Below are 115,343 nucleotides of genomic sequence, written 5' to 3'. Positions count from 1 at the left end.
CATGGGGTGCTGCCAGATCTGATTGATTTCCTGCATGAGAAAAGGCTCTTCTTCCTTGGAGAGGATGCCTTCCTGAATCAGCTGGCGTACCAGTTTGTGGATATCTTCTTCCTTTGAAATTTGGGCCATAATATCGTGGGCCAATATGCCGTACTGCGCGGCTTTCTCCAGCATCATAATATCGTTGATGTTGCGCGTACTGGATTTTTCTAAGGCCATTTCCAATTCTTTGGAAATGGGATAATGGCGAAGGGAAATAATATTGTTTTTTTGAGCCTGACTTTTTTTTCGTTCGATTATCTGATCGATATATATGCCTCTTTCTTCCAGTGTAAACGGGGATGTTGAAGTCTCTAAGACCTGATAGAGTACATCGCTGATATATTCATCTTTGATATCATAACCAGTAATTTCGCCCGTCTTCTTGTCAACAGATTCTTTGAAGGAAGGTGCCGTAATATAGAGGTGTTCAACAGCACGTGTTGTTGCTACATACAATGTATTGAGGGCATCCATGTAGTTGAACAGCATCTCTTCAAAATATTGCTTGAAAAATACTGATTTGCCGACCGTGGAAGTATATTTTATTGGAATTTTTCCCAATTGGGCAAAAGGGGTATCTGATGTCTCGATCCAAAAATCGCCATTAATCATGCCGTCAAGATCCCACGAACAGAATGGAATCATCACAACATCATAAGCCAGGCCTTTTGATTTGTGGATTGTCGTTACCTCGATCGCATCAATTTCTCCGTTGGAAGGGAGCACAGCCCGATTGCCATCCTCTTCCCAAAATTCCAGGAACTGTATAATGCCACGTTCGCCATTGGTGGAGAAAGCTGAGATCATATCCTTGAAAGCTAGGAGGTAGGGGAGGTGGATATTGTCTTTGGTTGTAAAACCGTAGATTTCAATAAGTTTCTCAATTAAATGGACTAAAGGCTGCTTCTGTGCCATTTCCCAGGAGTCAATCAGCGCCTCAGGGAGATAATCTTTCAGGGTACGGATGTCATTGCTAGCAAATTTTAACCATGCATTTTGATCGATTGTCTTATTTTGAATATGCTGGTAGAGATAGACCATCTTTGCTTTATGGATGGTATGTTTGTCCGAATTATAGACTAAAGCCTTCAACGTTTCGATCAATAATCCTACAGCATCATTGCTCGCTAGGGATAATGCATCGCCTGATATCACTTCAAATGTAAGCTGTTGCTCTTTTTTGAAATCCATGAGCTTTTGGATCACCAATTTAGCCTGCGCATTACTCCGTACCAGGATACCGATCTGTTGAGCCTGATAACGACCGCTGCCGATCCAGTCGCCTATTTTTTGACATAGCTGCAGGAGCGATTCTTCAACAACCTGATTTCTTCGATAGCGTCCATCAGTGACAGGAATGTAGGAGATTTCAATAGATCCTAACTGGTCAAGTTTTCCTTTTTTATGCTCAGGGACCTCTTGTTGACTGTTTTCATAAGCTTTGACCAACATGTTGTCATTGCCGGCAGAAATCCACCACTGTTTACCTTCTTCATCGAGGTTTTCGGATACTTTTTCATTCAGTACCTGCTGTAGATGTTGGGGAATACTACTAAAGAGGTAGTTGTTTAAATGAATGATATTTGGAAGACTTCTAAAGTTGGTGTCGAGGCTCCCGTTTTCGATAAAGGTTGTTTTGCTATCCTCGTCCAGGTGAAAGGTATGACCAATCTGTTGTTCTACCTGTTGGAGTAAAATTCGCCAATCACCATTTCGCCAGCGATAGATACTTTGTTTGACATCACCAACGATCAGGTGTTCGCTCACTGTGCCCTTGGCATCGGCCAATGCATTAATCAAAAGCGGACTATAGTTTTTCCACTGAATACGCGAAGTGTCCTGAAATTCGTCAAACAAAAAGTAGTTAAAACGATTGCCAATCTTCTCCCAGATAAATGTTGGATCGCTATTTTCATCCAATCCGAGTTTGTTTAATAGAATTTGTGAGTCAGAGATTAATTGAGCGCCATTGTCCCGTCGCCATTGCGTCAGTAAGTCGCTCATTTCCTTGAGCAGGCGTAGATAATAGAGATTATTTTGTACCGCTTGATACGCAATGTAAGCGGATAGATTATCATGTAGCTTCTGGAAAGATGCCAGGATGGGGCTGAGTGCGGCGATAAGATCATAACGTATATTTTTGTCACTATCTGTAAAAGCATCCTCATTATCGATCAATTGGAGGTATTTTTCCAATACTTTGGCGATTTCAGAAGCGCTCAGTTTTTCCGTTTTTTTGTTGGTTTTGCTTGCGGAGATTATTTTGTTGCGCGATTTGCCTTTCAGGTCATTTTCGGAGATGTTAAAATTTTTGAACGTTTCACTAAACGCTTCAATCGTCATGGAGAGCGCTTCGGTAAAGGAGTTTATCTTCTGTTCAACCTCCTGATTCAGGAGATTAAAAACCTCCTTGGGATTAGCAGAGTTGATATAGCCGTCAAATTCCTGGAAGTTTTCAGAGAAAATAAGGCTTGCCAAACTCATTAATTGTTGGCGGTAGTTCCAATTTTCATTTTTTGCTATTTTCTTTTCCGCATACGCTATAATCCAGTCAAGTAAGTCGGGGCGTTCATCCAGCAATTGATTAAGCATGACTGTTAAGTCATTTTTCACTTTATTGACATTCATTTCAATCTTATAAGCTGCATCAAGATTGAGTTCATAAGTAAATGCACGAATGACTTTTTGGGAAAAACCATCAATTGTACTTATGGTAAAATGACTATAGTCATGTAGGATACGACGGTAGACACGGTAAGCTTTCTCTTGTATTAGATGCGGGTTCCAATCTGGCTGTTGCTCGAGAAGAAGCTTTCTGAAATCTTCAATTTTAGGGCTACGATCGCCTGTTGCCAAGCCATGGAGTACCGAAAGGATACGTTCCTTCATCTCAGCGGTTGCCTTATTGGTAAATGTGACCGCCAAAATCTCCTTATAGCTATTCTCGTTGGATAGTAGGAGTGTGAGATAGTGTAAAGTTAAGCTAAAGGTTTTTCCTGAACCGGCCGAAGCTTTGAGTATTTTTAATGGCGCAACAGATTTCATAGAATGAAGGTAGAAAGTAAAAAGTGAATTGGCAAAAATGTCAGTGACTATTTCGAAGGGAAAGTACACAAACGGTTCATCCTGTTTACATTTGGTAAAATAGCTTTTTTTTGAAAGTGTCTTATTTTATTGGCTAGAAAAAACTTTCAGTTTGCTATCATTGCTGTTGGTATCTGCGAAGTCACGAAAGTTTTGAAGAAAAGGGCTATTTTGTACACTGATTTTTTGAAAGACTTGTTTCACCTACAGTATGGTAAGAGCAAAATCTTAACGTGCGTAGGACGTGTTTAACCTGAAAGTGGTTACTGAAAGAAGCTAACCCTGTCGTTTTCAGTGAAGTTTTATTAAATTATAACGCTGATTAAAAAAAAATAACTATCTTTGCATCCCCTCTAGTATGAAGCTCGGGGGATATGTTGAATACATAAAATAAAATTAAAAAATGGCAACTAAAATCAGATTGCAAAGACACGGTAAAAAAGGACGTCCTTTTTACCACGTAGTCGTAGCGGATTCTCGCGCTCCACGTGACGGTAAATTCATCGAACGTATTGGTTCTTACAACCCAAACACAAATCCAGCAACTATCGTTTTGGATTTTGAAAAAGCTTTGGATTGGATGAATAAAGGTGCTCAACCAACTGACACTGCTCGTGCTATCCTTTCTTACAAAGGTGTTCTTTACAAAAAACACTTGCAAGGTGGTGTGAAAAAAGGTGCTTTTGATGAAGCTGCTGCTGAAGCTAAATTTACAGCTTGGACTGACGCTCAAGAAGCTAGAATCTCTGGTAAAAAAGATGGTTTAGCACAAACTAAAGCTGAAGCTAAAAAAGCTGCTTTAGTGGCTGAAGCTAAGAAAAAAGAAGAAAAAGCTGCTGCTGTTGCTGCTAAAAATGCTCCTGTAGCAGAAGAAACTGCTGCTGAAGAGACTGAAGCTCCTGCATCAGAAGAAACTGAAGGTTAATTCTTTCATAAAGTATTCGAGAAAGCCGACTCAATCTTGAGCCGGCTTTTTTTGAAACAGCCAATAGGCTAATCGTTTGCCAAATCATGTCTCACAGCTAATCGCCAAATAAGAAAAATATGACTATTGATCAATGCTTTTACATCGGTTACATCAGTAAAACAAGAGGTCTTAAAGGAGAAGTACAACTGTTTTTTGAATTCGAAGAATACGAGAGTTTGGATATCGATGTTGTCTTTGTAGAAGTGAACAAAAAGCTTGTTCCTTATTTTGTTGATGCCATTAAATTTCAAAAAAATAGCACTGCTTATGTAACATTTGAGGATGTGGATCATATCGATAAGGCTCAGGTACTCGTTCGTAAAAAGCTATATCTTTCCAATGATAAAATGCCCGAGCGAGACCCGGATGATTTTAGATATACTGATTTAATCGGATTTTTAGTGATCGATGAAAACCATGGCGAACTGGGGCAAATAACAGATGTTCAGGAATTCCCACAACAATTTGTCGCCACAGTAGATATGGATGGCAAAGAACTGATGTTTCCGCTGTCCGACGATTTGATCTTAGGAATTGATGGCGAAGAGGAGATCATTGAAGTTGAATTGCCTGAGGGATTGGTCGATCTGTATAAGGAATAGGCATATCCCCAAGCTTATTCAATTGAATATCCTATACTTACTATTGCAGTAATTTCTTATCTTGGTCCTTATATATTAATATTACTATTGGGCATAATTATTAATTGATTTTGAAACCGTTATTACTGCTGTTATTCACACTCTCATTGTCTTCGTGTACTTTCTTTGGGAAGAAAAAGGAGTTTCCTGAAGGTAACTACCAAATGATATTGGGCTATCCAAATGATGAGTATCATAAATTAAAAAGAGAATCTCCCCAAAATGTGGAGGCAGATACCTATGGTAATGATCCTATTCTATACCGATCCTTTCTTTCGCTTCATGATAAGGACCAGTTTGTCATGGCGATTGATGATATCTTACTCTTTGGTAAGTACAAATTTGACGGTGATAGATTAGAATTGACGGATGAGAAAAAAGGTAGTGTCGCTTTGGATATTGTTAAAATAAAAAAAGATTTTGTTCAGCTGAGAGGTGATTTTTCACAGTTTAGCTCAGCACGTATACCCACTAGTGAAAGACTTTATATCAACTTTGTGTTAGATAAAACCCTTATCCGGGAAACGCCCAGTAAATTTGATAGCCAAGTGAATTTATGGCGAAATGCTCCGGTAAAATCAGAAAGTGAAAAGGAGATAAAAGCGAGGGCCTTGAATTTCGTAGATTATTCTATCGCTTATTTCCAACACATATCAAGCTCTGGCACCCATCACGATTATCGAATGGATGGTGTCGAATCACCAATTATTTATGCCGAGAATGGCATTGTGCTCAAGGCATGGGCAGATGTTCCTGATTCTTGGAAGGAATTATTTTACAACGAAAAAGAGGCATTAGTCGCCTATCACTATTTATTTGACGGATTTAAATATGGATCGAAAGAAGAGTACCATGTTCGGGGACTCTTATTGATCACATTTTATCTCAAAAATTTACGGAATTCTTTGGCAGCTAATCTTTAGCCAATGTTCTTGTGGCATAGTCAATCTCTTCGCTGTCTATGATCCTCGATCGTTAATTCTACTGGTTTTTCTAGGTCTTTAACTCTTGGTAGCGCGAAGAATCCTGTCGTTGCATGGACACAAAGCTAAAGTGACGTTGAAACATCGTTTATTGAAGTCTTTTTGCTGCTATTTTTGCCTTTTCGAAAAAATATTTTTGTCTTTTGATTTTTTAAAACGATATTAGCAACGCTTATAGAGAAAGGCCGAGGGAATAGACCCGTTGAAGCCTTAGCAACCTGTATTGTTCAAGGTGCTAAATTCTACCCTACTCCATGTGGGAAAGATAAGTTACATGTAGATAAACGATTCCTCGACGTGTGCGTTTCGATGTAAGCCAACCAAACTAAAAACAGTTTTTTAATGAAGATTATCGATCATATCCAGAATGCCAAAGGAAAAACATTGTTTTCTTTTGAGCTATTGCCACCGGCGAAAGGGCAGGGCATCCAAAGTATTTTTAAAACCATGGATGAACTGATGGAGTTTAAACCTCCTTTTATCGACGTCACCTACCATCGGGAAGATTATATCTATAAAGAGCATGCGAGTGGATTACTGGAACGTGTTTCCTATCGTAAACGTCCTGGGACAGTGGCGATATGTGCGGCCATCATGAATAAATATAAAGTGGATGCGGTGCCACATTTGATATGTGGGGGTTTTACAAAAGAGGAAACTGAAAATGCATTGATCGATTTGAACTTCCTGGGGATAGATAACGTTTTGGTGTTGCGGGGTGATGCACGTAAGGGCGATGCCGATTTTATACCAACCGATGGTGGACATGCTTTTGCAACAGACCTATTGGAACAGGTAACCGATATGAATAAAGGAAAGTATCTGCATGAAGACATTATCACGTCGGAAAAGACTGATTTTTGCATCGGAGTAGCCGGGTATCCCGAAAAGCATTTTGAATCTCCAAATTTCAATACTGATTTTAAATATCTGAAACAAAAAGTCGATATGGGAGCAGAGTTTATTGTGACTCAGATGTTCTTTAATGTTGAAAAATACAAGGAATTTGTAACAAAATGTAGGGACAATGGAATCCATGTGCCCATTATTCCGGGATTAAAACCACTGACAACAAAAAAGCAATTGGTGACCTTGCCAAGAATTTTTCATTTAGATATTCCAGAGGAACTGAGTGACGCTGTCGCGGCATGTAAAACGAATGCCGACGTCAGACAGGTAGGTGAAGAGTGGTTGGTACAACAGTGTCAGGAGCTGATTAAATTTGGCGCTCCGGTATTACATTTTTATACGATGAGTAATCCTGGTCCAACAAAGAAGATTGTTGAAAAACTAGCCTAACTCATAAAATGATAAAAAAGGGAGCAGATAAGCTCCCTTTTTTATGATAATATTCATTGTGAAAGCCTGAAATAGGTTGAAAGTCTCGGCAGCGTGGTTTAGGTCGATCTCTATATTCAGTGTTGAATAGCCTGTTTACAGTCAGGTACTGGTGTTAAATAGTGTTAATTCGTGTGTCGGAGTCAGGATAACTTTTTAACTTAAAGTGCTAAAAAGGATTTTAACAATAGACCAATTGACCTTATGACGTACAATAGATTAAATTCTCTACTCGGTTTTGCTTGCGGACTAATTGCCACCTGTGTATATATCGCTACAGTTGAAAAGACGGTAAGCTGGTGGGATTGCGGTGAATTTATAGCCTGTGCCTATAAATTGGAGGTGGCACATCAACCGGGAGCACCATTGTTTCTTCTTATTCAGAATATATTTTCTAATCTCGCTTTAGGGAATAAGGGGCAGATCGCCTATTGGATGAATATAGGTTCTGCAGTTTGCAGTGGAATTACTGTTACCTTTTTATTTTGGACAATAACCGCCATTGCTAAAAAGCTACTCAACAAAGACAAACAAGCTTCTTTGTCAACCTACCTGCAGATCTTCGGCGCAGGAGTTGTCGGTACAATGGCATTTAGTTTCAGCGATTCATTTTGGTATTCGGCAGTAGAATCTGAAGTTTATGCAATGTCTTCCTTATGTACAGCAGTTGTATTTTGGGCAATTTTAAAGTGGGAAGTCCGTGCAGATGAAGACGGTAGCGATCGTTGGCTGGTTTTTATTGCTTTTGTTATGGGGCTTTCGATCGGAGTGCATCTATTAAATCTTTTAGCAATCCCGGCTATCGCGATGGTTGTTTATTTCCGAAGAGCGAGACAGGTTAATGCGAAAGGGACAATAAAAGCTTTCCTCGTCGGAGTGCTGATCTTGGGGGCCGTTTTGTGGGGAATTATTCAATGGTTAGTCGGTCTAGCGGCTAAAGTGGATCTCGTATTTGTGAACTCATTGGGAATGGGATTTGGTACCGGAATTTTTTTCTCGTGCCTATTATTGGGGGGATTGATAATTTACGGTCTATATTATTCCTATAAAAAGCAGAAATATACACTCAATACAGCCTTGCTGGTTCTTTGTTTTGTTTTATTTGGATACAGTTCCTACACCATGGTCATGATCCGAGGGAAAGCAAATCCATCCTTGAACAATAATGCGCCGGATAATGTATTTTCTTTTTTAGGATATTTGAGCCGTGAACAATATATACGGGAACCGTTACTCAAAGGACCTTATTATGACTCGCAAGTGGTTGGCGTCGATAGTAAGACGAGCTATCGGAAAGATAAGTCGGAGTATGTTCCCTTCACACAGGTAGACAAATATCAATTTGATAAGGAAACCTTTTTCCCGCGTATCTATAGCCAAGATGGAAGCCATCAAGCTTATTACAGAAGTTACCTCAATTTGAAAGAAGGGCAACAGCCAACGTTTTCCGATAATTTTAAGTTCTTTTTTAATTTTCAACTGGGAGATATGTATACCCGATATTTCTTATGGAATTTTGTGGGTAGACAGAATGACAGGCAAGGATATGGGACCTATAGTGACGGCAACTGGTTGTCGGGGATCAGACCATTGGATAATTGGCGTTTAGGGGGGCAAGATAAAATATCTCGATCGCAGGAGCATGACCCGAGCCGGAACACTTATTTTTTTCTTCCACTGCTACTCGGAATAGCTGGTGCGATCTGGTTGTACCGAAACAATAAACCTTATACCTTGGTACTGACCTTGCTGTTTGTGTTTACGGGGGTAGCGATCGTAGTTTATCTCAACCAAACTCCTATGCAACCCCGGGAACGAGATTATGCTTACGTGGGGTCTTTCTATGCTTTTGCGATCTGGATTGGGCTGGGAGTAATAGCATTTGTTCGGTTTTTCAACCGTTTTGTACAAACACGTTACGCTTTAGCGACAGGTATTTCTTTTGCGCTGTTGGGAGGCCCTATTATTTTGGCTCATCAAAACTGGGATGATCATAATCGGTCCGAAAAATCGTTGGCAAGGGATATGGCACGCAATTATTTGGAATCCTGTGCTCCAAATGCTATTCTATTTACCTATGGCGATCATGATACATTTCCTGTATGGTATTTGCAAGAAGTAGAGGGCGTACGTCCGGATGTTCGGGTTGTCGTGTTAAGCTATCTCACAGGCGATTGGTATATGCAACAGGCCAAACAACCCACGTATCAAGCGGCAGGGCTCCCCGTGACGATTCCCGCTGAAAAGACGAAAAAAGGCGTTCGTGATTATATCCCTTTCGTAGATAGACAACTTGACAATGCGGTAGATATACAGCAGTTATTGCAGTTTGTCACATCGGATGATCCGGAGTATAAAGTTCAGCTGAATTCCGGTGATATGGAAAACTATTTCCCTTCCAAGAAAGTCCAATTGCGCATTGATAAAGACGAGGTGGTTAAGAAAAATGCGGTTCCGGCGTATTTTCAGGGAGCTATAGTTTCTGCAATGGAATGGGAAATTCCGAATGATCATCTGACCAGGTCGGATTTAACCCTGTTATCCGTGCTTGAAAATAATCATTGGGACAGACCGATATATTTTTCGAATATGCTGCCAAGTGATATTAAGTTGGGACTGGATAAATACCTGGTCAATGAGGGCTTTACTTCTCGATTGATGCCTGTCACTGCTACAGATCAGTCGACAGGAAAACGAAGTGAGCAGGGTGGGCTAGTTAATATGGAGGCGTTATATAGCAATATTATGCATACGTATCATTGGGGTAATGTTAAAAATGCACAATACTTGGATACAGATTCGTTCCGCTTTGCAAGCATGTACGCCCGTGATATATTTGGAAAAGCTGCCCGAATGCTTTTAGCCAATGGCCAGGTCAAACAAGCTGGGGAGGTGGCAAAAAAAGCATACGATCAATTGCCCGATCGCGTATATGCGATGTCGGACGCCATCAATTATGCCGATATTATCGATAGTCTGTATCGCTCGGGGCAACCTCAGCTGGCCAACAGGATGATGGACCGTAACCTTGACTATGTCGCTGAAAATATGGAATACCTACATCAATTGGTAATGGATAAGAAAAACCTGAGCTTTGAGTGGAATGATATTCAGACCGGCTTGGACTCTGTAGACCGGTATAAGGCTATTTTATTGGAAGTAAAGGATACCAAACGATTGGCACGTGTTGAGCAGTTGAGGCAGCAATATCAAAATTGGTACGGCGTAGAATAATTTTGATGATGAACTGAACCAAATTACCAGGCACGCCTAATGGGGCATTGGATTAACGTATTTGAGATAAGAAACCAGATGAGGCCTCTTCTAAAATATTGGAAGAGGCCTCGATACATATAGGATAGGGAATGAGCCGAGTTATTAAAATTTCATGCCGACTCCAAAGCCGAGCAGGAAGGGGTTGATGTCAACTTTTGCCGGTATGGATAGGTTGGGGGCGAGGTTTGACGCATCCACATTGACATCGGTCTTTAAAAGAATATACTTAGCATCTAAATTCACGAAATATTTTTCAGATAGCTTAAAATCAATTCCCAGTTGAGTCGCAAAGCCGAAAGCATTATCATATTTTACATTTTTAACCGTTTGCCCCGCATTGACGCTATAGAATATGGTGTAATTTATTCCCGCTCCTACATAGGGTTTAATGGCACCGTCGGGGAGGAAGTGATATTGCGCTGTCAGTGTGGGAGGGAGGAGCCATACACTCCCAAGATCCACATTGCTGGATGGACTGCCACCAATGGCAGTTAAATTTGAACCTGTTGTATTAACTTTATGTTTTGTAGTCCCAAGGATCAATTCCGCCGCAATGTTTTTTGTGAAGAAATAGGTGAAGTCAAGTTCAGGGATAAATTTCGTATTGATGTCGACGTCTCCGCCTATGGTATTAATCTTGGCCGATTCGTTTGGCATGACTGTCACACCTCTGAGTCTCATTTGCCAGCGTTGATTAGGGATTGTTTGTGCCTGTAAACTTAGTGCGCCTAGGGTAAGTGTTAGTGCAATTAAAAGTAGCTTTTTCATATCATTAAGGGTATTTTGTTTGCTGTAAAACTATTGCTAAAATCAGGGCAAAAGAGTGACGATAATCAGGTTGAAAAATGAATGATACGATGTTTTTCCTATTGCAGATGATGTACCTTTATAAATTACTGTTGTAAAAAATAGGAAAGTATGGGTAGGTGTAAATCCGCTGTAATAGTTTTTCAAGCCACATTGGGATAATAGGGCTATTACACGCATTTGTCTCGCCTGAGGACGAGCAAACGTTATGAAAGTATGTCATTCGCGCAACTGCGGATTGTGCACCAGAATAACTGCTAGGAGAGTTGGGGGCAAGTGGGGGACTGGAGTCTCGTTTAGCAGGGCTAATGGGGATACAAATCCGGTATGTCAATGCATATTGAATGGAATAGGAACGCTCCTAAAATAGAACAGGTCGGAATGAATCCGACCTGTTCTATTTTAGAAGTTACGGTTTTACGCATTTTTCTTCACTTCCTTACCCCAGGAGTCTTTTAATGTAACCGTACGGTTAAAGACTAGATGGTCTGGCGTTGACTGTGTGTCTAATGTAAAATAACCCAATCGTATAAATTGATATCCCTTTCCAGGCGTAGCGTTAGCCAGATCCGGTTCAATGTAAGCACGTTGGATAATATGTAAACTTTCAGGGTTGATCGATGCTTTAAAATCTTCTGCAGCGGCAGGATTTTCATCATTGAACAATCTGTCGTACAATCTTACTTCGGCTTCTTTCGCATGTGGAACCGAGATCCAATGGATTGTTCCTTTAACTTTTAATCCTGAAGTATCTTCTCCTGATTTTGAGTTTGGAACATAGGTACAATGAACTTCCGTCACGTTTCCGTTTTCATCTTTCACAAAATCATGACAGGTAACGATGTAAGCATGTTTCAAACGTACGGAAAGCCCAGGGCCCAAGCGGAAGAATTTTTTTGGTGCATCTTCCATAAAATCATCGCGCTCTATCCAGAGCTCTTTTGAAAATGGAATGGAGCGTGAACCTTCACCGCCTTCGACTTCAGGGTTATTCTCACCAATAAGATCCTCTACCTGACCATCAGGATAGTTTGTGATCACCAATTTGATTGGATCAAGGACAGCCATTCTGCGCCATGCCGTTTTGTTGAGATCCTCACGGATACAGAATTCCAAAAGACTGACATCGATCATGTTTTCACGTTTTTGAACACCGATTTTTTCACAGAAGTTGCGGATACTCGCCGGTGTATACCCCCTTCTGCGCAATCCTGAGATCGTAGGCATGCGCGGGTCGTCCCAGCTTTCAACAAACTTATCATTGACCAGTTGCAGTAATTTACGTTTACTCATGACAGTATAGGTCATATTCAAGCGTGCAAATTCGTATTGTTTGGAAGGGAAAATCTCCAATTTATCTATACACCAATCATAAAGTGGGCGATGTGGAATAAATTCCAATGTACAGATGGAGTGTGTAATTTTCTCAATGGAGTCTGATTGGCCATGTGCAAAATCATACATCGGATAGATACACCATTGATTCCCCGTTCTGTGGTGATGAGCGTGCTTGATGCGGTATAATAAAGGGTCGCGCAAGTGCATATTTGGGCTAGCCAAATCAATCCTTGCCCGAAGTACTTTTTCGCCATCTTGGTATTTACCGGCGCGCATATCTGCGAATAAGGTCAAATTTTCTTCAATAGACCTGTCGCGATATGGTGTCGGAACACCGGGTTCTGTTGGGGTACCTTTTGCTGCTGCAATTTCTTCAGCAGTGCTGTCGTCCACATAAGCTAGACCTTTTTTTATTAGCTCAACGGCATAACGATATAGTGTCTCAAAATAATCTGAAGTATATAATTCCTCTGCCCACTGGAATCCAAGCCATTGAATATCTTTCTTGATGCTTTCAACATACTCGGTATCCTCAGTGACAGGGTTAGTGTCATCAAAACGTAGATTAGTCTTGCCATTATACTGCTGTGCTAATCCAAAATTCAAGCAGATGGATTTGGCGTGACCAATGTGGAGGTAACCATTTGGCTCAGGAGGAAAACGTGTCAATACACGTCCGCCATGCTTTCCTGTTCGAAGATCCTCTTCGACAATTTCCTCGATAAAATTTAATGATTTTTCTTCACTCATAATACAAAGTTAATTATTCGTAGCGAGATATTAGCTAGGAGATCGTAGATATTCGCCTTAGTATGAGTGATTGAATGTGCTGGCTGTATCGGTAAGAATGGGAAGACGTAATAAGGTTTGGACCCACAATAAAAAAGGGACGAAATTTCGTCCCTTTTTACCGATTTTTATTACTACGCTATTTATAAGCGAAGACTTCACCTAGCTCGTCATTATTGGTAAACGTACAGTGTTGATCGATCAATTCTCCAGTGCCGATATTGATAATCATGCCATGCACGGCAAGATCATCACGCTCTTTCCATGCATTTTGAATGATTGACGTCGCGCACAGATTGAAAACTTGCTCTTGTACATTGAGCTCGATTAAACGATCTACTTTTTTATCATGCTCTTGGATCGCATCAATCTCTGCACTGTGTAAGCGATATACATCTTTGATATGACCCAACCAGTTGTCAATAATACCGTACTGCTTGCGGCTTAAAGAGGCTGCTACACCACCACAGCCATAGTGACCTGCGATAATGACATGTTTTACTTTCAAAACATTGACCGCATAGTCTAAGACGGAAAGCATACTCATATCGGAGTGAATGACCATGTTGGCAATATTACGATGAACGAATACCTCTCCAGGCTTTGTACCTGTCAATTCATTTGCAGGTACTCGGCTATCGGCACAACCGATCCAAAGAATTTCTGGATTTTGACCTTTAGAAAGCTGTTGGAACCGCCCTGTAGCATCATTCTTTACAAACTCCATCCACTCTTTATTTCCCTTAATGATATTGTCAAATCCTATTTTTAAATCTTTATTTTCCATATTCTTCTTATTTCACTCTTGCCCGAAGGCATCGTTTCAATTTTATTATAATAATACAAATGTCTAAATTCATTGTTTACTTCAAACAACTTATTTTTATTGAATAGCTGTTCTTGCTATTCAATAACCGTCTCCCCCCCATTTCAATCCAGCTTGCTAGCCGACCAATGGAAGGGAATGGCCTACGAGATACGTCAAAGGTCCGTATCCTATGAAGGTTTCTTATAGACCACCTGCAAAAGTTCGATGTCTTTGCCTTTACTTCTGGCATTCTGTTCAAAATCTTTGATGACTTCGATGACATCCTTGTCTATAAATTTACTGAATGTCCCATCGATTCGGATCTTACTGATCGATTTTGGTAAGCTGTACAATTTTTGTTGGATAGGAACCTTGTTCAAAAATGATACTTCCTCCGCTAATGTAATGACAGCCTTATCTTCTTCATTGTCTTTTTCAATATTATATTTAAAAGCATTTTTCATATTGGCTCTTAAGATATAGAATGTCGCCACGACAATACCTATCCCTACCCCCATAAGGAGATCGGTAAACACAATCGCTACAATGGTGACAAAAAATGGGATAAATTGATCTAAGCCTTTTTTGTACATTGAGGTGAATAGACTTGGTTTAGCCAATTTATATCCTGTATGGAGAAGGATGGCCGCCAGACAGGCCAAAGGAATCATGTTCAGCATTGTTGGGATAGCGAGCATAGCGACCAATAGCCATATACCATGCATGATGGCAGATTGCCTTGTTTTTCCGCCTGCATTGACGTTTGCTGATGAGCGTACAATGACGGAGGTCAACGGCAGACCGCCCAGAAGTCCACTGGTCATATTTCCGATGCCTTGTGCAACAAGTTCGCGGTTGGTTGGCGTATTTCTTTTGTAGGGGTCTATTTTATCAACGGCCTCGATGCTCAATAAAGTCTCTAAACTTGCAATAATTGCAATCGTAAATGCAGCTATCCACACATCTTTGTTGACAATCTGTGTAAAGTCCGGGAGGGTAAATAATCCTGTGAATTCAGCAAAAGAACCGACAATAGGGACTAGTACAAATTGCTTGTCATGCAACTGGAATGCTGAGCCGTTGAAAAGATAAGCTAAACTTACGCCTAGCATCACGACAACCAATGGGGCTGGCACCTTGTTGAGCTTTGGAATAGATGGCCAAAAGATTAGGATCGCCAATGACAAGGCGCAAATGATCAATGCACCAAAGTTGATCGCAGAGGCTATCGTGTCAAAATAGGCACCGATACCATGACCATTGTCCATTTCGAAGGCATGTGTTTCCACTAAGCCCAATGCCAAAGGAATCTGCTTCATGATAATTGTGATACCGATCGCAGCAAGCATACCGACAATGACTGCTGAAGGGAAATAGTTTCCGATCATCCCTGCTTTTAATATACCGAGAATAACTTGTACTACACCGGCAATCACGACGGCAAGTAGAAAGGTTTCATATGCCCCTAGGCTCTGAATAGCACCTAAGACAATAACTGTAAGACCAGCAGCTGGCCCACTTACACTGAGTGGTGATTTACTGATTGAAGCGACAACGATTCCACCAATTACACCAGTCAATAATCCTGCAAACAATGGCGCACCAGAGGCCATTGCAATTCCCAAACATAATGGAAGTGCCACCAAAAACACCACAACACTAGCAGGGAAGTCATATTTTAAGTCTCTTTTCGATAGTTTCAGAAAAGCCGACGTACGAGTTCCAAACATAAAATTTGTGTTTATCTGTAAAAAATTTTCATCAGGCGACCTTTAACTGGCGTTGTATCATGTATACCGTTTGGCGTTCAACAGCATAACAAAGCGTTAGTGCCGAGCCAAATCAACGATAACATCAACAGAGCCAAAGCCGATTACTTCAGAAAAATCAAAGATTACCGCACATACTTTACCTTTAGCATGCGGGTTGACGGGATACATCCCTAGGGATGCCTTTATGAATAGTTAGGAGGCGGTGTTGGAACCGTAGGATGGAAAGGTAAAATGCTTTTCTCATTTTTAAGATAATTCTTCTGTTTTCCTTGGTTCTCAACGAGAATGGTTTCAAATACAATAGGTTCTTCTGTTTTTGTATTGAAAAATTTTGAGGCAGTTTCAAGTGTATCATTACTTGCGCCGTTATTGTTTTCGATTTCCAGTTGTAAAACGACCTGTAAGATGGTACTTTGATCTAAGCTGTTTGAAAAAATAGGCGAAATAGAGATGGCCATCTTTGTGAAAAAGATGATAGCACAAAGGAATGCTGCCACAAATCTAAACTGCTTATTTAACATTTTTTATTACCTTTAATCTTACTGTTTACATCGTAAAAATAGTAATTCTATGTTAAATTCAAATTAATAGTGCACTAAAAATAAAATTTGGCACGAAATTGTGACGAAGAGATTATTTTTTGAAAAGTTTTCAATTTTTATTGATTTATAAATATTAAGCCTTTTGTATGGCAAATAAAGAACAATTTATAGAGAAGGTTCAAGCTTCCTATAATCCCAAAGGAGCGTTTATCTATCTGGGAGCGGGAATGCTTAATGGCGAAATTTTGGCTGAGGCAAAAGTGAATTTAGCCTTGAAAATGATGAACCGTCACGGACTTATTGCAGGGGCTACCGGAACCGGTAAAACACGTACGCTACAATTGATCGCTGAACAATTGTCGGATGCCTCTGTACCAGTATTTATGCTGGATGTTAAAGGTGACCTATCGGGCCTAGCAGTGCCAGGGGTGACCAACCAAGCCCTTATTGATCGGGGAAATGCCGTGGGGGTGCCGTTTGAGCCATCGTCGTTTCCGGTAGAACTGTATTCACTGTCCGGCAATAAGGGGATTCCGATGCGGATTACTGTAGAAGATTTTGGGCCCGTCTTGTTGGGCCGGATACTCGAACTTAATGAAACACAGACCGGCGTATTGGCTGCGATGTTCAAATATGCACAGGATCACCAAATGCCGTTGATTGATTTCTCAGATACGAAGAAACTGCTTACTTACCTTTCTGAAGGACCCGGCAGCGAAGAAATCAAAGGTGATTATGGTAAGATTAGTTCGGCAAGCTCGGGAACCATCCTGCGTAAGATCGTCGCATTGGAACAGCAGGGGCTAGCGCATATCTTTGGTGAGAAAGAATTTGATATTAACGATCTATTTCAGAAGGTAGATGGTAGGGGTGTGATTAGCCTATTGAATATTTCTGACGTGCAAGATCAGCCGGTTCTTTATTCTACATTCTTATTGAGCTTATTGGCACAGCTATTTAAAAATATGCCTGAGGTGGGTGACTTGGACAAACCCAAGTTGGTCTTCTTCTTTGATGAAGCCCACCTGCTGTTCAATGGGGCTCCTAAAGCCTTTTTGACTCAAGTGGATCAAATCATTCGCCTTATCCGTTCGAAGGGGATCGGCGTTTTCTTTTGTACACAGTCTCCAACCGATGTACCTGAATCTGTATTGGCCCAGCTGGGTAACCGTGTGCAACATGCATTGCGTGCCTTTACGCCCAACGATGCTGAAAATTTAAAGAAGACTGTAAAAACCTATCCAAAATCCGATTTTTATGAAATTGATCAGGTCCTGACTTCTTTGGGTACTGGACAGGCATTAATCACAGTATTGAATGATAAAGGTATTCCTACAGAGGTTGTCGCTACACATTTGGTGCCGGCGCGTGCAGTTATGGGACCTGCAGATGATGCAACGGTTAGCCAAATTATCAATCAGTCTGATTTGCGGGCAAAATATCAGGAGCGACAAGAAAATCGCTCTGCGGCTGAAATCATAGACGAAAGAATGCAGGCTGCAGCACAGGAAGAACAACGCGCGGCCCAGGAAAAAGAAGCGGAAAAAGCAAGTCGGCCAAGCTCCAGAAGACAGACACCTCTAGAAGCTGCCCAACGAACGGCAACAACGACCTTAGCAAGAGAGGGAGTTAAGTTTTTGGGCAAACTAGCGACGGGTTTATTAAACGCATTCTTAAAAAAGAAATAATACTAATTTTTGGATTCTTTTCGTTTCAATACTATACTTTTGAAGGCGGAGCCGAACTTAGCTAAATTTGCTTTTGAGGGCAATTTTAGCTAAGTTTGCGGACGAAAAGAAAATTCTATTAACGCAATTAAATATGAGTAAACCAACCCTTTTGATTTTGGCAGCAGGAATGGCTAGCCGGTATGGTTCTTTAAAACAAGTAGATGGTTTTGGCCCACACGGCGAGACAATTATTGACTATTCAATTTACGATGCTATTCGCGCAGGATTTGGAAAAGTTGTATTCATTATCCGGGAAGAATTTCTGGAAAAGATGAAAACAGTATTTGATGAAAAATTGAAAGGTAAAATAGAAGTAGATTACGCTTTTCAAGATTTTGACTTAACAAAATTCGGTGTTAATCACGTTATCGAAAGAACAAAACCTTGGGGTACTGCCCATGCGGTGATGAGTGCTAAAGATAAAGTGCATGAACCATTTTGTGTAATCAATGCAGACGATTTCTACGGATCGGATTCTTTTCAGAAAATGGCCGAGTTCTTAACAACCGAGGTTTCTGATCAACAAATGTCGTTGATGGGCTTCCAGGTTGGAAATACCATGTCCGATTATGGCTACGTTTCACGCGGAGTATGTGAGGTTACCCCTTCTGGACATATGGAAAGTGTAACTGAACGTACAAATATATACTACAAAGGCGAAGGCGACGATCGCAAAATCGTTTATGAGGAAAATGGGGTGGAGACAGATCTAGATCCTAAAACCCGTGTTTCGATGAACTTCTGGGGTTTTACACCAAAGATTTTCGAAGTAGCCCAGGCGATGTTTCCTGCATTTGTTGAGGAAAATAAGGAAAATTTAAAAGCAGAATTTTTCATTCCTTCTGTACCAGATTATATGGTGAAGCATAAATTGGCTGATTTTAAGGTAATCCCAACTTCTTCGAAATGGTTTGGCGTAACTTATAAGGAAGATAAACCTATCGTACAAGAATCAATTTCAAAATTGGTGGCTGATGGAGTATATCCAGAAAAGTTATTTTAAGAGCTAAAAGAAATAGCTTATCTTTCACCTGTATTGTCAAGCAATACAGGTTTTTTTTTGACCTGTGCGCTAGATTACTTGAGCGGAAATAAATCTTTGATGAAAAAAATTCTTAAAGTGTTTGGTTATCTTATTTTAGGATTGTTGTCTTTTTGTGTGCTCTATATTGTTGCTGAATACAGTTTGTCAAGAATTTCGGCTCCAAGGAAAAATATAGACGAAGAGAAGACGATTCAGGTTTTTGTTCAGTCCAATGGTGTTCATACCGATATCGTATTGCCTGTCGTTAACGAAGAGATGGATTGGTCGCAACTATTTCCTTATGGGAATACGGTGGGGAAACATAGCGGATATCGGTATGTCGGTATCGGTTGGGGGGATAAAGGATTCTATTTGGATACACCAGAATGGAAGGATCTTAAAGCATCGACAGCCTTTGTGGCTGCCTTTGGATTAGGGGAGTCTGCCATTCATGTGACCTACTACAATTCGGTTCAGCAAGATGAATTATGTTTTGCTTATCAGATCAGTAAATCCCAATACCGTGATCTGATAAAATATATAGAAGATTCGTTGGATCGAAATCAAGCGGAAGCTATTTTGGTGAAAACAGATGCGCAGTATGGCGACTCAGACGCCTTTTACGAAGCAAAAGGAGCCTATAGCATGTTTTATTCGTGCAATACCTGGACCAATAATGCCTTAAAGAGAGCGGCGATGCCAGCAGGTATTTGGGCTACTTTGGACAAAGGAATCTTAAGTCACTATAAGGATAAGAAGTAGCTGGAAATGCATAAGTGTATTGCGGTGAAGGTTAAACGAGATAGTGAAAGTAATAGACATAAAAAAGCTCCGGGAATAATCCTGGAGCTTTTTTTATGAGGAGGAGTGATTATTTCACTTCTTCGTAATCTACGTCAGTTACATCATCACCACCTTGGTTTCCACCTTGAGCTTGACCTGCATCACCTTGAGGTTGTTGTGCACCACCTTGAGAAGCAGCGTACATTTCTTCAGAAGCAGCATTCCAAGCATTTTGCAATTCTTCAGAAGCAGCATCGATATCAGCAAAGTTTTTCGCTTCGTAAGCAGCTTTTAATTTTGTTAAGCCAGCTTCAATTGGCGCTTTTTTATCTGCTGAAATTTTATCGCCATATTCTTTCAATTGTTTTTCAGTTGAGAAGATTAAAGCGTCAGCTGCATTTACTTTGTCAGCTTCTTCTTTTATTTTTTTGTCAGCATCAGCATTTGCTTCAGCTTCTTCTTTCATGCGTTTGATTTCGTCGTCAGACAAACCTGAAGATGCTTCGATACGGATGTTTTGTTCTTTTCCAGTCGCTTTATCTTTCGCAGATACTTTGATGATACCATTGGCATCAATATCAAAAGTAACTTCGATTTGAGGAACGCCACGAGGTGCTGGTGGAATATCGTTCAAATGGAAACGGCCGATTGTACGGTTTTGGTTTGCCATAGGACGTTCACCTTGTAAGATGTGAATTTCTACAGATGGCTGATTGTCTGAAGCAGTAGAGAACGTTTCCGATTTTTTAGTTGGAATTGTTGTATTTGCTTCGATCAACTTAGTCATCACACCACCCATTGTTTCAATACCCAATGAAAGTGGAGTAACATCCAATAATAAAACGTCTTTTACTTCACCTGTCAATACACCACCTTGGATCGCAGCACCTAAAGCGACAACTTCATCCGGGTTTACACCTTTAGAAGGCTCTTTTCCGAAGAATGCTTTTACAGCATCAACGATTGCAGGGATACGCGTAGAACCACCTACTAAGATAATTTCGTCAATATCAGATTTGCTAAAACCAGCATTTTTCAATGCAGACTCACAAGGAGCAATTGTTCTCTTGATCAAGTCAGCTGCCAAAGCCTCAAATTTAGCACGTGATAATGAACGAACTAAGTGTTTTGGACCAGTTGCATCTGCAGTGATATACGGCAAGTTGATTTCAGTAGAAGTTGCGCTTGATAATTCGATTTTCGCTTTCTCAGCAGCTTCTTTCAGACGTTGCAATGCCATTGGATCTTTTTTCAAATCAAAGCCATTGTTTTCGCTTTTGAATTCTTCATTTAACCAGTTGATGATTACGTTATCAAAGTCATCACCACCTAAGTGTGTGTCACCGTCAGTAGATTTAACTTCAAATACACCGTCACCTAATTCCAATACCGAAACGTCATGTGTACCACCACCACAGTCAAACACAACAATTTTCATGTCTTTGTGTGCTTTGTCCAAACCGTAAGCTAAAGCTGCTGCTGTAGGTTCGTTAATGATACGTTTTACAGATAAACCAGCGATTTCACCAGCTTCTTTTGTTGCTTGACGTTGTGCGTCGTTGAAATATGCAGGAACTGTAATAACAGCTTCAGTTACTTCTTGACCTAAGAAATCCTCAGCGGTTTTCTTCATTTTTTGAAGAATCATAGCAGAGATCTCTTGTGGTGTATATTTGCGGTCGTCAATTTCTACACGCGGTGTATTGTTGTCACCTTTAACGATTTTATAAGGTACGTGTTCAGCTTCTTTTACAGCTTCATCGTATGAAAGTCCCATAAAACGTTTGATGGAATAAATAGTTTTATGTGGGTTAGTAATTGCTTGACGCTTTGCTGGGTCCCCAACTTTGCGCTCGCCACCTTCTACGAAAGCTACGATCGAAGGAGTTGTACGTTTACCTTCGTTGTTCGTAATTACTACAGGCTCGTTACCTTCCATTACGGCAACACATGAGTTTGTAGTACCTAAGTCAATTCCTATAATTTTAGACATATCTTGTGTTTTAATTTTTTACTTAAATAAATTCTATCAGTCTATTATCAACCCTTATGCCAATCCAAAAGTTTTGTAAAAAAAACACTATTTGTCATCAATTTGTCTTTAGGTACTGCCAAACTGACATTTTCAATACACCAGTTGCTCTAATATCCTTTTTTTAGCTGACTCGTTTTGGCGATTGCGTGGCATATATCTGCCAAAGATTTCCGAAAATTCAGCAAGTTTCATTTTTTTTGATTTTTTATCCCGCCAATCAGAAGGAACAAGTTTATTGGAATAGGCGATATTTGTAGCCCAATATTGAATATGCATTTCAGGGATGACAAGACCCAATATCATGCCCGGGAGACCATGGCTTAATGCTGGTCCTGCCGATATTGGAATCTCTTCCGAATAGTAAGCGATCAGATAGAGTGAGTCTTTGGTAGCACCATTGACTCTGCGGCAGTTTACTCCGGCGATATTTCGGAATTCCTCCGTGAAACGCCAAGTAATGCTGTCCAAAGTTTCCGAAAGAATGTATTTTTCGTCGATGTCAAGCTGAATGTCTGCTGTGCCGGTTTTCAGATCCTGGTAGAGGACTTTGCCGTTCTTGTTGGCGCCACCCCTAAATTGCCCTCTTTGGTTTCCTCCGATTCGGACCGCACCCTGAGATCTGCCCCCTCTGCCTGTGCCCGAAGTTATCGTAGGTGCGGCCATTTTGACTTCACCACGTTGTTTTTCGTTAACTACGCTTTCCTCAGGCATCAACACGGTAGAATTCTCATCAAAGTAGAAGTTTAATTTTTCCGTATGTGAATCCGGTATCTTGTCGAGATATTCCATCATGCCCATCCCTCTGTCCATTCCTTTCGAGCTCATGTCGTTGGATAGCTGCCGCATGCGTGCTTTTGTGTACGTGACTTTGTCAAAACTGATCGTACCCCTACTTCCAAAATAGGCATATTGTGCCTGAAGCGATAAACCACACAGGCAGCAGATGATAACGGTCAAATATATTTTTTTAATCATTTCCTTTCCCTAGATATTTGTTGAAATCCCATTTTACACCGACCAAAAAATATTGTGTCAATACCTGTTGAACGGACTCTGAATAGTTGGTGTCACTCGCGTTACGACGTGTGTTGTTAAATGTATTGAACAGGTCAAAGGCCTTTAAGCTGAGTGTCATACTTTCATCTTTCAGTACTTTTTTCTCTAATTCAATATTGGTATAAAATTGATTGATTGATTTTTTATAAAGTTTCGTAGGTCCTGTATAGCTATAGTAAATGTTTGCCATGACATTAAACTTCTTCGGTAGAAAGTATTTGATGTACGCCGAAGTCCCACCTTGAAAACTTGTTGCGTTGTATTGGGTGTTGATCGAGTTTTGCTGTACATTAAAACCAGCATTCGCCGAAAGATCAAAGTCGAATCCTTCTGAGTCCTGCTCATTTAAGCTTGAACCTAAACTAAAGTTGGTATTCTTTGCATTATTCAGTAGAAACTCGCCGCCGGACTGTCCGCCTTCAAATTTGGTATAGCTGTAGCTGTTGTTAAACCTGACGTTTGCACTCTTGTTAAAATTGATGCGACGATTGGCCAATGGCTGCATATGATTGATGTTCAAGCCGCCATTCCAGTTGGATTTACCCGATAGGTTTTCATAAGAACTGATTTGAGCCGAGTTGTCTAGTATGGTTGTTTTGTTGACAATAGGATTATTAACAAATGACAAGTTCCCGTTGATATTGATATTCGTTCCTTTCAATAAACTGAACGCGTTATAATTGGCCGAAATGTTATTGTTCACCGCGCGTTTTAGGTCGGGATTACCGACTTGTTGAAACAACGGATTGGTCTGAGGTTGCAGTGGTTGTAACTGATCAAACGATGGGATGATATTGGAACTTTGATAAGCTAAACGTATATTTTTGCTATTTGAAAGGCGATAATTGGCATCAACATTTAAATTGTTATCCCAGAAATTCCGGGCAAGATCAATTGATCTATAACTATCATTTAACTGTTGATTCTTGTAGAACGTACGGTTGGAAAAATTGATCTCCAACTTTTCTTTGCGATAGGAAAAGTGCACGTTCACACCTTGATTGGTATTATTGTCGATCTGGTTTTGAGAATATAGTGAATCAAACTTTTGGGTAATATTGTTTATTGAATTTTGGGTATTTGTACTCTTCGAATGATTGAAGCTGTAGCCTAAAGCCAGATTGATATAGTCACTGATACGGTTGTTGAAATTGATCGAAGAGTTGAAGTCATTGCCTTTATTCCGGCCATGTCGCGTTTGGTTGATAATTGTACTATCCCCGGTTTTGTAAAAATAAGTCCGTGAATTGACTTTACTCTCTGAATCTGACTCTTTGTGATTATTGCCGACCATCACATTTAAAGAACGCCCCGCTTTTAATCGTTTTCTATAATTTAGGCGAAAATTATTGTTGGAACTTGAGGAGTTCGATTGATTGTTCTCCCTAAAGTCACTGATTGGGTTGCCCGATCCATCGCCCGTTTTGCTGTCTGTGTAAGTTAGATTAGCGTTGGTAGCCCAATTGGCATTGGATTGGAGTTCCATATTTTGCGTGGAATCCAGTCGCATGTTAAGGTTTGACCTGAAACCATTACTTCGGCTATGTCTCTCGCTATCGTTTTTACTGTTTTTTTCCTGAATGGATTGATCAGGCAGCACATTTTTATTGTAAGTCTCCGAGTGGTTCTTGTTGCTGTTGTTGTCGTAACCATAGTTGGCGTTTACTTTTAAGGCCTTTTTGAAGAACTGATTTTCATAGTTTGCTCCAAGATTTGTATTCAGTGGTTCGCCCGTAATCTGGTTGTTCATCCGTAAAGAACCTTCACGACCACTTGAACTGCCCATGTTGTTGTGACTCGCGGTGATGCCAATCCGCTCAGTCTTATTAAATTTCGCCGCAAAGAGATTTCCCGCATACAATTCTTTTGATCCAGCCAATGCTTCCATGTTTCCAAAGACACCCTTTCTTGCTTTCTCTTTGAGTACAACGTTAACAGTTTGGATCCTTACTCCGTCATCGATGCCCGACAGCTCCGCCTCCTCCGATTTTTTCTCATAGAGCTGCACCTTGTCAACGGCATCTGCCCGTACATTGCGAATGGCTATTTTAGGATCATAACCAAAAAATTCTTCCCCATCGATAAACACTTTCTGTACAGATTTTCCTTGAGCCGTGATACTTCCATCTCCGGTAACCGTAAAACCGGGTAGACGACGTAGTAAATCCTCTAGCTTCGCATTTTTTTCTGTTGCAAAACTCGCCGCATCATATTCGATGGTGTCGCCTTTCAGTGTAATTGGAAGACGTCGGGTGACAATCACCTCCTGCAAAACATTTCTTTGGGAATTTATTTTGATATCATGCAAATCGAGATCTTTGTTTGCAATTTGGATCGTATCACTATATAGTTCAAATTTAGGGTAAGTGGCCAAAATAATGTAGCTCCCGGGTTTGATATTTTTAACCTGGAATTTTCCCTCTTCATTGGCTCGGTTAAAATAACGGAGGACTGAATCGCGGTTCAGTAAAATAATGGAAGCATTGGTCAGGGGCTTGTCATCCGCCTTATCTAGAATCCTCCCCTTGATGTTTATTTGGGAGTAAGCACTGTTGACGACGATAAATAGTAAAAGTATTAATTGAACTAATCTTTTCATGTACGGGTTGTATCTTTCAAAGATAATTTACTTAATCGTTAATAAATGTAAAACATCTCTTCTGAATGTAAAATCTTTGGTATATAAGGCAGAGGAAATCACATTTTTTCTTGCTCTACATGTCCTTTTTGAGCATCCTATTTTTTATTGCATTCAATACAGATTGTTGGCGGAAGGTTGTTTGAGAAAGTTGGAAGTAAAATTTACCTTTGCACAAAATTGGTATTATGACGTTTGAAAATTACTTACAACAATTCGAAGATATCTTAAATCATCCTGAGAATCACCCTACCTATCAAGATGATGAATATTATCAGTACACAAAAATGAACTGGACAAGAATGGGCCGTTGGTTAAAACGCTTCGAACCAACGTCGACTTTTGAACAATTTGTTGAGTCAATTACTGAAAAGCAACAATGGATCATTATTACTGAACCTTGGTGCGGGGATGCGGCGCATTCGGTACCTATGTTGGCGAAGATGGCCTCAAAAAATCCCAATATCACGGTGGATATCCAACTGCGTGATAGTGCTCCGTTTCTGATCGATTCTTATCTAACAAACGGAGGCAAATCTATTCCAATTCTGGTAATACGCAACGAACAGGGGCAAGATTTGGCTGTCTGGGGCCCAAGACCTCAAGCCTGCCAGGAGCTGTTTTTGCATATGAAAGCGCAAGGGGCAGATTTCTCCGAAATCAAAGAGGAGATTCAAAAGTGGTACAATGCCGATAAAGGAACCGAAATCCAAAAGGAAATCCAGGCACTGTTCGAAAAATAAGAAAATTCCATCCTTATAATAAACTGGCAATTTTTAAGTTTAACCGGATCATCATCTCAGGAATAGACCTGGTCTTTCCTGAGCATGGTTTGAAAAACTGCTGTTAAACCCGGAGCTATGTAAACCTATCTCAATATAAGACAAGTATACGATATTCGGAGATTAGTCGGAGCTTGTTCGGTGCTTCCTCGGTACTTGTTCGTTACTTCTTCGGTTGCAAGCGAAGAAGTAACGCTGAAGCTACGTTTCATGTCCGTAGCTAATCCCTGTAAAGGCTGAAGTTATCTGACTCTTGCTATTGTCTAGTTCCAGCTTATTTTGGACCTATTTTCGGCGTAACGTAATTTCTTTAGGGCAAATAGACCTAATGTCGCCTTTGCGAAAGATCAAAAGATTTTAAGTAAAACGATCCAGTGTTTTTGTTAGCTTTATATGAATTATGGACCATTTTTATGGTGGCTTTTTCAGTTTGCTTGAGCGACAACTAAAACTAAAAAAATATGAATATTGAGGATCTAAGAGATTATTGTTTATCGATTGGGCCGGTGATGGAGGAGACTCCCTTTGGGCCAGATACATTGGTATTTAAGGTAGGCGGTAAGATTTTTTTGTTGGTAGGCCTGGATCAGGTTGATGGATTACGATTTAATGTTAAGTGTAACCCCGAAAGGGCCATTGAATTGCGGGAACGTTATGAGCATACCGTACTGCCGGGCTATCACATGAATAAAAAGCACTGGAATACCGTGGTTGCCAATCAAGAGATTGATGATAGAAAGCTGGAGGAATTGATTTTACACAGCTATCAGCTTATTGTTGAAAGTCTGCCCAGTAAAATCAGATCGGAAGTCAAAGGGCTATAACCGGACTTTGCGTGTAAAGAATTAGTTGTCTATTCAGAAAAAGTCGTTTAAATGACTTTTTTTTGAGGCTAGGATTGGTAGCTTTGCTAAAATCAGTGCATTGCTCAAAGCATTGGTCGATAAATTTACACTAAATATTATTTTTATGAAACGAACACGAAGTTACTCGTGGATAATCTGTTTTATGCTTCTTTTCAGTTTGGGAAGTTGTATAAAGGAAGAAGCGCTCAATATGGAAGCGGATATTATCGCTCTTCATGCCGATGAAGATATCTTTTTGCTGAACCCGGTCATCTCAAATACGCAAGTTACACTTTACCTTCAGCCCAATATTCATGATCTTACCAAATTGAATATGACTTTTGACCTGACTCCTGGTGCCTCCATTGAGCTTTTGAAGGATTCTTTGAAAATGCCTGCCGGAACTCAGGATATGAATAAAGTAATTATTGATGAATTCCTAAAAAACGGCGTATATTATAAAGTTACGTCCGAAGATCATCAGTTTACAAAAAACTACCTGATTAAAATTGTGAAAACAGATGGTGGATTTGTTCCAACAGCATATGGTTTTGAAGATACGGCGATTGATAAGGATGATAAATACACCATATTTTATAATAAAATTGATGGCCAGGATTTCTATAATTGGGCTTCCGGAAATCCAAGTTTCTCCTTGACATTGAGCTTAGGAGGAGGTACCAAGGATCCCGAATCATACCCCACTAAAACGAGTTCGGATGCACATTCAGGATCGAAAGCGGCTTTATTGGAAACGAAGTTGACCGGTGCTTTTGGGGCGATGTTCAAGAAACCTATTGCTGCCGGAAATCTTTTTATAGGAGCGTTTGATACAGGACCTGTATTGACAGACTCGTTATCGGCAACGCAGTTTGGCCTTCCTTTCAATCAGATACCGCTGGCCTTGGAAGGTTACTATAAGTATAGTCCTGGCGCAACGGTGACGGATGAAAACATGAAACCTGTTAATACCAAGGATTCCTGTGATATCTATGCTGTTTTCTATAATCGCAAGCAGCTTATGGACTCGCAATCTGATCCCAACAAGAAAGTTTCCTATTTGACGGGACATAATATTTTAAAAGATCCAAGTATTGTGGCTATTGCCAGGTTGGAAAATGGGGGCGCAACCAAGGCTGGTGATTTTGTCAAGTTTACATTGCCATTTAAGTACACGGCGAAAGTAAACGAAGCTGATGTTGCCAATTTGGATTATAGCATTGCGATTGTAATGTCTTCGAGTAAATATGGTGATAATTTTATAGGTGCTGTCGGTAGTAAGTTGACGGTGGATGATCTCAAAATTGTAACGAAGAAGTAATGAAAATGATAAAATATACAATCGCACTGGCTGCGATGGTTTTGATAGGATCTATTGCCAATGCGCAGGAAAACACAGCGGATGAGGGTAAATTGGGTTTTGATGTGACGGTAGGCGGTAAGATCGGCGGCGCAGCCCCCCTATCATTGCCACGTGAAATTCGAAAGATTAAAAGCTATAATCCGAATGTTCCCTTTTTTGTCGGAGCAAGGGCAAACTATCATATTGATTCCCAATGGGGAGTATCTTTGGGAATCGTCTTCGAAGGAAAGGGAATGGATACATAGGCGAGTGTTAAAGGATACAAGACGACATTCAATGCGGTGAATGATGCAAAAGAGGAGCTGAGAGGTTATTATACGGGTGATATCACAACAAAAGTACATAACCTGTATCTGACTGTTCCGATCCAAGCTACCTATCAGCTTTCAAATCGTTGGAATGTACAGGCAGGTCCTTACATTTCTTTTGCGGTAAAAAAGGAATTCTATGGCGAGGCCTACAACGGCTATCTTAGGCATGAGGAGCCTACCGGAAATAAGATTGTTGTGGATAATGCTGATTATGATTTCTCGGAGAGTGTTAGAAGTATTGATGTTGGTATGAGTTTGGGCGCACATTATGCTATCGACAGAAGATTCTTTGCGTTGGCACAGTTGGATTATGGCTTCAATAATATTATGAAAACCGGATTTGAAAGTATTAGCTTCGGGTTACATAATATCTTTATGAATGTTGGTATAGGTTATAAATTGAAATAGCTTTAATATCCATAAAAAAGAAATGGCCGATCCTAGGATCGGCCATTTCTTTTTTATACTGTTATGCTCATTTAAATGATGCGGAGTTTTACATTTTTAATCCGATTTCTCTTAAGCGTTCATCCAGGTACTGACCAGCGGTATAATCTTCGTAGGCCTTCGGGTGTTCCGCATCGATGCAGGAATCCAATGAAGCCAAACTCATGGCGGATTTTGGATGTAAAAAGAAAGGAATAGAAAAACGGGAAGTACCCATCTTCTCACGTGGTGGGTTTACTACGCGATGCGTAGTAGATTTCAACTTATTGTTTGTTAACCGTTGCAACATATCACCTACATTGATGACGATATCTTCACCCTTGGCTTTGATAGGAAACCATTCCCCGTCTTTTGTCATCACTTCAAGACCATCCGCACTAGCTCCAATCAATAAGGTGATGAGGTTAATATCTTCGTGGGCGCCTGCGCGTACTGCGTCAGGGGCTAAGGCGTCAGGATCGTTTATTGGGAAGTAATGGATAGCACGTAGAATAGAATTACCGTTGATGACATATTGTTCAAAGTAATTTTCTTCCAGATCGAGGTAGGTCGCGATCGCTTTCAATAAGTCGCGGCCTGTATCTTCTAGTTTTTTATAAACCTCAGCGGTTACGCCATTAAAGCGAGGAATTTCAGCTACTTCAGGATTGTCCGGAAAATCAGCTTTGGAATATTCTTCACCAACAATCGTTTGACCGCGTTGCCAGAATTCTTTTAAGTCAGGTGTTTTCGCGTCTTTGGCTTTTTCTCTTCCTTTTGCGGTATAGCCACGTTGACCTGCAAGTTCTGGAAATTCATATTTTTCCTTGATCTCAGTAGGCAAAGCAAAAAATTCAGGAACCACCTGATATAATTCCTCAATCAGCTCTTTTGATAAGCCATGATTTGCAATCGTTACAAAGCCTGTTTCATTGAAAGCTTTGCCAATATCTTGGATAAATTGATTTCGTTGTTCTTGGGTTCCTTGTGTATAATGTAGCAAGTCCAAGCGAGGTATGTTTACTAAAGCCATACAGTGTTGATGTTTGTTCAGGACAAAGTTAACGGAATTAATTTTGATTATTAAACAGGGACTGTTAATAAAAGTTTTGTGTTTCTGTTTATTTTGCTGTATGTCAGTGTTTAAAAGTTTTCCACATTTCACAATTGACGACAAGTATCGTTAGGTATGTGTGCCGAATTATGCTGACGAACATATGACAAAATTTATAATTTCGAGCTTGTTATTCTAATTGCTAACTGGTATATTTGTTATGCAAGCATAATAAATAGCTTGTGGGTACGCTTATGAACCAAAATCAGACAATCGATTATTTTTTAAAAACAGGGTGGCAGACAATAGCCAATAAATATAATCAAATTGCTTCGCAGTACGGTTTTACCCAGGCTGCGGGATATATTTTGATTAACATCCATAAAGAGGGTACACCTGTTTCTCAGATTGCAAATTTGACAGGAGTTAAAACAACTAGTTTGTCTCGGGTGTTGAATAATTTGGAGTCATTGGGATTTATATACCGCGAAACGAGTGAGACCGACAAGAGGTCCGTAAAAGTGTATTTAACCGAATTGGGGCGAGAGAAAAGACGGATTGCTAAAGATGTTGTTCGTAATTTCAATCAATATTTAGCGGACAATTTTTCAGAAAATGAACGGGATCAATTGATTGCTTCTTTAGCGAAACTCAATGAGCTCGCAACAAGTTACAAAGAAGAAGTAATCATCTAGGAATTAAACCAAATGTACAGAAGTGCATGATAAATATGTTATGATGAACAGAAATATTAGAAAAGTGGCAGTTCTCGGATCGGGTGTTATGGGCTCGCGAATTGCTTGTCATTTTGCTAACATTGGTGTTGAAGTTTTGCTGTTGGATATTGTTCCGCGCGAACTGCTTCCGGCAGAACAAGCCAAAGGCTTAACTTTGGAGAGTAAGATCGTTCGGGACCGAATTGTCAACAGCTCCTTAGAAACGGCTTTAAAAACAAACCCTTCGCCAATTTATAGCAAGTCATTTGTAAGACGTATCAAAACAGGGAATTTTGACGATAATCTAAAAGACATTGCTTCTGTGGATTGGATTATCGAGGTTGTTGTTGAGCGGCTCGATGTTAAAAAATCTGTTTTTGAGCGTGTTGAGCAATTTCGAAAACCTGGGACATTGATTACTTCCAATACTTCTGGTATCCCTATTCATTTAATGACAGAAGGGCGAAGTGAAGATTTTAAAGATCATTTCTGCGGCACACACTTCTTCAATCCGCCGCGCTATCTCCCTTTATTGGAAGTTATTCCAACACCGCATACTAAGCCAGAGGTTGTTGACTTTATACTTCACTTTGGTGACAAAATGCTGGGTAAATCGGTTGTGTTATGTAAAGACACTCCGGCGTTTATTGGTAATCGTATCGGTGTTTATTCGATGTTGGCGGTTACTCATTTAGTGGAACCTCTTGGATTGACCGTTGAGGAGGTCGACAAATATACCGGTCCTGCAATGGGGCATCCCAAATCGGCGACTTTTCGTACAGCCGATGTGGTAGGACTTGATACTTTGGTGAATGTTGCCAATGGACTGGCGCAGAATGCCCCAGAAGATGAAGCCAAAGGCGTTTTCCAGCTTCCTGCATTCATCAGCAAGATGGTCGAGAATAAATGGTTGGGTGAGAAAACCAAGAAAGGGTTTTATGAAAAAGTAAAAGCTGCCGATGGTAATTCGGAGATTTTATCTTTAAATCTAAAAACACTGGAATTTGGTTCACAGCAAAAAGTGAAATCCACTACCTTGGAAGCTACCAAGCCTGTGGAGGATATCCGCAAGCGGATGAAAGTATATGAACAAGGGAGCGATAAAGCGGCGGAACTCTTCCGTGCCATGCATTATCCATTGTTTGAATATGTATCCCGCCGTGTTCCCGAAATTACAGATGACTTCTTCCGGATCGATGATGCCATGCGTGCTGGATTTGGTTGGGAGTTAGGACCATTTGAAGTATGGGATGCGCTAGGTGTTCGCGAGACTTTAGCTAAAATTAAGACCGAAGAAAAACGACTTCCGGGTCAGGACGGGGAGGTTGCTTCCTGGGTACACGAGATGTTGGAAGCCGGATGTGAATCATTCTATAAAATAGAAAATGGTGTACGTCACTATTATGATATTGCGACCAAATCGTATAAAGCTATTCCCGGTACCGAAGATCTGATCGTATTGGATCACATCCGGGAAAGTAAGACAATCTGGAAAAATACGGGTGTTTCTATTATTGATCTGGGCGATGGTATCATTAATTGTGAATTTCATACCAAGATGAATACCATTGGTGGGGATGTTATCCAGGGATTGAATAAAGCCATTGACCTTGCTGAAAAAGAGTATCGCGGTTTAGTGGTGTCCAATGATGGAAAAAACTTTTCTGCTGGAGCGAATATCGGAATGATTTTCATGATGGCCGTCGAACAGGATTTTGATGAATTGAATATGGCCGTTCGTGCATTTCAAAATACATCCATGCGCTTACGCTATTCGTCAATACCTGTAGTCGTTGCGCCATTTCAAATGACGCTTGGTGGGGGCTGTGAATTCTCCATGCATGCCGATTTTGTGCAGGCTCACGCCGAAACCTATATGGGCTTGGTTGAACTGGGGGTTGGTGTTATTCCTGGTGGTGGCGGAACTAAAGAATTTACGCTACGTGCCTCGGAGGAATTTAAAGATGATCAAATTGTCCAAAATACGTTAAAAGATAAATTCCTGACTATTGGTCAGGCAAAAGTTTCGACTTCTGCCTATGAAGCCTATGAGCTCGGCTATTTGCAGAAAGATAAATTTGCAATCACCATGAATCGTGCCCGTCTTCTGGCGGATGCCAAGGCAAAGGCATTAGAATTGGCAGATGAGGGTTATGTTCAGCCTGCTCCTCGCAATGATATCAAAGTTTTGGGAAATCAAGGATTAGGAATCGTTTATGTGGGCGCTTCATCAATGCGTGAAGGCAATTACATCTCTGATTATGATCGTAAGATCTCAGAGAAACTAGGCTGGGTAATGTGTGGTGGAAATTTATCGTCACCGACGGAAGTGTCTGAACAGTATTTACTGGATCTTGAACGTAAAACATTCCTTGAGCTTTGTGCTGAACGCAAAACGCTTGAAAGAATTCAATTTATGTTGACCAAGGGTAAGCCTTTACGGAACTAGAACTCACTACTCACGAAAAAATTAAAAATAATGGAAGCATATATAGTAGCAGGATTTCGTACAGCAGTAGGCAAAGCGCCCCGGGGAGTATTTCGCTTTATGCGGGCCGATGATTTAGCCACGGATGTTATTAAACATCTTGTATCCACTGTGCCGAATTTAAATAAAGAAGATATAGATGATGTCATTGTTGGGAATGCCATGCCGGAAGCGGAGCAGGGACTCAATATGGCCCGTTTCATTTCACTGATGGGATTGGACACGGATAAGGTCCCGGGTGTAACCGTTAACCGGTACTGCGCATCAGGCCTAGAAACCATTGCAACCGCGGTAGCAAAGATTAAGACTGGGATGGCAGATGTTATCATTGCCGGTGGTGTAGAGGTGATGTCCGGAATGCCTTTTGGAGGTTGGAAGATTGTGCCTAATCCTGTTGTGGCAAAAGAGCATCCTGACTGGTATTGGGGAATGGGATTGACTGCCGAAGCCGTAGCCAAAGATTACAATGTTTCACGCGAAGATCAGGATGCTTTTGCACTTAAATCAAATCAAAAGGCAGTTGCAGCTATTCAAAACGGTCATTTGAAAGATGGGATTGTGCCTATTACTGTAAAAGAAAATTACCTGAAAGACGGTAAGATTGCAACGCGCGAATATGTTGTTGATACAGATGAAGGTCCTCGGGCTGATACTTCCCTGGAGGCTTTAGGGAAACTAAAACCAGTCTTTGCAGCGAATGGTTCAGTAACGGCGGGGAATTCCTCACAAACTTCTGATGGAGCAGCATTTGTCTTGGTGATGTCTGAAGCAAAAGTGAAAGAACTTGGTGTTAAACCAATTGCAAAGCTTGTTAGTTTTGCTGTAGCAGGTGTTCCACCGCGCATTATGGGTATCGGACCTATCTATGCCATACCCAAGGCTTTGGCAAAAGCCGGTCTTAAAAAGGAAGATATTGACCTCTTTGAGCTGAATGAAGCTTTCGCCTCTCAATCGCTAGCCGTAATTCGTGAACTTGGATTAGACGAAGAGAAAGTGAATGTCAATGGCGGTGCCATCGCTTTAGGGCATCCACTTGGATGTACAGGAGCTAAATTGACGGTCCAAGTCTTAAACGAGTTGAAACGCAGAGGCAAAAAATATGGCATGGTGACGATGTGTGTCGGAACTGGTCAAGGAGCGGCTGGTATTTTTGAGTTATTGGACTAAAATTAGCCGCTAGGAATAGCAATATAGACGAAATATGGATCTCTGATCTCATAACGCATAGAAGTATTTAAAAACATGGTGGACAGCAGCATCACTAAGCAGTGATTTCCTGGTCCATATAAATCTAGAAAGACAATGAGCGAAAATAAAGCAATTAAAGGCGGAGAGTTCGTGATTAGAGAGACTCCCTATACAGCCGTTTTTATTCCGGAAGAATTTGATGAAGAAGCCAAAATGATTCGTCAGACCTGCTTGGATTTCTTGGATACGGAAGTATTGAACAAGCTGGACCGTATCGATGCGCAAGAAGAAGGACTTATGCCTAGTTTGATGGATAAGGCCGGTGAACTGGGGATGTTGGGTGTTTCTATTCCCGAAGAATATGGTGGTTTCGGCAAGAATTTCAACACTTCTATGCTTGTTGCCGATGCGGTAGGTGGCGGGTTTTCTTTTGCTGTGGCATTGTCTGCTCATACGGGAATCGGTACGCTGCCTATTTTGTATTATGGTAATGATGCCCAAAAGGCAAAATATGTTCCAAAGCTTGCTACTGGTGAATGGAAGGCGTCGTATTGTTTGACAGAACCCAATGCTGGATCGGATGCAAATTCGGGTCGTACTTCTGCTAAATTAAATGCCGAAGGGACACATTATTTGATCAACGGACAAAAAATGTGGATTACAAACGGTGGTTTTGCAGATATCTTCATCGTATTTGCAAAAATCGATGATGATAAAAACCTAACGGCATTTATTGTCGAGAAAGATTTTGGTGGCATCACGATGAATCCCGAAGAACATAAATTGGGTATCAAGGGATCTTCAACACGTCAGATCTTTTTCAATGATTGCGCCGTTCCTGTAGAGAATATGCTTTCTGATCGTGAAAACGGATTTAAGATTGCTGTAAATATCCTGAATATTGGTCGTATAAAACTGGGCGCTGCCACGATCGGTTCGGCACGTATGGTGATCAACCATGCGGTGCAGTATGCCAATGAACGTGTGCAGTTTAATCTGCCGATTTCTAAATTTGGTGCCATTCGTTATAAGCTGGCTGAGATGGCAACACGTTTGTTTGCTGTGGAGTCGGCATCGTATCGTGCCGGTCAAAATATTGATGATGCTTACGATGCATTGATTGCTGGCGGGATGGATGAAGCAAAAGCAAAATTGAAGTCTGTGGAGCAGTTTGCAATTGAGTGCGCTATCATCAAAGTATGGTGCTCGGAGATGTTGGATTATGTGGTTGACGAAGGGGTACAGATTTATGGTGGAATGGGTTACTCAGCAGATGCGCCAATGGAACGCGCTTATCGGGATTCACGGATCAACAGGATCTTTGAAGGTACGAATGAAGTGAATCGATTGCTTGTCGTTGACATGATGTTAAAACGGGCCATGAAAGGTGAATTGGATCTGATGGGACCTGCCCAAACTGTAGCTGGAGAGCTTCTAGCTATTCCAGATTTTGGTGAAGAGGACGATGCACCTCTCGCTGCAGAAAAGAAAATTGTGGCAAACCTTAAAAAAGCTGGGTTATTGATTGCGGGAGCAGCAGTGCAAAAATTGATGATGTCTCTTTCCAAAGAAGAGGAAATCCTCATGAATATTGCGGATATTATCGGGTATGTTTATATCACCGAGTCAGTCTTGTTGCGTGCGGAAAAATTGCTGCATACAGGATCTGATAAAGCAGACTATGCAAAAGATATGGCTAAGATCTATCTGTATGGTGCTATTGATAAAATCAGCGCTGCCGGTAAAGAAGCATTATATTCTTTTGGTGAAGGTGATGAACTGAATATGATGTTGGTTGGTTTGCGCAGATTCACAAAAGCACAGCCATTTAATGTGAAAGATGCACGTCAGCGAATCGCAAAGAAATTGATAGATGAGAATAAATATTGTTTTTGATTGATAATAGATTATTGGTTTTGGTTAATGGCCGGAGAGAAATCTTCGGCCATTTTTGTGTTACAATCCTAGAAAGTCACTGTAATTATGCTAAATTTAACCTTTTAAACCCTAACCATTATATGACATCTTCAAGATCATTTACATTTACAGAAGACTGGGTAGTCGTCATTTTGGGGATCGCTACCATATTTCTCGCACTCTCAGGAATTGTTGCGCCAGTACCTAGTTTTTCGTGGAGTAATTCCGCCGAACTCGTCGCAACGGTTTTCGACCCGACAAATTTAATGAAGCTTTTTGAGCAGTTTATTTTTGTATTCGTTACCGCGATATTGGGCGCCTTTCTTTTGGGGAAATCTGTAAGACAATTATTCGTTGTATTTCCTGTTGTATTTATCCTTACCGTATTTGCATTGGTGCTGGCAGGGAATGCAACAGTTAAAGAATACAATCTCGAAGCTGTAATTTTTAGTTTGATTATCGGTTTAGTCATCAGCAATTGCTTTAAACTGCCTAATTGGTTTAAAGAGGCGCTCAGTACCGAGCTGTATGTCAAGATAGGCCTAATTCTGCTCGGGACTACCGTGATCTTCGGGGATATCCTGAAAGCGGGATCCTTGGGGCTTATTCAAGCACTGGCTGTCGTATTGTCTGTTTGGTACTTTGCGTTCTGGATTTGTAAAAAATTAAAGATTGACAAGGAGATGTCGCTGATGCTGTCGAGTGCAGTATCTATTTGCGGTGTTTCCGCAGCGATAGCAACTTCGGGAGCAATTAAAGGTGATAGCAAAAAGCTTTCCTATGTCATTTCACTGGTCCTTATTACAGCGATTCCAATGATGATTTTCATGCCTTATATGGCGGAGTGGATGGGCTTGTCGCAAGAAGTTACCGGTGCTTGGCTCGGCGGGAGTATTGATACAACTGGTGCTGTCGTGGCTTCAGGTTCCCTGGTAGGAGAAGAAGCGTTGAAAATCAGTACCATTGTGAAATTTTCCCAAAACGTATTGTTGGGGCTGGCTGCTTTTGCCATCAGTATTTATTGGACTTATGCGAAATCGGTTGATGATGAAACCAAGCGGGATAAGCCTACGCTGAAAATTATATGGGAACGTTTCCCGAAGTTTGTGTTGGGATTTGTATTTGCATCGTTGCTCTTTTCATTCGTGATATCTCCTGAGAAGATTGATGCCGTCAAAGGAAGTTTGAAAAACTTACAGGGCCTCTGGTTTACCTTGGCATTTACATCCATTGGTTTGGAAACGAACTTTAAGGATCTTTTTGCTCAAGACAATAAGAAACCGCTATATGCTTTTCTGATTGCCCAAACTTTTAATGTTATTATTACCTTATTGATTGCTCTGGTGCTATTTCGCTAAGACGGTAAGTGTTTCAAGGTGAAATAGATCGTTAAAATATGACTGTAAAGATGGCCGTCTAACTAGGACGGCCTTTTTTATGCTTTTTCATCAAGGGTTTATGCGTGAATTTTTTTCTGATTCGTAGCACAGATCTTCGTTTTTTATACAATCGCTTGCTTCTTGATTTTCGCTGGGTAGTTGGTGATTAGGATGGTTGCCTTCGCGATTTTTTTCATGCTGAAAGAAATTTGAGCCGCTTTTTATTTGCTTTAAGTGTCTTAAAATTAAGGTTTAATGGCTTTTTGAAAAAAAATATCATTAAATCTATCAAATTAGTAGTCTTTTAAAAAATATTTATATATTTGTATCGTTATCTGATTTACAGGTAAATAGGAAGGCGAGCAAAAAGGACTGACTTGATTATGAATCGAACTAGCCATGAAATTGATTTTATAACAAAGAAATGTGATGAAAGTTGTTTGAAATTGCCGCCTGATAAGTGCATATACTGATTCGTTTATGCAGCAGGAAATAAAAGAAAATAACAAGATAAAAAGAATGAAACAAAATTACTCTCCAAAAACAAGTTTATTGGTTGCTTCGGTAGAAGGATCTGTTGTTACCCTAAAAAGTGACAAGAAACGAATGTGTTGTTAAAATTTCTCTCTTACACTCTCTTATATTAGAAAAGGGAAGCCGAGGCTTCCCTTTCACAAAGTTTTAACAATGAAGCAAGTATCGATTGGCGTTGGCACTTGTTTAGATTCACCATTAAACTGAATAAATTTATGAAAAAAAATGCTATTTTTCGAATTAGCGTCGTTTTTAGCTTGCTTTTAACGGGTTCTTACCACAGCTATGCGCAAGTAGAAAATCCTAAACCTATTATAAATGCCTCATTAACAGGTACCGTAATTGACGCCGTAACAAAAGAACCATTACAGGGGGTAACGGTTCAGCTGGAAGCTGTTACGCACCAAGTAAAAACAGACAGTAAAGGAGTTTTTCAGTTTGTAACTGGACAAAAATTACCATTTTCATTGATCGTATCCATCGTCGGTTATCAAACTCGTCACATCGTGGTAGATCATTCTCCGGCCGTGATTGAACTTACGCCACGATTGGAAGCTTTGGATCAAGTGGTCGTCACCGCACGTCGCCGTAAAGAGCAATTGCAGGACGTGCCTATTCCCGTATCAATTATTCGTGGAGCAGCATTAGAAGATGCAGGTGCTTTTAATGTTAACCGGTTGAAAGAACTGGTGCCAACTGTTCAGTTGTATGCATCGAACGCACGTAATACAACACTTAACATACGCGGACTTGGTTCCACCTATGGCCTCACCAATGATGGGATTGATCCTGGTGTTGGGTTTTATCTTGATGGCGTATATATTGCTCGTCCTGCCGCAACTTGGCTAGACTTCATTGATATTGATCAGATTGAAGTACTACGGGGACCACAGGGTACCCTCTTTGGAAAAAATACAACCGCGGGAGCTTTCAATATCACCTCACGTCTGCCTCAATTTACACCCGAGGCCAATGTGGAAGTCAGCTATGGAAACCAGGGGTTTATTCAGGCGAAGACTTCAATCTCAGGACCATTGGCCAAAAACTTGGCTGCGAGAGCTTCTTTCTCTGGTACACAGCGGGATGGAAACTTGTTTAATGTACATACCAATAGGAAGATCAATGATATCAACAACCTGGGCTTTAGAGGGCAATTGCTGTTTACCCCAACCGAAAATATCAAACTCGTACTTTCTGGGGACGTGTCATCACAAAAACCGGACGGTTATGGCTGGGCGGTTGCCGGAGTTGTAAAAACACAGCGTGCGGACTACAGACAATTTGATGCAATTATTAAAGATCTTGGCTACGAGTTGCCCTATAAAAGTGCTTTCGAACGTAAGATAGATTTGGATACTCAATCTAAAGCTGATAATAAATTGGGTGGGGTCGCATTGAATGCCGATATCAAGATTGGAGAAGGGACACTGACCTCAACTTCTGCGTGGCGGACATGGACATGGGTTCCGCTCAATGACCGCGATTATTTAGGACTTCCGGTATACACCGTTTCAGCAGGTAATTCCGTCCATAACCAGTGGTCACAGGAGTTCAGATACTCTGGTAAAATCAGTGAAAAGGTCAGCGGGGTTGTTGGTTTATTTGGTCTTTGGCAGGATCTGGGCACAGACCCTGTACATACCGAAGAAACAGGATCTGCCTTTTGGCGTTTTCAAAAAAGCTCTACCAGTGCTTTGTGGCAGACACCGGGATTATTTGATAATTTTGGAATCAAGACCGTTTACGGGATTAAAAGCACAAGCTTGGCAGCCTATACACAGATTGATTGGGCTGTAACGCCAAAATTACATATCCTCCCAGGGCTGCGCTACAACTACGATAAAAAGGTGGCTAACTACGATAGACAGACCTATGGTGGTTTGCAGACCTCAGATCCCGCCCTGCTTGCCTTAAAGAACGGTGTATATACCAATCAGACTTTTGATGTCAATGCGGATGCAGACAATTTCTCTGGTCAACTCTCCGCAAGATATCGCTTCAATCCGAAGATAAATGCTTACGCAACGTATTCAATCAGTTATAAACCTGTCGGTATCAACGTCGGCGGATTGCCCACAGCCAATGGAGCGGTGTTGCTGGATCTCGCCGAAGTAAAACCTGAGGCTGTCCGTCATAAGGAAATTGGTGTGAAGACAAATCCAACACGCAATTCACTCCTCAATCTGACCGTCTACCAAACGGATATCAAAGACTATCAAACGCAAGTGCAGACACCCGAGCCTGGGGTAAACCGTGGTTATCTGGCCAATGCCGAAAAGGTACGTGTAAAGGGTATTGAATTGGATGGAAATATCAACATCGGACATTTTCTCCGATTGAATGGAGCATTGGCCTATACTGATGCCAAATATGTTAAATTTACCAACGCACCTGTTCCCTTAGAAGAGGTTGGCGGAGCGCAAGCTTTTAAAGATATCTCTGGTGGCGTCCTTCCTGGTGTTTCCAAATGGTCCTGGTCCTTGGGCGGCGAAGCGAATAAAAGTGGGAAGCTGATCGGAATTAATGGATCTTACTTTTTGGGCGCAGACCTATTTCACCGGTCTAAATTCTCATCCAGTTCCTCACCATCACAGTACCTAAACATTGATGCCTATTCGGTATTGAACGCTCGGCTAGGATTCAGGGGATCGAATGGTATTTCGGTGTTTGTTTGGAGTAGAAATCTAACCAATAAAGATTATTACGAACAATTGCTGGCAGCACCTGGAAGCTATGGACAGTATGCAGGAGTAGTTGCCGATCCGCGGACTTACGGTGTTACACTGCGATACAATTGGAAACAAGGAAATTAAATCCGTAATTCATATTATATTTTTATCGACCGTCTCCATTTCGTTATGGGGACGGTTTTTGTTTTGCGCTAATTTTCAATAGCTCCTTTTTTTATATATGGAAATTTGTATCTTAAATCATCATTAAGGTGAATGATTTGCGCATGAACGAAAAAGAGCTTTTACAACACTATAAAACAAGCGGTGACTTGTCTACGCTGGGGAAACTATATTCGCCCTATATGTCCTTGCTTTATGGTGTGTGCTTTAAATACTTACAAGACCCCGACCGTAGTCAGGATGCTGTGATGCAGATATTTGAAGAACTTATCACGAAGCTTCGGCAATATGAAGTCGATAATTTTAAGAGCTGGTTACACGTTTACAGCAAAAATTATTGCCTGATGCAGTTACGTAAAGATAAGCGGACAACACAGGTTGATATTGAAGACAATTTGTTCGAAAGTGAACAAAAGTTAAATGATACCAGTGAAGTCAAATGGGAAGAAAAAGACTTTGAGAAACTGGAGGGATGTATGCAGACTTTAAACCACGAACAACAAGAATGTGTACGTTTATTCTATCTCGAGCAAAAATGTTATAAAGATATTGCAGATTTGACCGGATATGACTTGAATAAGGTCAAGAGTGCTATTCAAAATGGAAAGCGCAATCTAAAAATCTGTATGGAAAGGAAAGAAAATGGAAAATAATTATCAATTATCACGGATTCATAATTACATCCATGGTTTGATGACTAAGGAGGACATGTTTCAACTGGAACGAGAAGCATTGGAAGATCCCTTTTTACAAGATGCTATCGATGGTTATCGATTACAAAATGGTGTGGATGCCCGACAATTGAGTCTATTGCAGCAACGTCTCAATCGTCGTGTAGAAGATACAGTTGCGACAAGACATGCCCAATATTTCACTTGGCAGCGTCTGGCGATAGGTGCTACCGCAGGGGTACTTTTTGTGACTTTATTGGCCTTGCTCTATTTTAAACATTTTAGCGGTAAAGCGGAGCGTACAACGGATGTAGAGTTGAGCGAGCCTGAAAATAAGGTGTCTGTTGAACCATTGTTGGATGGAGGTGATGCAACGCCGCGTGAAGGATGGAAAATTTTTGAACAGTACCTCAATCAGAAGTCCGTTACATCTGTAAGAGGAGGCGAAATTATTGTCAATTTTACAATCGACAAAAATGGAGTGCCTACTCATATCAGTGCTGAAGGACAACCAGATCAGTCGCTCGTTGATGAAGCGGTTCGACTTTTGCAGTTTGGGCCAAAATGGCAGGGAACAAAAGGGCGTCTGAAAATTGTGTTCCCCGTCAAAGAGGAACGGAACTCGGCACAAGTAATTGTAATTAAACCGCCGCATTGTTTTGGAATCGAAAAAAAATAATAGTGATAAAAAGCAGCGAGCCATTTCTTTCATAGGAAATGGCTCGCTGCTTTTTTATATAGTCTGAATTACTTAAAATGCATATCTCAGGCCTAATTGTACTTGATAAGGATTACCATTTAAATTGGATACTCCCACACCAGAACTCATATTATAAATATATTGTTGACTGGTTGCATCAAAGCTTTTGATGGCATATAGATTTTGCTTACCCAGATTGTGTCCTACACCCCAAGTTTTTTTCAATAGGTTGGCTACATTGAAAATGTCTATCGAAGCTTCAATGCCATGTTTCTTGTAAACTTTTAGATTTTTAGCCAAATGTAAGTCAAATACGCCGTAAAAACCGTTGATGCCGCCGTTTCTTTCGGCGATGCGGTCGAGGTTACCATTGATGTATTTTTTAATGCTCTGTTCTGCCTTTGGATCATCCAAAATGGCTTGAATGCCCGATTTGATGTAATCGGGTGTGTTTTTATTGCTGGGGTTGTAAACGAAGGCAAGATCGTTGGAATTTACAAAATCACCATTAACATTCCCGTTAACCGCTAGGGAATAGCGCGTTCCTGCAATTCCGCTAAAACGTAAACCCATAGATACACCCCATAGCGATGGCATAGTACCATAAAAAACAACTTTATGGCGGAATTGATTGTCCGAATACGTCATCGTACTCAAGTCGCGTGGATCATCTTTCACCATCAGCGAAAGGGTAGCGGAATTTGCGACGTTGCCGTTGTAGGAGGTATTGTCTTTTGTGTCGTTCCAGGTGTAAGATACGGTTATCTGCCCGTCTTTATAATAACGATAAGTTCCGTCCAGCACAACCGTATAAGAATTGTTTTTTCCTTCACTGTTCATTTCCAGTACGCGGCCTATTTGTTTTGTTTTACGGCTATTGGTCCAGTTGGCGGCACCATTTGTCGTATTGATGCTTGATGCCGGAACATACACCCCACGGTTACCTTCGGCGGTCAGCCTAAAGTAAGGATCCTCCACCATATTGCGATCTACATACATATAATTGTTGCGCCCCCAGGTTCCGTAAGCGCTTAAACCGATGCGTAGCGAAGGTGTGAAAAAGTGATTGATGGAAATATTCGCTTTATATACAGTTGGCACTTTTACATCCTTGCTATTGGTATTGATGGTAACAAGTTTTTCGATCTTCGGGTTGTCCAGCAGTTCGCGCCCTGGAGCTGTATCGGGGTCTTGGCGATATCCTGCAAAATTTGGTTTGGGAATTAAAGTAGGGTCAGTAATATCTACACCGGCAATGCGTGAGCCATCAAACAACATATTGTTTAACATAGAATAGGGGTTGAGGGCCGAACCGAATATACCAGCGCCAAAACGGATTATATTTTTCTTTTCTTCATTGATATCCCAGTTGAACTGCACGCGGGGTTGTATCTGAAAAGTGTTGATACCATTATCGGTTGAAAGGCCCAGTTCGTCATAGACTGTTTGGTTGAATGTAGCCTTCTTTAGGTATTTCGTATTGTCCAGACGTAGGCCGCCGACAACATCAAGACCCCTAGCGATTTTAGCTTCCATCTGTCCATAGAGACCTACAGCTAGATTGTTGACCAAGGTGTTTTCTTTGTCAGTCATATATACATCACGGGCATAGCGATAAGAAGTCAGGTTATCGAAATTTTGTAGACCAGTAAAATAGAAACGACCATTCATTTCGCTGCCGTAGCGGAAATCCATGTTCGTATACATGACATCTGCACCGAAGGTATATTTGATTTTATCTGTGTTATAATAGAGGTTGTTGACCAGTTGTAACATATTTCCGTTGAACCATTCTGGTGCATAACGCTGACCACCAAGCTGTATTGAATTGGTATATTTATTTGTGCCGTCCACCGATTGAACAGATTCAACGATCGCACGTGGAATACTGTGTGACTGATCAAATCCAGCTACATTGTGCTGTGCTTCAGAACGCTCATAAAAATGTTGCACCTTCAAATCGTTGGTCAATTTGGAACTGATCGACGTGCGCAAGGAGGCCATGAGGCTGTTGTTAATATACCTTCTGTTGGTGTAGGATTCAAAAGCATTGATGCCTGTATTGTCTCCCTCTTGTTGATTGTCCATGTCGTAGACAAAGTTGTTCCGAATAGTCAATAAGTTTTTATCGTTCAATTGCCAATCAATGCGGGCGAAGGCCGCGTCGGTCTTTTTCTTCTTGTCAAAGGAACCAAACAGGCGATCGGCACTTGCACCATATTTACCTACAGCAATGCGGGTAAACTCATCTAATGTAGCCTGGGTTACTTTGTAACGTGCAATGTCCTCCGTTGTTTGAATGTCTGCGATCTGAAGAGGACGGGTGTCCATCTGACGGTCCCAAGTTACAAAGAAGTGAGCTTTGTCTTTTATGATTGGACCTCCAAGTGAGAATCCATATTGATAGGTGGAGAATTTTTGTTTTCGGGCTGTTCCATTGAGGTTGTACTTACTCGAAAGCCAACCTGCCCGGGCAAAAGTAAATGCACTTCCAGTTAACGTATTTGTACCGGATTTGGTTACGGTGGTAATGCTGCCCCCTCCGCTGCGACCGAATGTGACATCGTAGTCATTGGTCACTACTTTGAACTCTCGAATGGCTTCCATGGAGATTGAATAAGCTCCGCCGCTATTTCCACCGGCCACTGTGCTGCGCGAATTCATTCCGTCTACCGTAAAATTGGTCGATGAAGCGCGCTGTCCAGCTAGATTTGTACCACTGCTGACAGGCGATAAATCAATCAGAGAGGAAAAATTACGTCCATTTACAGGCATTTTTTTGAGGTCATTGGCCGTAATGGCGGTAGATGCACCCAATGTCTTGATCTTGTTTTTTAGGTCAGCCGCAGTGCCTTGAACGATAACTTCATCCAATTTATTTTCAGCTGACGATAAGGTGAAATCCACATTGAGTTCGTCACCATAGCTCAATTTATAGTCGGTCTTTTTTTGTTCTGCATAGCCAACGTGGTTGATTGTGATGCTGTATGGCGAACCCAAAGGTAATTGCTGAAAGGTATAGACACCATTTTGGTTGGTCAGTGTCGTTTGTTTAAATCCTGTTGATTCATTCCTTACCGATACAGATGTTCCTTTTACAGGCCCATTGTTGTCTATGATCCGACCTGTAATCGTCGCTTCGGTACCCTGAGCCCAACTGTTGGTTGGAATTTGGAGAAATGTAATAATGGTTAATACCATTAACCAAACGATGTTTCTTTGCATAATAATTTCACTTTTTAGTTGATTAGCGTCTGTCACAAGTATGTTGCGAAATTATCTCTGCAAGATTGTTAAATGGTTAAGATCTCATTATGAAATATTTAATAAAAATGGGTTTTGATGGTCCGTCATGCATAATTAATTAACCTATAAACAGCGAGCGGCTCAGATACCTCTAAGCCGCTCGCTGTTTATTATAAAGTTGAGAAGATTTATTCTTCCCAACGAATTTTATCTGCAATTGGTGTGCGGATAGGTTCGCGCGCCTCAGATTGATGGTGTCCTAAGTAGAATAGACCAATACATTTTTGATTTTCTTCGAGATTTAAGAAACCACCCAAATGATTGATTAAACCGGGAGTCGCCCAGTATCCACCAATGTTTAGCGAGTGTGCAGCTAACCACATGTTTTCAACTGCTGCAGCTGTACAGGCCAATTCTTCCCATTCGGGAACTTCACCTGTATAATTGACAACAATAGCGATCGCAACGTTTGACTGTGTTGCTTTTTTGCCCATTGTTATTTCTGTTGCCTCAGTGTACTTCTCTGCTGGTGTTACCGATTTGTAAATACGTGATAACTCCGTGCCCAAACGTTCCAATCCCTCTTTGCGGAAGATGACAAAACGCCAAGGTTGTGTCCTTTTATGTGTTGGAGCAGCATTGGCCGCTTCCAAGATACTCAAGATATCTTCTTTACTGACTTCTTCTTCAGTAAAGGAAGCTTGAAATACTGATCTTCTGTAGTGTATTGCCTTTAATACGTCGTTTTTCATTATAATTTATTTTTCCTTTATGCTTTTTCTTCCCATAAAGATACAACATGCAAAATTGTTTTGACGGCTTTTTCCATATCTTGTACAGCTACCCACTCTTGTTTTCCATGGAAAGCATGCCCTCCGGCAAAAATATTTGGACAAGGCAGCCCCATAAACGAAAGACGGGAGCCATCTGTTCCACCACGGATACTTCTTCTTTCGGCTACCATTCCTGCTCGGTTGATGGCTTCCATCCCGATTTCCATAATTTCAGGATGCTGATCCAGCACTTCTTTCATATTACGGTATTGTTCTTTTACAACAAAAGTATAAGTACAGTTTGGATATTGCTCCACGATTGATTTTGCAATACCTTCCAGTTCATCTTCATGTTTCTTGAGATTGGCCGTAACGTGATCACGTACGATAAATTGAATTTCTGCTTTTTCCACAGATCCACTGATATGAACAGGATGTACGAAACCGTCTTTTTTGTTGGTGCTTTCAGGTGAAAGCCTATCTTTCGGTAGCGCCTCAATTATAGCACTGGCGATTTTGATGGCGCTTTGCATCTTCCCTTTAGCAAAACCTGGATGCACCGATACGCCATGAATAGTTAATGTAGCTCCATCTGCGGAAAATGTTTCATCTTCGATGGTTCCGGCTCTTTCACCATCCATGGTATAAGCGAAATCTGCTGCTAAACGTTTTAAATCTGCTTTATCAACACCTCTACCAATCTCTTCATCTGGCGTAAAAAGAATTTTGATGTCACCATGTTTGATTTCAGGGTGTTTCATTAATAAACGGGCAGCATCCATGATTTCGGCCACACCTGCTTTGTCATCTGCACCGAGTAAAGTAATGCCACTCGCTGTAATGATATCATGGCCAATTTGATTGGCTAGATCGGGATGTTCGGCATATTTGATGATAATACTATTGTCGTCAGGAAGCACAAGATCTTGGCCCTGATAGTTAGCATGAACCAGTGGTTTTACATCTTTTCCAGAAGAGTCCGGAGATGTATCCATATGAGAACAGAAACAGATAACGGGAACTTGCTTTGTGGTATTGGATGGAATAGTTGCGTAAATATATCCATTTTCATCCATTGCCGCGTCTGAAATACCCAATGCCAGCAACTCCGTTACAAGTAACTTTCCTAGGTTCTTTTGCTTTTCTGTAGAAGGACATGTTGGTGAATTTGCATCAGATTGTGTGTCAATCTGTACATAGCGTTGAAATCTTTCGGATACCGAAAAATCACTTATGTTGTTGATCTCAAATGTGCTCATTTTCTAATAGCCCTAATGTGATAAGGGTGGTCAAACTTAGATAAATTGCTTTTTATTTGCAATTTAATTTGGTTGCATTTACAAACAATTTACCCTTCATACATGCGTTTGACGCTATTGTAACAAATGGGCAATAACAGAAAGGGATCGGAGCGGATAGAATCCTAATTTTCCTAAAGAGAATGTACCGCTAAAGAAAATGTATCGCTAGATAGCATTGTGCTGGAGATCTTTTGAGCTGTTTGGTTTATCCATGGATAGGAAAAAAGAAATCATGATGGTCCTGCATCAATTAAAACCTTCATGACTTCGCAGACACCAACAGCAATGAAAGCAAACTGAAGGTTCTTCCTGGCCAATAAGACCAGACAATTTCAGATAAAAAAAGGACCTATAAAATTATTGACAGGTCCTTTTTTTACATGTAAATCGTGTTCTATTTCTTTTGATCAGCGTAACCAAATACCTTCTGCAGGATATTGGTATTTCTACTGCCATCTATGTTGTGTCTAATTTTTGACTCCTGGTCGGCAACTTTGATAAATAGACCATCTATTGCTTTCTGCGTAACATATGCCGTAAGATTTGTCTCCACTTTATTGCCTAAAGGAAGGTTGTTGTAAGCTGTTGTCAATTGGGTCCAGTACTGGTCCACATTGTTTGTACCCATAGCAGATTTGATAACAGGACTAAACTTGTTTGTTAATTCGGTCGATGTATTTGTTTTAAAAAACGTTGTCGCGGCGTCTTCTTTGCTGCCTAAAAGAATGTTGGTTGCATCTGTAATCGTCATCTTCGAAAGTGCATTGACAAATACTGGGGCAGCCTCTTTAACGGCTCCCTCCGCAGCTCTGTTCATGCTCTGTATAAACTGATCGCACAATTTCCCCATCCCAACAGCATGAAGCGTTTTTTCTACTTTCTGTGCTTCGGCAGGCATCAAAATCTTTACTGCTGCATCTCCCAAAAAACCATCCTTCTTGGCTAGAGATTCGATACTCAGATTTAAGCCGTTGCTTAAAGCCTGTTTGATTCCCAACGATGCATCCTTATTGGACAAAGATGCCAAGGTATTCGATTTTGATGCTATTGCGGTCGTATTTGTTGTTGTCGTTGTTTTGGTACTGTCGGTCTGGCCCTGATTTGCTTTTGCCAATGTCTCACTGATTTTCTTAAAAATCTGTGCTTCGCTTGCATTGGAATAAAGTAATCCGGAGACAAATAGTGTACAATATAATAGTGGAAATTTCATCATGTTTTTATTTTGCTGTCAAAATTAAACATATCGACTGTTAATTTATGTGAAAGTTAAAACCAATTGCCAGGAAACATAGCTATTGTCTGGAATCGTAGCAGATACGCTACAGCGTGCTGAGTCCCTATTCCTGATGCGGTGTAAATAAAAGCTGTCCCACAAAATAAAACAGCAGATCCTAAGCGAACCTGCTGTTTGTGTTATAGGGTTGTTGTTATTAACAAGACATTATTTCCAGGAGAGTGTCGTTGCTACTGGAAAGTGATCCGACGGAAATTTATTCATGTAGGTGTCGGTCAGGATACCATATTTTTTTACCTGGAAAGGTTTGGTGATAAAGATATGGTCTATGCGGCCTGTTGGTCTGATGCTTTTGCCCCATCCGTTGAAGGAAGAATTCGGTTCATATTTGAAAGGAGCCAATTCATGTACGTCGGTAACTACTTTGCTATTGGCAAGTGTAAAATAAGCCTCATCTTGTTCATCCACATTGAAGTCTCCGGTTAAAATGAGCGGTAGATCTTTGGCAAACTCTTTTGCTTTTGTCAGAATCAATTTTGCACTTTCGGTACGTGCAGTACGACCGATATGGTCAAAATGTGTATTCATAAAGATAAAGCGTTTTTTGTTGGCCTTGTCTTCAAAGATACCCCAGGTACAGATTCGCGGTAGTGCTGCATCCCAGCCTTTATTCGGGTGTTCGGTATCTGAGGCTGAAAGCCAGAAAGTTCCACTCTTTATCGCTTTAAAGCGATTTGTATTGTAATAAATCGCCGAGTGCTCGCCCTCTTGTGCACCATCGTCGCGACCTACACCCACGTAATCAAATCCAGGAAGGAGCTTTTTGAGATCTTGAACCTGATCAAAAAAACCTTCTTGGATACCAAAGATATCAAAACCATGGTATTTGATCAGATTGGTAAGCGGGACTTTCCGGTCGTTCCACATGTTATCGACATCGACGGTATTTCTTTGGCGTATATTATAACTGCCTGCAATAAATTCCTGCCCATACGATAGGAAAGATAAACACAGTGCTATAACGAGAAAAAGACTTTTTTTCATTTATTTGAATTATTTATGCTATTTATGAGTGATCTTCATGTGTTTAAATGAACTCGTTTCACTCGGTTATTTGTTCATCATTTATTCTTTATATAAAGGCAATCATGCTGCCTCGGGCGACACGAGTGTTTAGTTTCATCGCTATAAATGTCCTTTGTTCACTCGGTTTGTCCTTATTTCTTTAATATGCGGAGCAACAACTCAGGTTCATCAGTGGTAATAAAATCAATTTTCTGATCGATTAGATTTGTCATTTCTTCTTCTGTGTTTACGGTCCATGCATTCACTTTCATACCAAGTTGATGCGCATCTTTCAGCCATGTCGCATTCTTTTTAAAGACGGAAAAGTGATAATCCACCCCATTAATCCCAGCAGCTTTTACATCTGAAGGAGATTTATCTCCTGTAAGATATTGGATATTAGCCTTAGGAGCCAATTCGTGGATCTTTTGACAAGCTTCAAAGCTGAAGGAAATGTAATCCGTAATTTTCTCAGCTTTTAAGCTTTTGACCATTTCAACCGTTTTTGTGGTCGCTTCAAGCGTACGCTCGACCCCAAGTTTATTGATTTTCAACTCAAGGATAAGGCGTAAACCCTTTAATTTTTTTCCAACATTAATATATTCTTCCAACGTGGGAATGGATTCACCGTTAGGATGTTTCTTTTCTAAGAGCTCTTTGTAGGTTGCCGTTGCGATATCAATGCCATAGAAATCATTGTCATGGTTGACCACAAGAATATTGTCTTTGGTCAAATGTACATCAAACTCGGATCCGAAGAGCTTGAGTTCGTGGGCCGCTGTTAAGGAAGCAATGGAATTTTGCGGAAGATGGCTGTTTTTCCATACGCCACGATGTGCAATGGCTTTCGTTTGTGCGAATAATGCGGAGGATGAGATTACCATAGCCAGTGTCAGACAGCTAAAAATATGTTTTTTCATGCTATAATTATGTATGAGTGTTTGTTTTCAACGGCATAATGTGCACGTTTCACTCGGTGATTTATTCCTATTCTACGTATTTATAATACCGATTACGATACTAGCAGTAAAAATCGACCTTGGTGACAGGATCGTTTCTTACAAATTTGTTTAAAAGCTGATTTTACATGGAACAAAAAAAGTGGTACTTTTTATCTCGATGTACAAGATCTAAAGTACCACTTTTATATTTAGGAATTGTTAAGTGTAATTTATTTTTTACCATTCCATTCAGCCATAAACTCATCCAGAAAGTTGAGCATATAGTCATGACGATGTGCTGCTATTTTTTTTGCAGCCTCTGTATTCATCTTATTCTTTAACAATAATAGCTTTTCGTAGAAGTGATTGATTGTAGGAGCTTCCGAATGTTTGTACGCTTCCTTATCCTTATATTCTTGAACAGGAATGTTCGGATTATACATCTCACGGCCTTTATTACCACCAAAGCTAAACGCACGGGCAATGCCTATTGCACCGATAGCATCCAAACGATCTGCATCTTGCACGATTTCCATCTCTTTTGAATGAAATGACACTTCCCCCAAACTTGCTTTGAAAGACATATTGAAGATGATTTTCTTCACATGGTCAATGATTTCAGGTGAAATTTCTAGACTTGCCAAAAACTCTCCGGCAACACGAGGGCCTATTGTTTCATCACCATCATGGAATTTACTGTCAGCGATGTCATGTAACAGTGCCGCCAATTCGCAGACCATAACATCCGCTTCTTCATCTTCTAAAATTAACTTCGTATTGTTCCATACGCGTTGAATATGCGACCAATCGTGGCCTGCTTCTGCAAATTTCAATCGATCTTGCACAAATGCTACTGTGCGCTCAATAATGTTATTCATACAATACTTTTGTTTTTTCGCGAGTACCCTCGTATAATTCGTATTCTAATAATCTACAATCTAATTTACCATTATAAAATTCTATGCGTCGGGACGCACGTAGCCCGATTTTCTTTGCCAGATCTGGATTTCCGGTAAATATATAGCCTCTATAACCTTTGCACTCCTGTTTCATGAAATCCCCCATACGCTTATAGGTAATCTCTAACTTGCTGTGCGTGCCCAGACGTTCACCGTATTCAGGATTGAATAAAATGACACCACCTTCTTTAGGAACGTGTGTTTCGGCAAAATCGCATACTTCAAACGAAATTAATTGCTCCACACCAGCAGTTCTTGCATTCATCTTTGAGACGTTGATTGCCTCCTCTGAAATATCGCTTGCAATAATTTGTGGAGCCGCTTTTTTATTGATCTGATCTTTGAGTAGTCGGCGCTCCTGGAAGAAAACTGTTTCATCATAACCGATGAAATGCATAAATGAATAGTTCATGCGCAGCAACCCTGGTTTTCTGTTTGTTGCTATCAGTGCCGCCTCAATGGCTAAAGTTCCGGATCCACACATCGGATTTACAAAAGGTGAATTACCATCCCATTTGGAAGCAATAATTGTTGAGGCTGCAAGAGCTTCCAGCATTGGCGCTTTTCCAGGGATCTTACGGTAACCATGTTTTGCCAGTGTCTCGCCTGAGGTATCGAGAAAAATTTCAGCACGGTCATCTTTCCAGTACAAGTGGACAACCGCTTTATTATTGTCCGGACCTGAATTAGGGCGCAGACCTTTTTTTTCCTTTATACGGTCCACAATTGCATCCTTAACCTTTACGTTTGCAAATAAAGGCGTGCTGATTGTCTCATTATCAACATTAGAGCTGACAGAGAAATATCCGTCAAATTGAATAAGTTCTTCCCAGGCAATTTTACTCAATTCTTCATAGAGCTCCGTCGGATTATTGGCTGTAAACTCCTTTAACGAATACAAAATCTGAGAGGCTGTGCGTAGGTTCAGATTAAGCTTGATCGTATCGTTTATACTGACCTTTAATTCTACGCCTGTAGGGAATGCCCTGACAATGTCAAAACCTAACTCTTTAACTTCCTGTTGCAAATAAGGTGATAAGCGCTTATTGCACGTTATAATAACTTTATTGGGGGTGTTGAAAACTTCCATCATATTTTGTACAAAGTTAATTAAACTCTTCCTCAAAAATTGCTTAATTTTACGCTTTAATATTTATTTTTTTGATTATGGAAATTAGAGGAAAAGTACACGAGATAGGAGCGACACAACAAGTGACAGAATCATTCAAAAAACGCGATATGATTGTAGCTTATGCCGAAAACCCACAATTTGTTGAGTATATCCGTTTTGAGGCAACACAAGACAGAACGTCAATTTTTGATAACCTTGCAATTGGTGAAGAGGTAGAAGTATCTTTTAATCTTCGTGGTCGTCCTTGGACTAATAAAGATGGCGTAACAACTTATTTCAATTCATTAGTAGCATGGCGTGTTACAAAATTAGGTAATGCTGCTCCAGCTCCATCTTCTCCAGGTTACGCAGATATGCCTGCCCCTGTAGATTTGGCGGGTTCATCAGATGATGACGATCTACCATTTTAATCTGAATAGGATTGTATAGCCTATCGCCACGCGGTAGCAAATAGATTATTTAAACTGTTCGCAATACAGTTATTTACGATAGAAAGGCTTCCTCAAGAAGCCTTTTTTCTTTGGAATCCAGTAGGCGTGCCTGATTTTTCTTGGCGCTGAAATTGCTTGCTATATGGTATCGTACATCAAAAACAACAGATATGAAATTAACCGTATTGTTCTCTTGCTTAGCAATGATTTCGCTAAGTGCATGTAATCAAACCTCAAAAGATAGTCAGCATACAACCGCAGATTCCACTGCACATGAGACTGTGGCGGTGGATACTGCCCATACATCTCAGAATTCGTTGGATTGGGCCGGTACCTATGAAGCTACTATTCCCTGTGCTGATTGTGAAGGTATCAAAACAAATATCACCTTAAAAAATGATAATACCTTTGCCATCGTCAGTGAATATATTAATAAAAATACCAAGGTCGAAGATAGTGGTAAAGTCATGTGGCACGACAACGGATCCGTTGTTCATCTCACAGGGAAGGAAACAAATATGAAACTGAAGGTGGGTGAAAACAAGCTGATTGGGCTAGATCAGGAAGGCCATGCGATTGAAGGCCCCAATGCGCATCTTTATGTATACAATAAGGTCGAAGGCGAGAAATTGTAAAACGAAGCTCCGATAACGGAATTAGCCACTGATGTATTTACCGTATGGAACTTTTCGTAATAAATAGGTCAGTAGGGCGCTAGCCAACAACGTGAGCACCGTTGCTGCCGGGATTTTCCACAAAGTGGATAAAGGAAGCAAAGGATGAATATAATTGAGCAGCAAAATATGGCAAAGGTAAATGCCAAAGCTGTGGATGTCGATAAATTCCCAGAAGGCGTTGAGTTGTTCTGGGAGCTTAAGGCCTTGCACGAAGACGAATAAAAAGCCTGCACTCAATGCGATGTTGGGGGAAAGATAGTTGTAAAGTGTCGGATCAAATTCACCTCGGGAGCTACTTAGATAATATGTCCCCGATGCTGTAATTAAACAGCAGATCAGAAAAAATGTAAAACTTGACAATTTTACCATTGGGATAGGGTAATTACGTAAGTAATGGCCCAAGACCAAATAGCCTGCATAACCCGAGAAAAAGGTCAGGTCAAAATTAGGTAGGTAACTATTGAACCATTTATTCGTAAAAAATAACGCTGCAAACCACAATCCCAAAAAGATCTCAAGCTCTCTCTTACTGCAGTTGCCCACAATTTTGCGTATGAAAGGAACTGCAAGGTAGAGCCCAAGTATCATATATAGGTACCAAAGGTGCGCATTCGTTCCTGACTTTAAGCGAATTAACACAATGTTGATAACTTGTGGAAAACCGATATAGTCAAAATCGATATAACGGACAAAATAATAGAAAAGATAGACGATGCTCCAAAAAAGAAAAGGCGGGACAATTTTCAATAAACGTTTCCGATAAAATTGTCCCGTACTTTCGTCTTTCTGCAACAGGAGGGCACCTGAAATAACGACAAACAGGGGTACCGCAAAGCGCGAGAAGCTATTGAGCCAATTGGCATAACTCCAGTCGAATGATTCAAATTCATTGCTGTTTAAGTAGCCCGAAGAGGAATGAATCAAGATAACGAGGAATATCGCAACAATACGTAGTATACTGATATAACTTGTTCGCGCCATTTGATTATGCTGTTTTTATTGAGTTTTATTGTCGTAGACTTTCAAATATAGCAAAGTCAGGAGTGCTCCAATGCTCGCCATGCCCACACCAACGAGGGAAGGTGTATTATAAGCTAAACCCCAGGTTATTGGGATTCCACCTAAAAATGCACCTAAGGTATTCCCGAGGTTAAAGGCTGCCTGACCACCTGCTGCGGCCAATGTTGCTGCTTCTTTTGAGGCGCGGATCAACATCAGTTGTGTCGGCGAACCAATAGTGAAGGACACCAGTCCTGTAATAAAGGCTAAAGGATAGGCTGTCCAGCCCAGTGGTGATATAAAGTAGACCATCACAAGGCATATCGCCATAGCGGAGAAACTCGCGATTGCCGCTTTGGTTGGGGAGATTGTATCAGCCAGTTTTCCGCCGATAAGATTTCCGAAAAACATACCAACACCGATCAGGATCATAATCAAGGGGACACGATCAGCAGCGATGCCCGACACATTGGTCACCAAAGGCGCGATGTAGCTGATCCAGGCGAAAAGTCCACCGGTGCCTATGGCAATAATAGCCATTAATAACCAGGCAATTTTTTTGTTGAAGAAGTTTAACTGACTAAAGATATTATTTCCTTTGGCGGCCTCAATTTTTGGCATCCATGCATAAATTGCTGCAAAAGTGATTAATCCCAATATACTGATAATACCATACGTTAAACGCCATGAATAATGATGGCCTAAATAGGTGCCGAGTGGTACTCCAGCCAAATTGGCAATAGTCATTCCGGTAAACATAATGGATATAGCCTGTGCTTCTTTTCCTTTCGGAGCCAGTCTTGCTGCCACGACAGACCCAACACCAAAAAATGCTCCATGGGGAAGTCCGGCCATAAAACGGGAGAGACTAATCAAAAACTGTCCCGGTGCAATACTGAAAAGGCCATTGAAGATAAAAAAGAGCAGCATTAAAAAGAGTAATACCTTCTTCGGAGGATATTTTCCTGTAAATAGCACTAATGTTGGGGCACCTACAACGACACCCAGTGCGTAGAGTGCAATCAGGTGAGCAGCGGTAGGGATTTCGATATGAAGATCTTTGGCAATGTCAGGCAGGATGCCCATCATCGTGAATTCGGTCATTCCGATGGCAAGTCCGCCAAATGCCAAAGCGATAATTCCTTTGTTCATTGTATTTTAAGGTTGAGGTTGTACGATAATGGTACGAAGATAGTAAATAGATTGTACTAAAAATTATTGATACCTTTTTTGAGGGACACAAGTAATATTTTTAGTCTTTCTTAAGATGATCTGACGTTGATCTAACCTGCTTTCCAGTACCACCGAATCTGCAGTATGATAAACGACTTTAAAGCGGGGGATATACTGACCGGAAAGATAGCAACCTGAAATCTTCTGTTTGCCATTCTCCTTGGTATAGATACCATCGACAATGATGGAGTCTCCGCGCAAAACATAAATACCTTTTGCATGTTCTGTCCAGGAGCCATTTTTGTAACAGCTATCTGGTATGGTTTGTACTTTATTGTTGACGTGCATGGTCGCGTAAACAGAGTCACAGGTAAACTTGAAGTCGGTCAAGGTGTATTGCATCATCTGCTGCTGTCCAGGAATGCTGTCTTGGACCCATTCTCCCTGTAAAAAGGGGGCACCTTCGCTCTGCATATCCGAATTGAATTTGCAGGCTGTAAAAAAGAAAAACATACCTATGGCAAGCGCCAATAGGTATGTTTTTGTTCGTATATTTTTTATTGAAATAAAAGTCACAGCTTATTTTAAACTTCCAACCATATCTTCTGGTTTTACCCAAGCATCGAAATCTTCAGGAGTCACATAACCTAAACGCACTGCTTCTTCTTTAAGCGTAGTGCCATTTTTATGCGCTGTCTGCGCGATTTCTGCCGATTTATAATAACCAATTTTTGTGTTTAGAGCGGTTACCAGCATCAATGAGTTGTCAACCAATTCTTTGATGCGTTTGTAGTTCGGCTCAATACCAGCTGCACAGTGCTCTTCAAATGAAACACAAGCATCCCCTAATAGGCGAGCAGATTGCAAGAAGTTTGCCGCCATCAATGGTTTGAACACGTTTAGTTCATAGTGACCTTGCGTTCCACCAATCGTAATAGCCACATCATTACCCATCACTTGTGCCGCGACCATTGTCAATGCTTCACATTGCGTTGGATTAACTTTACCTGGCATAATCGATGATCCTGGTTCGTTCTCCGGGATCAGGATTTCACCGATACCTGAGCGTGGGCCAGAAGCCAACATACGGATATCGTTTGCAATTTTATTTAATGCTACAGCCAATTGCTTTAATGCACCGTGTGTTTCAACGATTGCGTCATGAGCTGCCAATGCCTCAAATTTGTTTTCAGCGGTTACGAAAGGTAGGCCTGTAAATTCGGCGATATATTTAGCAACGACAACGTCATACCCCTTTGGAGTATTTAATCCTGTCCCTACTGCAGTACCTCCCAATGCAAGTTCTGATAAATGCGAAAGTGTATTTCTTAAAGCTTTCAGACCATGGTTCAATTGTGCGACATAACCTGAAATCTCTTGACCTAAAGTCAACGGAGTAGCATCCATTAAGTGTGTACGGCCAATTTTTACGACATTTTTAAACTCTTCAGCTTTTTTAGCTAATGTGTCACGCAATTTTTCTACACCTGGAATTGTAACCTCTGCAACAGCTTTATACGCCGCGATATGCATTCCTGTAGGGAAAGTATCGTTAGATGATTGCGATTTATTTACATCATCATTTGCTTTTAACACAGGTTCGCCTTCACCGATCTTATGTCCAGCCAATACTTGTGCACGGTTTGCGACAACCTCATTTACATTCATATTGGATTGTGTACCTGAACCCGTTTGCCAGATAACCAATGGGAATTGGTCATCCAATTTGCCCGCTAAGATCTCATCACATACGGTAGCGATTGCATCACGTTTCTCTACAGGTAATACCCCCAACTCGTGGTTAGCATAAGCAGCTGCTTTTTTCAAATAAGCAAAGCCTGCGACGATTTCGTGTGGCATCGAAGCTGCCGGTCCGATTTTAAAGTTGTTGCGTGAACGCTCTGTCTGTGCACCCCAGTATTTGTCTGCAGGGACTTGAACTTCACCCATCGTGTCTTTTTCAATTCTGAATGACATAGTATGTAAGTATAAGTAAAACGTAAAAATTATAAGTATATGTGCGAAGCACCTAATACATCAATTACAAAGTTACAGGATAATACAGTAAAGAGCAAGGATTAAAGAATAAGGATTGAGAATAAAACCCAATAAGCAGATCTAAAAACCAAGACGTTTTGTTAAGGAATCATTCACATGGTGGAAAACTTGTTTCGGTTTTAATGCCCGCCAAGGTAGCTCATTCAATGCGCCACCGAAATTAATGTAATAATCTATATTCTGTTGCTGGAACTCTTCGATCACATGTTCACGGAAACCGACGCCAGCAATCCAGCCATCATCGATATCCTGAAACCATTCCTCATAGTAAGAGTCGTCTGAAGCATGAAAATTCAGTACATTCTCCCCGATTAGAATAAAATACTTGATGCCTTGACTGATCAATACATCGATAATTTCTCGCTTGAGCAACATAATATCATTGTAGATCGCATCATTCCATTCACCAATCAGCTCGATAATACAGTATTGTTTTTCATAGTCCACAAATAGTATTTTTAGATATAAGGTAAGCGAACCGAATTCGTCCCATTGTGGGTGCAAAAGAAAATTATAGATCTGCTTGTCAAAATCGAATTCGCTATAGATTGTACCATAAAATGGGGATTGTTCATCTTCAGCGGCAATGTAATAGTCCCGCCAGTTGTAATAAGGTTCGATTTCGTGCATAAAGTGGAATCTTTTTCAATTCAAACTAAGATAAATTTACGCGCATTTGCAAGTTAAATTATAGACATCATCTTCATCTGTTGAAATTAAATGTTCGGTGCCCTTATCGGCTGTTCTGTTGTTATTTTTTAATTTTTTACAAAGACTTCTAGCCATGGAAGACGCTGTTTCCGCCTGAAAACAAGGAAGGGAACTTTTTATTTTTAATGTAAAAATATGGGTTCAGGTGCTCGTTTAACCGAATAAACTTGCTATTTTTGATGAAGTAATTAATTGTTGAATAGTTTGTCTCATCTTCGATAATTCATGAAGATTTCCCATGCAGAAAGTATTAAACGAAATATTTTTGTAGCCGCTACATATGCTGCAGTATTGCTTCTTGGCTTGCTGTTGGGGCAAAATTATGCCGAGGAGCAGGGAAGCAACCAAAAAACAACCTTTTCGAGTCTACGCTCGAATGGCAACTCGGACAAATTACAATATCTCATTCAATTAATTGCTGAGAATTACGTTGATAATGTCAGTATAGATACCGTTCAAGACGAAGCCATTGAACATGTCGTATCCCGTTTAGATCCTTTCTCCACCTTTTTAAGGCCGAATCAAGTGCTTGCAAAGCAGGAAACGCTTGAAGGAACATTTGATGGTATCGGTGTGGAGTATTTCCGTCTGAAAGATACGCTACTTGTTGTTGGAATGGTTGCTGCTGGTCCCGCTGAAAAAGCAGGTATGCGTATCGGCGACCGCATTTTAAAGATCGGGAATAAGGATCTTGTCGGAAGAAAGGTAACCGATTCCGAAATTGAAAGGTTAATCCGTGGAAAGAAAGGAACAGCTGTATTGATTGCTATTCAACGTAATGGAGTGGTAATGGCCAATCCAATAAAAGTCATTCGCGATCAGGTAAATGTTTCCAGCTTAGATGCATCCTATATGATCGCTCCGAAAACAGCTTATGTGAAAATTCGGAGATTTGGGCATAAGACAGCAGACGAATTCAGACAGTCGCTCATAGATTTACGGAAAAGTGGGGCGCAGGATCTTATTTTGGATCTGCGTAACAATGGTGGTGGATTTGTCCATACGGCGATTGATCTGGCGGGGCAATTTTTTAAAGAAAAAAGATTGTTGATGTATACCGAGGGTGCCAATGAGCTGCGCCAGGATTTCTATTCGGAGAAAGCTGGCGATTTTGGTGATGGCCGTGTCATTGTGCTAATCAATGAAAGTACGGCATCAGCAAGCGAAATCTTGAGCGGTGCTCTTCAGGATCTGGATCGGGCAACGATTGTCGGCCGCAGGTCCTATGGTAAAGGCTTAGTACAAGAACAATTTGACTTTTCGGATGGCTCTGCAATCAATCTGACTGTAGCTCGCTACTATACCCCTCTTGGAAGATGCATTCAGCGAAAATACACACGCGCCAATTTTGATGCTGCGAAATACATGACAGGCTTCGATTTATGGACGATGGACACTGAATTCAGCCAAAAAGAAATGTTTACCACCAGCAAAGGGAAACTTGTTTTTGGTGGTGGTGGTATTCTTCCGGATGTTACTATTCCGATTGACACCAACGAAACCAGTGCCAAATACCGCGAGATATTTCATTCCAATGCGATCGAAGAATTTGTTTATGATCGCTTCACGAAACATTTGCCCGCATATTCTATCGAGAATTTTATTAGCGGTTACCACTTACCGACAACAGAATTTGATCTATTTATTTCATATCTCAACAGTCAGAAGCGGATTTCGGTCACCGCCAAAGAAGCAAAAAACTTACATGATTTGATTCAATCCGATATCGAGGCCTTGGTCGGTCGCTATTATTTTGGTCGTGAAGCATATTACAAAATCAAAAACCGAAGGGATAAATTTATTGAAATAGGTCTTAAAACATTGGGTTATCAGATGCCTAAGGTTTAAGCCTAAGATCAGACCACACGGGGTAATGATCCGATAATTTCTGTTTGACAATCTGATAATTCATTACCTGAAATTTCTGGCTAGCAAAAATATAGTCGATCTGAAAGATCGGAAGCAGGGCATGATGGGTTACTCCCCAGCCATTACCTTTCTCCTTAAATGCATTATACAGCCTGTCTCCAATTAGATTGACCGAGTAGCTCATTGGCGTATCGTTGAAATCACCTACGGCAATATAAGGATATTGACATTCATTCATGTGCTTCTTTAACGAATGCGCCTGTTCGCTGCGTAGCTCGAAGGCATTCTTAAGTTTGCGGCTCAATTTACGGGTCCTCGAATTATCCGATTCATTATTATTGGACAGGTTTTGGATAAATTCCTTGTCTTCATTTTGCAGCGCAAAAGAACGTAGATGTATATTGTAGATGCGGATCAGGGTGTCCTGTTTTTTGATATCAACATAACTAATCCGGTTGATTCCGTAATCGTTGTCTCTGATGGTTCCTGAATCATAGATCGGGAAACGCGAAAGAACAGCCATTCCATACGCCTCATAATCGTTTTTAGAGCTCGGTTCAAAGAAAAAATAGTCATATCCCAATTTATCTTTGAATTCCTCAGAGAAAACATGTTTTCCCTTAATCTTGCTAATATATTCCTGAAAGCAGATCACATCAGGAGAGATGCTGTCAATAATGCGGACAACGTCGGCTTTAAAGTTCTTTTTCTCATCGTTTACCTTCTTGAACAGATGAGCATTGAAAGTCATGATGCGAAGCGTACGTACCTCCGATGATACAGGGGCATTCTCTTTGCGAATATTCCAATGCTTAGTTAAAAAAGGCCATCCAATGAGGATTGTAACGAGTGAATAAAGTGCAATTTTTCGTTTGCGGAGTAGCCAGTAAAAGATAAATCCAATATTGATAAGGAGAATTGGAAGGTAGCCCAGGCCCATAAATGCAATTGGCCAAAAGGATTTGGGATTAATGAAGGTAGCCGAATAGCTCATAAGCAATGCAACGATCGCAAGCATATTTGCCAGGAACATTGTTTTACTTATAAAGCCCAGTTTTCTTCTTAAAAATGTCCTTTTATCCATCAACCTTGTCACCACTATTGCTTGCCCTAAAGAGCGTTTCTTTTTCATGGTTCGTTAGACTGTCGTAGCCAGAAACAGAAATTTTATCTAAGATAGCATCGATTTCGTCCTGATTGGGTAAGTCATAACGATGTTTCCGATTTGTCGGAATATTGTTACCTACAACGACTTTCATTTTTGCAGGCTTCTGTTGTTTTTTCTGAAAAATCGTAGACCAGTCCATTCCCGATTTTAGCGCATAAGTGAATCCCATTCCAAAAAGTATAACTGCAAAATACGAAATGGCAGCAGGTCGATTGGTCATCGTAAGGGTAAGGAATTCCAATCCAAAATAAATAATAGCCACTAATTTTAGCTTAACAGTACCAATAAGGAGAAAGCGTAATTCGTACTTGGGAACCAAAGTCACAATCGCGGCTAATACCGCTGCCAGGGGAAGAGAACCTCCCATAAGCTGTAAGTTACTTGGCATGGGAATAAGTGACCCAAAGCCCATATAGAGCACGCTGCCGAGCAGCCATGAGGCGATATAGACAAATAGAAATTGCCGTTTGTTTAAGAAGGTAAAGAAGATCTGACCGACCCAATAGAGCCAGAGACTATCAAAAAGTATGGTCCAGAGCTTGACGTAAACGAAATTCGATGTAACCAATGACCAGGGTTGTGCAATAAAGCTTGAGAAATTACTCGGTAAACTTAATAGACGCACCGTAGGTTCCAAAAAGCTTTGTGGTACAATTTTTAATTCGAAGAGCAGGTCTAAAAAATAAATGAGGACAAATAAACAGACCTGAATACTGATCACCAAAGGTACGGGCGAGCCAGTTTTATAGGTTTGTCTCCAAAAATCTTTTAAACCGATGTTATTCATTGCGCACGATATTAATAAATTCCTTTTCTAATCTTCCACAGTTTAAGCAGTAGATAGCCAAATAGTGCACCACCGACATGAGCCAGGTGAGCCACAGAATCCCCTGGTCTAGACAAACTCATATAAATTTCGATGAGAATGAATCCACCGATCATATACTTTGCTTTGACTGGTACAGGAATAAACAAAAATTGAAGCGGTATGTTTGGAAAAAGGTAGGCAAATGCTAATAGAACACCATAAATGGCTCCTGAGGCCCCCAACATCGGAATGAGGTAGGTTAGTGCTTCATTATTTCCGGTATTGGCCATGGCAATAAGTTCGTTTCCGCTTATGCCGTGAAGTGGAGCGAAAGAACCTGTCGCATTATAGAGTTGTATACCATTTACAGCTGTATAAAGAAACCAGGCACCGATTCCCGAAACCAGGTAGAAATTTAAAAAACGTTTTGAACCAAGGACCTGCTCAATCATAGGACCGAACATGACCAGGGAAAACATATTGAAGAAGATATGGCTAATATTGTTCTTGTCGTGCATAAACATATGCGTGATCACCTGCCAAATTTTAAAATAAGGGGAGTCCGGATAATAGACCGCAAGATAATCATATGCTACAGGTACAAGTTGTGATCCAATATAAAATATGATATTGATGATCAATAAATTCTTGATAACAGGTGTCAGTTGTGGAAACATATATTTTATCTTCTAATTTTTGCCAAATTTTTCCGCTAATTCTTGCAATGTAAATGTTACAATCACAGGGTTGCCATAGATGGAGATATTGGGTGAGTGACAGGCAAATAGTCTGTCCACAAGCTCTGCCATTGCTGTATTGTCCAACGCGGTACCAGGTTTAATGGCCGCATTACGGGCAAGGCTTTTTGCAAGATTTTCGCGCTTAGCGAGCTTATACTCAGATTGATTGTTTTTGTAATCCTCCAATATTTTCTCAATCATCTTTATTTCGTCGAATCCTGTCCCTAAGTCTGCAGGAATTCCGTCAATAATATAGGAATTTTTTCCAAATTCACGAATTTGAAAGCCTAAGCCATTGATGTCCTCCAAAAGGTCTTTCATTAATTCATTATCTGCAGCATTTAGGTCCAAAGTCTGTGGAAACAAACTTTGCTGACTCAGCCCTTTATGTTGGTCCAGTTGCGCAAGAAATTGCTCAAAGAGAATACGTTCATGTGCAGCCTGTTGATCAATTAGAATAAATCCAGAGTGAATCTGAGAGACAATATATTTATTATGGAGCTGAAAAAAGAGCTTTGAGGATGACTTATCTTCGACCTGAATGACCTGTGAGCTATCCGTATGCAATTCCGGCTCCGCATGCAATGGCAGCTGAACAGATTCCTCCTCTTCGACGATTTGGTACAGGGAATCCCAATTGCTAGGTATGCCACCTGTTTTCTTGTTAAGTCCTTCAGCGTAGCTTTCTGAACGGGTGTAGCTCGAATTGGATTTCGATTTGTCTGTATCAAATGGATTGAAGTCTGGATTAAAAGTTACCGTTGGAACGATGATTTCATCTAATGCCTTTTTTGTAATAAGATTGGTGAAGCTTGTTTCCTGTTCAAAATCCAAAGATGGCATGATATTGTACCGTCCCAACGATCTTTTTACGGCTGAACGGATAATGGCGTAAATAGCCTTATCGTCTTCATACTTAATTTCGGTCTTGGTAGGGTGTACGTTGATATCGATGCGTGCAGGATCTATGTCGATAAATAATACATAGAAAGGGAATGTTTCGGCCTGTAAAATATCTTCATAAGCATTCATGACTGCATGGTGCAGGTATGGATCACGTACAAAGCGTTTGTTGACAAAGAAAAACTGTTCACCACGTGTTTTTTTTGCAAATTCAGGTTTCCCAACAAAACCTTCTACCTTGATGATGGACGTATCTTCTTCCACAGGGACAAGTCGCTGATTGTAATTGTTGCCAAAAATATGGACAATACGTTGTTTCAGCGTCTCAGCCGGCAAATGGTAGATCTCATTTCCGTCGCTATGTAAGGTTAGGAAAATCTGTGGATTTGATAAAGCAATACGTTGAAATTCATCAATGATATGACGCATTTCTACCGAGTTGCTCTTTAGGAAGTTTCTCCGTGCAGGAATATTGTAAAAAAGATTTTTAACTAAAATATTTGTCCCGGCAGCAACAGCTTCCGGGTATTGGTTGACAACTTTTGATCCCTCTATCTCAACAACTGTACCCAGTTCATCTTCAATGCGGCGTGTTTTGAGCTCTACCTGTGCAATCGCAGCAATGGATGCCATTGCTTCACCACGGAAACCCATCGTACGGATAGCGAATAAGTCTTCAGCCTTACGAATTTTCGATGTTGCGTGACGTTCAAAACAAAGACGAGCATCAGTTACGCTCATGCCACAGCCATTGTCAATGACCTGGATCAATGACTTGCCTGCATCTTTAACAATAAGTTTTATTTTGTCAGCTCCAGCATCAATAGCATTCTCAATCAATTCTTTAATGGCAGACGCTGGTCGCTGCACCACTTCTCCCGCCGCAATCTGATTAGCAACATTATCTGGAAGTAATTGAATAATATCCGACATATAATACAAAGTTAAGAAATATCCATATTTACAGCGTATAAACACTGATGAAAATCAACTGGACATTCCGTATGTTCTTTAAAAGCAAAAACCTTTAATGTGTTCATTTATACAAATGAAATGGATGGCATTGATAAATAGTTGCGCCCTATTCCTCGGCCGTCAAAGTCAGTGTGCGATATCTATTGCCCCATGTAAGACAAAGCTCAAGGAGTTGGAAAACATTCCTGCGCAATAACCGAGCCATCCCGAGCAAACAGCAGTCACGAAATATAATACTTCGCGGCTGCCGTTTCAAAGGCATTACATTTCCAATTTTAAGAAACGTGCTGTTTCGCTTTTATTATTTTTAATTAAGTTTTCAGGTGTTCCTTCAAATAGAACCTGCCCGCCGTCTTTGCCACCCTCGGGACCGATATCAATGACCCAATCGGCCGATTTAACGACATCAAGGTTATGCTCAATAATCAAAATGGTATTCCCGCGCTCGACCAGACGATTGATAACGCCCATAAGGACATTGACATCTTCAAAGTGAAGACCTGTTGTCGGTTCATCAAGGATATAGAATGTATTTCCAGTGTCTTTTTTAGAAAGTTCAGTAGCCAATTTTACCCGTTGTGCCTCACCCCCCGATAAGGTTGTGGAGGACTGTCCTAAGGTGATATAACCCAAACCTACATCCTGCAGTGTTTTGATCTTTCGGTAAATACTCGGTACATTTTCGAAGAAATCCACAGCATCGTTGATGCTCATATCAAGTACATCGGAAATGGATTTTCCTTTGTAGCGTACCTCTAAAGTTTCTCGGTTGTAGCGTTTTCCGTGACATGTTTCACAAGGAACCTGTACATCGGGAAGGAAATTCATTTCGATGACTTTCAGCCCGGCTCCCTGACAGGTTTCACAACGACCACCTTTGACGTTAAAGGAAAATCTTCCTGGTTTATAGCCTCTGATCTTAGCTTCTGGAAGTTGAACAAACAAAGTTCTGATATCCGAAAATACACCGGTATAGGTCGAAGGGTTGGACCGTGGTGTACGGCCGATAGGACTTTGGTCGATCTCGATGACTTTGTCAATATGTTCTAACCCTTCAATTTTTTTGAAAGGAAGTGGAATTGCTTTGGCTCTGAAAAAATGTTTATTCAAAATCGGGTATAAAGTACCTGTGATTAGGCTTGATTTACCCGAACCTGAAACACCCGATACAACAATGAGTTTTCCTAATGGAAAAGAGACAGACAGATTTTTTAAGTTATGTCCGGTTGCTCCATGTAATGACAATGTTTTTCCATTGCCCTCACGGCGTTTCTCGGGAATCTTAACCTCTTTTGTCCCGTTGAGGTAAGCTGCTGTTAAAGAGTTCGATTTTAGGATTTCTGTTGGTGTACCTTCGGCAACCACAGTCCCACCATGAACGCCTGCAGCAGGTCCCATGTCGATAACATGGTCGGCATGTAGGATCATGTCTTTGTCATGTTCCACAACAAGGACCGAATTGCCAATATCGCGTAGGTTTTTAAGCGCATTGATCAAACGTTCGTTATCCCGCTGATGGAGCCCAATACTCGGTTCATCCAGAATATAAAGTACATTCACCAGTTGGGAACCAATCTGTGTGGCCAAACGGATCCGCTGTGCTTCACCACCCGAAAGTGTTTTAGCTGTACGGTCCAAGGTCAAGTAATTTAGGCCGACATCCAGCAGGAAGCCTAAACGTGCGCGGATTTCCTTTAATATCTCCGTTGCAATAATGAGCTGGCGTTCATCAAGTTTGCTTTCTACCTGATCAAACCATTCTTTGATGGATGTAATGTCCATCGTTGAGAGCTCATGGATGTTTTTATCCGCAATTTTAAAATGTAACGATTCTTTTTTCAGACGAGCTCCCGCACAGGTTGGACAGGTCACTTTCGTTCTGAAGTCATCTAAAGAAGGTGCCTCATCCGATGATTTTCCCGAAAACTCTTCCAGCATCTTAAAGATTCCTTCAAATTCAACACGATATTCACGTGTGCCATAACTTCCATAAGATACCGTGACAACGATAGGCTCTTCCTTATTGCCAAATAAAAGCTGGTCAATCTGTTCTTCAGTTAGTTTTTCAAGCGGTGTTGTAATGGTAAAATCTAATTTTTTTGCGACAGCTTTCAAGACTTCCGAAGTCCAATTTTCCCGGGTAGGTCCCAAAGGAGCCAAACCACCTTTTTGAATACTTAGTTTTTTATCCGGGATAACGGCATTCTTATCAATTTCAAAAATATAGCCCAAACCATCACATGTCGGACACGCACCGTATGGGGAATTGAATGAGAAGGTATTTGGCTGTGGCTCATCATAAGAGATCCCCGATTCGGCATCCATGAGATAACGGCTATAGAATTGCTCCTGATTATCTTTCGTGGAGACCTTGATGATACCTTTCGCTGTTTTCATCGCCTGCATCACGGAAGTTTGTAAGCGCTTTTTATCTTCACGCTCTACTTTCAGACGATCTACGACGATTTCAATATCGTGTATTTTGTAGCGGTCGACCTGCATTTTTGGAACAAGGTCCAATATTTCTCCATCCACACGTACCTTCACATAACCTTGCTTACGGATTTGTTCAAACAACTCCCGGTAGTGGCCTTTACGCCCTTTAACCACTGGTGCCAGGATGTTCAGTGCCTGTCCTTCAAACTCAGTCAAAATCCGTTCGATAACCTGATCGTCCGACATACGCTCCATTTTCTTCCCAGTCACATAGGAGAAAGCTTCTCCTGCTCGGGCAAATAGTAGACGCATAAAGTCATACACCTCAGTAATGGTTCCAACAGTGGACCTCGGGTTTTTGCTGGTGGTTTTCTGTTCAATGGAGATCACTGGACTTAAGCCCGATATCTTGTCCACATCCGGACGTTCCATGCCGCCCAAAAACTGACGGCTGTAGGCACTGAATGTCTCCATATACCGACGTTGTCCTTCGGCATAAATGGTGTCAAAAGCCAAGGAAGACTTTCCGCTGCCACTTAAACCTGTGATAACAACCAATTCATTTCTCGGAAAAGAAACATCTATATTTTTTAGATTATGCGCACGCGCTCCAAATACCTGAACTTCACTTTGTTCGCCCAAATCTGGGCTTCTTTTTACTGCCATGAAAACTCCTTAAGGTCCCGTGTTAGGGATTAAATGCAAAACATGCAAAATTACAGATTTTAAAGGAATTATGCGAGCATTTCTGACTTTTGGAACAAAATGTGATATACAAGTGATTTAAAAAAATAATGTACCTTGCACAGTAAATCTAAATTTATGCGAAAATACGACGTCAGCAAACAAGAGAAACAATCGATCGACGATATTGTCCAATTTTGGAAGAAAGAGAACTTATTAGATGAGCAAAAAGCGAACGAGCTGATGGATAGTTTAGACGTGAAAAGTTTTGATTGGGGACAACTGGCTAGATATGCCTTTTGGATTGCCTTGGCATCTCTGGTCTTCGCTGTCTTTTCGTTGTTTACAGATGCATCATTCTTGGCCTTTGTGGATACACTCTACGAAGCACCTAATATCCTATTTTGCTTCTTTTTCGCTGCCGTGGCTGTATTATTCTATACGCTGGGTTTTCGGTATAAGAAACGCTATCCTTATAAAAATCTATCCACGGAAACCATGATGCTGATTGGAGTTTTCGGAACTGCGGCCTGTATCGGGTTTATGGGTAAAGTATTGGACAAAGATACGATGCACTATTCGCTGTTATTTTTACTCTCCGTGGCGATTTATGGCTTTCTTGCCGTCAAGCTCGAGAGTAAGCTGATTTGGACGTTTATGCTTTTGGCCTTGGGCGTATGGTTTGCGACCGAGACCGCCTACCATAGCAATTGGGGCTTTAAGTTTTGGGGAATGAATTACCCACTTCGTTTTACCATCTTCGGAGCGCTGCTCACCGCTTTGGCCGTTTGGGTTCAACCGCGGTTCGAACGCCTGCAAATCTTTCAGCCTATCAGTTATATTGTAGGGTTGATCTACCTGATGGTCTCCTTGTGGACCCTTTCTATTTTTGGAAATTATGCTGATTTCTATGAATGGACGACTGTACGTCAATACCATATGTTCTACTGGGGTATTTTATCCACTGCCGTGTCGGTATTCCTGGTTGTCTACGGCTTAAAAGCGAAAGATAACGTCAGCAGAGAAGTAGGCTTTGTATTTTTAGTGCTCAATATCTATACCCGCTATGTCGAGTATCTCTGGGATAATATCAATAGAGCAGTGTTCTTTTTAATTTTGGCCGTGTCCTTTTGGTTTGTCGGCCGTTGGGCAGAGAAATTATGGAACAAACGGAAGGAAGAGATTGCTGGATAACTCTTAAAATTGAATCGTAAATCCGACACCTCTATTCGAACTGATGCTCAGATTAGGATCCAGGCTTAAATATTTGCGGATCCGGGTAATAAAGACATCCATGCTCCTTCCTGTGAAGAAATCTGCATTTCCCCATACTTTTTCAAGGATTTCTTCACGCGTGACAAGCTGATCATTGTGTTGCCATAGAAAGAGGAGAAGTTGGGCTTCACGTTCAGTGAGCTTATATTGTTTCGAAGCATGGCTTAATAATAATTGTTCAGGATGGAATAGATAGCTCCCGATGGCGATCGATTTTGGAGTACTATTTTTCTGATTCCGCTTTAATATATTTTGTATGCGAAGCAATAGTTCCTCGGGATCACAAGGTTTAGTGACATAATCATCGGCACCGATTTTTAGTCCCGTGAGCTTATCTATTTTTTGCTCTTTGGCTGTTAAAAAGATAAAGGGTAAAGTAGGGTATAGTGCATTGATTTCTTTGGCGAGGCTAAAACCACTGATTTGAGGAAGCATAACATCCAGTATAACCAGATCGTAATCGGCTAGCTGCTGGAAATTTTCCGTAAGATCATTGGGCTGTGCTATCCAGTCTATGGCAAATGTGGATAGCTCAAGGTATTGCTTAAGCATAAAACCAAAATCGGGATCGTCTTCAACGAGTAATATTTTATTCATTTTTGTTTTCAGTAGTTGAGTTAATATAAATACTTTAGTCTATGGCCGTCTATTGTCTTTTCACAGCTTATCCTTGTTTTTGGTCATATTTCCGATGATGGGACAAGCGCATGCGGTAGCTGGATTTTAAACGTAGTCCCGACATTGGGTTCGCTGGTTACAGTAAGCTGTCCGTGATAACGATCGACGATTTTTTTTACAAGGAAAAGACCTATTCCCAGGCCTTTGGTGTCGTGAATATTGTCTTTTTGGATGCGGTAAAACTTGTCGAAAATATAGGGTAGCTCGGACTCCTCCATGCCGTAACCGTTATCCTGTATATAAACCGAGAGTTTGCCTTTCTGATCCTCAAAAGAGATATTAATCCAAGTTGCACCATATTTTACGGCATTGTTCATCAGGTTCTGAAATAGTGTTGTCGCATCATTTGGGCTCAGGCATAGTTTGCCGTCAGGCAAGAGACTTAATTGGAATGCAATAGCGCAGTTGGTCAGTTGAAAATCGTCGAAAATAGCTTGTAGTTCTGTGCTTTTAACAGGAGGCTGATCAATAGTTTGAAGATTTTCGTTAAGTGGATCAAGGGTTTGTTCCAAGCGATTTACTTGTCGTTCAATGACGGTTATAATGCTTTCGCCTGTTGATTTCCGAAGTGTTTTAGCAGCAATTTTCAGGGTTGCAATAGGTGTTTTGAGTTCATGTGAAATATTGTCGACGACATCGTGCAGTACGGTGATCTGTTTCTGCTGTTTTCGGAGATTCTGAATGGTTCTATAAAAAAGCCAAAGAAAAGCGGCTAGAATAAATAAGGTGCTCAATAGGAGCGAAGTAAGTTCTTTGAACAATATCCAGTTGAGATTCGTCACCTCAAAGGATGTCTTCCTATGTACAAGAAAGGTATATAAGACCTCTTTGCTCTGGATGCTGTTTTCGATTTTCTGTGTTTCTGTTTTTTCTGTTATCCACTCGCTTGAGGAAAGTTCAACGGGCCGCCGAAAAGCTCCAGACGTTGTGTAGATGGTAATGGGACCCGCTGCGATCTGTTTTTCTAAGCTCTTGAAATAGATGCCCAAAATTTCTTTTTTCAGAATGACATCCATTCCAAGTGGCTGAAATAGACTGTCGACATATTGCGTTAGCCTCTGGGATGTTTTATGGGCGTTTGCATGGTATAACTCCTTTAATTTTTCGGCCGTTATCTCATGTTTAACCAATTTGATGTAGTAATCTCTAGCAATGTCTTTGCTCATTAAATCATCATCAAAAAGCTTGTCATTGTCATGAAGCTTACTTAGCTTACTTTTTACAGTGGCAAAAATATCACGCTGTTTGAGCTGATAGGTATTGTACAATTGATATCCCTGTATGCCAATAAGTACGGCAAAAAATAACGTGAATAGGACGATATAACTTTTGGGTTTCAATTCCATACACAAATATAACTGCTGAGGGCTAAGATAATGTACCTTAACCCAGTATTAACCCTTTATTAACCATTATTTGCCGTCACTATAGACACTTTTGAAGCATAGCATATCAGTATGAAATGGCCGCGATTGTCAAATAGAATAATGCGGATAAGCTATACTAGAATTAAAAGACTAATTATTTGTACATGAAATTGATCCTATTTTTTCTGGCTTTCCCCTTGTTGCTTTCGGCACAGACCAAACAAATCGGGGGGCAAGTACAGGATGCAAACAAAATTGTGCTGGCGGGAGCGACCGTTATGCTATTGGATAGCAACTATCAGGAGATCCGGGAAGTAAAGACGGACCATTTTGGAAAATTTATACTTATGCTGGATCATCCTAGTGGATACTATCTACGGACAAGCTATCTGAACTTCAAGTCTCAGGAACTTTTTTTTCGCAGCGATACCATTTCACGCCCTTTGTTACTTGAACTTATTCCCGAAGCAAAGGTACTTGAAGAAGCGCAGGTCGTGGGTCGAGCTCCCCGATTGATCCGTAAGTTGGATCGCTTAGAGTTCAACGTTCAGAATTCCAATCTTTCAGCATTGAATAGCTGGGATATTTTGAAGCGTACGCCCTTAGTGATGGTGAATGGTGCGGATTTAATGGTCCGTGGAAACAAAAATATTGTTGTCCTCATTAATGACCGAAAAGTGATGCTCACGAGAGACGAACTGAAAGCCTATCTGGAGAATACAGCAGGTAGCGACGTGCAATCGATAGAGGTTATTACCAATCCACCTGCAAAATATGAAGCTGAGGGAAGTACGATTATCAATATTAAACTTTCCAAATCCAACCTATATGGCTATAGAGGCACGGTGGTTGCATTGGCCGAAAAAAGCAGTACCTGGAAGCAACTGTTTGGACTAACCCAGTATTATAAAAATGAAAAATTCAATCTTCGAGGTACGTATAATTTCGGACGAGGGACTTACGCACGCTATGAAACGAATTATGTTTATTATCCAAATGAGCAAACCTCATGGGAAGGTGTCATGGATCGATTTGATACCAATAACAGTCAGAACAGCTATGTGTTTTCGATAGACTATACACCCGATACAACCTGGACGGTTAATGCTGGACTAAATGGATATTATGGACCGAAAACCTATGGGATTTATGAAGTGCCAACCGTTATATACGATAAAAATCATGTACAGGAGTCCAGTTATTTTACCACCAATGATCATCAACGATCGACAAAAACGAATAACCTCTACCTTCAGGTAACAAAGAAGCTTAATTCCAGGTGGAGCATAAATTGGTCATCCTACTTCACTGACAATCATTCGACAAATGATCAAGACGTGCTGACGGCACTGCGATTTAAGGGGGAGGAACCCACATATACCCGATTTATCAGTAATAATGGAAATAAAAATCGGCTTTTTTCTTCCCAGATAGATTTCACCGGAAAAATAAAGAAGCTGGGGCTGGAGTTTGGTGGAAAATTTAGCGATGTGAAAACGACGAGTACCCTTGCTTTCTTTGATGATGAATCAGGAGAGCTCGAGCAAAGGCCTGATAAGAGTAGTGTGTTTGATTACAAAGAACGTAATGTGGCTTTGTATGGCTCATTGGACTATGCCTGGAAAAAATGGAGCTGGAAAGCAGGTCTAAGGGGAGAATATACCGATTTGGAAGGTATTGTATCCGAACCAGCTGATATCAATAAGCGTGATTATTTTGTGCTCTTTCCGACATTTTACATGCAATATGCCTTGACTGACGATCAGCAGTTTGGTTTTTCCTATGGAAAGCGTATTAGTCGCCCAGCATACTCCTGGCTTAATCCGGCTAAGTCCTACTATAATCGCTTTTCCTATTTTCAGGGAGATCCACGTTTAAGGGCGACGATCGTTCATAACCTGAATCTGACCTGGACAAAAAACAACTGGAATATCGATTTATTCTACCGATTTGAGAAGTGGCCGAATATGGAAATTTCCCGCCAAGATAACAACAATCACCAACTTATTTTCCAATATACCAATATCAAGAAAGGACAAGGGGCAGGGATAGACTTAGGAAAGAGTTTTCAGCTGACCGGGCGCTGGGGATTGAATCTGCAGCTAGAGGGGATGTATAACCAGAATTACTTTATGGGTACTGATGACGTATTGCACAAGAATGATGTGTATATCGGCAACGGAAACGTAAGCACCAACTATGTGCTGAATAAGGATGCCGGTTGGAACCTTGAACTGGTTAATACATTTACATCGCCCACGATACAGGGGCCATTTCATATTACAGGGTATTCAAGTACCTATGTGATGACAAATCGAAAATTCTTTAAAAAGAAATTTGAAGTGAATCTCTCATTTATGGACATTTTCAAAACAGAAAAAATGACGATATCATCCAAATATGGTGACCAAAACAACTTTTATAAAGATTACCGCGATACTAGAAAGGTGAATCTGACGCTGCGGTATCATTTTGGAAACCAGAAGGTCAAGAGCAGCAATCAGCCAACAAGAACAGAAGAGCAGAATCGCTTGTAATTCGGTTAATTTTGGCAAAGTCAAATCCTGCTGGAGATTCTATTTCCTTGGTTATATTCTCCATACGCCTGTAAAAGAGAATAAATACCGCATGGATCAAAAACAATAATCCTCCACATGCGATGTGGAGGATTATCAGATGCAAGGAAAGTATTTCTTAGTTTATTTTCAGTGAATACGTGATATTAATACCGCCAGCGGCAAGCATATCGTGTACCGAACAATATTTTTTAACAGCTAATTCAGCTGCTTTGGCTGCTTTTACTTCATCAATTTCACCTTTTAGGAAAAAATTGATGTGAATATCTGTAAAGACCTGTGGAATTTCTTCGCGTCGTTTTCCTTCCACCTCAACCTGGATATCGTCAATTTGCTGGCGTTGTTTTACCAGTATACTATGGAGGTCAAAGACGCTACAAGAACCCAGTGCCATTAAAACCAATTCCATTGGACGAACACCTTTTCCTTCGCCGCCGATAGCTTCTGAACCATCGATGTTGACTTTCACGGGGGATAATTCACTGCTGGCTTCGAAATGCACAGCTTGGTTGACACGGTTTAATTTGATTTTCATCTTATTCTATTTTATTCTTTTTTGCTCGTTTAGGCTGTGGAACGTGAAACGAGTTTTTTTCTGTTCAATCTATACTAAACAAACTTAGATAAATTACCTTTTATATGCAATATAATTGCGTAGTATATAAAAGTAATTTATCGATCTCTCCTCTGCCTATTGAGGAACTTATTTATAGAGGAAATATACAAAAAAGGCAGACGATTATTCGTCTGCCTTTTGTCAGTATGTAGATCACTCTTTATTTTGTGACGGTATCGGGTAGTTTGACACCGCGATATTTCGCTACATCAACCTGTGGAATCTTTGAGCCATATTTAGAATTGATGGCGCTGATAAAGATGTTCGCCATTAGGGCGTTTCCAATTGGTGTTAAGTGAATACCATCTAAAGAGAATGCATTTCCGGTAATGTATTTTGCACTCACCGCTAGTCCGTTGATACGAACACCTCCTTTTACATTATTCAAGAATTCATGCACATCAGCTAAAGCTAGACCTTTTGAATTTGCAGCAGCTTTGATGGCTGCATTATACTCGTTGATGCGTTGTACGACCGTTGCTGTTTCGCTTACATCAAGCACGTATTTGTCTTCCACGGGGTTCAGTGGGTGTAAGCCGTACGGAATTTGTGCCGCATTTGGTTTCCCCAATAATCCTGTTGAAGAGAAAGGGAGCACAAAATAATCTTGATCAGTAGCTGCACGAGGACCTGACTTTGTTGCAATGTAGATATTTGTTACCGGTGTCGGCGGATTTGTTGCATTCACAGCTGCCAATAAAGCAGCACGGGTTACCGTCGTAAAATAAGGTGTTGCTGTTACATCTGGAATTGTTGCTAGTACTCCTTTTTGTCCGCCAGCGGTTAATGTCGTCACATAGTTGCCCAATAATGATGTGAATAGCGCAGTGGAGGTTAATGTTGATGTAGGTCCATCTTCTACGCCACCATTTGTAGCCCAGCCTAATGCATCGTTGTTACCTAGGGCGAAACTAAAAAATGTGTGATTTTGCGCTGTGGAATAAGCAAAATACGTTTTCATTGCATCAGCATCAGGCAGCAAGCGTTCGAAATACATATTTCCAGCCTGTGATCCTATTCCAGCTACAAAAGCCATATCCATACGCATGCCCGGTACACCAAGGTTGTTGATCGGATCGGTATATTTTGTCAATAATTTTGGTGAAGCTGAGCGGTAGGCCAATTTATCCGTTACCTGTGCCGTTACCGGCTGGCCATTGACGAGCGCTGTAAGTGTAATATAACCAGAACCATTGGCTTGATCTTCACTGAAAAACGGCGATTTGAATTCACCACCACCGACTTGCTTTAACTGTTCGGCAATTAAATTTGGATAGGCTACCTTTTGACCTTCCAGATACAGTCCACCATCCGCATACCCAGCAGTCAATGAATTTCCGATGGCAACATATTTTGAAAAATTAAGCGATCCAGCCGAAGGCGTATATTCGTCCAAGGTAGGTTTACATGAGGCGATCGCTAAAAGTGCTAACGCCGCAGCTATATAAAGTTTGTTTTTTTTCATCTTAGTCAAATTTGGCTGTTAATTACCATTTATAGCTTACACCAATACCGGGAGCAAAAATATTTGTCGCATAAGTACCCGAAAGATGACTCTCCACATTGGTTGATTGGCGAGCCACGATGCGCTGGTATGCAAAGGAACCTGTGACGTCAAATTTTGGTGATGGTTTTATTGTAAAACCTCCTGATATCAAATACCTGGTGTTATCTGGTGTCTCCGGATAAACATAAGCACTCTGCTGTACTGGAGTTGCGATCACACCGCCACCTATACGTAATTGCAAGCGGTCGGAAGCAATATATTCCAATCCTGCTTTGACGGATCCTGCTTTATCGTATTTTTTTGGAGAATGCGTATCTTGCAATACCGGCGTATTTTCTTTGTAATCGAAATCTAGCGCCTTATAGATGTCATAATTGATGATTGTTGCATCAAGAGCCATCTTCAATTTCTCCGAAATAGGGAAGGCAACGCCCGCGGCAAATGTGGATGGTAGCGGTAATTCAGCACTGAATTTGTTGCCCGCAGGGAAGTTGCTTGCTACCGATTCAGGCACGTCAAAATTTGCATCTCCATTTTTAAGTTTGGTGACGACTTTAGAGCGGTAACTTACCGATATAGCGAAGTCGTCTTCTAAGTTATAATGAATACCCACGTTATACCCCGTTCCAGTTCCGGTTCCTTTTAGGGTTGCCAGTCCGGCGTGACCGTCCGGATAGAATACCGGAACAGAATTTTCGAGGTCTACGGTACCAACGTTGTATACAAAACCACCCCCAACACTAAAATTTTCAGTCAGTTTGAAACTCAATGTGGGCTGAATATAGATTGCACGTAGCGAAAGGCTGACCAAACTGAATTTACCTACCCAATCTTTCCCCCAATCGACGGCCCCACCGTAAGGTGTGTATACTCCAATACCGGCTTTCCACCAGGAGTTTTTAGGGCCGAATGCAGCAAATAATGAAAAAGGAGTTGAAATCTGATTTCTAGTATGATAAACAACTGTACTGCCGACCTCTTGAAAGGCAGATTTGTACATCACGGCATTACCGGCAACTGAAATAGCGTTATGGTCCATTTTTGCTAAAGCACCCGGACTATAAAAAATGGAAGACTCATCTAAAAAGTAAGCAGAACCTGCTCCCCCCATTCCCACAGCTTTGGGACTTTGTAGATTCACTTGAGATCCTTGTGCAAACAGGAGTGACGGACTTGCACAAAGTATTGAAAATAGCAGTTTCTTCATACTAGTGTTTATTTTTGGTTAACATTCCTCTTTCAAATACAATGCTAACATAATAAATGTTTGACTAAAATTAATAAATGTTGTGTAATATTTTTTTTGCTCGTACCTTTAAGTGCAAGGATACTAAAAATTAAACGATCATATTATATGGCTACAATCACTTTTAAAGGCAATCCAGTAAACACAAAAGGCAGTTTACCACAGGTTGGCGAGCAAGCCCCTGATTTTAAATTAACTGCAGGCGATCTTTCCGATAAGTCTCTTACAGACTTCAAAGGAAAAAAAATTGTATTAAATATTTTTCCTAGTGTAGATACCGGAACTTGTGCCGCTTCCGTACGTGCATTTAATAAAGAGGCTTCTCAGTTGGATAACACTGTGGTGTTATGTATATCGAAAGATTTGCCTTTTGCACAAGGCCGCTTTTGTGCTGCAGAGGGGCTAAATAACGTAGTGACATTATCAGAGTATAAAGATTCAAACTTTTCAGATGCTTATCAATTGGCTATTGCGGACGGACCTTTGGCAGGTTTATTAAGCCGTGTTGTCATCACATTGGATGAAAATGGAAAAGTATTGTACGAAGAGCAAGTCGCAGAAATTGCTGATGAGCCAAATTATGCTGCAGCGATCGCATCGTTGAATTAAGTAGGATAAGAGTGAATAAAAAAAGCCTTTGCTTATGCAAAGGCTTTTTTAGTTAATGTATATTCGCTAACTATAACAAAGCGAATGTTTATTTTGTTTTCTCTAAAGCCTGCAAGATATCGTTGATAATATCTTGTTGATCTTCCAGACCCACAGACAGGCGGATACTGCCCGGTTTGATGCCCAGATTCAAACGTTCTTCTTCCGACAATTTTGAGTGTGTCGTTGAAGCTGGATGCGTTGCGATTGATCTTGAATCTCCTAAATTAGAGGTGTATAAAATCATTTCCAAATGATCTACAAAGGCTTTTGCTCGCTCAAAACCACCTTTGACAACAAAGGTTACAATACCGCCACCAGCTTTCATTTGTTTCTTGGCCAGCTCATATTGTGGATGGCTTGGTAAAAATGGATATTTTACATCCTCAATTTCCGCATGATTTTCCAATGCCTCGGCCAAAGCCAATGCGTTAGAACAATGGCGATCCATACGGATGCCCAACGTGTCTAAACTTTTTGATATGATCCAGGCATTGAAAGGCGATAATGCGGGGCCTGTATGACGGATAAAGAACATCAATTTATCGATAAGCTCTTGTTTTCCGACAACAATACCGCCCAAAACACGACCCTGTCCATCCATATATTTGGTCGCCGAATGGATAACCAGGTCAAATCCATATTGAATCGGTTTCTGAAGATAAGGTGTGGCAAAGCAGTTGTCGATCGACAGAATGATATGAGGATATTTCTCCTTGAATTTACCCAACCATTCCAAATCAACCAATTCCAGACCTGGGTTGGATGGCGATTCTAAAAAGATGATTTTCGTATTTGGCTGGATTGCTTTTTCCCATTCTTCGGGATTAGCGGCGTCTACGTAAGTTGTTGTAACGCCCCAACGTGGGAAGAGTTCCATAAATAACTGATGTGTAGAACCGAATATTGCACGTGAAGAGACAATATGGTCTCCACTTTCGATAATTCCTGCAAAGGAGGCAAATACTGCTGCCATACCTGACGCAAAAGACAATCCTGCTTCTGCACCTTCAAGAATACAAACTTTGTTGATGAATTCTGAAGTATTTGGATTAGCATAGCGGGAATAAATCATTGCATCCTCTTCGCCAGCAAAGACCGCCCGACCTTGTTCAGCGCTGTCGAAGATAAAACTTGATGTAAGGTATAAAGGAGTCGAATGTTCGCGAAGTGCTGAACGATCGACCTGTTCACGTATGATTTTAGATTGATCTTGTTTCATGATGTGTAAAGGTACGAGATGAAATTTTTATATTTGTATAATTAGCAATGAAATAACCCATTTTATGAAAAAAATATGGCTTTTGCCTTGTACTATATTCCTAGTGCTTTGCTTTTCCTGTTCAAAGGATGAGGAAGGAACTTTTGAACAAAGACCAATGCAAATTCCGATCTTGTATCTAGAGTCATCTACCGCTGAATTATTTATGTCTAACGTGAACGAAATGAAATTGAGTTATCGTGGGAAACAATTGGATCGCATTATAGGAGGATTTTTAGAGATACCTACCACGAACGGATTTGCCCCCTTTTTTACGGATAAGGTGTACTTAAACGGAAATCGGATGATACTTGAAAAAAAGAGTTTTAATAAGGAACTTATATTTTCAGACAGACAGAAGTTATTATTTGAGGGCGGGAAAATTGTCGAACTTATCAATACATAGGTGATTTGCTAAAAGGGGAATACAGCTACGTTGACGAGCAACTCAGGTCCTAAAAAACGTTCTATTTTAATTCAGCGAAGAACCTAGATAGCCTCGTTGTAAGTTATCCTAATTCAGCTTTTAAAACTGTTCAGATATTTAGTGACTATGATGCCAAGCCTAATGAGATCAAAGGAGTTATGGTGCTGGAAGAGTTTCTCCCCGAGCCTTGTCGACAAACAATTATTTAAGAAAAAATACAGTTTCGATTTCTGAAACTGGCGAGCGGGTTCAAACTGGCCGGGCCACATGTGCTGAACAATTGTTCTACTAGTGCCAAGTATTATTACAGCATTCATGTTTTGCATATTTTAATCAATCGATTGATTAAAACAAAGAATACGATTTGACCTAGGGATAAATTCTGTTGGAGCTGAGCATCGATCGGTTTTGTACGCAAATGTTACATACAGCATTTTGCAAAACTTCTTATCTTAGGGCTTTACAACCTAATTTTCTAGCACATAAATATAGACTATGTTGACAATCTTGTTATCCTCCATTTTACTTTCCAGCGGGCCTGTAGCCAAATCAGATACTTTAAAAGCTTACGGGGCTCTGCCAACCGAGCGTCAATTAAAGTGGCAAGAGATGGAAACGTATTGTTTGATTCATTATACGCCGACAACTTTCCAAAATAAGGAGTGGGGTTATGGTGATGCACAGCCCTCATTGTTTAATCCTTCGGCTTTTGATGCAAATCAAATTGCTAAGGCAGCGGCAGCGGGTGGTTTCAGGGGCTTAATTAGTGTGGCAAAACACCATGATGGATTCTGTTTGTGGCCAACCAAGACAACATCCTATAGTATCGCTTCTTCGCCATGGGAAAATGGAAAAGGTGATATGGTCAAAGATTTTATGCAAGCGACCCATCGAAATGGGATGAAATTTGGTGTATATCTTTCTGCTTGGGATCGTCACGATGAACGTTACGGTACTCCGGCCTATGCTGAAGCCTACAGACAGCAGCTGACTGAATTGATGAGCAATTATGGCCCTTTGTTTACATCCTGGCATGATGGAGCAAATGGTGGTGATGGCTTTTATGGTGGCCATGAAGGAAAGCGTATCATCGATCGAACAACTTACTATGAGTGGCATGAAAAAACCTGGCCAATTGTACGAAAATTACAGCCTGAAGCGGTTATTTTCTCAGATATCGGTCCCGATATGCGTTGGGTGGGTAATGAAAAAGGATTTGCTGCTGAAACTTCATGGGCAACATTTACGCCAATTGGCTTAAACGGAAAAGTCGCTGTACCCGGAGCGACAGAATCACATAATGCCGAAACAGGTGACCGTAATGGTAAATATTGGATACCTGCTGAATGTGACGTGCCACAACGTCCGGGATGGTTTTATCATGAAGAACAAGATAGCCGTGTAAAAACACCAAATCATCTTTTTGAGATCTATTTAAAATCCGTTGGAAGAGGAGCATGCATGAATCTTGGCTTAGCACCGATGCCTTCTGGTACATTACATGAGAATGATGTGAAGTCGCTGCAGGCTTTTGGAAAAAAAGTGAAGGAAACTTTCCGTACCAATTTAGCCAAAGGAGCGACCATCACGGCATCCAATACCCGTAATAGTGATTCGAAATCCTATGGTACTTCCTTTATTACAGATAACGACCGCTATAGCTATTGGGCAACAGACGATTCCAAAACATCGGCTACATTGGAAATAAAATTAAAATCCCCTGCGAAATTTGATCTTATTCAGTTAAGAGAGAATATTAAGTTGGGACAACGTATAGATAGTGTCTCCATTGAACGTTGGGAAAATAACAGCTGGAAACCTTTGGCCAAAGCAACAAGTATCGGCGCAAACCGCCTCATCAAACTCGAGCAACCTCAAACTGCAAGTAAACTACGTCTTCATGTTTATGCTCCGGTAGCAATCACGCTCAGTGATTTTGGACTGTTCAAGGAGTACAACGAACCCTTTGCATTTAATACCAAAGAGGTGAAAAAGCTGACAGGGTTTAAGATTTCGACAGGTAGATCCAATAATAATGCTTATTTATCTGACGGAAAACCAGGTACTTTTGCGACTGTTGCCGATCAAGGTGTAATCGTTGTCGCTACAGACAAACCTGTTTCTGGTATCGGCTTCCTTCCTCGTCAGGATGGAAAGAACGTAGGGACACCAACACATTATAAAATATCAACCAGTACCGACGGAAAAACATGGACCCTTGTTAAAGAGGGCGAGTTTTCCAATATTAAGGCAAATCCGATTTTGCAACAGGTGTTTTTCGATACGAACAGCGCAACCAAGTTTATCAAATTTGAACCAAAACAATTTATTGATGGCAATGAATTGGCCATAGCGGAATTTGAATTGTATGGTAAATAGATTTTTAATGCTTATCGTGGTATGTATATGTCATACCACAATGCTTTTTGCCCAACAAAATCCACTCGTACTTTGGTATAATAAGCCCGCGAAGGTTTGGGAAGAGACCTTGCCATTAGGAAACGGACTTATCGGCATGATGCCAGATGGAAATCCTAGTCATGAAAAGATCGTACTCAACGAGATTAGTATGTGGTCGGGCAGTCCAGAGGATCCCAATAATTATGAAGCCTATAAAAATGTTGAAGCTATTCAGGCTCTGCTTAAGGCCGGTAAAAATGATGAAGCCGAAAAACTGGTCAATGAAACTTTTGTGACCAAAGGCAAGGGATCTGGTTTTGGTAATGGTGCAAAGGTTCCCTATGGCTGTTATCAGTTATTCGGTGACCTTTTGCTGGATTATAAATTGCCCGCGGGAACGATCGAAGAGTACAAGCGTTCCTTGGACTTAGCGACTGCCTCGGCACAAACTTCATTCAAGATAAACGGACAACAGTTCCAACGTCGTTATTATACTTCTTTTGACAATAATGTAGGTATTATCCAATTGAACCAACATAACGATGAGGTACAGCAGTTAGGCATATCATTCCAGCGGCAGGAAAATATTGACCGTTACACCTTGTTGGACGATGGGATTCTGATCGAGGGATTTTTGCCTGATGGAAAAGGAGGTAAAAATCTGAAATTCGTTGGATTAATTCAGGTTAAAGGTAAAAATCTGCAGATCAGCAAAAAGGATAAAACCTTAGAGGTGTCTGCAAAAGGTGGTCTCACGGTCTATTTCTCAGCAAGTACTTCCTATTATGGGAAGGATCCTTTACCTGTTGTCAAAGCGGCTGTTGCAGCAGCAAAAACTGCTGAAGAACAGAAAATATATAAAAACCATCTTGCTGCCTATCAAAAAATCTTTAATCGGGTAAGTCTTAATCTGTATGGAAATACAGCGAATAACGCTATTCCGACCAATGAACGCATTGCTAATTTTTATAAAAATCCGGTTGCTGATCCCGATTTGGCAACGGTTTATTACCAATATGGAAGGTATTTGAATATTTCAAGTGCTGCCCCGAAAAATACAAAAGCGCTCCCGCCAAACCTTCAGGGACTATGGGCTAATCAGATCAATACACCTTGGAATGGTGATTATCATCTCAATATCAATGCACAGATGAATCATTGGGGCGTGGAGGTCAATAACCTGAGCGAATATCATAAGCCTTTTATTGAAATGATAAAGCGGATTGCAAAAACTGGCGAGCAGACAGCAAAGGCTTACTATAACGCACCGGGTTGGGTGGTCTATATGATGACGAATATCTGGGGGTATTCCGCTCCGGGTGAGCAGGCTTCCTGGGGAGCGAGTACGGCCTCAGGCTGGCTATGTAACCATCTCTGGGAACATTATCTGTTTACCGGGGATAAAAATTACCTCAAAGAGATTTATCCGATACTCAAAGGAGCGGCAGAGTTCTACGATCATACATTGGTTCAGGACCCTAAAACAGGATGGTGGGTCACTTCACCGTCGGTGTCGCCGGAAAATGCTTTCCGAATGGCCAATGGAAAAGTTGCTGCGGTTGTGATGGGACCTACCATTGATAACCAGATCGTACGGGAATTATACCAGGCAGTGATTCAAGCTGATTCTATCCTTACGACGAACGATAGTTTTGCCGGCGCCTTGAAAGCGAAGCTGAAGGATGTCCCTCCGCCTGTAGTCGTTAGCCCATCGGGGCGCGTGATGGAATGGCTCGAGGACTATCAGGAAGTTGAACCTAAACACCGACATGTATCACATTTATATGGTCTGTATCCCGCAGCATTTATCTCGCCACAGACGACACCTGAATGGGCTGACGCAGCACGTAAGACTTTAGCTGTACGTGGCGATGAAGGAACGGGCTGGTCTAGAGCCTGGAAAATATTGTTTTGGGCGAGATTACAGGACGGTGATCATGCACTCGAAATTCTAAGGCAGTTGCTTAAGCCCGCTTTTACCAATGAAACAACCTATCAGGGAGTCGGGGCAGGTACCTACCCTAATTTGTTCTGTGCGCATCCGCCTTTTCAGATAGACGGAAACTTTGGCGGTGCAGCCGGGATTGCCGAGATGTTGATACAGAGCCACAATGGTTATATCCATCTATTACCTGCGCTACCCAAAGCCTGGTCAAAGGGTGAAGTTAGCGGTCTCAAAACCAGAGGAAACTACACTGTGGATATGAAATGGGAGAATGGAAAGGTTTCCGACCTCCAGATTAAAGGTAAAAAAGGAAAGATTCGTCTATTTGAAAACGGAAACTATAAAGATTATGAAGTTCGTTAACTATTTTTGCTTGATTTCTGTGCTGGCCTTGGGGACGACAGCCTGTACCCAAAAGTCCGAATCGGCGAAGACAGCCGCCTTGTTGAATAGCTTTAGCTATAAGATTACCGGAAAAACCACTGCCGGGGATGGGACTCAGGTGAGCCTCGTCGATCACGATAATAAACTGCAGCAATTTGTAAAAACACAGGTTGCTAATGGGCAATTTGTTTTGGAAGGCGAACTTGCCATGGCCGGATTTTACGATATTCAGATTAAGGGTATGGAGGCCTATACGTTATTTGTCGAAGGCGGGAGTGACTATGATCTGAGTGAAAACCAGGGCAAGTTTACCTTGACAACCTCTTCGCAGAATGCCAAGGATTTCATACAGTTCAATGCGAACTATAAACAGCGTGAAGAGGAGGAAAAAAATAAAACGGCAAATAAAAGCCAACGGGTAAGGCAGCTGGAGAGTCAGTTGCCTTCGATGGCTGCAAGAAATGATGGTTCCTATGAGAAAACAGTCGATGAAATACAGCGCTTAAGTGGTAATGCCGCATTTAATCCACGCACACTATACGCCGATTTTATTCTCGATAGTACCCACCGTTCATCCTTAGTATTGCCTTATTTTTTTAAATACATCTCCTTGGATCAGACGAATTATAAAAAATTCGATGCCGCATTGCTGAGTTTTAATACGGATTTGCAGAAGCATCCTTATGTTAAATTTGCCCGCGAAAAGGTCGATAGGGTGAAAGACTTCTATGAAAATATGCCTGTATTTCCTGCTATTAGCCCGATGAATGTAGAACGGGATAGTTTGAATTTAAAGAATATTTCAAAGGCTAAAATGCTGATTGCCGCGTTTTGGAGAACTTCCAATACCAATAGCAAGGCCGATATGGAGATGTTACGGAAAAAAGAATCTCAATTGAACGCTATGGGGGTAAGGGTTATCTATTTTTCGCTGGATAAGGATCTGGATAAATGGATCAAATCAAGTAAAGAGCTTGCACTGGGCAAGCAGAGTTATTTTTTCAATTATAACGACCAAGCAACGATGGAAAATGATTTTGGTATAGATCGTACGCCAAGTTATCTATGGATAAATCCACGGACTTTCCAAATTTTATCCTTGAGTGGTGAGGACCCAGCGATGCCACAGTTTTTAGGGAAGGTAAAGGAATTTCTTGCTAAAAATTAACGATTATTGTCTTAAAAAATCTTACATTTGAATTAACTGTTTAATATTTGTTATTTCAATACGTAATGAAAGTCGTTCAATTTACAGTTCCGGTAGTTTACCAAGGATCTATTTGTGTGCAGGAAGATATTCTGCCTTCATTCTATAGCAACTACCACCGACACAAGGAAATCCAGCTGACCTATATCCTGAAAGGGCGGGGAACCTTTATGATTGGCAACTTTACACATAGTTTTGAAGAGGACGAGATCTATATCGTTGATGCGGATGAACCGCATATGTTCAAAACGGGGGAAGATATAAGGGATGGCATTCATGCCATCCATATTTTTTTCGACTACGAGCATTTTAAACCCTTTCTGGATTTTCCTGAATTTGATGATGTTAAATATTTTCTGGAACACATCAACGTCAGTAAAAAATTGGATGCGGAGCACTCCGTTGCGTTGAAAGAGAAGTTTGTACAGATTAACGTGAGTGCGGGCATAGATCGCCTCCTCTCGTTTGTGAAGTTGATTAATTTTTTAAGTAAAAAAGTAGATCAATGGACTTCGCTGTATACAGGTATTCCACAAAAGAAGTTTTCCGATGCCGAAGGATTGCGAATCAATGAAATATTCCAATATACTTTCCAGCATTTTGGAGACAAGATTTCCTTGGAAGATATAGCAGCGGTAGCACACATGACACCACACGCATTTTGCAAGTATTTTAAGAAACATACCCGGAAAACCTATGTGACCTTCCTCAATGAAATCCGGATTGAACGTGCCTGTAAAATGTTGATTGACGAATCTTCGGAAAGTGTTTCTAATATCGCTTTTAAAACAGGATTTAACAATGTTGTCAATTTCAATCGGGTGTTCAAGAAAATAACCAAACTGTCGCCGAGTGAATATGTACAGGAACATCGTATGCGCTACTAGGTTGTTTGGCGGATGTTACTATGCCGTTTAATGGAATAGTCTATGGGGGTTTCCGATCTATAGCTGGGTCCTCATGCCGTTGATTTTTGGTATGCTCCCCTCCGCGGAAATCGGAATAATGGTTTTGTTGACAATATCGAAAAAAGACTCGTCACTGTTAATTTTAAGAGCAATGACATCGCGATGCGCGAAATTGGACATTCCTTTGCCCAGCTTTCCGATGAGTATTGGACTGGTAATCCATATGCTATTGAGTCTGTAAACCGCTCGCAATCGGCAGATGCAAAGCAGGTCCACTGGAAATGCTGGCTTGGAAAAGACGGAGTTGGTATTTGGACAAAATTGATAAGCCAAAGAATATTCAGGTTAAAATAGACAAGAAGAAAAACACAGTACAGTTGACGGTAAAAGATAAAGTCGATGCGCATTATAGCTATATCTGGATGAATGAAGAAGGTAATCCGATCTATGAATGGGACGAATTTAATGGCGAGTATGTACGTCCAACAGGGATGAATAATGTGCTCAAAATGAAATTAACAACCTCTTCTGGAAAGATATACGTTCAAAAAATAGATAAAGAGACCACTGGCAAAAGTGAAAAAAGGATTGTAACTTTTTAGTTATACTATTGGAGTGAAATGATTTATAAGTTAATTTTAATCTGCCGGTTAATTAACTTATAAATCATTTATATTTATGAAAAGAAAATCCAAGTCAACTTGGGGAATTCTTTCATGTGTATTCATCCTGGTTTTAGCCGCAATGCCTTCGTGCAAAAAGCATGTAAAACTTCCCGATGAAAACGATGAAACAATTCATGCGGTAAAATTCAAAGTCAAGGATTTTGAAGCGATTGTTACTCCTCTAAAAAAACAATCAACCACGGCAAAACGAGCTGCGCTGAGCGGAGCTTCTTCCGAAAACGAATTGCTGTATCATTGGACCTTTGATAACAGCGATGTTGTTCCCGAAAATGCACTTGATGATGCCGTTGTGATCGATTACAACAATGGAAAGACAGACTATGATTTTTTAGGCGGTTGGCCTGCAACGGGAAAAGCCATTAGTTTCAAAGGTGGTAAAGAGATCCTAGTCAAAATCCCTGCCACAGGTATTCATTCGCTGGGTAGCTGGACCTTTGATTGCAATAGTTCGAGTACAGGACCAAGGGCACTGCTTTTGAGTTATTCCCTGGATAAGGGGAATAGTTTTTTGATGCTCTCGGATACAATCAATTATCCATCGAATGTGTCACTTTCAGCCAAAATCCCTGTGAGTGCATCATTGGCAGATATTTCGCTTGGCAACAGCAAGGAGCTCTGGTTGAAAATTTCATTATTTGCCGGTAGCAGGGACGGAGGAGCGGGCTACAGCCCAACGACTGGTACATTCAAGATGGATAACTTGATGGTTTACGGACAAGTCAACCCGGCCGCTTTGCCTAGCAAATTTTACTACCATGTGTTTGATGCAAAATCGAAGGCTATGATCAAATCGGGCGTACTTAATTCGCAGGAAGCTTTCGATGTTGAATTGCCGAACGGAACCTATTACCTAAGTCTGATTGCTAAAAATTCGACATTGCCGCTGATCCTGGCAGGGGAGGTGGATTTTGAGCACTTTTATGCGACGAATGCTTTTTCAGAACAATCTGCAGAGTTATTTGCTAGCCGGGATACCTTTGAGGTTAAAGGGGCTATGGAACGGGTCCTAAACTTAAGTCGGATCTACAGTGAGGTCAAGTTGACTTTTACAGACAGCGAAGATCTGAGCGCAATTGATAGTATTCAGGTGAAGCAGCTTCATCCTGTGTTTCATTATTATCCTTTTATGACGCATAGTAACGACCAGGTTGATGAAAGTCTTTTGACGGTTATCCCACATTTTACGGCAGCTGATCAAAGTTTTTCGTTCAACCAATTTATGGGCTATTATCTCAACAATACCGCTATTAAATATCAGTTCCAAGTTTTCAAGGAAGGTAAATTGCTGCGTACATTTGAACTGGAAAGCGAAATCCGAAATAATGTTCAAATACAGTTTAAGGGCAAATTGCTGGAGACTGCCAATGGGAATTTGGGTTTTCAGATCGTGAAGAATGAACAGTGGGACGATCATATTGTGATAGAATACTAGCACAGTTATTGTACTTAGCATCTAGCCGCCCTACATCTATTAAAACAAAAAGGTGTCCAGCAATGGACACCTTTTCTGTGATAGCATATTGGCTATATCAATTTTTTTAGCAAGGTATTCCAACCAGCCAAGTCATTCAATATTTTTTCAAGATCGGCAATGGCAACACGTTCCTGTGCCATCGTATCACGGTGACGGATGGTTACGGTGTTGTCTTCCAATGAATCGTAATCGACTGTGATACAGATTGGTGTTCCGATTGCATCTTGACGACGGTAACGTTTTCCAATGGCATCTTTTTCGTCATATTGAACGTTGTAATCCAATTTTAGTGTATTTAGGATCTCACGTGCTTTTTCTGGTAAACCATCTTTTTTGGTCAATGGTAAAATTGCAGCTTTTACCGGTGCCAATGCTGGTGGAAATTTCAATACAACACGAGAATCTTGTTTTTCTGCTGTAGAAAGATCTTCTGTTACCAAAGAGTTACATAATACAGTTAAGAAAAGGCGGTCCAATCCAATTGAAGTTTCAATGACATATGGAATGTAGTTTTGATTGATCTCCGGATCAAAATATTGCATTTTCTTTTTAGAAAATTCCTGATGTTGTTTCAAGTCAAAATCTGTACGGGAGTGGATACCTTCAACTTCTTTGAATCCGAATGGGAAGTTGAATTCAATATCAACTGCAGCATTTGCGTAATGCGCTAATTTATCGTGGTCGTGGTAACGGTAGTTGGATGGATCGAAACCCAATGCCAAATGCCATTTCAAGCGTGTCTCTTTCCATTTGTTATACCATTCCAATTCAGTACCCGGGCGGCAGAAAAATTGCATTTCCATTTGCTCGAATTCGCGCATACGCATGATAAACTGGCGGGCAATTACTTCGTTACGGAAAGCTTTACCAATTTGGGCGATACCAAAAGGAATTTTCATACGTCCTGTCTTTTGAACGTTCAGGAAGTTGACGAAAATACCTTGTGCAGTTTCAGGACGAAGGTAAACCTGATCAGCTCCATCTGCCATAGCACCCATTTGGGTTGCAAACATCAAATTAAATTGACGTACTTCAGTCCAATTTTTGGTACCTGAAACCGGACATACGATATTATGTTCTTCAATGATGGTTTTCAGTCCAGCTAAATCGTCTGCATTCAATGCGGTATTCAAAGCGTCTAATAGGGCAACAGCTTCAGCTGTCTTACCATCTGCTTCATAACGTGCAATCTTATCTTCGATCAATTGATCGGCACGGTAACGTTTTTTTGAATCCTTATTGTCGATCATTGGGTCGTTAAAACCATCAACGTGACCAGATGCTTTCCATGTTGTTGGGTGCATGAAAATTGCGGCATCAATACCAACAATGTTTTCGTGCAATTGCACCATGGATTTCCACCAATAAGTCTTTAGGTTGTTTTTTAATTCCGAACCCAATTGACCATAATCGTAGACGGCACTTAATCCGTCATATATTTCGCTCGATTGAAATACAAAACCGTATTCCTTCGCGTGTGATACTACACTTTTGAAAAAGTCGTCTGTCTGTTTGCTCATAAGTGGCAAATATAGATATTAGTTTTAGATTTTAGATATAAGATTCTTGATAAGAGGTATTCTTTAAATGCCTAAATCACGGATCTGCTGGGACGCATTTTTGTTATCTACTTTTTTGATGATATGCTGGATAATGCCATCTGCATCAATCACAAAGGTTGTGCGTGCTGTACCCATATATTTTTTACCATACATGTTTTTCTCTACCCATACCCCATAAGCCTCCACGAGACTTTTGTCTTCATCGACAAGGAGCTGGAAAGGTAATTCGTGTTTAGTGATAAATTTTTTATGTGATGCTTCGTCATCCACACTTACGCCGATGATTTCATAACCTTCCTTTTTCAGGGACTGATAATTGTCTCTGAAATTGCAGGCCTCCGTGGTGCAGCCTGGTGTATTGTCTTTTGGATAAAAATATAAAATAACTTTTTTCCCTTTGAAATCCGAAAGATGTACCGTTTCACCATGTTGATTTTTTGCACTGAAATCCGGTGCTTTCTGTCCTATTTCTAGTGTTGCCATATTATCTTGTATTTAGTCGATTAAGATACGAAATTATATAAATAAATCTATCCTAGGTAGCTTATGCCCCGATATCTGCATTTTGGTTAACTTGCTTGATTAAACTCATGAGTTTGACAACATTGTTTTCGTCAAATAATCCAATAACTCCGCTATCGTCGAGTTCGGTGAAAGGAGGTTCCATGAGATCGGTGGTTTCCAGATAACCGTTGGTTACGAAATAACGTATTACAGTATCCATAAACTTGATCTGCTTGGCCGAAAGGTTAGCTTCGCCAATAAAATTTGTGAAATGAGCCTGTATAGCCTCTTGATCCAAGCCGATGATGGACCGAATAAAAGTCCCTAGCGGCTGATCGCCAAATTCTTTTATAAACTCCTCTTTGGACCCTAGTGCCTCCGCGACGAGGTATTGTTCTAACTGCTGTAATTCGAAAGCATTGATCGGTTGATTTTTATGCAACTTGTCGATCACAAGATGATGCTTATTCTTCTTGATAAAGGCGGTTACTCGATCTTTATAACTTTGTAGATTTTTAAAATTTGCGATAATATCATACCCGACAATTTCTTCCTTTAAAAGATTATCATCAAGCTTTGTATAAATGGGTTTAATATTATTTTCCTCTTTGAGCAAGTGTATTAGATCTCGAATTTCCTTTCGTAGATTTTCAACTTTTGATAATGATATTTCTTGCCAAAAATCTATGGAGGCCATCTCCATTATGAAGACTTCTTTAGTTGCCACGGCAGGTACGTTTCGCTTTTTTAACAGTCTCTTTCCTATATCCATAAAGTTCTGGATCAGGGCTGTCTGCCGCGGAGATTTATTGATCATTGCTGCTTGCAGCTATTTAGATCGAAACGTTTAGCCATTTCATCTCTGTCTTCTGTGTAAGGGATGAGATGAGATAGCTCGGTTTCAATAGCAATGATGGCAGATTTATTGAGGTTGTCCCACTTGCTTCGATCTGCAAATTGATGCACTACAGCGAGATGCTTTCTGACCTCATACCGAGCTGTATCCAACTGCGCTACTTTGGCATGTAGTCCATCGATGTATTCCTTTGCTAAAGCTAAATCAAGGCTATTAGCTTCGGCATTCTCCTGAATAAGGTTAGCAACATGTAATTGTTCCAGAAACAACAGTTGACTTAAAGGTCTTTGCGTATTCGTTTGATAACCGTCTGGATTCTCCTGAAAGAACTCAAGGTTTCGGCAGTAGTCAAATAGTAGGAAGAATTTTTTATCCTCATGGGGTCCAAATAAATCACGACGTAAACGAGTACCGCGACCGACCATTTGCCAAAACTTGGCGTATGATTTTACCGGTTTAAAAAATATGAGATTCAGTACGCTAGGTGCATCGACTCCTGTATCCATCATATCGACCGAAATAGCAATCTGAGGTTCTAGTTCTTCTTTGTCATAACAGAACTTTTCAAGTAAATCTTGCGCTTTGTCATTGTAATTGTCAATGACCCGGCAAAAGTTGCCTCCATATTCGGGATAGTTTTTGTTAAATCGATCTTCGATAAAAACAGCATGGCGATGGTTTCTGGCAAAAATAATCGTTTTTCCCACCTTATCACCAGAAGCTACTTTTAACCCATTATTCATTAGGTGATCCAAAACGAGATCTACCGTAGGTTCGTTAAATAAGAAAGAATTAATCTGAGAAGCTCCAACTTCAAATTCCTGAAGGGCTTCATCAGATACCGCTGTCAATCCCAACTTTTCCTCTAATTCGGCCTTATCCTCATCGCTTAAATCTTTGTACTTCACGCCATCCCTTACCATCTGTACAGGGACAGCATACGAGCGTGGCGGTACTAAGAAGCCGTCGTTTACGGCAGTATCTAATTCGTAGGCAAAAGTTGGTATATCATCCTCTAATTGAAAAAATGAATACGTATTTTTATCAAGATCTTTTTTTGGTGTAGCCGTTAACACAATCAATAAACCATCAAAGTAATCGAAGATAGATTGGTACTTTTGATAAATGGAGCGGTGTGCTTCATCGATGAAAATAGCATCAAAGTGACCTACACCATAATCGCGACTTTCACCTTCCATTTGGTTATTGATAAGGTTCATCATGGTTGGATAGGTCGAAAAGACAAGCCGCGTGTGGCCTGTTTCTTTTTCTTTGGTCAAATCCACTGCTGACAAGTGTGGTAAATGCTCCTTAAATGCATTTTTAGCCTGTGTGACCAACGCATTTCTATCCGCCAGGAAAAGTATACGTTTGGCCCAATTGGATTTAGTAAGCATATCTACAATGGCCGCAGCAGTACGTGTTTTACCAGAACCTGTTGCCATTACCAATAAAGCACGACGATTTGTTCCCCTTAGTTTATCATTCTTCACCGTTACAAAATGCTCCGAAAGCCGCTGTATTGCCTCTAACTGGTAATATCTCCCCGCGATGGCAGCATTTACTTCAAATTTCCTGATATCCTTTCGCGATTCCCTTCTTTTGATCAACGTCTGTAACTCCGATTTGCTGTAGAAACCATAAATCTGTCGGGGCGGGTAGAACTGGTCATCCCATAAATACGTTTCATACCCATTGGAGTAAAAAATAATAGGCGTTGACCGGTGCTTTTTTCTAGACAATCCGCATAAAGTGTGCCCTGATGTTGGCCCTTATGCACATCATGCAATGTGCTTTTAGCTTCAACAATTGCTAATGGTTTGGCATCATCGTTCCAAAGCACATAGTCGATGTATCCTTTGCCCGAAGGATTCGTTGATAAAGGCATTCCACTTACCTCAAACTCCAGATCGCGGGGCTTTTGTAGATTGTCCCATCCAGCTTCTCTCAGATAAAGATCGATGAGCAAGCGACGCGTCTCCAGCTCAGTTATGAGCACGGGCGGCGCGGGGAAAGCGGCGATAACTTGTTCTCGTTCTTCCTTTCTGTTGGCGAGTAGTGATTGTACCTCTTCCAACTGTTTGCGCAACACTTCATTCTGCAATAAAGCCTTTTGTTTTTCTTTGTAGGCTTCATCTGCAAGCTGCTGCGCTTCTTGATAAGATTGATTTAATTCTTTAACTTTTTTTACATTGATATCATCGACCAGACCACGAGGGATTAGATTCTCATCGAATTGTGCTTCTCCCGGAAATCTTTTGGCGTATAATTTTGCTATCCAATGTAAAAAGTTGTACATGCATTTAAGTGCATGTAAGGCCTCTGTATCTTTAATTGTTTTTACGTTATTCCCTTTTCCTGCGTGCGAAGCGATATTGCCTAATAAACGAACAGTATTCAATTCTTCCCGTACAGAGGACCTTATATTTTCACGGAATGAGTCCGTATGCAGCAGACTATTGATCGATTTGTCAAATGGCATTTCAAAATCCGAGTCATTTTCGTAAAGCCAAAAAAGCGACATCTCTAAGGTAGAGCGGCATAGCATCGCCGCAAAACGTGGTGCTATAAAAGTATGCTGTTATGCCTGCGTGATTTCTTGGTAAATAAGAGGAAACTCTTCTGCTAAAAATTCAAAATTTGATGCCATTTATTTCTACTCAATTTTCTATCTATATTGATATGGTTTTATCGCTGGATGAAAGGATACCTATGGAAGATACACTAATTATCCTTAAATCATTAAGAAAATGCCGGAAACTTTATTTTCTTTTCAAGTTCTTCACGCCACTCATCCTGATGTGCCATTGTTTCATTGATTTTGTCACGATAGTATACCTGATACCAACTCTGTTTATGAAAGCCTTTAATCGCCTTAAAAATACGCTCGGAATGAATCATCAGCTTCTTAAAAAACTCCTCTTTCGGTTCACGATGATTGTTCAATATCTGACTTAGAGACACAGGTGTAATATCCAAATCTTGTGCAAACTGTTGTTGTTTTTCGTATATGGTATTAATATATGTATTTAAAAATGACGTAAATTGATGTTGCACATCACTTTCAGCGGAGTTCAAGTACTCGTCAATTTGTAGTTTTAGCTGCATCAATTTTGCGCGCATTATATCCTGTTCGGACGTTCTAGCCATCCTATCCCTTCTCGCCTGCATTAACAGTTGAGCATCATTTTGTTTTTCCTCCTGCGAATTATACCTCGCGTCTACGCCATATTCGACCGTATCCAAAAGCGTTGTTTTTTTAGTTGTCATGGTCATAAAGTTCAATTAATTCAAAAATCTCCGGAACCTCTAAACTAAGTGTCACTCCGGTAATATTCATTTTATATTTGTCGATATAATGCTGTGCGATTTGGGTTTTGGGGCGTAATGAAATACAGGCCCATTCACCAAAATCACGTACCGCAAGTTTGGCTACGTATGTCAATAAGTTGCCAATAATCCTGTCGTATATTTTAGCTGCCCCCACATTTTCTACCGATGCGGTTAATAACCTCACATGGATCCGCATCTCATCTGGGATTCTTTCAAAAGAAATCAAGCCCAATATATCGTCCTTCCCTTTAATCGTCAATTTAAATATTTCAAAAGCAGCTTCCTCATTCCAATCAAAGAAATACCTGTTGGCAGGTAAGTTTTTGAAATCGATCTTTCGAACCAGAGCAATTTCGATTAAATGGGACTGACTTGTAGCGACTTCGATAATATTCACAACACAAATATAACTAAAAAAGTTTACAGATAATGTAAACTTTTTGTTCTAATATTGGATAAAAATGGACGGAGACTAACTTACCAACTCACCTTTGAATGCTTTCTGCAATAAGGATTGAAAAAGCTCTTCGGACTTCTCTGCATTGGACTGGGCTTTGAGCTGGTTGATAAGCTCTATTTTTTTAGCGAAGGCTTCTTGGAGATGGAGTGGGGGATTAATTATTTCATAATTTTTAATCAAACCAGCATTAAGGTTAGGTTGATTTCCTCCTCTGCCTAAACTCCTCAAGTCTTCATAATTTTGCTTTAATAATTCGAACAAATAAGCATAATTCATTTTTTTTGAGGGAGATATAACAGCGCAAGCTTGATTCGTTGCGGCATCAATACCCAGAATACCGATTTGCCCTCTTGTCTTCCCCTGTCCATACATTGCAATAATTATCGACCCTTTAGGGTAAATTCTACAACTGGAAGACTTTAAAGCTTCTTCGGATATTTTTTCGTCTGTCTCTAAGATCGTTGTACCTCTAACTTCACCAGTTTTTACCCAGGGAATATTGCCAACATAAAAACTATCATTTGATCTGCTAGGGGTACTACCGGAAGAAACATTTGATAGGCCACCTATCTTTATCACCTCCCAGCCCTTCTCATTTCTAACCGGATCGCCAAACATATCAATAAAGATAGCTTGCGCAAGTTCGTTGTATTTGGTTTGTAGATCTTTGTCTTTGCGACGTAACTCATCCGCCTTGTCCAAGATTGTAGCTATTTTTTCTTGAATAGGGAATGGGGGGAGTGGGATTATAGATTCTTTTAAAAACTTAAAGTGACGGCTGTATCCCACATTGGGGAGCTTTATTGTTTTTAAGAAATGAAACAAGTATTTGGAATCTAGTTTTTGGCATGGTTCCAAAACTTTAACACCATCAGCGCCTAGAATAAAATCAAAATCAACGTATTTTATACATTTAGAATGATCTCCAAATACGACAACAGGCTTAACAACTTTAACTGTTAAATCGTCATCAAAATATCCACCAATAAACTTTTCACCCTGATCTATTATCGCATACTTTCCTTTCTCTAAATATTTATCTTGATTTAATTTTTTATTCCCTCCCGTAACGTCTTTTACAACATCTGTAAATTTAACTTTCTCCCACATACTACAACAGCCCTTTCAATTCGTTTAACAATATCTGTCTCTCCCGATCAATCTCTGCTATCTGCTCAAGGATGACTTCTGGCTTTTCATAGCTTAATTCTTCATAGACCACTTCTTTATATCTATTGATACTCAAGTCATACCCATTATCGCGGATTTCCTGCGCTGGCACGAAGAATGACTGATCCGTACGGCTGCGATCTTGCTCGATAGCTTGGTTATGGTATTGTGTGATAATATCTGGAATATCATTAGTCGCAATAGCATTGCGCTTGTCGTCCAAGCTATAACCATCGGCTTTCATATCGTAATACCATACCTTGTCAGTGCCGCCCGAATTGGTTTTGGTAAAGATCAGAATTGCGGTACTTACCCCTGCATAAGGTTTGAATACCCCTGAAGGCATGGAGATTACAGCTTGCAATTGTTGGTTGTCCACCAATTCTTTGCGAATGGCTTTGTGCGCAGTGGATGATCCAAACAAAACGCCATCAGGAACGATCACAGCAGCACGTCCTCCCAATGTCATCATGCGTAGCATCAGACTCAAGAAAAGAATCTCGGTTTTCTTCGTATTTGTCATTTGGAGCAAGGAGCTCTCGACATCATTTGCATTCAGCGCGCCCTTAAATGGTGGATTGGCTAAGATAAGGGAGTATTGCGAATTGACATTGTTTCGCTCTGCTAATGCGGACCCTGAGAAAAGTACCGGATTCTCAATGCCGTGCAACTGCAAATTCATCGAAGCGATGCGCAACATGGAGGGGTCAATTTCCATTCCGTTGAACATATTGCCGTAGTAGTGCTCGCGGAAAGCTTTTTCGAGCAACCAGTCTTCATGCGTTTCTTGGATGTACTCAGCAGCGTTTACCAAAAATCCCGCAGTTCCCATTGCTGGATCACAGATGGTATCGTCTTGCTGGGGTTGCATCAGCTCCACCATCATGCGGATGATATGTCGTGGAGTCCGGAACTGCCCATTGGTACCTGCCTCGGCAATTTTACTTAGCATATACTCGTATAGATCACCTTTCGTATCTCTGTTACTCAAAGGTAATTTGTCGATCTGTTGTACTACGCTATCTAACAAACTTGGATTCTCTATCATGAAAGTTGCGCCTTTCATGTACTGCGAAAATTTACCTCCTGCAGTACCGAGCGTACGCATAAAGTCAAATGCCGTCAGGTTCTCTAGATCTGTTTGTGGTATACGAAAGATATCCATCATGCGCTCAGGATCTAAGTCTTTAAAATAAGACCAACGTAGTGATTTCTGCTCTTCGGTGTAGATATCTGCTTTTTTTGAGCTTCCTAATAATTGTTTTTCTTTGTCAATCGTAATCTGCCTGTCATCTAATTGTTTTAAGAAAATCAGAAAGGTAAATTGTTCGATAAACGGTCAAGGGATTGGAAATTCCCCCTGTCCAGAAGTCATTCCATATTTTATCTATTTGGGATTTTATTTCTCCAGTAATCATCAGTATTGGGGTAATTTGTTGTTTTTTTTCCCCTGTAAAGGTAAAGATTTGTTTTTGTTCTTTATTTCCTAAAAGTTTGCATGCAGCCTTTTAAGACTGAATTTTATAATCTAACTCTAACTAGAGCTCGGTATATACAAAGGGTGGGCCTTGCTGTGAAAAATCGGGAGACCAACGATCTGCGATAAGGCTTCTTGTCCTAATATACACAACTGAGGCCGTTCCTTGTTAATAAGGAAACTTTATAACGTATGCATAAAGGGGCTGTCTTACGTCTGCTACATATAAGAATAGCTGACCGTTTGTGACACCGCAGGTTGAAAGTGATTTCAAGTACAAAATCTATATTATGCACAACTAGTTTCTCACGCGCTCAACACTACTAAAAGTATATACAATAGGTGGGCTTGCTCTTGATATAAACTTACACAAGTGGCGCTCGCTTTAAATCTGTTTAATAAGAAATATATCAATACCAATTTTGTCAATGTGCTATTCAGCTTTAATATACCTATCATAAGATCAAGGTTTCCCGAGAAATCCGTCAGAGCCGGTCGAGATCTGTAAAAGTGATAAACCAATTAAACATGGATTATGGAAAAAGGAACTTTGACGCAAGAAGACGAGGAACTCATGGGGCAATACGGCGAATACAGACAGATTAAAAAGGGAGCTTTGCTCCACAGAGAGGGAATGGTAGCAAACTATGCATCAACTCAAAAACTCACCCCAGAAACGCTACGAAGATTTTGTATCAAATTACCCCAATATCTACAATCGCATTCCGCTTTATATGATCGCTTCTTACCTAGGTATTTCAAGAAAAACACTGACAAGGGTTAGGGGCGGGAAATAATTAGTCACTTTATCACCATCTACACTCCTGATAAAAAGGTTTATCAAAATAATGATGATAAAAAAGGCTAAATTAACCGTAGTTCAGTTAGCCTCTTCTTACAACGTTGACAATAAAAAACCTTATGGATTGGTAGACCACAAACTAAATTCTTTTACAAAAGCACGTTTTGGCAATTTCAGATGGTGTACGACTAGGGTCGCCAAATCTTCCGGCTGTAATACTTTTTCTTCGTTTCCATCGGTGAAGTTGGCGTTCACCGTCATATCTGTGGCAATGGTACTCGGGTTGATGGTCGATACACGAATGTTGGACTTGCGGCCTTCTTGCATCACACTCTCGGTAAGATTGATCACCGCTGCTTTTGATGCTCCGTAGGCACTCATTTTTGCAGAACCTTTCAAACCTGAGGTAGATGCTATGTTAATGATATCACCACCATTGTTTTTGACCATTTCCGGGAATACCTCGTGGATCATATAATACGTTCCAAATACATTTATTTTGAAAGATTGCTCCCATTGCTCAACTGGCAATTCGTTGATACCTCCTACAGCCAAAACTCCGGCACTATTGATAAGAATATCAATAGTTTCAAAAGTTTCCAAAATACTTTTTACCGTGTCTTGTACACCTGTATAATCTGAGACATCCAAGGCATAAGTTTGCACTTTTACATCGCTGTTAATGGCGCTGATTTCAGCAGCTACCCGTAACAAATCTTTTTCTGTACGACCTGCCAGAGCGATATTGACCCCTTCTTTTGCCAATTCCAAAGCCATCGCTTTACCTAACCCTTTACCAGCACCTGTGATAAGGGCATTCTTATTTTTTAAATCTTGCATATTTCTATTTTATATATCGCAAAATTCTGTTTTTATTTTATTATAAACGACTATTGAGCATTAAAATGTAAATTTGTTCCGTAATAATGAACATAACATGATACAGTCGGTCGAGAAGCTATTTCTCATTATGGATTATATGGTACAAAACGGTAATCGGGTGCGTATACAAGATATTGCATCAGGTTTGGATATGAAAAAATCTACGGTACATAATTTTGTTAAAACCTTGGTGCAGATGGGCTATGCAGATCAAGAGGAACTTTCTACCCGATATTACCTCACAGGCAAAATGCATCACCTCATCCCAACGGAATATTCTACCGCTACACTGAAGACAGACTATCGTCCTATCGTAGAAAAAATAACCGAACTCACCGGTGAAACCGCTTATCTAACCATACAGCTAGGATCCTATATGCGGCACGAACTAAAAAGCGATCCCAAACGCTCTGTACGTATAAGTCTAGAAGTAGGTAAAGAAATGGATGTAATGAATTCGGCTTTGGGCAATGTTTTTATGGCACATTCACCGAGTTTGACCAAACAATTAATGGTTAATCTCATCGAGCCAGAACAAATCAAATTGCAAAAGCAACTCGATAATGTAATAGAAAAAGGCTATGCTGAAGATTATGAACGTTTGGAAAAAGAGATGAATTGCGTAGCGGTACCAATTTATAGTAATAATAAATTATTGGCAGCAATTGGTATTTCAGGCCCATCGTATCGTTTTGGAACTAAAGAAATGCAACAGGGAATACAGATCATTCAATCATTATTAAAGAATAAGGTATCTTAATCTACACGATAATCGTTCTATAGCGTGTATATTGAATGCATCATGCTTATTGTACTGTGACAATTAAAAATGTAACATTGATTATTGTTGAGTAAAGGAAAAGAGTCCTCGCCAATTCCAGGACTCTTTTCCTTTACTCATTTTATCATTTCCCTTTTGTTTGAACCAAAAATCGAAAATTGCAATTAATGTAGCAGATCAGGTCGGAGAAATGTTGTAAGTTTGAAATTAGCTGTTAACGCGATGTGGAGAATGAAGCCTCGTAGACCTTCAAATTCCCTTTGTTGTCTTTCACTTCAAGTTTAAAGTCGTGTCTGCCACTGCTGAGTTCCGGTTCGAAGTCATGCCAGATATGTCTTGTTTTAGGGTCATATTTCATTAAAGCCCATTTCCCGTCAATATAAGCGTCAAAAGTAGCTATACCCGATAGATTGTCACTGATGGTAAAATCGATGGAGCGTTGATTGGAAACATTCTTGCCGTCGGTCAGGTTACGCGCAGTGATATTTGGTGCAATGGTATCGACAGCGATGTAAAAACCACCAAATTCGCGTACGTTGGCTACCACCCAGCCGTTCTCATATTGACCACCTTGTGCTCCGCCATCAGAAGAAACAATCAAGGCTTTGTCATAAAGATTTTCAGACAAGCTGTAGTCTGGTTTGATCATGAGCTTATAAAATCCGAACACCGGTGTATAAGCGTTGTGGATATAGTGCATTGCCGAGTAGCCTTTTGCAGGTTTTGCTCCCTGCGAATAATTGAAGTAAAGGTCGTCATACAATATATTTTTGCTCATATAAACCCGAGCATTCTCCGCTTCATATTTGTTTTCATCGGCATAGTGAAACATTTTAAGCCCCTTCGCATTTGGGCGGCTGATGGAAAGTGAAGGGTTATTCTGCACCTTAAAATTCAATTCACTCGTATTCCCTTGAACATCCTTAACCACATATTTTACCTCATGCACCTCATTGTCTTTCAACGTGATTTTACCGAGGTTATCCAAGTTTTTGAAGATGTTGATCGGATTGTTAGGATCTTTGAAGCTCTTTTGCACGCGTACCCCTGATTTTTTTAAATAAGGGTAGTCTACGTAAGACTGGATCGCACGGGTCTGATCAAAAGGAATGGATTCGAACAGTACCGTGCTGATGTTTTTATTGTCTAAAAATAGTTCAATCGAATATACACCATATGTAAAAGAGATTCCTCTCCGTTTATCAACGGTGTTGATTCCCAATCCAAAGGTACCATTCACAGGTATCGGCGCGGTACTCGCTAAGCTATAGGTACCATTGCCAGCCGACTTGATCGTCTGATGTCTTCGAGGTGTATTTTCGTCGAATATTTCGGAACCCAAATCGTAGACCGTCATACCGCGGATAATCGGTTTGACACCGTCTGGAAACAACAGTCCAAACAATTGCGGATTGAGCGGCAATTGTGCTTTTGTATCCCGGATTTCGAAATGAAGATGTGGGCCAGCTGAACCACCGGTATTGCCCGAATTTGCAATAAACTCACCTTTTTTCACCGGGACCTGATTTGGTTTGAGGAATACATCGACATCAAAACGTTTCTGCTTGTACTGCTCATCTTTGATGATTTTAGCAAGATCTGAATTGAAACTCTCTAAGTGCATGTATACCGAGGTGTAACCATTGGGGTGATCAATGTAAACATAATTACCACCACCACCTATCTGTACCCTGACGCGGGATACAAAACCTTCCGCCGCTGCATGCACAGGAATATTGATGCGTTGTTGTGTGCGGTAATCGTCTCCGCCATGAAAATGCGTCGCGCGCAATTCGCCAAACGATCCCGAAGCCTGTGGAGGAATATCCATGGGGCGTACAAAATAATTTTGTGGATAATTGCGACTTTTGATAATATCTTGCCCTTGGCTTAGGCCTGCCGTACAAGTGAGGAAGGCCAGTAATGCTATTCTTTTTGTTGTCATAAGATGTCCGAGCTTATTTAATTTTACAGCTAAACATCTTCTGTTCGCCGATGAAACCTTCCAATAAATCGCCGATGGCTACAGATCCGACACCAACTGGAGTTCCGGTGTAAATGAGGTCACCTTTGCGGAGGGTAATAAATTTGGAGGTATATACAATCAGATCTTCGTAGGAAAATATCATATCCTTGGTATTTCCCTGCTGGACTGTTTGTCCATTTTGCTGCAGGGAGAACTCAATCGAGTTCACATCTGCAAGCTCTCCTTTAGGAATCAAGTTGCTGATCACTGCAGAATGGTCAAATGCTTTTGCCAATTCCCAGGGAAGGCTTTTCGCTTTAAGTTCCTGCTGTACATCTCTGGCGGTGAAGTCAATGCCCAGACCAATGGCATCATAATACGTTGACGCAAATTTGGGCGTGACATGCTTTCCTTCTTTACAGACCCGGAGGACAACTTCGGTTTCGAACTGAATGTTTTTGGAGAATTCGGGGTAATAGAAATCTTTGTTATCCTTTAATACCGCAGTATCGGGTTTTAAAAATATAATGGGATTTTCTGGGACTGGATTATTGAGTTCTTTCGCGTGGTCGATGTAATTGCGACCGATTGCAATTATTTTCATGATATAAATTTTTAAGGCAATGAAGCTTTCAGATTTCTTGGCAAGCGCTTTAGCTCGACGTTCATCGCGAGGATGTTTGAAGCCAGATCCAAAGATGGCTCCGCTTTTTATGTGAGCGTCTTACACGTGGCGGAGACATATAACTTCCATGAAGATCATATGACTATCTTCCTAAAGCTTGTTGCGGACTTATACCCAGTAAACCTGTGTTTTCGCTTGCCACAACAAACTTAGCAAATGTCCGATGGTTATCCAAAAATGAAGAGAAGCAAGTCCATTTTAATTTAAATTAAGATTGCTATTTATATAGGTTTTAGTTAGGTTTTGTTTAGGTTTTAGTTAGGTATAATATAGGTTATACCTAATTAAGACCTAAACTATATCTAACCTAATAATAAGTTATACCTAACTTAATTCAAACATAAATCCAAATCAATTGTTAGGAGGTTGTTATTAAGATGATATTAAACAAAAAACTTAAAATATGGCTATATTAGAAGATGGGCCAAATGGTGGTTTCCGGGGTAAAGTTGGATCGATATATGGATACAATCGTATGGGGCAATGGATTATTCGGGGTGCAAGGAGGAAAAGTAGTAAACCTCCGACTGAAGCTCAGCGATTACATCGCCAAAAAATGAAGGCTGTCGGAAAATTTTGTGCAGAGAACAAAGCAGTTTTTGATTTTGGCTATGAGTTAAAAAAAGAAAATGGATCTAAATATGGTGCATTTCAGCTTGCGCAAAAGCATGTTTTCAATGATGTGTTGGCTTTTGATACTGACTATAATCCCGTCGTGAATTTTGAAAATTTGAACGTGTTTGTGGGGGATTTAATACCGCCTGAGGGTACTAAGGTGAGTGTGAGTGAAGGACGTATATTTTTGGAATGGATACCAAACCCAGCGTATGATGATGAAATTTATAAGTTAAATCTAGCATTTGTTAGCTTAAATGATTTCTGTTCCTTAAAACCAGCAGTTGCATCTGCTAAGGATGGTCAATGTTTCGTCAATGTACCAGTTGAATTAAATCAGAAAGCTGATTATCATGTCTACATCGGGTTTTGGGATACCTATCATGGTGCATTCTCAAATTCGACCTATTGTGGCGTCATTTAATAGGATTTTTCCACCTACTTGTGTATCTTTAACACTATGAATAAAATACAGGCGGTATTGTTCGATCTAGACGGTACGTTAATTGATTCGGAATATTTCTATTTCAAAAATTGGGCACCTATATTAAAACAGGAATTTAACCTTCAGATCAGCTATGAAGATTGGATTCGCGATTTTGCTGGACATACTTTAGCACATAATGTCAAGCGTCTTACCGAGGACTATGGCTACGACGTGACGGAAGAACATATGTGGAAGCGTACACGTGCGGCTTATGCCGATTCTAACATGAGCGATATAGAATTGATGCCTGGAGCACGAGAAATTTTAGCTTTTTTGAAAGCAGAAGATATCCGTATTGGGCTGGTGACCTCAAGTTATAGAAGCACTGTCGATACTGTTTTGGGCAAACATGAGCTTTTGGATTATTTTGAGTTTTTTGTCACGCGTGAGTGTGTGGAGCTGCCAAAGCCCGATCCGGAACCTTATCGTTTGGCATTGACACATCTGGGTCTACCAGCCGACCGCTGTGTGGCTATTGAGGATACGTCAACAGGAAGTACATCGGCATTGGGAGCAGGGACACAGTTGATTGCAGTTACGAAGCAAGAGGTAGAACGTGCTAGACTAACAGCTGTTGATAACATTGTGGAAAACTTATTCGAGGCGAAAGCCCTGTTGGCGCACTGGATTTGAGGGTTGTAAAATCATTTAATCGTTTTAGCATTTGTATTTTTATTCGGATATATGTAATATTATCGAATTGTAAAGGGAACTCTGAATTATGAACCGTAGAACCGCAATAAAACAATTTTTCATTATAGCTGGCGGACTGACAATTTTGTCGTCCTGTCTGAATGATGGAGGTGCATCAATTGTATTAAATAAGTTGAAGATTTCGGCCGAAGATGAGCAATTTTTGGGCGATCTGGCGAACATCCTGATTCCAAAATCGGATACACCAGGAGGAAAGGAGCTGAATCTGCATCTTTTCGTTATTAAAATGGTCGATGATTGTGAGTCGCCAGAAAATCAGGCTAAATTTGTCGCCGGTTTCAACAAGTTGCGAAAACAGTTGAATTTAAAAAATAGCAAAGCGACTGAGACCACTTTGGCGGGGTTAAAAGACCAAACCGACGAGAGGGCTTTTTTTGAGACCTTCAAATCGCGTGCAATTCAGGGGTATATGAATTCAGAATACGTGATGAAGAATAAGGTGATCTATAAACTTATTCCAGGTCCGTACAATGGTGCGGTAAAAGTTAAGGCATAAATAGCACATGGCAAATCTAAATATTGACAGTGAAAAAAACAGAACCTACGATGCGATCGTGATCGGTTCGGGAATTAGTGGCGGTTGGTCCGCAAAAGAGTTGTGCGAGAAGGGGTTGAAAACATTGGTTTTGGAGCGTGGACGTGATGTACAACATATCAAGGATTACCCAACCACCAATATGATGCCTTGGGAGTTTGAGCATCGGAACGAGATGCCGTTCAAAGTAAAAGAAGAAAATCCGATTGTCAGCAAATGTTATGCATTCCATGAAGATGCGGCCCATTTTTTTGTAAAAGACAAGGAACACCCTTATATTCAGGAGAAACCTTTTGACTGGATCAGAGGCTATCAGGTTGGCGGCAAGTCCTTATTATGGGCGAGACAGACGCAACGGTGGTCTGATTTTGATTTCGAAGGGCCAGCGAGAGATGGTTTTGCAGTAGATTGGCCGATACGTTATGCTGATTTGGCGCCTTGGTATGCTTATGTCGAAAAATTTGCCGGTATTGCCGGTAATCACGATGGACTTCCTGAATTGCCGGACGGCGAGTTTTTGCCAGGCTACCCCTTAAATATTGTCGAGAAGTATTTTAAAGAAAGCGTCCAAAAGAAATTTCCGGAGCGCAAAGTTATTTCAGCACGATGTGCACACCTATCTAAACCAAATCAGATTCACATCGAACAAGGACGTGTACAGTGTCAGAATCGCGTACTTTGTCAGCGCGGATGTCCTTTTGGTGGATATTTCAGTTCTAATGCAACGACAATTCCTTGGGCCGCCAAGACCGGGAATATGACGCTACGTCCATTTTCTGTTGTTCATTCAATCCTCTATGATGAACAAAAAGGAAAGGCAGTGGGTGTACGTGTTATTGATACCAATACAAAAGAGGAAATTGATTTTTATGCCAAACTGATTTTTGTCAATGCGGCTGCAATCAATACGAATTTGATCTTATTGAATTCTAAATCGAACCGTTTTCCAAATGGTTTGGGTAATGATAGTGGTGTGCTCGGAAAATATGTTGCTTTTCACAACTATAGCGCACGAATTTATGCAGAGTATGAAGGACTGTTGGATTTTACGGCCGAAGGGCGGAATCCAGCAGGTGGAGGGTATATTCCACGTTTCAGAAACTTGCACAAACAGGAAACGGACTTTTTAAGGGGCTATGCCGCCGGTTTCGGAGCTTCGCGTAGTAAAGAGTCCGATCGTTCGGGCTTAGGGCTAGATCTGAAAAACAATTTGTTGAATCCTAAATTAGGTGTTTGGCAGGTTGGATCTCACATGATGGGTGAAACGATACCAAAAGAATCGGGAATGGTTTCATTGGATAGCAGTAAGAAAGATGACTGGGGTATTCCTTTGTTAAAAATTGCTGTCGATTATGATGAGAATGATGAAAAAATGAAAAAGGATTACATTGCTGTCATGACGGAGATGTTTACGGATGCTGGCTTCACAAACATTCGCCCGGATTCACACTGGCAAGCTCCAGGTTTGGATATCCATGAAATGGGTGGTGCACGTATGGGGCACGACCCGAAAACTTCGGTATTGAATAAATGGAATCAGATGCATGCTGTGAAAAACGTTTTTGTCACAGACGGTGCAAGTATGACCTCGACATCAACACAAAATCCTTCATTGACCTATATGGCATTTTCGGCACGATCTGTCGATTATGCGATTAGCGAGATGAAGAAAGGAAATATTTAGTTTACAGGGGAAAGGTTTTGAAAATAAATCTTTCCTCTGTAAAATTAAAGTGCTATCTTTCCACCCGAATAGCACGCTAAAACCAAGAAGAATAACCAAAAAGGAAAACAATAACGAATAAACAATTAATGAACAAATAAGTAATCAAAAAAAAGCAATTAAAAAACCAAAATAGGGAAACCAAAAAATTTTACAACAAAAGCAAAAGCGATTTAGCAGACTTTATTGCAGATTCTATGCGGCAATAATACCATAGACATTTGAACCCAGACGTTTTCTGTTAAGTGAAAGCAATGGAATATAGCAGGCAATTTTAAGAAAGCAGATCGATTTTAAAACGATCAATTAAGGGAAACTAAATTAAACTAGGCGTTCTAAGCATCTTTTTGCTAAAACGTTTTTATAAACCAAATCACTATTATAAATAATTAATAGACTGCCAGATTTAATCTATTACGATAGAGATGGGGATCAGGTATTCGTATTAATTATTGAAGATGATACTAATTAAACATGACCGTTTAAGCTTATCAAAGTTAAAACGTTTTATAAACCAAAATCACTAATTATATGAGCAGAATCGATTTAGAATCATTTGCCCGCTTAACGAAAAATACCAAGCTGTTTTTTTCGTTGGCTATTATCGCAGGGACGATACATCAGGCAAATGCGCATGTCATCGCCAAGAGGGAAGATCCAAAAGAGACCTTTACCCATAAGGTCGCTAAGTTTCAGGATTTAATTAAAGGAAAGGTACAGGATGCGAAGACTGGAGAAGGGGTCTCCGGTGTTTCGGTTACCGTCAAGGGATCAGTAAAAGGTACAACATCGGATGGTCAGGGTAATTTTGCCCTGCAAGCCAAGATAGGAGATGTCCTTGTCGTTTCGTCTATTGGTTATCGAACAAACGAAGTCAAAGTAATAGGAAATGCCCCGATTGATATTCGACTATCCGCGACAGAAGACCAATTGGAGGAGGTTATTGTTGTCGGTTATGGTACGCAAAAGAAAAGTGAAGTGACTTCAGCAGTGGCCTCTGTAAAAGAAAAGGATTTCAATCAAGGTGGTATGCGCAACCCAATGGATCTGGTGCAAGGTAAAGTTGCCGGGCTAAACGTGACGAGAACCCAGGGCAGTAATCCAAATGCTGGTTCAGATATCCAATTGCGGGGTATGGCCTCCATGAAAGGCGGAAACTCCCCGCTGATTGTCATTGATGGCATTCCTGGTGGAAATCTAGATTTGATCAAGCAAGGAGATATTGAATCCATAGACGTGTTAAAGGACGGATCTGCAGCGGCTATTTATGGGACGCGGGGTAATGGTGGTGTAATTTTAGTAACCACTAAAAAAGGCAAATCTGGAGAACCACGATTTGAATATTATACCTATGGTCAACATGAGTCTGTCGCAAAGAAACCTTCGATGCTGAGTGCGCAGCAATTTAGAGATTATGTGGTCAACGGACAGAATAAACCTGATCTTGACCTTGGCGCTTCAACAGATTTGTATGACGAATTGATCAATAAAGGTAATTTCTCAACATTCCATAATTTTGTTGCCAGCGGTGGTGGCGATAAATCCAACTACCGTGCTTCAATTAACTATGAAAATGCCGAAGGCATTGCTAAACAGAATGGACGTCAGCAATTTGGCGGTCGTGTCAATTTTTCGCAAACTGGATTAAAAGATCGATTGACTTTCTCCGGTAATATTGCTGCCAATTTCAATAAAGCAGATCTTTTGGGTGGAAAAACGGAATATTTCGAACAGGCAATCCAGCGTAATCCAACTGCTCCACTATACAATCCCGATGGAAGTTTTTACCAAACCCAGGGTTATAATAATTTTAATCCGCTGGATCGTATGGCCAACCGTGTAGATCAACGCAATCAGGAAACTTTTTCGGGAGACGCACGTATGAAACTCAAGATTATAGAACCATTGAGCATCTCAGCCTTCGGATCCTATCTTAGAAATAATTGGAACGATCGTCAATTTCGTTCGATAAAAGATTGGGACCAACGCCAAAATTCTGAGTATCAGGGTATGGGCTATGCTTGGAAAAGAAATGAGTTGAATTGGTCCAAGACCTTTGAAACAACAATTGATTACAACCAGACATTCAACGACAAGCATAATATAACGGGTTTACTCGGTTACAGTTTTCAATATAATGGTTATGAGCGGTTTGAGATGTCCAATAATGGTTTTACAACAGACGCTTTTCAAGATTGGGACATGGGAAGTGGTACGGCTCTGACAAATACCAAATTGCCAAGACCATCGATGGGCTCATTTAAGGAAGACAATAAATTGATTGCTTTTTTTGGACGGGTAAATTATAATTATGACCAAAAGTATTTTGTGAGTGCAATTCTTCGCCGAGAGGGATCTTCGCGATTTGGTGCTAATCATAAATGGGGTAATTTCCCTGCCATTTCTGCGGGATGGACCATTACAAACGAAGACTTTTTCTCCAATAAAGACCTTGTCAACAATCTGAAGCTCCGTGTGGGGTATGGGGTAACCGGTAATCAGGGCTTCCCAAATTACAATTCGTTGATCTTGTTGGGAACAGGTGGGGTATATCCGCAGGATGGCATCTATTATCAAACGTATGGACCGACACAGAACCCCAATCCCGACTTAAAATGGGAACAAAAAGCCGAATTGAATATCGGGCTCGATTTTGGTTTGTGGAATAACCGACTAACAGGGTCTCTAGATGTCTATAATCGTAAAACCAAAGATTTATTATACCAATATAAGGCGCAACAGCCAGCCTATGTGAGTACAAACATTTGGTACAATGTAGGCGAGGTTTCGAATAAAGGTGTTGAGTTGCAATTGTCTGGAGTTCCAATTCAAAAAGAAGATTTTAAATGGACGGTGGATTTTGCGGGAAGTTATCAAAAGAATAAACTCGTTACCATGTCCAATGATATCTTTAAGAGTAATTGGATGACTTTTGGCGGTCTGCCCTCTCCAGGTAATCTCGGAGATGCCATTCGTCTTGAAGAAGGCGGTGAAATTGGTTCCTTCTATGGAAAACGTTATGCGGGTCTGAATGATGCTGGAGAATGGCTCTTCTATAAAGCTGACGGCTCCAAGGCTACCATTGCGGATATAAATGATAATGATCGCGCCTATATTGGAAATGGTGTTCCCAAATTCAATGCGTCGCTAGGTAACCGGTTTGCCTATAAGGGCTTCGATCTGACCGTATTTTTCAGAGGGAAATTTAAGTATGATATTTTAAATACAGCGGATATGTTCTTTGGTAATCAAAAATGGTTGCCTAATAATGTTTTCGAAAGTGCTTTTACTAAACATGCCGACCTTAAACAGGATCCACAGTATTCGGATTACTACCTTGAGAATGGAAGTTTTGTGAAACTGGATAATATTACATTGGGATATAACTTTAAACTAAAGACTGATTATATCAAAAGTCTATATGTATATGCGACAGGGAGAAATATCGCAACCATGACCAAATATACGGGGATTGATCCAGAGTTGCAGGATACAGGTTTTGAAGCAGGGATTGATTCGCGCAGTTTCTATCCAAGAACAAGATCTTGGACAATTGGTTTAAATGTTGGATTTTAAAATAGTAAGGTTATGAAAAAAACAAATAAATATTTATTCGCCATCCTGAGCACTGTTACCTTAGGTATCTCTTTTAGTTCCTGCACCAAGTTGGATGAGACAGTGTATAGTAAGATCAAGGATGATAATTTTTATAAGAATAAACGGGAGGTTATGCAAGCTGCGCTCCGCCCTTTTACACATATGCAGGCCTGGCTTGCACCTACAGGTGGAAATGGCTTTTATTATCATTCCGAATTAAGTGCCGATCAGGTGGCCTGGCCGCAAAAGGGACGCCATGGATATGACGGTGGAGACCATATCCGGCAGCACTATCATACCTGGACAAGCAATGAAAGCCGAATGCGTGGGGCCTGGGAGTTGATGTGGGGCGGCGTTGGCTATGTCAATAATGCTATTCAGGATATTGAGAAATTGGATATCGCTAAAATTGCGGATCTGACAGAGGATGAACGCACGCAAATACTTGTGCAATTAAAAGTAATGCGGGCATTTCACTACATTAAGATAATGGATCTTTGGGGCAACGTTCCTATTGTGACAAAGGTAGCCGATCCTATTAACCCCGAAACCAAACCGAGAACAGAGGTTTTTGCATTTGTGCAGAAGGAGCTGGAAGAAAATGTGGATAAGTTGCCTAAAACCTCGGCCAGTAATATCGGTCAGGTATCTATGGCTGCGGGTTATGCCATGCTGGCTGAACTCTATCTCAATGCCGAAAAATGGTCGGGTAAGGCAATGAATGATGAATGTATCGCTGCTTGTGATAAGATTATTTCCGGACAGGCTGGCGGCATTGGAGGGGCTCCTAAATTGAGCCCTGATTTGAATGCATTGTTCAGTAATACCAATTCGGCGAATCCGGAATCCTTATTTCAATTTCAATATAGCAGACAGGCGGGGTTTACATTCGATTGGTCGGGATTCTATATGAGTTATGACTATATGAAGGAAGTGCTCAAAGTTGGTTACGGTGGATGGAATGCATTTGTTGTTATCCCTACCGCATTTAATGCCTATGCTGAAAATGACTTGCGGAAGAAAGAATGGTTTTTGTTTGGACCACAATATAAATACGGCACCACTACACCTGTATTGGGAACGGAAGAGTATTCAGGTAAACCGCTGGTGTTTGTCAATTCGATCCGCCGAGAAAGCGAAGGTGATAAAACTTCAGAAGGTGGTATGACAAAAGGAGAAGAGAATTCTGGAGCTCGATTTAATAAATATAAATCAGGTACCTTGGACGATGCCAACTACTGGGAGAATGATTATATTATTTATCGTTTAACGGAGATCTATTTCGATAAAGCTGAAGCACTTATGCGTAAGAATGGTGGAAAAGCCAGTAGTGAGGCTGTGGAGTTGGTCAATGAATCCAGAAAAAGAGCATTTAGTAAGGCTGACTGGCCTATGGCGCAGTATACTGTCGCTACATTGACGCTGGATGAATTACTGGCGGAACGGGGACGTGAATTTATTTTTGAAGGAAAGCGCCGGACAGATCTAATCCGATTCGGAAAATATATATCCGGATCTTGGTGGGATCATAAAGCTACGAACGATAAGAATAAAGAACTATATGCGGTACCGATGGATCAATTGGCAATCAATCCCAATTTAAAACAAAACCCTGGTTATTAATGTTCAGGAATAGTAGATGCCGTATAGGTATCTACTATTCTTTTACCTAAAACACATGAAAAGATATTTTACGTTGTTTCTTTTGAACTTTATTGGTGTAACCTTATTTGCACAGAAAAATAATTTTCAGAACTATGCTATCCAAACTTTAGATAGCATCTATAGCAAGTTTGGAAATACCAAGAATCAGCTCTTGGCTGAAAAATATCCCTTTGATGAAAACTTTAAAGCTGATTATCTGGATAATAATCAACAGGCAGCGCAGCAAAAGAAATATGCTTATCTATGGCCTTTCTCGGGTAGTTTCTCGGCTGTAAATGCCTTGATGGAATTGCCAAAAACAAAAAAGGCATTTCAGTTCATACTTGACAAAAAAGTCCTGGTTGGGCTACAGGAATATAGGGATGAAAGTCGGTCGCCGGTTGGTTATGCTTCTTATTTAAATACAGCTCCTCCCTCGGATCGTTTTTATGACGATAATATCTGGTTGGGTATCGATTTTACCGATAGCTATATCCATACAAAAAAAATAAACTACCTGTCTTCGGCCAAAGAGATCTGGAATTTTGTAAAGAGTGGGGAGGATGATAAACTCGGCGGTGGCATTTATTGGTGTGAACAGAAAAAGGAATCTAAAAATACCTGTTCGAATGCACCAGCAAGTGTATTTGCACTTAAGTTATTTATGGCAACCAATGATAGGTCCTATCTGCAAGAAGGGGAACGTCTTTATGAATGGACAAAAAGAAATCTTCAGGATCCCGAAGATAAGTTATACTGGGACAATATGCAGCTCAATGGAAAGATTGGAAAAGCTAAGTTTTCGTACAACGCCGGACAAATGTTGCAGGCAGCAGCCCTGCTTTATAAGTTAACGAAAAATAAACGGTACCTTGAGGATGCACAACAGCTGGCTGAGGCCTGTCTAGGCTATTTTTTCGAAACGGATGCGAAATTGAATTTCCCAAAATTGAAAAATAGCAATTTGTGGTTTCATGCCGTAATGATGCGTGGTTACATCGAGCTCGCTGCGGTGAATGGCGACCAAAGGTATCTCACCGTTTTTGCGAAAAATCTTGAATTTGCCTGGCAGCATATGCGCGATCAAGCAGGGCTTTTCAGTCCAGACTGGACCCTGAAGGATCAGCATAAATCGAAATGGCTGCTCGATCAGTGTGCTTTTGTCGAAATGTACGCACGGTTGGCAAAAGCTGGGTATTAAAATCGATGTAAAACGGTATAAGGTTAAGACGCTGAAAATAATTTTTCAGCGTCTTTTTTTTGTTCTGTAACATATTGGTTAGAGAGATTAAATAATGTTTACTTAACATAATAGATGCTGTAAAATTTCTATTTGAACACCACCGTGGATATCATAAAAAAGGAGAAACCGACGGTTACTTTTGTGCATTTCGACCAACCTGATGGCGTAGGCCATAATATCGGGCATAATACACCGGAATACTATGCCGAACTAAAACAGGTCGACAGACGTATTGGTACCTTGCAGCAAGCTGTAAAAGATGGGGGAATAGCAGACGAAACAATTTTTGTTATTGTTGCGGATCATGGTGGTACCGGAAAAGGACACGGTGGTAAATCGCTGGCCGAGGTGGAGATTTCTTGGGTAATGACCTGACCAGGTGTGCCAAAAGGAAAAGAAATCAAGGAAACTTTGATGATTTATGATATCGCGCCTACGTTAACTTGGTTGCTTGGTGCACCGCTTGATGCCGCTTGGCGCGGACAGGCAATCAAAGCATTCCAACAATAGTTGTTTCCCGTCAAACAAAAAGCCCCAAAG

88 protein-coding genes, 1 pseudogene and 1 riboswitch (1 of these 90 only partly in view) are annotated in these 115,343 nt (G+C 40.7%); of the genes and pseudogenes, 43 read left to right on the top strand and 46 right to left on the bottom strand.

Going from position 1 to position 115,343, the window contains the following annotated elements; all coding sequences use genetic code 11:
• Positions 1-3,087: the 5' portion of a UvrD-helicase domain-containing protein gene (locus B4Z47_RS13450; RefSeq protein WP_070570323.1), read on the bottom strand. The gene continues 264 nt to the left of window position 1, outside the view; only the first 3,087 of its 3,351 coding nucleotides appear in the window; its start codon is at positions 3,085-3,087; its stop codon lies beyond the left edge, outside the window.
• 442 nt (positions 3,088-3,529) lie between these two features.
• Between B4Z47_RS13450 and B4Z47_RS13445 the strand changes: the two genes are divergently transcribed.
• The 5 genes from B4Z47_RS13445 to B4Z47_RS13425 all read left to right on the top strand — a co-directional run bounded on the left by B4Z47_RS13445 (position 3,530) and on the right by B4Z47_RS13425 (position 10,289).
• Positions 3,530-4,051, top strand: coding sequence for a 30S ribosomal protein S16 (locus B4Z47_RS13445; RefSeq protein WP_070570321.1), 522 nt, complete (start codon positions 3,530-3,532; stop codon positions 4,049-4,051).
• A gap of 119 nt (positions 4,052-4,170) precedes the next feature.
• Entirely contained in the window at positions 4,171-4,695 is a 525-nt protein-coding gene (gene rimM, locus B4Z47_RS13440) for a ribosome maturation factor RimM (RefSeq protein ID WP_046673647.1), read from the top strand.
• A 110-nt stretch (positions 4,696-4,805) separates the two neighbouring features.
• Positions 4,806-5,657 (top strand): hypothetical protein, encoded by an 852-nt coding sequence (locus tag B4Z47_RS13435; RefSeq protein ID WP_070570361.1) that lies wholly within the window; start codon positions 4,806-4,808, stop codon positions 5,655-5,657.
• A 229-nt stretch (positions 5,658-5,886) separates the two neighbouring features.
• Positions 5,887-5,989: riboswitch (SAM riboswitch) on the top strand.
• 70 nt (positions 5,990-6,059) lie between these two features.
• Positions 6,060-7,016 (top strand): methylenetetrahydrofolate reductase, encoded by a 957-nt coding sequence (locus tag B4Z47_RS13430; protein ID WP_046673648.1) that lies wholly within the window; start codon positions 6,060-6,062, stop codon positions 7,014-7,016.
• A 243-nt stretch (positions 7,017-7,259) separates the two neighbouring features.
• Positions 7,260-10,289: a DUF2723 domain-containing protein gene (locus tag B4Z47_RS13425; protein WP_286727410.1), complete on the top strand. Its 3,030-nt coding sequence runs from the start codon at positions 7,260-7,262 to the stop codon at positions 10,287-10,289.
• A 144-nt stretch (positions 10,290-10,433) separates the two neighbouring features.
• Here B4Z47_RS13425 and B4Z47_RS13420 read toward each other — a convergent pair whose 3' ends face one another.
• The 5 genes from B4Z47_RS13420 to B4Z47_RS13400 form a co-directional block, all read right to left on the bottom strand.
• The gene (locus tag B4Z47_RS13420) at positions 10,434-11,099 is read right to left on the bottom strand and encodes an OmpW/AlkL family protein (RefSeq protein ID WP_070570317.1); all 666 of its coding nucleotides are present in this window, start codon (positions 11,097-11,099) and stop codon (positions 10,434-10,436) included.
• 456 nt (positions 11,100-11,555) lie between these two features.
• The gene (locus tag B4Z47_RS13415) at positions 11,556-13,226 is read right to left on the bottom strand and encodes a glutamine--tRNA ligase/YqeY domain fusion protein (RefSeq protein WP_172462415.1); all 1,671 of its coding nucleotides are present in this window, start codon (positions 13,224-13,226) and stop codon (positions 11,556-11,558) included.
• Between the two features lie 178 nt (positions 13,227-13,404).
• Positions 13,405-14,052: a carbonic anhydrase gene (locus B4Z47_RS13410; RefSeq protein WP_046673652.1), complete on the bottom strand. Its 648-nt coding sequence runs from the start codon at positions 14,050-14,052 to the stop codon at positions 13,405-13,407.
• A 209-nt stretch (positions 14,053-14,261) separates the two neighbouring features.
• Positions 14,262-15,803, bottom strand: coding sequence for a SulP family inorganic anion transporter (locus B4Z47_RS13405; RefSeq protein ID WP_046673653.1), 1,542 nt, complete (start codon positions 15,801-15,803; stop codon positions 14,262-14,264).
• A 224-nt stretch (positions 15,804-16,027) separates the two neighbouring features.
• Complete coding sequence (locus B4Z47_RS13400) at positions 16,028-16,366, bottom strand: hypothetical protein (protein WP_239468770.1); 339 nt, start codon at positions 16,364-16,366, stop codon at positions 16,028-16,030.
• Positions 16,367-16,533: 167 nt separating this feature from the next.
• Here B4Z47_RS13400 and B4Z47_RS13395 point away from each other — a divergent pair, with 167 nt between their 5' ends.
• The 3 genes from B4Z47_RS13395 (at position 16,534) to B4Z47_RS13385 (ending at position 19,903) form a co-directional block, all read left to right on the top strand.
• Positions 16,534-18,075: a helicase HerA-like domain-containing protein gene (locus B4Z47_RS13395; protein WP_046673654.1), complete on the top strand. Its 1,542-nt coding sequence runs from the start codon at positions 16,534-16,536 to the stop codon at positions 18,073-18,075.
• A 133-nt stretch (positions 18,076-18,208) separates the two neighbouring features.
• A complete protein-coding gene (locus B4Z47_RS13390) occupies positions 18,209-19,120 on the top strand; it encodes a sugar phosphate nucleotidyltransferase (protein WP_046673742.1) in 912 nt (303 codons plus the stop codon).
• A gap of 99 nt (positions 19,121-19,219) precedes the next feature.
• Positions 19,220-19,903, top strand: coding sequence for a TIGR02117 family protein (locus B4Z47_RS13385; protein ID WP_070570357.1), 684 nt, complete (start codon positions 19,220-19,222; stop codon positions 19,901-19,903).
• Between the two features lie 109 nt (positions 19,904-20,012).
• Here B4Z47_RS13385 and dnaK read toward each other — a convergent pair whose 3' ends face one another.
• The 3 genes from dnaK to B4Z47_RS13370 form a co-directional block, all read right to left on the bottom strand.
• Positions 20,013-21,917, bottom strand: coding sequence for a molecular chaperone DnaK (gene dnaK, locus B4Z47_RS13380; protein WP_046673656.1), 1,905 nt, complete (start codon positions 21,915-21,917; stop codon positions 20,013-20,015).
• 132 nt (positions 21,918-22,049) lie between these two features.
• Positions 22,050-22,934 (bottom strand): GLPGLI family protein, encoded by an 885-nt coding sequence (locus tag B4Z47_RS13375; RefSeq protein ID WP_286727409.1) that lies wholly within the window; start codon positions 22,932-22,934, stop codon positions 22,050-22,052.
• On the bottom strand, positions 22,927-25,614 hold the full coding sequence (locus B4Z47_RS13370; RefSeq protein WP_115046459.1) for a TonB-dependent receptor: 2,688 nt from the start codon (positions 25,612-25,614) through the stop codon (positions 22,927-22,929). Before B4Z47_RS13370 ends, B4Z47_RS13375 begins: the two co-directional genes overlap by 8 nt.
• Before the next feature lie 227 nt (positions 25,615-25,841).
• Here B4Z47_RS13370 and B4Z47_RS13365 point away from each other — a divergent pair, with 227 nt between their 5' ends.
• The 4 genes and pseudogenes from B4Z47_RS13365 (at position 25,842) to B4Z47_RS24570 (ending at position 29,362) form a co-directional block, all read left to right on the top strand.
• The gene (locus B4Z47_RS13365) at positions 25,842-26,396 is read left to right on the top strand and encodes a thioredoxin family protein (RefSeq protein ID WP_070570305.1); all 555 of its coding nucleotides are present in this window, start codon (positions 25,842-25,844) and stop codon (positions 26,394-26,396) included.
• A 500-nt stretch (positions 26,397-26,896) separates the two neighbouring features.
• Positions 26,897-27,259, top strand: coding sequence for an MmcQ/YjbR family DNA-binding protein (locus tag B4Z47_RS13360; protein ID WP_046673659.1), 363 nt, complete (start codon positions 26,897-26,899; stop codon positions 27,257-27,259).
• Positions 27,260-27,404: 145 nt separating this feature from the next.
• Positions 27,405-28,601, top strand: coding sequence for a PCMD domain-containing protein (locus B4Z47_RS13355; protein ID WP_236586155.1), 1,197 nt, complete (start codon positions 27,405-27,407; stop codon positions 28,599-28,601).
• Positions 28,601-29,362: pseudogene (locus B4Z47_RS24570) on the top strand (porin family protein). Before B4Z47_RS13355 ends, B4Z47_RS24570 begins: the two are co-directional and overlap by 1 nt.
• Before the next feature lie 88 nt (positions 29,363-29,450).
• Here B4Z47_RS24570 and B4Z47_RS13340 read toward each other — a convergent pair.
• Entirely contained in the window at positions 29,451-30,413 is a 963-nt protein-coding gene (locus tag B4Z47_RS13340; protein ID WP_070570303.1) for an isopenicillin N synthase family dioxygenase, read from the bottom strand.
• 275 nt (positions 30,414-30,688) lie between these two features.
• Between B4Z47_RS13340 and B4Z47_RS13335 the strand changes: the two genes are divergently transcribed.
• The 8 genes from B4Z47_RS13335 (at position 30,689) to B4Z47_RS13300 (ending at position 42,858) form a co-directional block, all read left to right on the top strand.
• The gene (locus B4Z47_RS13335) at positions 30,689-31,129 is read left to right on the top strand and encodes a MarR family winged helix-turn-helix transcriptional regulator (RefSeq protein WP_046673745.1); all 441 of its coding nucleotides are present in this window, start codon (positions 30,689-30,691) and stop codon (positions 31,127-31,129) included.
• A gap of 40 nt (positions 31,130-31,169) precedes the next feature.
• Positions 31,170-33,599 carry a 3-hydroxyacyl-CoA dehydrogenase/enoyl-CoA hydratase family protein gene (locus B4Z47_RS13330; RefSeq protein ID WP_070570300.1) on the top strand — a complete coding sequence of 810 codons (2,430 nt, stop codon included), beginning with the start codon at positions 31,170-31,172 and terminating at the stop codon, positions 33,597-33,599.
• A 30-nt stretch (positions 33,600-33,629) separates the two neighbouring features.
• Positions 33,630-34,805, top strand: coding sequence for an acetyl-CoA C-acyltransferase (locus B4Z47_RS13325; protein ID WP_070570298.1), 1,176 nt, complete (start codon positions 33,630-33,632; stop codon positions 34,803-34,805).
• 135 nt (positions 34,806-34,940) lie between these two features.
• Positions 34,941-36,722: an acyl-CoA dehydrogenase family protein gene (locus B4Z47_RS13320; RefSeq protein WP_115046463.1), complete on the top strand. Its 1,782-nt coding sequence runs from the start codon at positions 34,941-34,943 to the stop codon at positions 36,720-36,722.
• 122 nt (positions 36,723-36,844) lie between these two features.
• Complete coding sequence (locus tag B4Z47_RS13315; protein ID WP_115046465.1) at positions 36,845-38,101, top strand: YeiH family protein; 1,257 nt, start codon at positions 36,845-36,847, stop codon at positions 38,099-38,101.
• 770 nt (positions 38,102-38,871) lie between these two features.
• Positions 38,872-41,469, top strand: coding sequence for a TonB-dependent receptor (locus B4Z47_RS13310; RefSeq protein WP_070570292.1), 2,598 nt, complete (start codon positions 38,872-38,874; stop codon positions 41,467-41,469).
• A 143-nt stretch (positions 41,470-41,612) separates the two neighbouring features.
• A complete protein-coding gene (locus tag B4Z47_RS13305; RefSeq protein ID WP_070570290.1) occupies positions 41,613-42,161 on the top strand; it encodes an RNA polymerase sigma factor in 549 nt (182 codons plus the stop codon).
• The gene (locus B4Z47_RS13300; RefSeq protein ID WP_070570288.1) at positions 42,151-42,858 is read left to right on the top strand and encodes a hypothetical protein; all 708 of its coding nucleotides are present in this window, start codon (positions 42,151-42,153) and stop codon (positions 42,856-42,858) included. The genes B4Z47_RS13305 and B4Z47_RS13300 overlap by 11 nt, the downstream gene beginning before the upstream one ends.
• A 72-nt stretch (positions 42,859-42,930) precedes the next feature.
• Here the strand turns inward: B4Z47_RS13300 and B4Z47_RS13295 are convergent, their stop codons facing one another.
• The 8 genes from B4Z47_RS13295 to B4Z47_RS13260 form a co-directional block, all read right to left on the bottom strand.
• Positions 42,931-46,104: a TonB-dependent receptor gene (locus B4Z47_RS13295; protein ID WP_115046466.1), complete on the bottom strand. Its 3,174-nt coding sequence runs from the start codon at positions 46,102-46,104 to the stop codon at positions 42,931-42,933.
• Between the two features lie 209 nt (positions 46,105-46,313).
• On the bottom strand, positions 46,314-46,877 hold the full coding sequence (locus B4Z47_RS13290) for a nitroreductase family protein (protein ID WP_236560304.1): 564 nt from the start codon (positions 46,875-46,877) through the stop codon (positions 46,314-46,316).
• A gap of 17 nt (positions 46,878-46,894) precedes the next feature.
• The gene (pepT, locus tag B4Z47_RS13285) at positions 46,895-48,157 is read right to left on the bottom strand and encodes a peptidase T (RefSeq protein ID WP_070570281.1); all 1,263 of its coding nucleotides are present in this window, start codon (positions 48,155-48,157) and stop codon (positions 46,895-46,897) included.
• Between the two features lie 436 nt (positions 48,158-48,593).
• A complete protein-coding gene (locus B4Z47_RS13280; RefSeq protein ID WP_070570278.1) occupies positions 48,594-49,412 on the bottom strand; it encodes a DUF4197 domain-containing protein in 819 nt (272 codons plus the stop codon).
• Positions 49,413-49,640: 228 nt separating this feature from the next.
• On the bottom strand, positions 49,641-50,477 hold the full coding sequence (locus tag B4Z47_RS13275; RefSeq protein ID WP_070570276.1) for an endonuclease/exonuclease/phosphatase family protein: 837 nt from the start codon (positions 50,475-50,477) through the stop codon (positions 49,641-49,643).
• Between the two features lie 173 nt (positions 50,478-50,650).
• Entirely contained in the window at positions 50,651-51,418 is a 768-nt protein-coding gene (locus B4Z47_RS13270; protein ID WP_070570274.1) for a glycerophosphodiester phosphodiesterase, read from the bottom strand.
• Positions 51,419-51,669: 251 nt separating this feature from the next.
• Positions 51,670-52,317 (bottom strand): HD domain-containing protein, encoded by a 648-nt coding sequence (locus B4Z47_RS13265; protein ID WP_046673674.1) that lies wholly within the window; start codon positions 52,315-52,317, stop codon positions 51,670-51,672.
• Positions 52,310-53,488 carry a THUMP domain-containing class I SAM-dependent RNA methyltransferase gene (locus tag B4Z47_RS13260; protein ID WP_046673747.1) on the bottom strand — a complete coding sequence of 393 codons (1,179 nt, stop codon included), beginning with the start codon at positions 53,486-53,488 and terminating at the stop codon, positions 52,310-52,312. The genes B4Z47_RS13265 and B4Z47_RS13260 overlap by 8 nt, the downstream gene beginning before the upstream one ends.
• A gap of 77 nt (positions 53,489-53,565) precedes the next feature.
• Here B4Z47_RS13260 and B4Z47_RS13255 point away from each other — a divergent pair, with 77 nt between their 5' ends.
• A complete protein-coding gene (locus B4Z47_RS13255) occupies positions 53,566-53,940 on the top strand; it encodes a DUF3127 domain-containing protein (protein WP_070570272.1) in 375 nt (124 codons plus the stop codon).
• 191 nt (positions 53,941-54,131) lie between these two features.
• Entirely contained in the window at positions 54,132-54,596 is a 465-nt protein-coding gene (locus tag B4Z47_RS13250) for a copper resistance protein NlpE (RefSeq protein WP_115049384.1), read from the top strand.
• Between the two features lie 21 nt (positions 54,597-54,617).
• Here B4Z47_RS13250 and B4Z47_RS13245 read toward each other — a convergent pair whose 3' ends face one another.
• The 5 genes from B4Z47_RS13245 to B4Z47_RS13225 form a co-directional block, all read right to left on the bottom strand.
• Complete coding sequence (locus B4Z47_RS13245; RefSeq protein WP_070570270.1) at positions 54,618-55,619, bottom strand: acyltransferase; 1,002 nt, start codon at positions 55,617-55,619, stop codon at positions 54,618-54,620.
• Positions 55,620-55,634: 15 nt separating this feature from the next.
• Positions 55,635-56,789 (bottom strand): MFS transporter, encoded by a 1,155-nt coding sequence (locus tag B4Z47_RS13240; RefSeq protein WP_070570268.1) that lies wholly within the window; start codon positions 56,787-56,789, stop codon positions 55,635-55,637.
• A 63-nt stretch (positions 56,790-56,852) separates the two neighbouring features.
• Positions 56,853-57,341: a fumarate hydratase gene (locus B4Z47_RS13235; RefSeq protein ID WP_236560302.1), complete on the bottom strand. Its 489-nt coding sequence runs from the start codon at positions 57,339-57,341 to the stop codon at positions 56,853-56,855.
• A 48-nt stretch (positions 57,342-57,389) separates the two neighbouring features.
• Positions 57,390-58,787 (bottom strand): class II fumarate hydratase, encoded by a 1,398-nt coding sequence (gene fumC, locus B4Z47_RS13230; RefSeq protein WP_070570264.1) that lies wholly within the window; start codon positions 58,785-58,787, stop codon positions 57,390-57,392.
• Between the two features lie 141 nt (positions 58,788-58,928).
• The gene (locus B4Z47_RS13225) at positions 58,929-59,498 is read right to left on the bottom strand and encodes a hypothetical protein (RefSeq protein WP_046673680.1); all 570 of its coding nucleotides are present in this window, start codon (positions 59,496-59,498) and stop codon (positions 58,929-58,931) included.
• A 306-nt stretch (positions 59,499-59,804) separates the two neighbouring features.
• Between B4Z47_RS13225 and B4Z47_RS13220 the strand changes: the two genes are divergently transcribed.
• Positions 59,805-61,427, top strand: a complete 1,623-nt coding sequence (locus B4Z47_RS13220; RefSeq protein ID WP_115046468.1) for a S41 family peptidase — start codon at positions 59,805-59,807, stop codon at positions 61,425-61,427.
• Here B4Z47_RS13220 and B4Z47_RS13215 read toward each other — a convergent pair.
• The 5 genes from B4Z47_RS13215 to uvrA form a co-directional block, all read right to left on the bottom strand.
• Positions 61,417-62,580, bottom strand: a complete 1,164-nt coding sequence (locus B4Z47_RS13215) for an endonuclease/exonuclease/phosphatase family protein (RefSeq protein WP_236560300.1) — start codon at positions 62,578-62,580, stop codon at positions 61,417-61,419. The genes B4Z47_RS13220 and B4Z47_RS13215 overlap by 11 nt on opposite strands.
• A complete protein-coding gene (locus B4Z47_RS13210; RefSeq protein ID WP_088163151.1) occupies positions 62,525-63,403 on the bottom strand; it encodes a rhomboid family intramembrane serine protease in 879 nt (292 codons plus the stop codon). Before B4Z47_RS13210 ends, B4Z47_RS13215 begins: the two co-directional genes overlap by 56 nt.
• An 11-nt stretch (positions 63,404-63,414) precedes the next feature.
• Entirely contained in the window at positions 63,415-64,101 is a 687-nt protein-coding gene (locus B4Z47_RS13205; RefSeq protein WP_088163150.1) for a rhomboid family intramembrane serine protease, read from the bottom strand.
• Between the two features lie 12 nt (positions 64,102-64,113).
• The gene (gene mutL / locus B4Z47_RS13200) at positions 64,114-66,000 is read right to left on the bottom strand and encodes a DNA mismatch repair endonuclease MutL (RefSeq protein WP_088163149.1); all 1,887 of its coding nucleotides are present in this window, start codon (positions 65,998-66,000) and stop codon (positions 64,114-64,116) included.
• A gap of 303 nt (positions 66,001-66,303) precedes the next feature.
• Positions 66,304-69,144 carry an excinuclease ABC subunit UvrA gene (gene uvrA / locus B4Z47_RS13195; protein WP_070570252.1) on the bottom strand — a complete coding sequence of 947 codons (2,841 nt, stop codon included), beginning with the start codon at positions 69,142-69,144 and terminating at the stop codon, positions 66,304-66,306.
• Positions 69,145-69,300: 156 nt separating this feature from the next.
• Here uvrA and B4Z47_RS13190 point away from each other — a divergent pair, with 156 nt between their 5' ends.
• Entirely contained in the window at positions 69,301-70,356 is a 1,056-nt protein-coding gene (locus tag B4Z47_RS13190) for a DUF2157 domain-containing protein (RefSeq protein WP_115046472.1), read from the top strand.
• A gap of 3 nt (positions 70,357-70,359) precedes the next feature.
• On the opposite strand, the gene B4Z47_RS13185 is transcribed toward B4Z47_RS13190, so the two are convergent.
• On the bottom strand, positions 70,360-71,034 hold the full coding sequence (locus tag B4Z47_RS13185; RefSeq protein ID WP_070570249.1) for a response regulator transcription factor: 675 nt from the start codon (positions 71,032-71,034) through the stop codon (positions 70,360-70,362).
• 83 nt (positions 71,035-71,117) lie between these two features.
• Positions 71,118-72,461 (bottom strand): sensor histidine kinase, encoded by a 1,344-nt coding sequence (locus B4Z47_RS13180; RefSeq protein WP_115046474.1) that lies wholly within the window; start codon positions 72,459-72,461, stop codon positions 71,118-71,120.
• Between the two features lie 185 nt (positions 72,462-72,646).
• Between B4Z47_RS13180 and B4Z47_RS13175 the strand changes: the two genes are divergently transcribed.
• Positions 72,647-75,019, top strand: a complete 2,373-nt coding sequence (locus B4Z47_RS13175) for an outer membrane beta-barrel family protein (protein WP_115046476.1) — start codon at positions 72,647-72,649, stop codon at positions 75,017-75,019.
• 157 nt (positions 75,020-75,176) lie between these two features.
• Here the strand turns inward: B4Z47_RS13175 and B4Z47_RS13170 are convergent, their stop codons facing one another.
• The 3 genes from B4Z47_RS13170 to B4Z47_RS13160 all read right to left on the bottom strand — a co-directional run bounded on the left by B4Z47_RS13170 (position 75,177) and on the right by B4Z47_RS13160 (position 78,388).
• Positions 75,177-75,593, bottom strand: a complete 417-nt coding sequence (locus B4Z47_RS13170) for an OsmC family protein (protein ID WP_070570243.1) — start codon at positions 75,591-75,593, stop codon at positions 75,177-75,179.
• Between the two features lie 241 nt (positions 75,594-75,834).
• Positions 75,835-77,139 (bottom strand): SGNH/GDSL hydrolase family protein, encoded by a 1,305-nt coding sequence (locus B4Z47_RS13165; RefSeq protein WP_046673692.1) that lies wholly within the window; start codon positions 77,137-77,139, stop codon positions 75,835-75,837.
• 22 nt (positions 77,140-77,161) lie between these two features.
• Complete coding sequence (locus B4Z47_RS13160; RefSeq protein WP_115046477.1) at positions 77,162-78,388, bottom strand: OmpP1/FadL family transporter; 1,227 nt, start codon at positions 78,386-78,388, stop codon at positions 77,162-77,164.
• Positions 78,389-78,535: 147 nt separating this feature from the next.
• Between B4Z47_RS13160 and tpx the strand changes: the two genes are divergently transcribed.
• Positions 78,536-79,036 carry a thiol peroxidase gene (tpx, locus tag B4Z47_RS13155; protein WP_070570237.1) on the top strand — a complete coding sequence of 167 codons (501 nt, stop codon included), beginning with the start codon at positions 78,536-78,538 and terminating at the stop codon, positions 79,034-79,036.
• An 88-nt stretch (positions 79,037-79,124) separates the two neighbouring features.
• Here the strand turns inward: tpx and B4Z47_RS13150 are convergent, their stop codons facing one another.
• Positions 79,125-80,297, bottom strand: coding sequence for a trans-sulfuration enzyme family protein (locus B4Z47_RS13150; protein ID WP_286727408.1), 1,173 nt, complete (start codon positions 80,295-80,297; stop codon positions 79,125-79,127).
• A gap of 64 nt (positions 80,298-80,361) precedes the next feature.
• Between B4Z47_RS13150 and B4Z47_RS13145 the strand changes: the two genes are divergently transcribed.
• From B4Z47_RS13145 to B4Z47_RS13115, 7 genes are all read left to right on the top strand, one after another.
• A complete protein-coding gene (locus B4Z47_RS13145; protein WP_070570233.1) occupies positions 80,362-80,742 on the top strand; it encodes a hypothetical protein in 381 nt (126 codons plus the stop codon).
• A gap of 516 nt (positions 80,743-81,258) precedes the next feature.
• A complete protein-coding gene (locus tag B4Z47_RS13140; protein WP_286727407.1) occupies positions 81,259-83,142 on the top strand; it encodes an alpha-L-fucosidase in 1,884 nt (627 codons plus the stop codon).
• Positions 83,132-85,471 (top strand): glycoside hydrolase family 95 protein, encoded by a 2,340-nt coding sequence (locus B4Z47_RS13135; RefSeq protein ID WP_286727406.1) that lies wholly within the window; start codon positions 83,132-83,134, stop codon positions 85,469-85,471. The genes B4Z47_RS13140 and B4Z47_RS13135 overlap by 11 nt, the downstream gene beginning before the upstream one ends.
• Positions 85,458-86,660, top strand: a complete 1,203-nt coding sequence (locus B4Z47_RS13130; protein ID WP_286727405.1) for a DUF4369 domain-containing protein — start codon at positions 85,458-85,460, stop codon at positions 86,658-86,660. The genes B4Z47_RS13135 and B4Z47_RS13130 overlap by 14 nt, the downstream gene beginning before the upstream one ends.
• A 65-nt stretch (positions 86,661-86,725) precedes the next feature.
• Positions 86,726-87,586: a helix-turn-helix domain-containing protein gene (locus B4Z47_RS13125; RefSeq protein WP_286727404.1), complete on the top strand. Its 861-nt coding sequence runs from the start codon at positions 86,726-86,728 to the stop codon at positions 87,584-87,586.
• 302 nt (positions 87,587-87,888) lie between these two features.
• Complete coding sequence (locus B4Z47_RS13120) at positions 87,889-88,209, top strand: hypothetical protein (RefSeq protein ID WP_286727403.1); 321 nt, start codon at positions 87,889-87,891, stop codon at positions 88,207-88,209.
• Between the two features lie 76 nt (positions 88,210-88,285).
• A complete protein-coding gene (locus B4Z47_RS13115; protein ID WP_286727402.1) occupies positions 88,286-89,725 on the top strand; it encodes a hypothetical protein in 1,440 nt (479 codons plus the stop codon).
• 92 nt (positions 89,726-89,817) lie between these two features.
• Here B4Z47_RS13115 and B4Z47_RS13110 read toward each other — a convergent pair whose 3' ends face one another.
• From B4Z47_RS13110 to B4Z47_RS13070, 9 genes are all read right to left on the bottom strand, one after another.
• A complete protein-coding gene (locus B4Z47_RS13110; protein WP_070570217.1) occupies positions 89,818-91,287 on the bottom strand; it encodes a glycine--tRNA ligase in 1,470 nt (489 codons plus the stop codon).
• A 63-nt stretch (positions 91,288-91,350) separates the two neighbouring features.
• Entirely contained in the window at positions 91,351-91,812 is a 462-nt protein-coding gene (bcp, locus tag B4Z47_RS13105; RefSeq protein WP_070570215.1) for a thioredoxin-dependent thiol peroxidase, read from the bottom strand.
• A gap of 61 nt (positions 91,813-91,873) precedes the next feature.
• On the bottom strand, positions 91,874-92,650 hold the full coding sequence (locus tag B4Z47_RS13100) for a type I restriction-modification enzyme R subunit C-terminal domain-containing protein (protein ID WP_201640059.1): 777 nt from the start codon (positions 92,648-92,650) through the stop codon (positions 91,874-91,876).
• Positions 92,647-94,299, bottom strand: coding sequence for a DEAD/DEAH box helicase family protein (locus B4Z47_RS13095; protein ID WP_286727401.1), 1,653 nt, complete (start codon positions 94,297-94,299; stop codon positions 92,647-92,649). Before B4Z47_RS13095 ends, B4Z47_RS13100 begins: the two co-directional genes overlap by 4 nt.
• Positions 94,296-95,258, bottom strand: coding sequence for a DUF4145 domain-containing protein (locus B4Z47_RS13090; RefSeq protein WP_286727455.1), 963 nt, complete (start codon positions 95,256-95,258; stop codon positions 94,296-94,298). Before B4Z47_RS13090 ends, B4Z47_RS13095 begins: the two co-directional genes overlap by 4 nt.
• A gap of 173 nt (positions 95,259-95,431) precedes the next feature.
• On the bottom strand, positions 95,432-95,959 hold the full coding sequence (locus B4Z47_RS13085) for a helix-turn-helix transcriptional regulator (RefSeq protein WP_083296129.1): 528 nt from the start codon (positions 95,957-95,959) through the stop codon (positions 95,432-95,434).
• Positions 95,949-96,419, bottom strand: coding sequence for an N-acetyltransferase (locus B4Z47_RS13080; protein ID WP_070570208.1), 471 nt, complete (start codon positions 96,417-96,419; stop codon positions 95,949-95,951). The genes B4Z47_RS13085 and B4Z47_RS13080 overlap by 11 nt, the downstream gene beginning before the upstream one ends.
• A gap of 75 nt (positions 96,420-96,494) precedes the next feature.
• Positions 96,495-97,592, bottom strand: a complete 1,098-nt coding sequence (locus B4Z47_RS13075; protein ID WP_286727400.1) for a restriction endonuclease subunit S — start codon at positions 97,590-97,592, stop codon at positions 96,495-96,497.
• A 1-nt stretch (position 97,593) separates the two neighbouring features.
• Positions 97,594-98,820: an HsdM family class I SAM-dependent methyltransferase gene (locus tag B4Z47_RS13070; RefSeq protein ID WP_201303586.1), complete on the bottom strand. Its 1,227-nt coding sequence runs from the start codon at positions 98,818-98,820 to the stop codon at positions 97,594-97,596.
• An 844-nt stretch (positions 98,821-99,664) separates the two neighbouring features.
• Between B4Z47_RS13070 and B4Z47_RS13065 the strand changes: the two genes are divergently transcribed.
• On the top strand, positions 99,665-99,913 hold the full coding sequence (locus B4Z47_RS13065) for a hypothetical protein (protein ID WP_070570204.1): 249 nt from the start codon (positions 99,665-99,667) through the stop codon (positions 99,911-99,913).
• A gap of 135 nt (positions 99,914-100,048) precedes the next feature.
• Here the strand turns inward: B4Z47_RS13065 and B4Z47_RS13060 are convergent, their stop codons facing one another.
• Positions 100,049-100,771 carry a 3-ketoacyl-ACP reductase gene (locus tag B4Z47_RS13060; protein WP_070570201.1) on the bottom strand — a complete coding sequence of 241 codons (723 nt, stop codon included), beginning with the start codon at positions 100,769-100,771 and terminating at the stop codon, positions 100,049-100,051.
• Positions 100,772-100,868: 97 nt separating this feature from the next.
• Here B4Z47_RS13060 and B4Z47_RS13055 point away from each other — a divergent pair, with 97 nt between their 5' ends.
• Positions 100,869-101,573 (top strand): IclR family transcriptional regulator, encoded by a 705-nt coding sequence (locus tag B4Z47_RS13055; RefSeq protein WP_115046490.1) that lies wholly within the window; start codon positions 100,869-100,871, stop codon positions 101,571-101,573.
• Positions 101,574-101,808: 235 nt separating this feature from the next.
• Here the strand turns inward: B4Z47_RS13055 and B4Z47_RS13050 are convergent, their stop codons facing one another.
• Entirely contained in the window at positions 101,809-103,539 is a 1,731-nt protein-coding gene (locus B4Z47_RS13050) for a M23 family metallopeptidase (RefSeq protein WP_115046512.1), read from the bottom strand.
• A gap of 13 nt (positions 103,540-103,552) precedes the next feature.
• Entirely contained in the window at positions 103,553-104,164 is a 612-nt protein-coding gene (locus B4Z47_RS13045) for a fumarylacetoacetate hydrolase family protein (protein WP_115046513.1), read from the bottom strand.
• 484 nt (positions 104,165-104,648) lie between these two features.
• Between B4Z47_RS13045 and B4Z47_RS13040 the strand changes: the two genes are divergently transcribed.
• From B4Z47_RS13040 to B4Z47_RS13005, 8 genes are all read left to right on the top strand, one after another.
• Positions 104,649-105,284, top strand: coding sequence for a DUF6266 family protein (locus B4Z47_RS13040; protein ID WP_115046514.1), 636 nt, complete (start codon positions 104,649-104,651; stop codon positions 105,282-105,284).
• Between the two features lie 36 nt (positions 105,285-105,320).
• Positions 105,321-105,980: an HAD family hydrolase gene (locus B4Z47_RS13035; RefSeq protein ID WP_286727399.1), complete on the top strand. Its 660-nt coding sequence runs from the start codon at positions 105,321-105,323 to the stop codon at positions 105,978-105,980.
• 88 nt (positions 105,981-106,068) lie between these two features.
• Positions 106,069-106,557, top strand: coding sequence for a gluconate 2-dehydrogenase subunit 3 family protein (locus B4Z47_RS13030; RefSeq protein ID WP_286727398.1), 489 nt, complete (start codon positions 106,069-106,071; stop codon positions 106,555-106,557).
• Between the two features lie 7 nt (positions 106,558-106,564).
• Entirely contained in the window at positions 106,565-108,280 is a 1,716-nt protein-coding gene (locus B4Z47_RS13025) for a GMC oxidoreductase (RefSeq protein ID WP_286727397.1), read from the top strand.
• A 570-nt stretch (positions 108,281-108,850) separates the two neighbouring features.
• A complete protein-coding gene (locus tag B4Z47_RS13020; RefSeq protein ID WP_201640067.1) occupies positions 108,851-111,895 on the top strand; it encodes a SusC/RagA family TonB-linked outer membrane protein in 3,045 nt (1,014 codons plus the stop codon).
• A gap of 12 nt (positions 111,896-111,907) precedes the next feature.
• Positions 111,908-113,539, top strand: a complete 1,632-nt coding sequence (locus B4Z47_RS13015) for a RagB/SusD family nutrient uptake outer membrane protein (RefSeq protein ID WP_088163117.1) — start codon at positions 111,908-111,910, stop codon at positions 113,537-113,539.
• Positions 113,540-113,594: 55 nt separating this feature from the next.
• The gene (locus tag B4Z47_RS13010) at positions 113,595-114,761 is read left to right on the top strand and encodes a glycoside hydrolase family 76 protein (protein ID WP_115046519.1); all 1,167 of its coding nucleotides are present in this window, start codon (positions 113,595-113,597) and stop codon (positions 114,759-114,761) included.
• Between the two features lie 144 nt (positions 114,762-114,905).
• Positions 114,906-115,178, top strand: a complete 273-nt coding sequence (locus tag B4Z47_RS13005; RefSeq protein WP_286727396.1) for an alkaline phosphatase — start codon at positions 114,906-114,908, stop codon at positions 115,176-115,178.
• Positions 115,179-115,343: the final 165 nt, after the last annotated feature.

The organism is Sphingobacterium sp. UBA2610 (assembly GCF_002339225.1).
Lineage (GTDB): Bacteria > Bacteroidota > Bacteroidia > Sphingobacteriales > Sphingobacteriaceae > Sphingobacterium > Sphingobacterium multivorum.
This window is presented reverse-complemented; position numbering and strand designations above follow the sequence as displayed.

Bases quoted from the DNA above. Each gene is read 5' to 3' on its own strand.
- B4Z47_RS13060 (WP_070570201.1), bottom strand. From the start codon at position 100,771: ATGCAAGATTTAAAAAATAAGAATGCCCTTATCACAGGTGCTGGTAAA.
- B4Z47_RS13040 (WP_115046514.1), top strand. From the start codon at position 104,649: ATGGCTATATTAGAAGATGGGCCAAATGGTGGTTTCCGGGGTAAAGTT.
- B4Z47_RS13120 (WP_286727403.1), top strand. From the start codon at position 87,889: ATGCTGGCTTGGAAAAGACGGAGTTGGTATTTGGACAAAATTGATAAG.
- B4Z47_RS13170 (WP_070570243.1), bottom strand. From the start codon at position 75,593: ATGAAAATCAAATTAAACCGTGTCAACCAAGCTGTGCATTTCGAAGCC.
- B4Z47_RS13395 (WP_046673654.1), top strand. From the start codon at position 16,534: ATGGCAAATAAAGAACAATTTATAGAGAAGGTTCAAGCTTCCTATAAT.
- B4Z47_RS13075 (WP_286727400.1), bottom strand. From the start codon at position 97,592: ATGTGGGAGAAAGTTAAATTTACAGATGTTGTAAAAGACGTTACGGGA.
- B4Z47_RS13160 (WP_115046477.1), bottom strand. From the start codon at position 78,388: ATGAAGAAACTGCTATTTTCAATACTTTGTGCAAGTCCGTCACTCCTG.
- B4Z47_RS13100 (WP_201640059.1), bottom strand. From the start codon at position 92,650: ATGATCAATAAATCTCCGCGGCAGACAGCCCTGATCCAGAACTTTATG.
- B4Z47_RS13355 (WP_236586155.1), top strand. From the start codon at position 27,405: ATGAAACGAACACGAAGTTACTCGTGGATAATCTGTTTTATGCTTCTT.
- B4Z47_RS13425 (WP_286727410.1), top strand. From the start codon at position 7,260: ATGACGTACAATAGATTAAATTCTCTACTCGGTTTTGCTTGCGGACTA.
- B4Z47_RS13390 (WP_046673742.1), top strand. From the start codon at position 18,209: ATGAGTAAACCAACCCTTTTGATTTTGGCAGCAGGAATGGCTAGCCGG.
- B4Z47_RS13020 (WP_201640067.1), top strand. From the start codon at position 108,851: ATGAGCAGAATCGATTTAGAATCATTTGCCCGCTTAACGAAAAATACC.
- B4Z47_RS13320 (WP_115046463.1), top strand. From the start codon at position 34,941: ATGAGCGAAAATAAAGCAATTAAAGGCGGAGAGTTCGTGATTAGAGAG.
- B4Z47_RS13330 (WP_070570300.1), top strand. From the start codon at position 31,170: ATGATGAACAGAAATATTAGAAAAGTGGCAGTTCTCGGATCGGGTGTT.
- B4Z47_RS13065 (WP_070570204.1), top strand. From the start codon at position 99,665: ATGGAAAAAGGAACTTTGACGCAAGAAGACGAGGAACTCATGGGGCAA.
- B4Z47_RS13385 (WP_070570357.1), top strand. From the start codon at position 19,220: ATGAAAAAAATTCTTAAAGTGTTTGGTTATCTTATTTTAGGATTGTTG.
- B4Z47_RS13305 (WP_070570290.1), top strand. From the start codon at position 41,613: ATGAACGAAAAAGAGCTTTTACAACACTATAAAACAAGCGGTGACTTG.
- B4Z47_RS13185 (WP_070570249.1), bottom strand. From the start codon at position 71,034: ATGAATAAAATATTACTCGTTGAAGACGATCCCGATTTTGGTTTTATG.
- B4Z47_RS13250 (WP_115049384.1), top strand. From the start codon at position 54,132: ATGAAATTAACCGTATTGTTCTCTTGCTTAGCAATGATTTCGCTAAGT.
- B4Z47_RS13325 (WP_070570298.1), top strand. From the start codon at position 33,630: ATGGAAGCATATATAGTAGCAGGATTTCGTACAGCAGTAGGCAAAGCG.
- B4Z47_RS13315 (WP_115046465.1), top strand. From the start codon at position 36,845: ATGACATCTTCAAGATCATTTACATTTACAGAAGACTGGGTAGTCGTC.
- B4Z47_RS13025 (WP_286727397.1), top strand. From the start codon at position 106,565: ATGGCAAATCTAAATATTGACAGTGAAAAAAACAGAACCTACGATGCG.
- B4Z47_RS13175 (WP_115046476.1), top strand. From the start codon at position 72,647: ATGAAATTGATCCTATTTTTTCTGGCTTTCCCCTTGTTGCTTTCGGCA.
- B4Z47_RS13415 (WP_172462415.1), bottom strand. From the start codon at position 13,226: ATGAGTGAAGAAAAATCATTAAATTTTATCGAGGAAATTGTCGAAGAG.
- B4Z47_RS13410 (WP_046673652.1), bottom strand. From the start codon at position 14,052: ATGGAAAATAAAGATTTAAAAATAGGATTTGACAATATCATTAAGGGA.
- B4Z47_RS13150 (WP_286727408.1), bottom strand. From the start codon at position 80,297: ATGAAACAAGATCAATCTAAAATCATACGTGAACAGGTCGATCGTTCA.
- B4Z47_RS13050 (WP_115046512.1), bottom strand. From the start codon at position 103,539: ATGACAACAAAAAGAATAGCATTACTGGCCTTCCTCACTTGTACGGCA.
- B4Z47_RS13405 (WP_046673653.1), bottom strand. From the start codon at position 15,803: ATGTTTGGAACTCGTACGTCGGCTTTTCTGAAACTATCGAAAAGAGAC.
- rimM (WP_046673647.1), top strand. From the start codon at position 4,171: ATGACTATTGATCAATGCTTTTACATCGGTTACATCAGTAAAACAAGA.
- uvrA (WP_070570252.1), bottom strand. From the start codon at position 69,144: ATGGCAGTAAAAAGAAGCCCAGATTTGGGCGAACAAAGTGAAGTTCAG.
- B4Z47_RS13055 (WP_115046490.1), top strand. From the start codon at position 100,869: ATGATACAGTCGGTCGAGAAGCTATTTCTCATTATGGATTATATGGTA.
- B4Z47_RS13210 (WP_088163151.1), bottom strand. From the start codon at position 63,403: ATGAATAACATCGGTTTAAAAGATTTTTGGAGACAAACCTATAAAACT.
- B4Z47_RS13130 (WP_286727405.1), top strand. From the start codon at position 85,458: ATGAAGTTCGTTAACTATTTTTGCTTGATTTCTGTGCTGGCCTTGGGG.
- B4Z47_RS13275 (WP_070570276.1), bottom strand. From the start codon at position 50,477: ATGAAAAAAAGTCTTTTTCTCGTTATAGCACTGTGTTTATCTTTCCTA.
- B4Z47_RS13220 (WP_115046468.1), top strand. From the start codon at position 59,805: ATGAAGATTTCCCATGCAGAAAGTATTAAACGAAATATTTTTGTAGCC.
- B4Z47_RS13370 (WP_115046459.1), bottom strand. From the start codon at position 25,614: ATGAAAAGATTAGTTCAATTAATACTTTTACTATTTATCGTCGTCAAC.
- mutL (WP_088163149.1), bottom strand. From the start codon at position 66,000: ATGTCGGATATTATTCAATTACTTCCAGATAATGTTGCTAATCAGATT.
- B4Z47_RS13085 (WP_083296129.1), bottom strand. From the start codon at position 95,959: ATGACAACTAAAAAAACAACGCTTTTGGATACGGTCGAATATGGCGTA.
- B4Z47_RS13240 (WP_070570268.1), bottom strand. From the start codon at position 56,789: ATGAACAAAGGAATTATCGCTTTGGCATTTGGCGGACTTGCCATCGGA.
- B4Z47_RS13255 (WP_070570272.1), top strand. From the start codon at position 53,566: ATGGAAATTAGAGGAAAAGTACACGAGATAGGAGCGACACAACAAGTG.
- B4Z47_RS13135 (WP_286727406.1), top strand. From the start codon at position 83,132: ATGGTAAATAGATTTTTAATGCTTATCGTGGTATGTATATGTCATACC.
- B4Z47_RS13290 (WP_236560304.1), bottom strand. From the start codon at position 46,877: ATGAAAAACGACGTATTAAAGGCAATACACTACAGAAGATCAGTATTT.
- B4Z47_RS13015 (WP_088163117.1), top strand. From the start codon at position 111,908: ATGAAAAAAACAAATAAATATTTATTCGCCATCCTGAGCACTGTTACC.
- B4Z47_RS13190 (WP_115046472.1), top strand. From the start codon at position 69,301: ATGCGAAAATACGACGTCAGCAAACAAGAGAAACAATCGATCGACGAT.
- B4Z47_RS13115 (WP_286727402.1), top strand. From the start codon at position 88,286: ATGAAAAGAAAATCCAAGTCAACTTGGGGAATTCTTTCATGTGTATTC.
- B4Z47_RS13295 (WP_115046466.1), bottom strand. From the start codon at position 46,104: ATGCAAAGAAACATCGTTTGGTTAATGGTATTAACCATTATTACATTT.
- tpx (WP_070570237.1), top strand. From the start codon at position 78,536: ATGGCTACAATCACTTTTAAAGGCAATCCAGTAAACACAAAAGGCAGT.
- B4Z47_RS13420 (WP_070570317.1), bottom strand. From the start codon at position 11,099: ATGAAAAAGCTACTTTTAATTGCACTAACACTTACCCTAGGCGCACTA.
- B4Z47_RS13265 (WP_046673674.1), bottom strand. From the start codon at position 52,317: ATGAATAACATTATTGAGCGCACAGTAGCATTTGTGCAAGATCGATTG.
- B4Z47_RS13340 (WP_070570303.1), bottom strand. From the start codon at position 30,413: ATGGCTTTAGTAAACATACCTCGCTTGGACTTGCTACATTATACACAA.
- B4Z47_RS13165 (WP_046673692.1), bottom strand. From the start codon at position 77,139: ATGAAAAAAAACAAACTTTATATAGCTGCGGCGTTAGCACTTTTAGCG.
- B4Z47_RS13045 (WP_115046513.1), bottom strand. From the start codon at position 104,164: ATGAAAATAATTGCAATCGGTCGCAATTACATCGACCACGCGAAAGAA.
- bcp (WP_070570215.1), bottom strand. From the start codon at position 91,812: ATGGCAACACTAGAAATAGGACAGAAAGCACCGGATTTCAGTGCAAAA.
- B4Z47_RS13145 (WP_070570233.1), top strand. From the start codon at position 80,362: ATGAAAAAAATATGGCTTTTGCCTTGTACTATATTCCTAGTGCTTTGC.
- B4Z47_RS13070 (WP_201303586.1), bottom strand. From the start codon at position 98,820: ATGATGGATATCTTTCGTATACCACAAACAGATCTAGAGAACCTGACG.
- B4Z47_RS13215 (WP_236560300.1), bottom strand. From the start codon at position 62,580: ATGAAAAAGAAACGCTCTTTAGGGCAAGCAATAGTGGTGACAAGGTTG.
- B4Z47_RS13245 (WP_070570270.1), bottom strand. From the start codon at position 55,619: ATGGCGCGAACAAGTTATATCAGTATACTACGTATTGTTGCGATATTC.
- B4Z47_RS13335 (WP_046673745.1), top strand. From the start codon at position 30,689: ATGAACCAAAATCAGACAATCGATTATTTTTTAAAAACAGGGTGGCAG.
- B4Z47_RS13360 (WP_046673659.1), top strand. From the start codon at position 26,897: ATGAATATTGAGGATCTAAGAGATTATTGTTTATCGATTGGGCCGGTG.
- B4Z47_RS13365 (WP_070570305.1), top strand. From the start codon at position 25,842: ATGACGTTTGAAAATTACTTACAACAATTCGAAGATATCTTAAATCAT.
- B4Z47_RS13225 (WP_046673680.1), bottom strand. From the start codon at position 59,498: ATGCACGAAATCGAACCTTATTACAACTGGCGGGACTATTACATTGCC.
- B4Z47_RS13310 (WP_070570292.1), top strand. From the start codon at position 38,872: ATGAAAAAAAATGCTATTTTTCGAATTAGCGTCGTTTTTAGCTTGCTT.
- pepT (WP_070570281.1), bottom strand. From the start codon at position 48,157: ATGAGCACATTTGAGATCAACAACATAAGTGATTTTTCGGTATCCGAA.
- B4Z47_RS13180 (WP_115046474.1), bottom strand. From the start codon at position 72,461: ATGGAATTGAAACCCAAAAGTTATATCGTCCTATTCACGTTATTTTTT.
- B4Z47_RS13205 (WP_088163150.1), bottom strand. From the start codon at position 64,101: ATGTTTCCACAACTGACACCTGTTATCAAGAATTTATTGATCATCAAT.
- B4Z47_RS13035 (WP_286727399.1), top strand. From the start codon at position 105,321: ATGAATAAAATACAGGCGGTATTGTTCGATCTAGACGGTACGTTAATT.
- B4Z47_RS13030 (WP_286727398.1), top strand. From the start codon at position 106,069: ATGAACCGTAGAACCGCAATAAAACAATTTTTCATTATAGCTGGCGGA.
- B4Z47_RS13445 (WP_070570321.1), top strand. From the start codon at position 3,530: ATGGCAACTAAAATCAGATTGCAAAGACACGGTAAAAAAGGACGTCCT.
- B4Z47_RS13110 (WP_070570217.1), bottom strand. From the start codon at position 91,287: ATGAGCAAACAGACAGACGACTTTTTCAAAAGTGTAGTATCACACGCG.
- B4Z47_RS13270 (WP_070570274.1), bottom strand. From the start codon at position 51,418: ATGAAAAAACATATTTTTAGCTGTCTGACACTGGCTATGGTAATCTCA.
- B4Z47_RS13140 (WP_286727407.1), top strand. From the start codon at position 81,259: ATGTTGACAATCTTGTTATCCTCCATTTTACTTTCCAGCGGGCCTGTA.
- dnaK (WP_046673656.1), bottom strand. From the start codon at position 21,917: ATGTCTAAAATTATAGGAATTGACTTAGGTACTACAAACTCATGTGTT.
- B4Z47_RS13375 (WP_286727409.1), bottom strand. From the start codon at position 22,934: ATGATTAAAAAAATATATTTGACCGTTATCATCTGCTGCCTGTGTGGT.
- B4Z47_RS13300 (WP_070570288.1), top strand. From the start codon at position 42,151: ATGGAAAATAATTATCAATTATCACGGATTCATAATTACATCCATGGT.
- B4Z47_RS13125 (WP_286727404.1), top strand. From the start codon at position 86,726: ATGAAAGTCGTTCAATTTACAGTTCCGGTAGTTTACCAAGGATCTATT.
- B4Z47_RS13010 (WP_115046519.1), top strand. From the start codon at position 113,595: ATGAAAAGATATTTTACGTTGTTTCTTTTGAACTTTATTGGTGTAACC.
- B4Z47_RS13260 (WP_046673747.1), bottom strand. From the start codon at position 53,488: ATGGAAGTTTTCAACACCCCCAATAAAGTTATTATAACGTGCAATAAG.
- fumC (WP_070570264.1), bottom strand. From the start codon at position 58,787: ATGTCATTCAGAATTGAAAAAGACACGATGGGTGAAGTTCAAGTCCCT.
- B4Z47_RS13280 (WP_070570278.1), bottom strand. From the start codon at position 49,412: ATGATGAAATTTCCACTATTATATTGTACACTATTTGTCTCCGGATTA.
- B4Z47_RS13400 (WP_239468770.1), bottom strand. From the start codon at position 16,366: ATGTTAAATAAGCAGTTTAGATTTGTGGCAGCATTCCTTTGTGCTATC.
- B4Z47_RS13430 (WP_046673648.1), top strand. From the start codon at position 6,060: ATGAAGATTATCGATCATATCCAGAATGCCAAAGGAAAAACATTGTTT.